Origin of the sequence: Paenibacillus sp. FSL L8-0708 (genome assembly GCF_038009325.1) — a bacterium.
Lineage (GTDB): Bacteria > Bacillota > Bacilli > Paenibacillales > Paenibacillaceae > Paenibacillus_AQ > Paenibacillus_AQ odorifer.
The window spans coordinates 403,700-519,042 of record NZ_JBBPBC010000001.1; the positions used below are offsets into that span (position 1 = coordinate 403,700).

The window sequence follows — 115,343 nt, forward strand, 5'->3', positions numbered from 1 at the left end:
TGTAATACGCTGTTTGACATTGCGGTCAGCTTCGCTAATGACAGCTATGTGTTTCTCTTCCTCTTCAAGCGCTGTGCGGAAGGCAGCTTCGGTCTGCTGCAATTGTTTCACGGCTGTCTTGAGGGCAGCCAAACGATAAAATGCTGGCTGAACGCCTTGAACTTCACTTTGTAGTGCGGAGATTTCAACGAGCTTGGCGGACAGCCGCTTGGAAATACCTTCGACAAGCTCTCCCGTCTTCCCTTGAACGATCCCTTGAAAAGGGTTTAGCGATTCCAGTGCCCGATTTGCCTGGACCATTAAATTAGATAACTGTTTCTGTTGCTCGCTAAGCTGCTTGCGTCGACGCAGACCTGTAACCATTACAAAGAGTAGAAGGAGGATTAGAAGGGCTCCGATAAGAATCGCTGCAATCATAAACATGGAGCTGCTGGAGCGGTTTACATCATTCCCGACCCCGGCTGCGCTCCCGCTTCCTGCGGTTCCTCCAGTATTGCCGGCACGATCTCCGATGGAATGGATGGCATTAATCAAAGCCTTTGTCCCGCCAGCGAAGTCCCCTTTTTGGGCATAAGGAATGAAATAGGTGTCGAGCAGTTTTTGGATGGCTGAACTTCCCGAGGACCCTCCCTGATTCTTAGACCAAGTATTTAACGAGCTTTGAAAGTCTGGATTTAAGAAATTTAGCTCAATGGACTGGTCACCAGCGGAGATCAGCAGTAGAAGATCCCGCGTGGACAGTTTCCACGAGTCATAAACCTTGTCTGCATACTTATCAGCTGGAGTACCGTCTGTGGAATCTACAGTGAGTACATGGATGGTCATGAGTTCTCCAGTGGCGGTAGCAGAAATAGACGCGGATTCTGCGGAACTGAACATTTCAGCGTTATCGGTAACTAATCCCTGCTGTGTAGGAATTCCAGCGGCGTATGCACAAGGTACCCATAACAGGCTGAGCATTAAGAATAAAGCTATATACTTTTTCAAGCTGACACGCTCCGATCTGAAGGACTTTTTATTCAATATATTATGCTGATAATTATACTATATCATTAACCATCAGGTGACCTGGAGATACTCCAATTATTATATAGTTATGTCTGCATACCAACAAAAAAAGCCATGCCCCCAAATAAGGGAACACGGCGTATACTCGGAAGCATTATCTTGTCGGCAGACAGAGAATGTATTGCAATCTGGATTTAATTTCTTTTTGCCATTTCAAATCTCCAACTTTAACGGCAAGATTGAGCAGATCCAGATAATCGTCAACCTGTAATGTTGTTCGGGTAGAGGTAACGTTCATGGGTGATCAGTCTCCTTTTAACTTAAATATAGTAAATTGAAATTATTAACGCTTATAATAATGATAATCATTATCATCGTTTGTCGTTATTGCTATTATCCACATTTTCTATGTAAAAAGCAATATAAAAATCAAGACTTCGTAACTTTTATCATTTACAAATAAAAGAGTCCATCGAAAGATGGGGATTTGCGTATAATGTGTGGTTTTAGGAAAGAATTAGCAGGAATCTTACCATATTTTGTCGAATACTTTTTAGAATAATGCTTTAAATTCTAAATTTTAGCAAAAAGGGGAATTGGGCAATGAAGCGGTGCACAATGTTGCTTCTGATTATTTTTCTGCTTTTGCTCGTACCTCCTACAGCCGCTCACGCCGAAAGAGAGGATATAAGGTACCAAGTAGAACTGGAATATCCACCTTATAAATATGTAGAAAACGGGTATTTGACCGGGTTTGATATTAATTTGAGCACGATGATTTTTGAGAAGCAGGATTACCTTATTCACTACAGTACTGGGCAATGGGATGAAGTATACAGTCGGCTGATTCAAGGAGATATTGAGATAGCAGGTCTTATGGCAATTACGGAGTCGCGTAACCAAGAGGTGTTATTTTCAGATTCAGTTATTAAGAATTATATTTCCATCTATGCAAGGCGAGAGCTTGAGGATGAGATCGATTTAAAGACGTTGGGAAGTTATAAGATTGGGTTAGGGAATGGACAGTATTCTGCAACCGTGCTGAACAGCAAGGTGGGGATTACAAATTACATAGAATATGCAACGACTCCTGAAGCTTTGAAGGCTTTAGAAAAGGGGGAAATCGACCTTCTATTTGAGAATCAGGAAGTGATTGATTATCTGATTGCAGAGCAGAAATTGAAGGGGAGTATTATCAAAAAAATGAGCAATCTCTACCCTAGGGATGTCGCTTTTGCAATAAGTAAATCCTCTCCGGAGCTAGTGACTTATGTTAACGAGAGATTGGATCGCCTGCATCGTTCAGGTGCTTTTGAAGAGCTGTATCAGCACTATTTCTTCGTTCATTCGGATTATTATAAAGTTATGATGCGCAATAGATTTATTGTGGGAGCCATTATTCTGCTCGGCCTTCTGATCATTAGTGCGGTTTTGCTAAAAATGTATATTAATCACTTACGGCGGGCGGTTTATTCGGAACAGCAATTTTTTGAGGATGTAATAGAGCATAGCGGTATGGTGGTTTGGGCTGTGCAGGCGGATAAAAAGGTAGTTCGGTTTAACAATTACGCTGAGCGAATGACGGGCCTATGCGAGAATGAAGTAGTGGGCAAAAACATTGAGGATATAGAGGGGCTGACAGGCAGTACGGCGGCTATTCGGAATCTGCTGGAAAGGGCCGTACAGCTTGACTATGTTGATAATATCGAGCATAAACTTCCGGACAATTCGCCAGCAGCGCGGTATTTTTCATTTCGGACCACCTTGTTGAAAGGATTGGATAAGCAGGCAGCTGATATTTTTGTGCTTGTAGGAGTGGATATCGATGAGCGCAAACAAAATGAGCTAAGGCTTCAGCAAAGTTATGAGGAACTGGAAGCTACTTACGAAGAGCTGTCAGCGACAGAGGTCGAGCTACAGGAGCAATTTGCTAAGCTGCAAGTAGGTGAACGACGGTTCAGTCTCGCGACAGAGGGTTCTGGTGCATACATGTGGGAGCTTGATTGGGAGACAGGACTGTATAATCTATCGGATCGCTGGTACAAGCTCATGGGCTATACGGAGGATGAAATCAATTCTTTCGAAAATGGGGTGCTTAGTATTATTCATCCCGATGACCAGCCATCATCCCAAAAGGCAAGACATGATCATCTGGCAGGTTTAACACCTATCTACGAGACGGAATACCGCATGCGGACAAAAGATAATCAGTTCGTCTGGTTTGAGGTAAGTGGTAAAGCTATCGTTGATCCAAAGAATGAAGTTGTGTTATTTATCGGTTCGCTGATTGATATTAGTAAGCGGAAGCAGGTAGAGCTAAAGCTGAGCAACAGTTATCAGGAGCTTGAGGCAACCTATGAACAGCTTACAGCCACACAGCAGGAGCTTGTAGAGCAATACGATATGCTGGTGGAGAATCAAAAACACATGCATCGTCTAGCTTATGTGGATGAGCTTAGTAATCTACCCAACCGTGTATGTCTACTGGAATCTATGGAGAAATATCTGCAATGTTCAGGAGGCAAGGCGGCGCTGTTGTTCGTAGATACCGATAATTTTAAATACATCAATGATACCTTAGGGCATAAATCCGGTGATGTTCTTATTCAGAAGGCTAGCAAAAGGCTGCAGTCGGTGGTGCGGGAAGGAGATATGCTCTCTCGGCTCGGCGGGGATGAATTCGTGATTTTTATTAAGGATATAGAAAACCACGAGGATGTGCTAGACCTGGCGGAGCGTATCATGAGAGCGTTCAGGCAGTCCTTTTTAATCGGAGAGAGTTATTTGTACGTTTCCGTAAGCATCGGAATTTCCTTTTATCCGGAAGATGGTGAGACCACCGAGCAAATCTTAAAAAATGCGGATGTCGCTATGTACCGGGCAAAAGAGGATGGTAAGGGGACTTATGTGGTATATGACAAATCTATGCATACTGCGTTTAATGAACGGATGAATATAGAGAAACATTTGCGCAGTGCCATGAATAATAATGAGTTTGAGTTATATTATCAACCGCAGGTGGATATCCAGTCTGGATTAATCTCTGGTTTTGAGGCTTTAATTCGCTGGAATAGTCCAACGCTGGGCTTTGTATCTCCACTTTCCTTTATCAAAATCGCCGAGGATTCCAGGCTGATTATTTATATTGGAGAATGGGTGCTTAGGGAATCGTGCATCTTTATGAAGGGCATTCAAGATCGTATGGGCATTCCTTACAAGATATCAGTTAACATTTCCATTATTCAACTATTGCAGGATGATTTCGTCGAGATGGTGCAGGAAAGTCTGGCTGAAAGTGGGCTAAAGCCTAGTTGTCTTGAACTGGAAATCACCGAGTCTATTTTTATGGAATCGTTTGAGAGTATCGTGAATAAGCTTCAATTCCTCAAATCCCAAGGCATTCGTATTGCGCTGGATGATTTCGGAACGGGATACTCATCTCTTAGTTATTTGCAGCAATTGCCGATTTCTACGCTTAAAATGGATAAAACCTTTATCGATTCGCTTTCGGAAAAAGCTTACAGCCAGTCTTTTGTGCAGACCATTATACAGCTGGGCCACAATATGGGGCTGGAGGTCGTTGCGGAGGGAGTGGAAGAGATCAGCCAGCTGGATTTCCTCAGAAAATCGGGCTGCGATAAGGTACAGGGATATCTGGTTAGCAGACCTGTTCCGAAGCAGGAAGTGGTGGAGCTTTTGGAACCGCAGAAGCGTTACGGAATATAGCAGTGGATACACAGCCCTCATCTCAAGGTGGGGGTTTTTGGTATGAAATGCTTCTGAAATTAAGGCTTTGCAAAAGAAAACAAGCTCCGACAGATAAACAGTGTCTGTGGAGCTTGTCACTAGCTGATGACAATTTTGTTCTTCCCGGTGTTTTTAGCTTCGTAAAGTGCATCATCAGCCTGCTGAAAAGTAGAATTTTTGGAGTCTGCACCTGTGTAATCATGCATCCCGATACTGACGGTTATGCTTTTCCCTTCCATTTCGGCAAAAGGGGTATCGGCGACTTTGGCTAGAATCTGTTGCATGATTTCATAGGATTGCTCAAAGGTTTTGGTTGTCAGAATGACAATGAATTCCTCGCCCCCGTACCGCGCGGCGAAATCATCAGGACCGATATACTCGAGCAGGATCGCTGCGACTTTTTGTAATACGATATCTCCAACGGAGTGTCCATAGCAATCATTTACTTTTTTGAAATTATCGATATCCATAACGGCAAGCTGCATGGAGAATGGATTACTCTGCTGATGCTCGATTAGCCAACCCAAATATTCGTGAAAAGTCTTGTGATTATACAGATCAGTCAGGGGATCTATCTTAGATAGACGATCCATGATTATATTCTGAATGCGTAATTCCTGTTCTGACTTGACGGAGTTCTGCAGGGATTGCATCAAATCACGTCCACGAACGATTACTGCAAAACCTGCCAAAGCAGTGCCTGCAAAAATAAGAGCGATAATGATTGTTTGGGTGATCGGGAAGTACTCGTGAATGGATGTCTTGGTGAATAAAATGATCGTGTACAGTAGAGAAATAGCAGAAGTGGCTATCATATAACTGCTCTTCAGATAGATCATCGAGACTAGTAGCGGGAACAGCATAATTAATGATTTAACATGCAACTCATCGCTGAGATTGACGATAATCAAAACCGCAAATAGATGGCTTGCAACCGTAATGGCGAGTTGGGCCCACAGAGGCCTCCATCTATAGATTACTTCTAGAATAATGATCAAACTCACTATGATGGAATCAGAAATCAACGAGTGCTCAATATAATCGTTCCTGGTTGGGGTTTCCGGACGCTGGCTCCATAAGGATAGAGAAACAATGAACTGAATACTTAAATACACAATCAGGATGATCCAGAATGAATTGAGAAGCACACGATTCCAATAGGTCTGACGAGGAGTTTGAGGTGTGGCGCGCATAATGTGATCCTCTTTTCCAGTGGCAATATGCTTATATATTCGACAATAAGCTCAGGTTTCCTCTTGATGGCTTTCTTGGAAGCGGGAGATCAACAAGCATCTTTATAAGGGGAGATTACCTGGCCCGGGGAATGATTGATCGAAAAGGAATACTATAGAAAGTATTTCCTTTAATTAACTCTGTTGATATAATGTTAGAATACATAACATCAATCGAGTGGAGTGGAAGTAAAGATGCAGATCCGTCGAAACCAGATTTTCGTAGTCGTCCTGTTGCTTCTTGTCAGTGTGTACAGCTTATTGATTGATATGCTCTGGACGCATAAGCTGGTGATTATTCTGCTTATGGGTTCTCTAGGATGGTTCTCGCTGAATACATCCCGCTACGGTTATCGCAAAGAAGCGCTGCTGAAGGAGTCACAGAACAAAGTGGAGCTTCTTGGCAATGAGATTGTAGTTACCTCGGATCGGCTGCATGGTGCGCTTGAAGAAATCAGCCGCCATACAGAGCAGCTGCAGCAGACGGCAGATTATTCACACGCGTATGAAACGGATTTAAGGATTCGCAGCAACGAAGCTAAAGCCAATATTGAAGGGGCCTATCAGACGATGGGCGGTGTAGCCTCAGTTACAGCACATATTGAAGAATTGACGGAAAAACTAGGCTCGAATATGCAATATGCTCGGCAAGGAATGACAGCAATGGTAGATTCCCTGAGCATTGCAGATGTGGTGATGAAGGATCTGCAAACACAGAGTGGGGACATGTTAGCTAAGTTTACTACCCTGAGTAATCATATTGCGATGGTAGAGGAGATCAATACATTGATTAACTCCATTGTGAATGAGACCTCGTTGCTCGCGCTGAATGCTTCTATTGAAGCGGCCCGGGCCGGTGAACAGGGCCGCGGATTTGCAGTAGTGGCCAGCCGGATTCGGCAGCTGGCTGATCAAAGCAAGAGCTCGGTAGACCGCTCCTCAGGCATCTTGCTTGACATTAATAATGGAGTACAGCAGGTGCTGGAATCCGTTACGAAAGAGCAAGTCTCAGTGGAGCGTGGGGTGAACGAGGTCGGCACGGTTAAGCTTCGACTCGATGATATCGCGTCGAGAGTAGATGAAGTAGGCAGCGCCGTGACGGAAACAATCGATGCTGCCGCGAAGCAGGGCAAGCTGATTGTAGAAGTGACAACGGAGCTGAGCGGTGCGGTGGCTATCGTGAATGAGACGATTGCCAATGTAGACCTTACGCTGGAGCAGGTGACACGGCAGCGGGATCAAATTGGGCAGCTGAACGAAGTCAGCGCCAATCTGTTAGCGGAGTCGCAATCCTTGCAGCAATCGGTTACTAGCATTGCGGGCAGAGCGGAAATTGAGATGAGCCAATATGCAGCCCGGCTTCAGGAAATGCAGAGTCTCTTGGAGACGATTTCCGCCAAGGAAGAACTTTACGCTCCAGATACTGAAGTTCATCAAGGTGTTTTGAAAGTTTACATTAAGAAAATTCCAGATGTACAAGCCATTTGGTCCAATCGGACGGATGGAACCTTTATCTACTCCGAGCCAGCGGCTGGCCTGTTGAATGCTAAGCGGCGTGATTGGTGGAATGGGGCCATGAATGAGGGTGAATATGTCTCTAAACCTTATGTATCCGCGATTACGAAACGTTCTTGTATTACATTATCTAGAGCAATCCGGAATCGTCAGGGAGATGTAGTAGGCGTGGTTGGTATTGATTTAGCGGTGTAATAAAACAACAGCAGCAAGCCCTTCTGTAGCAGAGGCTTGCTGTCTTTTTTATTCCGATGCTAACACAACTTAGCTTTAGGTAGCGCTGACCTGCAATTGCTTCCACGTTGCCTGCCAGTTTTTTTGTGCAATTCGTTTTTCATAAATAGGGAGTAAGTTCGGATTATTGTTGAAATGAGGGGTAGCCCGTAACACTACATTAATAACATCTGCAATCCCATGCGGAGCGGTTAGGATAACCTTACCGTATTCATCTAAGGAAAGCCCAAGCGCTGTAGCTGTTTCCGGAAACTTGGAGATGGCATCTACAGATGACGTATAGGGCGCAAGGTTGTTAATGGTATGCATTCTTGCTTCATTCTTAACGGACCATGGCACATGGGGATTTAAATTTCTTAGTTTTGCCTCCCATTGCTTTTCCACTTCCTCATGAAGATTGCTGCCGTCATAATAAATAACATCAATATCTGGCAAAGGGGTCCGCTCTTCAAAGCCATGTAAGGTATCCCAGATTTTTGAACGTACAAACCCAGCACAAACCCACCAGTCAGGTAACTGTAGCGATCTGGCATTTTCTAAAATATCCATCATCCAGGGATCATTATGTACAAGCTGAATGATATCTGCCTCGTGTTCTATCTTGTGCAAACTGCCACCTCCGAATATTCATGCTTCCAATCTGTTAATATCATACAACAAGAGTTTCAATAGAGGTATAAAGGGACAGGCTGAATGGACAGAGGCATGAACTATCTTTATAATGAATCGACATCGAGACCTTTGGAGGCGGTGACCGTGCAATATACGTTTACTATATTACTGCAATTGTTGGAAAGAGCTGCGTTATTGCTGATGTGTCTGTTTGTATTGACTCGTCTGCCGCGGTTTAAAGAGGTTTTTCAAAAAGGGAGTTACGCTCCGCAAGAGCTTGCTATTGCAACGATGATCTTCAGCTTATTTGCCATTTTCGGCACTTATAGCGGGATTAATGTGGAAGGTTCGCTTGTGAATGTGCGAATTATCGCCATCGTATCTGGCGGGATTTTGTTCGGACCATGGGTTGGACTTATAACAGGCATCATCTCAGGGGTTCACCGTTTTCTGATTGATATCGGAGGGGTAACCTCTCTTCCTTGTCTGATTACGAGTATCACCGCAGGCATAGTGTCTGGGATAATCTATCGCCGCACCTCTGGTGAACGTCGCTGGATAGCAGGGATTTTGGCGGGAATGGCCTGTGAGGCACTGACGATGCTGCTCATTCTAGCGATGGCTCAGCCGATGTCGCTGGGTGTGGATATCGTGTCCAAGATCGCTTTTCCGATGATTATGAGCCAGATTAGTGTCGGCCTGATTGTTGTGCTAGTGCAGAGCGTGGAAGGTGAGAAGGAACGGATCGCGGCTAAGCAGTCCAAGCTGGCGCTTGATATTGCCAATAAGACCTTGCCGTATTTTCGCAATATTAATCAGGAGTCGCTGCACACCATCTGCCAGATCATCAAAGAGGATATCGGTGCAGACGCTGTAGCCATTACCGATACTCGGTTTATTCGTGCCTATGTTGGCGTGGGTGAGGAGGATTATGAGACAACTAACGATATTATCAGTGAGGAAACTAAAGTAACGTTGTCCAGTGGTGAAATTACCATCCGTAACGATGATAGTGATTACGTGAATCCGCAGATCAAGTCGCTGATCATTATTCCTTTGAAGGAAAAGGGTGAGGTGACGGGAGCGCTCAAAATCTATTACACCAAAGCCCACAAGATTACCTACTCGCTCCAAGCTATGGCCGTGGGTCTGTCGCAAATGATCTCTACCTTGATGGAAGTGTCGCGGGTGGAAGGCATTAAGGAAATGGCGAACAAAGCGGAGCTGAAGGCACTGCAGACCAGCATTAACCCGCATTTTTTGTTCAATGCACTGAATGCGATTGCGTCCTCGATTCGAATTAACCCGGATAAGGCACGCGAGCTGATTGTGAATCTGTCCGGTTATATGAGATACAATCTGGAGCTTACCGATGAATTCATTGATATCAAACGAGAGCTACAGCAGGTCCAGCAATACGTAGAGATCGAAAAGGCGCGTTTTGGAAGCCGGCTTAACGTGCTTTATGATATTGATGAGGTTCAGGTTCGGATTCCGAGTTTGATCATTCAGCCGCTTGTAGAAAATGCGATTATACATGGCATACTGAAGGTAAGAGGGACAGGAACAGTAACGATTTCTGTAAAAGACCAAGGGGATACCGTACGGGTGGGCATTCGCGATACCGGAGCTGGCATCAGCGAGGAAACGATAGAGAAGGTCTATACTGGCGATATGCCGGAGAATAAAATCGGGCTGTTTAATGTACACCAACGGGTAAAGCTGATCTATGGGACTGGACTTACCATTCAGAGATTGGATAAAGGGACGAACATCTTTTTTGATGTTAAAAAGGAGGACCAATGAGAGCGATCATTGTAGAAGATGAAGAGCTGGCAAGACAGGAGCTGGCTTATTTAATAGAGACGCACAGCGGGATCGATATAACGGCACAGTTTGAAGATGGGCTGGACGCGCTTAAATTTTTGCAGAGTGATACGGTAGATGTGATTTTTCTGGATATTAATATTCCCTCCATCGATGGGGTGCTTTTGGCACAAAATATCAGTAGATTCTCGGTAAAACCCTACATAGTGTTCATCACTGCGTATAAGGAGCATGCCGCTGAGGCGTTTGAGATTGAAGCTTTTGACTATATTCTTAAGCCTTATAGCGAGGTACGCATCAAAGCCATGCTGCACAAGCTGGAAAATGCGTTTGCCAGCCGTGGACGACAGGGGGAAGAAGAACGTAATCCGGTCAGTGACAAGGTTAATCTGTGGAAAAATGAAAAGATTATCGTAGTGAATGCCGACGATATTTATTACGCCTCCGCGCAGGAAAAAAGTACAAGTGTGATGACTAAAGGTGAGGAATACAGCATGGCACTTAGTATTAGCGATTTCTTTCAGCGGCTGCCGCAGGATCGTTTTTTTCGCTGCCATCGTTCCTATATTGTTAACCTGTCCAAGATCAAGGAAATCATCCCGTGGTTCAACAATACGTATTTGCTGCGCCTGCATGATTTAGGTTTTGAAGTGCCGGTAAGTCGTAGTAAGGTAAAGGAATTCAGGCAGATTATGCGCTTATAAATGCAATTCATTCTTCATTTCCGTCATCTCATGCCGGATTTCTCTCAACATCGGCTGGTTTAGCTACAATAAAGAGGCGATAGAAGCTCTTGTAGCAGACAACGAGAGAGAAAGAAGGAAAAGACCATGACTACGACAATGGACAGCAAAAGCACCAAACGGTGGCTAATCGTATTAGGTACAGTAATTATGCAAATGGGCCTAGGTACCATCTATACATGGAGTTTATTTAATGCGCATCTGGTAACAAAATTTGGCTGGGAGCTTAACTCCGTTTCGATTACTTTTTCTATAACGAGCTTTGCACTCGCTTTCGCGACTTTGTTCGCAGGGAAGCTGCAGGATCGTTTCGGGCTTCGCCGTTTGACTGCTACTGCTGGGATTGTGCTCGGACTAGGATTGATTCTTAGCTCTCAAGCCAATTCACTCTTCATGTTCTATTTATTGGTTGGGGTGATCGTTGGTTTTGCGGATGGGACAGCTTATATCACTTCATTATCTAATTTAATTAAATGGTTTCCGAATAATAAAGGTTTAATCTCCGGCGTGTCCGTTGGTGCTTATGGAACGGGGAGTTTGATCTTTAAATATATTAACGGCGGGTTGATTGACTCAGTGGGTGTGTCTAATACATTTATGTATTGGGGTTTGATTGTTATGGGCATGATTGTAATCGGTTCCTTGCTCGTAAGAGAAGCTCCGGTTCAAGCGGCCCCAGCACCAGCGGGTTCAACGACAGCTACAGTAATGAGTTCACCGAAAGACTATACGGTCAAAGAAATGCTGCGGACAAAAGAAGCTTATCTGCTATTTATCATCTTTTTCACCGCTTGTATGTGTGGTCTGTATTTGATCGGTATTGTAAAAGATATCGGCGTGCAGCTGGCTGGACTTGATGTACAGACAGCAGCTAGTGCGGTGGCTATGATTGCGATCTTTAATACAGCGGGACGTTTAATTCTAGGTGCTTTATCTGACAAAATGAGTCGCTTGAAGCTGGTAGGCGCATCGCTTGCTGTAACTGCGGCGGCTATGCTGACCCTCAGCTACGCGACCCTGAATTTCGGACTTTTCTTCACTTGTGTAGCAGCCATTGCGTTCTGCTTTGGCGGGAATATCACGGTGTTCCCCGCCATTGTCAGCGACTTCTTCGGACTGAAAAATCACAGTAAGAACTACGGAATTGTTTACCAAGGTTTTGGTATTGGTGCCCTTTCCGGTTCGTTTATCGCCGTCTTCCTAGGCGGATTTAAACCAACCTTTGTTATCTTTGGCCTCTTGTGCCTGCTGGCCTGCATCATCGCGATTTCTCTGAAACCGCCAGTGGCGAAGTCGAAAGAGAAAAAAGCGCTGCGTCTCAAAGCAACGGAACGTACGGCTTAAGATGTAATTGAAGCTAGAACCAGGCAGTGATTCTCCCGTTAGTGGAGAATCGCTGCCTGGTTTTTTTGATTTGTGGTGGCTTGCTGAGCTGAGACTTATTTGGGCGGATTATCTTCAATTGGGAGAAGGAGTTTTGCTGGGATCTGAGAAGTAACTGCATTCTGTGCAACTATTCCGTATGAAATAGTGAATCTTCGGATTTTAGTTGTATTCTGTACAACTAAAAACTCGAGATGTTGCTTAGAGGCGAAAAAACCAAGGAAATAGTTGCACCAAATACAGCTATATCTAATGGTGGCGTGATGCGTGAAAAAATAGTTGTATGAAATACAGTTAAACGTGACTACCCTTGCACCAGCACCAGCACCAGCACCAGCACCAGCACCAGCACCAGCACCAGCACCAGCACCAGCACCAGCACCAGCACCAGCACCAGCACCAGCACCAGCACCAGCACCAGCACCAGCACCAGCACCTATATCAGTACCTATATCAGTACCTATATCAGTACCTACATCAGCACCTACATCACTACGAGCACCTATACCAGTACCTGCATCTATACCAACATGTGGGTGCCTGCACCATCACTTTTGCTATCCCTTCGTCTCTCTTTTGCGTCTAAACATTGCCTCTGTTACTGCTCAATATAGTTACTTAGAGGGTAGATAGATTTGTCGGACGCACAGCGGATTTTTTGTAACTAGGTAAGCAAGTACATCAATAGGAAAATGTGGTTGAAGCAGTGTTGGATATGACCTGGTTCTTGCGGAACTCGGATGGGGACATCCCGCTAAGTTTATTGAATATGCGGTTGAACTGGGAGAAGCTGTTGAATCCGCATTGCCCGGCGATCTCGGAAATCTTCAGGCGGGTGTAGATCAGCAATTGCTGGGCATTACGGACCCGGGTCATCTGAATATATTCTGTCAGCGTGGAGCCGGTAATTAACTTAAATTGGTGTGATAAGTAATAGGAGCTGATAAAGAACTCTTTAGCGAGGAAATCAAGGGACAACTCGCTGCTGTAATGGCTATGGATGTATGCGGTGATCGAGTAGATTTTTTGCATAATGGCATTTCCAATCTCCTCTGGGACATAGCTGTTCTGGTCTCTACGCTGGTATAAAGCACAGAGGAACTGTTGGAAAAGGCTGTGAATCAGTACTGGATTTAACGGTGAAGTGCTGTGTGACAAGGTGAAGATAGCGTTAAGAGGATCAAACACGGCTTTGCGCAACTCTTTTGGCAAACGGTAGATCGGTATTTCTTCCCAAAATGAGAGAAACATACTTTTGTAAGCGTTATCTAAACCGGGTATATCCTTGGGCATGGCGAAGTTTATGATCAGCCGCTTAAACGGCGGCCCTTCCGGATATTGTGTCTTATGCAACCGATAAGGACGCAGGAGCACGATGTCATACTGCTGGAGGGCGCAGACATTCCCATCGATAATATGAGTGGCTCGGGAATCCATCAAGATATGAATCTCGTAAAAATCATGAAAATGCTGAAACTCCATATTGATATCGTGAGAACGCTGGTCATAATCAAAATAATAAAAAAGGGGATCTACGGGCGTGTTGATACGTACGCTATACCCTTGTTCGTACAGTAAGTCGCTTTCAAGCAAATGCTCTCACCGCCTTATTCTGTAATATGCACTTATTATAGGTTCAGAAAAGCAAGATTTGCAATATATGAGGGTTATTACAGCAAATATAAAGTAGTTTTTGTATGGAATGGTTTGATATATTACGGGTGAATGGAACTACCCAACATGAGGGAAGACCCAAAATGGCAGGCGAAGGGGCGCAAAACAGATGAACAACAGCCGGATTAGTAAAGTTGAGATCATTGAAAAGCTGAACCGCGTGACGGATAAGCTGCTGAAGCTGGAGCGGCCGGAAAACGAAGCCGAACTGCAAAATTTAGGGGAGGATGCGGGACGAAGGGGGTATTTTGCCCGTGATTTTGGCATGGAGGAATGGGATTGGCCGCAGGGAGTGGGGCTTTACGGACTTCAAAAGCTTGAGCAGCATTTCAAGGATGAGCGTTATCAAGAATATGCCAAGCTTTGGATGAGCAAGCAATTGGGCAAGGGACTGCCGAGCCGGAATATCAATACAACAGCACCGTTGCTGTCATTAATGGAACTGAAGGAAGCGGAGGAATTAAGCCTGGAATGGGTACAGTGGTTGATGCATGGCCTGCCGCGGACGGAGGAGTCTGGTTATCAGCATGTTACAACAGGAGCGAGCAAGGATGAAGTTACGCTCAATGATAATGAAATCTGGATTGATACGTTATTTATGGCTATTTTGTTCACGGCAAAAATGGGTGTCAAATACGATAATTCCGCATGGCGGCAAGCGTCGCTTTACCAACTGCTGCTGCATATCAAATACCTGTATGATAAAAAGACGGGGCTGTTTTTTCATGGCTGGCATTTTGGCGGCCGGCATAATTTCAGCGAAGCCTTCTGGTGCCGGGGCAATAGCTGGTTTACACTCGGCCTGCCTGAATACCTGGAGTTGATGGGGCCGTATCTGGACAGTGGAGTGTTTGAATATCTTCAACAGATCCTGAACGCACAGGCAACAGCTTTATTAGCCTGCCAGAGCGGAGACGGATTATGGCATACGCTGCTGGACGACTCTAACAGTTATACTGAAACGTCAGGCTCAGCAGCTATCGCAGCGGGTATTTTGCGTAGCGTACGCAGGGGGTTGTTGCCGGAATCGTATGCAGATCATGCCCTGAAAGCGATCCGGGCGGTGCTGGACAGAATTGACGATGAAGGCACGGTGCTTGGTGTATCCGGCGGCACTCCGATTGGTGCTGCAAAAGAAGATTATAAGGAAATCATTATTGCCCCTATGGCCTACGGGCAGGCCATGGTTTTAGTCGCACTAGGTGAAGCGTTACATTACTGTTGAGGAGGAGTAGATAGCTAAGGAGAGAGTTAAAAAAGCTGGAGAAATATTTGCTTGTAACTTCACTTGTGCTTGGAGTATACTATTTTCGGGATGGTTAAGCGCTTACCTTGAAGGAGGATAAGCAAACATGGTAAATCCGATCGTAGTTGGCATTATTGGGGCAGGCAGAATTGGCCGGCTTCATGCAGATAATCTGCGTGTGATGCCGTCGTTTAAGTTGAAATCCATTGCGGAGGCTGTGGTAAGTGAGGAATTGCTGGTCTGGGCAGAGAGCCGGAATCTTGGCTCTGCATTTGTGAATGGGCAAGACATTCTGAATGACCCTGAGATTGAGGCTGTGTTTATCTGCACACCTACGGATACCCACGCCTCTTGGATTGAGCTAGCGGCCCGGGCTGGAAAACATATTTTCTGTGAAAAGCCGATCAGCCTGTCGTCAGAGTTTACCCACCAGGCACTGAAGATAGTGGAGGATGAGGGTGTATTGCTACAGGTCGGCTTCAACCGGCGAATGGACCCTAGCTTCCGCAAACTTAAGCAACTGGTTCAATCAGGAGAGCTAGGCAGTCCACATATTGTGAAGATCACATCACGTGATCCGCAGCCTCCGGGTGAGGCTTATGTGCGGTCTTCCGGCGGGATGTTTATGGATATGACGATTCACGATTTTGATATGGCCCGTTATCTGATGGGTGAGGAAGTAACAGAAGTTTATACCCGAGGTGCCAATCTCGTTGATCCGATGTTTGGGCGCTGCGATGATGTGGATACAGCTGTCATCACGCTGACCTTTGCCAGTGGCGCAATCTGCGTCATTGATAACAGCCGTAAGGCTGTATATGGTTATGATCAACGCGTGGAGGTGTTCGGTTCCTGCGGCTCAGCCACCGCCGATAACTGCCGTCCAACAACTGTAGAGGTTTCAACCGCTGCTTCGGTCACACGCGATCAACCGCTTCATTTCTTTCTCGAGCGGTATAACCAGGCTTTCGTGGAAGAGGTTGCCGCGTTTGCCCGGGCACTCCGCCTGCAGGAGCCTATCATTTGCAGCGGGCTTGACGGGCAACAGGCGGAACGGATTGCCGAAGCCGCTAAGGAATCCTATCTTACCGGGCTTCCGGTCAAGTTGTCTTCTTGTGCCGGAGAGGGAATATCGGCGACACAAGCTTTGTAAGCGGATGCAGATGCTGAAGATGGGGGAGGTCTGTGAAGATGTCCAATCTAATCATAAAAGCCGGAGCACCCGGCAAAGATGGACTTGTAGCGGCAGTTAGCAAGGAGAGCGCTGGATGGGAATATGTCGGTTTTGAAGTGTACCAGCTGCAGGTTGGGGATACGCTGAGCCGCAGCGCGGAAGGGAATGAAATCTGTCTGGTGCTGCTGGCGGGCAAGGCGGATGTGAGAGCAGGCGCCCAGTTGTTCGCCGGGATCGGTGAACGTATGTCTGTATTTGAGGATTTGCCGCCGTATGCGGTGTATATTCCGGCGGGAGGGCATTATGAAGTTACGGCCTTGACGGAGCTGGAACTTGCGGTTTGCCTTGCACCAGGAACGGGTAAATATGCGCCGCGTTTGATCGCTCCGTGCGATACTGTGGCCGAAGCACGCGGTTCTGGCAGTATGTCACGGCGAGTGGTCAACATTTTGCCTGAGCAGAGTGAAGCCGAGAGCCTGCTGGTCGTGGAAGTACGTACGGGTGGCGGCAATTGGTCCAGCTATCCTCCGCACAAGCATGACTGTGACAATCTACCTGCTGAGTCTTACCTGGAAGAGACATACTACCACCGGGTTAACCCGGCTCATGGTTTTGTAGTGCAGCGGGTGTATAATGACGATCGCAGCCTTGATGAGACGATGGCCGTGTCTGACCGCAGTATTGTATTGGTTCCGGAGGGCTATCATCCTGTATCGGCACCGCCGGGTTATGATTCTTATTATCTCAATGTGATGGCAGGTCCGGTCCGCACATGGGTTTTTCATAATGATCCGGAACATGAATGGCTGTTCGAGATGCAGCAACACCAGAAGGATAAGAAGAAATAGTGTAGCAGCACGCACGAAAAGGGGGCTTCCGCAAGGCGGAGGCTCCTTCTTTGTGTCGATGTATTGACCAAATGCTCGCCACAGTAACAGAGTCTCTTGCACCGCTGAATAGACACTGTCAGAAGAGTTCCTTATAATCTAGGTATAGGATTGTACGAACGTAAAGGCGGGCTCACTAACGATGAAACCTACGATATATGATGTGGCACGGGAAGCGGGAGTCTCCATCGCTACGGTGTCCAAGGTGTTGAACAAGAATGGGAGAATTAGCGATAAGACACGGGAGAAGGTTCATCGGATCATGGAGGAGCTGAATTACCAGCCGAGTCTGGTGGCCTCTGCGCTGACGAGTCGCCGAACGGGAACGATCGGGCTGATGATTCCCGATATTTCCAACCCTTTTTTTGCTGAGGCGGCCCGAGGTATTGAGGATTATGCTCAGGAGCAGGGAAGCGACTTGATTGTATGCAGTACTGACCGGGATGATGAGAAGGCGGCCCGGTATATCTCACTGCTCCTGCGTAAACGGGTGGACGGTATAATCATTGCTTCTCATACAGGGAATCCGGATATGGTCCGCCGCCTGCTGGCTGATCACGTACCGCTTGTGTTATTTTCGGCTGATATCCGGAGGATGGAGAGCAACAGCGTCACGGTGGATGACTATAAGGGAGGCTATCAGGCGACAGAATATCTGTTGTCCTTGGGCCATCGCAGGCTCGGCATTATCTCTGACAATTTACCGGGGAGTAAGCTGCGCGTGGAAGGCTTTATGGATGCGCTCAAGGCAGCGGGTGTTGGCTTTGACAATCCGGCTAATCTCACGCATACCTCAGCCACACTGGAGAACGGCCGCAAAGCGGCTGCCGCGATGCTGGCTCAGGCGCAGGAAGACCGGCCGACCGCCATATTCGCCTGCAATGATCTGCTCGCGATTGGGATATTGAAGGAGGCGCGCAGCGCAGGCTTGTCAATTCCCCGTGATCTGTCCGTAGTGGGTTTTGACAATACAATGCTGGCTGAAATTTGCCATCCCACCTTGACCAGCATTGCTCAGCCTCTGCGTGAGATGACGGAACAGGCGATGATTCTGCTGAACCAATCTATCGACAATCCCGATAGTCCTAAGCGCAAGATCATGCTGATGCCGGAACTGATAGTCCGCCATTCCACCGGACCGGCACCGAATTAGGAAGATACAAACTCTACAAACGGAGTAAGAACGCCGACTCCTATCTGAAGACCTGTACCTCGCTTAGCGGCGAGGTACAGGTCTTTTCTTTGTTTTTTTCTGGTACATGGGTTCAGATCCCAACTTCGTTTAAGTTCAGGATTGCCAAACTCCAATTTCTAAACTATACTAATGGAAATTAGGTTAAGCGCTTAACCCATCCCCCGATGTTGTTGTATCTCATTAATCCATTTTACTGAAGTTTTCTCAAGGAGGCGTCATAATGAACGGTTTACAGTTCGATCCTGCACGACCGCTGGATTTAATTGCTGTCGGTCGGCTCTGTATTGACTTAAACGCTAATGAAACCGGAAGACCAATGGAAGAGACACTGACGTTTACCAAATATGTCGGCGGCTCTCCCGCCAATATCGTAATTGGAGCAGCACGGCTAGGGATGCGCACTGGCTTTATCGGTAAGATATCCGATGATCAGATGGGCCGTTTTATCCGAACTTATCTGCAAAGGAATGGCATTGACGATAGCCAGGTGAGTGTTGACCAGACCGGTGCAGTGACTGGGCTTGCTTTTACTGAAATAAAGAGTCCTCAGGAGTGCAGCATTCTGATGTACCGGGATCATGTGGCTGATTTGCTGCTGAGTACGGAGGAGATCTCGGAAGAGTATATTCGGAAGTCCAAGGCACTGCTGATCTCAGGTACTGCACTGGCACAAAGTCCGTCCCGTGAGGCTGTGTTTGTCGCTTTGGAGTTCGCCCGCAAGCACAATGTCACTGTATTTTTTGATCTGGATTATCGCCCCTATACTTGGAAGTCAGCCGCAGAAACAGCGGTCTATTATAATCTAGCAGCTGAGAAATGCGATTGTATCATCGGTACCCGTGAGGAATTTAATATGATGGAGAGCCTGTACAATGTGACAGATGCAGATGACGAAGCAACAGTTAACCGCTGGTTCTCGCACCAAGCAAAGCTGGTCGTTATCAAGCATGGCGGGAGTGGTTCAATCTCCTACACGGCGGATGGGCAGAAGCATCGGAGCGGTATTTTTCCCGCTAAAGTATTGAAGACATTTGGAGCCGGAGATTCTTACGCCTCAGCCTTCATTCACAGTCTAATGCGGGGAGAAAGCGTCGGTGAGGCCATGCGCCGCGGCAGCGCGTCGGCATCCATTGTCATCTCCCGCCACAGCTGTTCGGATGCCATGCCAACCTCGGACGAATTGGAAGCGTTTTTATTGTCTAACGAGGAAATCACTTCAGGTGCAGAGTAAGTAGGCAGAGGTTGGAGAGGACACAACTCAAACAACCCCAGATCGAATAGCTATGCAAGATTAGATTAGATTAGATTCGCGGGATCGCATTAATAGAGATGAAGGAGTGAGTAGAATGGCACAGCAAACCGTGCAAGTGCTGAACAACTATATTGACGGGCAGTGGGTAGAGGCGGCTACGGAGCACTCAGAAACGGTATACAATCCAGCGTCTGGAGAGGAGATGGCAAGGGTTCCGCTGTCCAGCAGAGTCGATGTTGATCGGGCGGTGGCGGCGGCAAAGGCGGCTTTTGCAGGCTGGTCCAAGACACCGGTGCCGCGCAGAGCGCGGATCTTGTTCAAATATCAGCAGCTGCTGGTGGACCATTGGGATGAACTGGCGAAGACGATCACGCTGGAGAATGGAAAAAGCTTCAAAGAGGCCTACGGAGAGGTGCAGCGCGGCATTGAGTGTGTGGAATTTGCGGCAGGTGCGCCGACGCTGATGATGGGCCGGCAGTTGCCCGACATCGCGACAGGCATCGAGTCTGGGATGTATCGCTATCCCATCGGTGTAGTAGGCGGGATCACACCGTTTAATTTTCCAATGATGGTGCCTTGCTGGATGTTCCCGTTGGCCATCGCCTGTGGGAATACCTTTGTGCTGAAGCCCTCCGAACGCACACCGCTGCTGGCAGCACGTTTGGTCGAATTGTTAGAGGAAGCCGGGCTTCCGAAAGGTGTGCTCAATCTGGTTAACGGTGCGCATGAGGTGGTAAACGGCCTGCTGGAGCATCCAGATGTGAAGGCGATTTCCTTCGTTGGCTCACAGCCAGTGGCCGAATATGTCTACAAGAAGGGAACGGCGTGTTTGAAGCGGGTTCAGGCGCTGGCAGGGGCGAAAAATCATTCTATTGTGTTGGCAGACGCGAACCTTGAGGCTTCAGCAACACAGATTGTCAACGCAGCCTTCGGCTCGGCGGGAGAGCGCTGTATGGCTTGCTCCGTGGTAACGGTGCAGGAAGAGGTTGCTGATGAGCTGATCTCCATCCTCCTGCGTGAATGTGAGCAGATGACCATCGGCAATGGTTTGGACGACGACACGTTTCTTGGGCCGGTTATCCGCCAAAGTCATAAAGACAAAACGGTCGCTTATATTGAACAAGGCGTGGCCGAGGGCGCTAAGTTGCTAAGAGACGGCCGGACGGATGCTGCGGTGCAGGGACAGGGTTATTTTATCGGCCCAACGTTGTTTGATGGAGTGACCCGGGAAATGAAAATCTGGCAGGAGGAAATTTTCGCGCCTGTCCTGGCAGTGATCCGTGTCAAGGATGTAGAAGAGGCGATTGAAATTGCCAATACCTCTCGTTTTGCCAACGGGGCTTGTATTTTTACGAATGACGGCGGGAAAGTGCGCTATTTCCGGGAAAATATCGAGTCAGGCATGTTGGGTGTCAATGTCGGAGTGCCAGCCCCGATGGCCTTTTTCCCTTTCTCCGGCTGGAAGGATTCCTTCTATGGCGATCTGCATGCGAATGGAAGCGACGGGGTTGAATTTTATACACGCAAAAAAGTCGTCACTGCCCGCTGGCAGTAACAAAAACGGCGAAAGGGAGGTTTCACGTGGATACGATTAGATTAACGACGGCGCAGGCGCTGGTGAAATTTCTGAACCAGCAATATGTGGACTTTGGCAATGGACCGGAGCGTTTTGTACACGGTATATTCACCGTTTTCGGCCATGGCAATGTACTTGGACTGGGGCAGGCACTTCAGGAAGCGCCGGGTGAGATGACGGTCTATCAGGGGAGGAATGAGCAAGGAATGGTGCATGCGGCGACTGCCTTTGCCAAGCAGAGCCGCAGACGGCGAATCATGGCCTGCACCGCTTCGGTAGGACCGGGTTCAGCTAATATGCTGACAGCCGCTGCCACTGCGACGGCGAATCAGATTCCCGTGCTGCTGCTCCCCGGCGATACCTTTGCCACCCGTCAACCGGATCCGGTACTTCAGCAAATGGAGCACACCTACAATCTGTCGATAACGGTCAACGATGCCTTCAAAGCGGTGAGCAAATATTGGGACCGGATTTATCGGCCAGAGCAGCTGATGACGGCATTGCTGAACGCGATGCGTGTGCTGACTGATCAGGCAGATACCGGGGCAGTTACGATTGCGCTGCCGCAGGATGTGCAAGGGGAGGCCTGGGACTACCCACTTGAGTTCTTCCGCAAGCGCATCCACCGGATCGTTTCCCGTACTCCGCATCCGGATGAGCTTGCTGCGGCAGCTGATCTTATTGCCAGTAAACAGCGACCTCTGCTGGTCTGTGGGGGGGGAGTCCGGTATGCGGATGCAGGAATGGAATTACGTGCGTTTGCGGAGAAATTCGCCATCCCATTCGGTGAGACGCAAGCTGGAAAAAGCGCCGTGGCAAGCGACTGTGCCTACAATCTCGGTGGCATAGGAGTTACCGGGAATGGCTGTGCTAATACGTTGGCCGCAGAAGCGGATCTGGTGATCGGTGTGGGTACCCGGTTTACGGACTTCACGACAGGTTCGAAGAGTTTGTTCGCCCATCCCGAGGTGGAGTTCCTGACAATTAACGCTTCCCTTTACCATGCCTCCAAGCTGGATGCGCTGGCTGTGGTCTGTGATGCTGCCGAAGGTCTTAGGGCGCTGTCTGCTACGTTGGAGAAGCGCGGTTACCGCACCGCTTATACAGATGAAATTGTAGTGGCAAAAAAGGCATGGGAAGTGGAAAGAAAGCGTCTATCTGACGTGGAGTATAAGGTGAATCAGGAGGCAGATCGTCCAGATCGTTCTTCAGTTTCCTTCGTGCCGGAAGTTGCCGGACATCTTGACGAGAAGCTATCTGAATATGCGGCGAAGTTGAACACTTCGCTGGCGCAAACACAGGTACTCGGGATCCTCAATGAATATCTTCCGAAAGACGCCATTGTGATAGGAGCCGCAGGCAGCTTACCGGGCGACATGCAGCGGATGTGGAATTCCACTGTGCCGGATACTTACCATATGGAATATGGCTTTTCGTGTATGGGGTATGAAATCTCCGGTGCACTCGGTGTGAAATTGGCGGAGCCGGACCGGGAGGTATATGCATTGGTGGGCGATGGCAGCTATCAAATGCTGCATTCGGAACTAGTGACGAGCCTTCAGGAGAACAAGAAGATCAACGTCATTCTGTTGGATAACATGGGGTTCGGCTGTATCAACAACCTGCAGATGGAGCAAGGACTGGATAGCATGGCGACTGAATTCCGCTACCGGGGCCCGGAAGGTCAGCTGAGCGGCGAACTGATAAGCATAGATTATGCAGCAAGTGCCGCGGGATATGGAGTGAAGACCTTCCGTGCGTCAACGGCTGAGCAGCTGCGTGACGCTTTGAGGGAGGCTCTGCTGCAGGATCGTTCCACCCTAATTGACATTAAGGTGCTGCCCAAGACAATGACACATGGTTACGGAGCCTGGTGGAATGTTGGTGTTCCAGAAGTGTCCGGCAGTGAAGCCGTTCGGGCTGCCTACGAGCAGAAGCTTGAACAGCTTGGAAAGGCCCGCAGTTATTAGTATTAGTAATACTGTGAAACGGAAGGGGTAGAATCGAGGATGTTCAAAGAACATGCGGTCAAGCTGGCGATTGCTCCTATCGCTTGGACTAATGATGATATGCCTGAACTGGGAAAAGACAATACCTTTGAACAGTGCATTAGCGAAATGGCGCTTGCCGGGTTTCAGGGAAGCGAGGTGGGCAACAAATATCCACGCTCTCCGGAACGGCTGCGCCGGGCACTTGAGCTTCGTGGACTTGAGATTGCCAGCGCTTGGTTCAGCGCGTATCTGACTATGCGGCCATATGAGGAGACAGTGGAGGCTTTTTGCGCGCATCGTGATTTTTTATATGAGATGGGTGCGAAGGTGATTGTCGTCTCAGAGCAAGGACGGAGTATTCAGGGACAAATGGATACGCCGCTGTTTGCTAATAAACCTGTATTCACAGAAGCGGAGTGGGCTGCACTTGCCGATGGACTGGGTGGGCTTGGCCGGCTGGCTGCTGAAAAAGGTATGGAGCTTGTATACCATCATCATATGGGGACAGGGGTGCAGACTGGGGCCGAAATTGCTAAGCTAATGGAGCTCACGGAACCGGAAGAGGTGTCTCTGCTGTTCGATACCGGTCATCTAGCTTTTGCCGGTGAGAATCCCTTAGAGGTGTTGCGCATCCACTTACCTCGGATTAAACATGTCCATTTAAAGGATATACGTCCGGAGGTTGTTCAGCGTGTGCTGCGTGATCAGCTCAGTTTTCTCCAGGCTGTAAAAGCGGGCGCATTCACCGTACCTGGCGATGGATGTATATCCTTTGCGGAGATTTTCAGCGAATTGGCAAGTTACTCTTATACGGGATGGTTTGTAGTGGAAGCGGAGCAGGATCCGGCACTTGCCGATCCGCTGGAATATGCGATCAAGGCGCGCCGTTATATCAGAGATCTGAGTGGTTTATAGGCCGAGGAGGGCTACCACTTGGTGCTTGGCGGCTGCTCGGACAGATTTATATGCGGGGGTTCACGGCTATGGCTGTGCGCACCTCGCCTTTTTAATGAGCAGGTGTAAAATACGAATGTCTTCGTTGGTCGGGCTCATGTTGTATGTGTTATAATGGCAGCAAATTAGGCGGAAGAGTTTCCATTTCCATGATGGTGCAGCCAAATATCTATGAACTACTCGTGCATTAACGGCTGAACCGTGGCCGGGTATCCTAACGGTTGTACAGAGGGGGTTATCTATTGTTCCGTTCCTGGTATCGCCGATTGCTGCTGTCCTATTTTCCTATTTTTTTGCTTACTGTGACGATACTGATTTTTGCCTCTTTTGTATTTATTAATGATATTTCACGAATGGAAACTAAAAAAGCGGACCGTATCACCGCCAGTTATCTTATGGATAATGTGGACCGAACGATCAAGGAAGCTGAACTGTCAGTGCTGGAGGCTGCTGAACGCAGCGATGCTTATAAACGTTATTTTAACAATCAAGGCCAGATTGATATGGCGACTGTCTACGCTGTTGCCCAGAATCTACGCAACTTGACGCGTGAATCGCCCTATATTCAGTCCATCTATCTTTATGACAAGAGAAATGAAAGCGTTTTAACAGAAACTGGATTAAAGGACCTTTCAGGATTTGTAGACGAGGATTGGATTGGCCGCATCACCTCCGGCTCTTTAGCGGAAGGCTGGCAGCCTGTTAGGGAATACAAAGATGAATTTCAGCGCACGTCTATACGTGTGCTTACCATAAATAAAGGTATGCCGCTGCCCTTCGGTTCGGAGGGAGTGCTCGTAATTAATCTCAAAATGAGCGGAATGGAACAGATCGTCGACGGTATGGTCAATGAACAGTTGTCCTTTCTGACCATCTTTGGCGCAGATGGACAGATGGTCTATCAGGCGCATTCGGACAGTGAAGGTGCCAAGAATGGGAAGCAGTTGAATACTTTATATATGGAAAGGCTTGGCTGGACGTTTTCCAGCGGGATCAAAACGGGCAGTCTATTCAGCTGGGTGTCAGTGATTTCTTACCTTTGGGTAGCTATTGCCTTAGGTACGGTTGTGTGCGCGATTTTTTACCTGATCTATGTTACGCGGCGGAACTATAAGCCAATTCAGGTGATTATGAACCGGATTGAAGGTCATCAAATTCGCAAGCTGGACCAATCCAGCGACAGACCGGACGAAATGATGCTCATTGACGGGGTGCTGGAAGATCTAATCAACCATATGACGGATTATGATAAGAAAAGCAGAGAGAATTTGCTGTTACAGCGCAGCAAGCTTTTCAACGATCTCTTGCAAAGCGAGCGGTTGGACAATGTCGTTCAGCGGATGGAAGAGCTGTCGCCGCTCTCCGGAGCTCATTCCACAACCCGCTTTATGGTTGTGCTAAGCGAAATCAACCGCTACGACAAGGTTTTTCAAGATCGGTATACAAGGGGAGATCAGAACACGCTTAAATTTGCCCTGATGAATGTCTTTCAAGAATTGGCGCGGAGTGCGGAATTGCAAGCTTGGGCGGAGTGGATAGGGACTGACCGGGCGGCAATTCTCTTCCTGACCACAGGAAGTGATGAAGAGATGGCAGAGAAAATCCGTGTATTCGCTGAGGACTGCCGCACCTGGGTGGAGCAGAACTTGCGCCTCTCCTTAAGCTTCGCTATCGGGCCAGTGGCGGCTGGGCCAGGGGAGATCCGGGATTCCTATGCGGCAGCGGAGAATGTGATGCAGCACAAGCTTTTAATGCACGAAGACATCGCTTTAACGGAATTTGGAGAAACGCGCCAGCCGCTTCTTGAGACATTCAAGTATCTACAAATGATCGCTGAGTTTGTTAAGCAGTTCCGGATGTCGAGCGGCCAATGGCGGGAACTGCTGGAAGGTGTTTTTGATGGTTTTAAACAGGATTATTTACAAGATGATGATATTCGCTCTCTAATTCAGGCCATGCTGCAGATGCTGAGCCGGGAAGTGGCTGTCATGTCTGAGCAGCTGCAGGATGAGCTGTCAGCAGAAAATGCGGAGAAGCAGCTGAAGCGGCTGGAAGAGGCAGAATCCATAGATGAAATGAAGGGGATTTTGTTTGAGTATTTGACTGATTTATTCCGCACTTATGTTTCTGTCAGTGAAACTAAAAGCTACCGGGCGATGGTAACCGAGATGAAGAATTATATTGAAGAGAATTTTACAAATCCCGATCTTTCCCTAAAGCATTTGAGCGACCGGTTTCAGGTATCCGGCAAATATGCCAGCTATCTATTTAAAACAGAATTTAAAATGAAATTTGTTGATTTTCTTACAGAGCTACGCATGAAGGAAGCCGAAAAGCTTTTAGTGGAAACGGAATGTTCGCTGCAGGATATCGCACTTCAGGTGGGGTATGCGAATGCAATTACATTCGGCAGGGTATTCAAACGAGTATTAGGAATCACGCCGGGTGACTACCGTTCTTTAAAGCGCGGGCGCGGGAGCTCCAGATTATAGCTGCCGACTTTATTAATCCAATAGCACGTGAACAATAGTTTTTATAACCGCATCTGTGCACGCCAACCTCTATGATGAGGGCGCGAACACCGATGCGGTCTTTATTTTCACACTTTTGAAAGCGGTTTATTCTACGAAAATGGTTGTATGGATAAACCGGAAGTCCGATTTTGCTGGGATATGAGCATCCGAAAGAGGTTTATTGTCAGACTGCCGAAATTCATGAAATACTGTGGGCATCCAGAACAACAAGCGACCCAGTAGCACGGCAGTAAAAAGCATCACGTGATATGGATTCCGCTGGGGATGGATAGAGTTAAGGCTAGGGGATCATAAATACACCATTAAAGCCTGCAAGGGCGAAGGGGATGGAAAAATGACAGTGAACGTACATCAAGGAGTTCTGAAGAAAGCAATCGGGATCGGATTAACCGCAATAATGGGCGTTTCTCTGCTAGCAGGCTGTTCCAATGATTCTAAAAACAACACAGCATCCGAGGGTGCCCCAGCCGGCGAAAGTGCCAAGCGCGTTACATTAAAGGTGGAAGTGTTTGACCGCGGCAACAGCCCAGCCCCTCATACCATTACCAATAACTACTTAACTAAACTAGTGCAGGAAAAGTTCGGAGATCCGAATAACATTGATGTAGAATTTGTACCTATCCAGCGTTCTGAGGAAGTTACCAAGCTGAATGTTTTGATGGCGAGCAATACGGATGTGCCCGATATCGTATTTACGTATGATTCCAGTGTGTTTTATCGGTATGCCCAGCAAGGTGGCTTGACTGATGTCGGAGAAATTCTCGATGAATATGGCCCGAATCTGAAAAAGTTTATTGGCGAGGATACGCTGGCGTTCGGCCAGCTTGAAGGTCAGCAGTATGCGATCCCTGGTAAACGGGCGATCACAGGCCGTTATAGCTCCTACATCCGTCAGGATTGGTTAGATAAATTAGGACTGCCTGTGCCAACGACGACCGATGAGCTGTACACTACTTTGAAAGCGTTTAAAGAAAAGGATCCGGGCAATCTCGGCAGCAAAAACATCCCGATGGGCATGGCACTGGCACCAGCCCAATTCGAGACGTTGATTTTCTCTTTCATGAAGCCGATCAGCGGCGATCTGACCTACAGCCAACGTTATGAGCTGCCGCTGCATGAGGGCTTTAAGGATGCCCTGCAATTTCTTAATAAGCTCTACAATGAAGGGATGATCAGTAAGGACTTCAGTCTGGACGAGGATAAAACACAGTTGGCCAAGGATATCCAGAACGGCAATGTAGGCTACTGGTCGGAGGATGTGGATGTCTTGTTCTATGCCGATGGTACCCTGGATAATCTCTACAAAAATGTAGAGGGAAGCAAGGTGCTGCCGGTAGACGTCTTAACCAACGCCAACGTTGATAACAAGCACATTAAATCCCGGTATGCCTCCAACGGCATGTACATCATGATTCCGAAGAGTAGTAAACGCGCCGTGGAAGCCGTTAAGTATCTCGATTGGATGGCTTCGGATAATAATCTGATTGATATCCAAAATGGCGTTGAAGGTGAAAACTACGACCTGGTAGACGGTATTCCAGTGGCCAAAACAGATGTTTCCCAGGAGTTCGCCGATCGTCTATTTAATGCTGGCGACATGGCCATTATCTCCAACGGCAAAAACATCGGTGATCAGGCCACTAATGAAAAAGCATGGGCGCTGGGCTTTCCGGAACGTAACCGGGAGATGCTGACTCAATCTATCGCTATCGCCAACGCTGACACGGTGGGGCCGCTCGTCTTCGGCAAGCCGATAGAAGCGGAATCGCAATATGGCACAACGCTCAAAGATAAGCTCAACGTAATTATTGTAAAGACGGCAATGGCCAAACCAGAGCAGTTTGAAGCGGTTTACGAGCAGGAAATGAAAGATTACATGACTTTGGGCGGAACCAAGCTGAAAGAGGAACTGGAGAAGTCGTTTAAGGAACTTTCGGCTCAATAAACAAATATATAGTGAAAACCGGGGGGAGATGGTGCTGCGCTCCACCCGGTTTTTCTCCTTAGGAGGAAAACGACTTGAGCAAAGCGACATACTTTAGACGGTATTGGCAATTGTACGCGCTGCTTTCGCTGCCTATTATTTATTTCCTGATCTTCCGCTATGGTCCGATGTATGGTGTGCAGATTGCTTTTAAGGATTTCAATTTGTTTCAGGGGATTGGAGGCAGCGAGTGGATTGGCTTTGATGCGTTCCGCGAGGTTTTTGGAATGAGAGAGTTCTACACCACCTTGCGCAATACCTTTATGCTGAATTTTCTGGATTTACTTGTCTCTTTTCCGGCTCCGATTATCCTGGCGATTATGCTGTTCGAAATTCGTTCGGTGTGGTTCAAAAAAATATCGCAGACAATTTTGTATATCCCCCACTTTATTTCCTGGGTGATCATCGGGGGGATCGTATATCAATTGTTCGGCAACCAGTCCGGTATGGTGAACGGTGTGCTGGAGAGCTTAGGCCTTACTCCCATCCCGTTTCTGACTGAAAAAAATCCGTGGCTGATCACTTATTTATTCACAGGCGTCTGGCAAAGTGCCGGTTGGGGGACTATCCTTTATCTGGCGGCGTTAACCGGTGTCAACCGAGAGCTGTTTGAAGCTGCTGAAGTGGATGGAGCGACAAGGCTGAAGAAAATCCGCTACATTACGCTTCCTAGCATAAAACCAACCATCGTGACGCTGCTTATCCTCAATCTGGGAAAGATGGTCAGCATCGGCTTTGACCGCCCTTACATTATCGGTAACACTGCTGTGCGTGAGTATTCTGATGTGCTCAGTACCTTTGTGTACCGGGTGGGTCTAGAATCCGGACAATATACGTTGGCTACTGTAGTCGGATTGTTCCAGGCCGTGGTGGGACTGGTGTTTATTTTTGGCTCCAACTATATTTCGAAAAAAGTGACCGGAGACGGTATTTTATGATAAAGAAAGAAGGAGGCGGAGTGCTATGAGTGAACGTACCTCAAACCGGATATTCGATATCGTCAATATAACGTTTGTTGCCTTGTTCGTTTTGTTCTGCTTGGCTCCGTTTTTGCATGTGATTGCCGTGTCGCTTAGTTCCAACCGGGCAATTACTTCTGGAGAAGTAACGATTTTCCCCATTGAATTGAACTGGAATGCATACATTAATGTTTTTTCCAATAATGCGATGATCCGCTCTCTTGTCTTTACGGTTATTCTGACGTTTGCCACAACGGTGCTGTGTATGCTTTTCACTGTGGCAGCAGCTTATCCGCTGACCAAAAGAAAATTGAAGGGCCGTAAATTTTTTATGTATCTGATCGTTATCACTATGTTTTTCAGCGGCGGTATTATTCCTGAATATTTGTTGATCCGTGATTTGCATTTGATTAATTCGGTCTGGTCGCTTATCCTGCCAGGTCTGGTCAGCCCCTTTAACCTGATTATCCTGATCTCCTTTTTTAATAACATTCCTGCCAGCCTGGAGGAATCGGCCGAAATCGATGGCAGTTCCCATCTTCGTACCCTGATGAGTATTATATTGCCGCTATCCATGCCGGTTATGGCCACATTGGCGCTTTTCTACGCAGTGGGAAGGTGGAACGGCTTTCAGGATTCTTTGATGTATATCAATAATCCGGATTTGTATCCGCTCCAGCTCAAGCTGTTCCAGATGGTGCAGAACAACATGGTATCCGAACTGACACAAATGGAAGGTGCCAACCGGACCCCACTGACACCAGAGAGCCTAAAAGCGGCCACCGTTATCTTTGCAACAGTACCGATCCTTGCCGTATATCCATGGCTGCAGAAATATTTTGTCAGCGGTGTAATGCTTGGTGCCGTAAAAGGTTGAACCGTAAGCTGTAACAAGGGAGGAGAAAATAATTATGGAGGACAAAGGCATGTTTTCGTTCTCAACTTGCTGGAATATTAAGCGTCATTCCATCGGCAGTGAAATGCTGCGGGAAATCCGCGATCTGGGCTTTCAGCGAGTGGAGCTGAACTATAATGTGACTAAGGAAATGCTGGAAACGATCGAGCCGATGCTTGAGCGGGGGGAGGTGGGGATCTCCAGTGTCCACAACACCTTCCCGCATGTGCAGGACTCCGATTATGGCACAGATTCCGTGCTGCTGGGTTTTGAGGATGAGGAGAAGCGGCAGCGGGCGATTGAGCTGCTGATTGGCTCGGCTAAGTATGCTCAGCGTTACGGAGGAGAAGCTGTTGTTGTGCATCCCGGTGAGGTACCCTTTCCAAATGATATCAGTAAAGAGCTGGAGCAGATTTATAACGGAGAGGGTAGAGATTCTAACGCTTATCGCAGCAAATGGGCGGAACTGATGGAGCGGCGGGAAGCCTATAGCGCCGGCTATGTGCAGAAAATTATTGAAAGCCTAGATGAAGTATGTAACCGGGCAGTTTCTGAGGGGATAAACGTACGCTTTGGTATCGAAACACGTTCCAAACCGCAGCAGATTCCGACGCTTGCGGAAGCCAAAATGATTATTAAGGCGCTAAAAGGAGCGCCTGTGGGCATATGGTATGACACCGGGCATGCCATTATGATGGACCGTTTGGGTTTGTACGACAGTGTGGGGGAAATGGAAGGTCTGATGGATGATATTGTAGGTGTTCACATTCATGAGACTATCGGTCTGTCTGATCACTGGTGCCCTTATGTAAACAGCGGGAATATGAAATTCTATGATGCTTATCTGCCGATGATTGAACGGGCGCGGGTCAAGGTGTATGAGTTGAAGGCAGCTTGCCAGCCGGAAGAAATTGATGAAAGTCATCAGCTGCTTATGGCCAAGTTGGCGCGTAGAGGACAGGTCTGATGTTGAACGATGAAGACCGTAGGTTAGCTATGAAGTATGCTCCGCGCTTATTATTCGATCAGAACGAGCCATTTTTTCCGGTACGTCTCGGTATAACGGTGATGCGGCAGGAGGAAGAGTCTCCTTCCTTCCGGCGCCGTCTAGCTGTGAACCGTCCGGATGTGCTGGCCGTTGTGGAATACGCGATTTATTACGATTATGATATTCAACATTTATATGATCTGGAGCATGTGTGGGTTTACATCGGTAGAGACGGGGAAGTGGTGGATGCCGAAGCGAGCTTTCACGGGGAATTCCTTAAAGCGCTGCTGCGCGGGGGCAGCAATCTAAGCGGGACACGGGTGGACCTCTATGTCCAACCCGGCAAGCATGCTCTTGCCCCGTTCCCTGAAGTCTTTGAGCTGTTACCGGGATTCGCATCCAGTACACAGGATGGAGCAGGTGCGGAGGGTCTGATTTATGGCGACTTTTTTCACGGCATTCTGGCGTCCGATGGAGAAACTGACCGTCTTGTCCACCGTTATCTGAAAACCTGCCGGTTCACGCCTTCCCTGTCCTATTCGTGCTGGGAATATGCGGACCGGGAGGAATTGTTCGTTTCTTGGAATCAACTGTTCACGGAAATTCCTGAACGTATCCGACGAGAGCTGGCGCGGCTTCAGCTCATGTTACCACCCAGACATTGAGCAGATTGTTAACATGGAGGGAAGTATAATGTACAAGCAACTGGTAGCCAGTAATGATAGAGCGGCAGTGGAGGGATTATCCCGGCAGGTGCTTGATCCGACGAGCCGCTATTATGGAGGGACAATAGATCCGGGTACTGGCGTTGCCTGGGTTAATCATACGACCGGCACACCAACCGATATGTGTTATTGGGGAGCGGCTCTGGTTAACCCGGATTCCGCATTCTACCGTGATGAGCTGCTGCTGGCCCGCCTGCTGCTGGCGACGGAGTTCGTGCTGCGTTCACAACATGAGGATGGCTCGATCTCTCCGGGCTGGACGAACTATCATTCTCCCCCGGATACAGCCTTTGTCATCGTCGGCTATGCTCAGCTATACCAACTGTTGGCGTCGCAGGATTGGGCGCCACTGCAACAGGTGCTTGATAATATGCTCTTGTTTCTTAAGCGAACTATTCCCGTCATGCTTACAGGGGGCTGTCACACGCCGAATCACCGTTGGGTATTGTGTGCAGCACTGGGGTTTCTGCATGAACTGTTCGGACTGGAGGAGGCTGTCCAACGGGCGGATCAGTGGTTGGCTGAAGGGATGGATATTACACCTGATGGAGAATGGACGGAGCGCAGTAACGGTATTTATAGTGCGGTCAGCGACATCATGCTGATTCATGCCGCTCGTCTGCTGGATCGGCCGCAGTTGCTGGAGCCAGTTCGTCTGAATTTACACATGATGGTCTATTTGGTGCATCCTAAGGGCGAAGTTGTGACCGATTATTCTGGACGCCAGGATCTGGGGAGCTTTCACGACCTGTCTCCATATTATTTACCGTACGCTATTCTGGCCCGTTCCGATAAGGAGCCATTGTTTGCGGGGATGGCCGAATGGGCAGGCAGAGCACTGGAAAATCCGGGGGTCTGCTCTGTTAACGTACTTGTACGTATGCTGCTGGAGCCGGAGCTTCAGCAACCTTTTGAAGATTCGGCAGCTCTGCCTGTAAAATATGAGAAAATACTGAACGGCGATTTTCCGCGACACGGCTATCTGCAGGATATGGAGAAGTCCGGCCATCAAGGGCGAATTTACCACAGCCGGCTGCATACTGATTTCGGAGCACCGGTTGTGCGCTACAGGGACGGGAACACTAGCGTGACCTTAATCACGGAGACGCCGTCTTTTTTTGCACTCCGTCACGGTGCCGTCAGGCTGCTTGCAGTGCAACTGGCTTCTTACTTTAATCCGGGCTATATCCCGATGCAGAAAATGATCAAACTACCTGACGGATACCACCTGTCAGGAGAACAAAAGAAGGGTTATTACGGTCCTGTAGAAGGTGAACTGCTTCCACCAACATCTGGGGAGCCAGTAAGCCCTTGGTATCTGCTACCGCATCAGAGCCGCGCACTTACGCATGAACAGACATTCCGTGTGGAGACGGAGGTTCAACGCACGGACAGAGGGTGGACCCTCCGGTTGCATGCTGAGGAACCTACAGAGGTTATGACACAGCTGTCTTTTATTTTTGGACGGGAAGGATGTTTCACATCGGGTGAATTGCAGGCTGTCGGAGAGGACCATTATCTCTGGAACGGCGGTAACCTCCGCTATAGTTGTGAAGAGGACTGGATTGAACTGACAGGGGGCGAGCTTGGCCATCTGGCGGCTACGGTGCGTGAGGCGAAGCTACAGGATAACTGCAAGGCGGTGTTGGTCAATTTTATGACCCCGTTCGATAAGACGATTACGATCACTCTATCTCCTTCCATGATAAGAGAGTAACCTTTGCAACAATTTACAATTTAGCAGACGTTGACGTTACACCTCAGTCTTAGAATAATAAGCCTTATTAAAAAACCTTCCATTAGAAGCAAACCTGGAGTTATCAGGTCTAATGGGAGGTTTTGTTATGCATCTGCTAAGCATAGACTCACCAGATTTTAACCGTGCATAATGGTATAAGTAAGAAATCCGGGGACACCAGCCGTCAGTGATTCAAACATTCTCCGAAGCCGTGACTGTCAGCTTTTATAAAATTTCCTTTAGTTTGGTTTACATAGGCACTTTTTTCGGTGGTCAAGTGTTATAGAGATATAAGGGTTAAGGAGGTGCTTACATCGCCACAGGATTCGCTAGACTCGACAGAGTTGGAAGAGCTAATCGTTAGGATTCAAAAGGGAGATTCCGAGCAGTATGCTTTAATTGTCAGGTCATTCCAAAAGCCGATCTATCGATATTGCTATCGTTTGTTAGAAAACAAGCAGGATGCGGAGGACGCGGTTCAGGATATTTTGGTAAAGGGTTATCAATCTATCCGGCAATACAAATCGCAAATGCATTTCTCGGCATGGCTCTATCGTATCGCATATCATCATTGCTTAAATCTGCTGCGCAGGCGTCGTCTGCATAAGCAAGTCATGCGTATTTTTCGTCCGGAAGTACTGTCTGCAAGTCCTGAACAGGAGCTGGATGCTCGGTTGTATAGTCCTTCATTGTCTGCGGCTTTAGCGGGATTGTCGCTTGAGGAGAGAAACATGCTTATTCTGCGGGTGTTTGAAGAACAAACTTATGCAGAGATAAGTGAGATTCTAGGGGTCAGTCCCAATGCGCTAACTAAAAGAATGAATCGGATCAAGCTAAAGGTTCAGGAAGCTATGAAGTCAGAGGAGGAGATCACATGGAAAGAAACAAAATCAGCAATGAATACCAAGATATAATTTATGCCTCGGCGGGCAATGAACTTTTGGATGAGGTAGATGTAGAAGATAAGGTCATGGGGCGTATTACTGGCATAACAGGTCGAAAGCGATCGTTCTCGCTGAGGGTGATGAATAAAACAACGGCAGTGGCCAGTATGTTAACGCTGTTTCTGCTGATTTCTGTGACTGCGTATGCTGCGTCTGAATATATCCAAATCCGCAATAGTGAAGGAGTAGTGAAGGTCCAACATGTTTCGCCGACTGAATCTGCAGAAAGGGCTTCTTATGATAAATATGCGCAGCAAGCAGAAGAGTTCGCTAAACCGGGTGAATTGATCGCTTATCTTGTGAAAAATAAAGCAGGTGCAGCAGGCTTGGCGACAGAATTGCAGTTTAAGTATAAAGAGCAGCGGATAGATGCGTATTCTGATTTTTTAAAAGAAATCAAAAGAACAGGGGCGCCAATGCTTCCCGAAACGGCAGCGGGGTACGCTTTTAAATATGGTGTAATCCATCCTAATTCTCCGACTACGGATACAGCTAAGCCAGGTTCTCTGTATAAGGAAACATTAAATGATCTTACCGCTCAGGCAAATAAGGACAAGGGGACCCGCAATTTGTTTATGAAGGCTATACCGTGGTCCGAGCCAGGGGGGCTAAGTGTAACATATTCGAAGAACAATGCTTTTATAGGGATCTCAGCAACGCTCATGCATGGCGGCAAGGTTTTCGTGGAACAAACGCCTGAGAATCAAGCTAATAAGCTCACAGTTGCAGGGACAGAAGTTATCTATAACAAGGTGGTAAGGGAAGAAGTCAGCTATGATTATCTGAACTGGTATAACGAGAAGCAGGATGCGTATTATACACTCACCAGCTATGGAGATAAGATTTTGACCCAGGAGCAATTTTTACAGCTGGCTGAGGAGCTATTGAAGTAGAGTTTTGAAGTTTGAAGTTAGAAGTTTGAAGTTTGAAGTTAGTAGTGTGTAGTTTGATGTTTGATGTTTGATGTTAGTAGGTGCATGTGCATGCGCTAAGTTAGTTGTATTATGTGCAATTAAAGTTCACCAATAGCTGTATATAGGCCCTTTAGTTGTATTTGATGCAGCTATTACTGGTTAAATTAGTGGAAATAGACGTTTTTACGGATTTTAGTTGTAGAGAATGCAATTAGAGAAGAGGCTATGAGCGGATCAGAAATAAATAAGTGTATAAAATACAGTTAAATCGTATGCAGGGAAGGCAGCAATTGGATTCAGATATAAAAGAAGGTATCCCCAAAGCGAGAGCTGTAGGGATACCTTCTTTATATTCTTATGTCTTCGAAAATTCGAAGAGCGTTAGCCTTCTAGCAGTAGTGCTTCCGGATCTTCCAGCAATTCCTTCACTTTGACCAGGAAGCTTACCGCTTCAGAGCCGTCAACGATCCGGTGATCATAGGAAAGGGCGATGTACATCATTGGACGGTTTACGGTTCTTTCTTCGTCCAGCGCGATCGGACGCAATTGGATCTTATGCATCCCTAGAATACCCACCTGTGGTGTATTCAGAATCGGTGTCGATAACAAGGAGCCGAATACGCCACCGTTGGTGATGGTGAATGTTCCGCCTTGCAGCTCGGAGAGGCTGAGCGTATTGGCACGTGCTTTGGAAGCGAGCTCGCCAATCTGGCGCTCGATTTCCGGGAAGCTGAGCCGATCCGCATCACGGACTACGGGAACTACAAGTCCTTCTTTCGCTGCAACAGCAATACCGATGTCGTAGAATTTCTTAACGACCAGATCTTCACCGTCGATTTCGGCGTTCAGCAGTGGATAGGTTTTAAGCGCACCGATCACGGCTTTGGTGAAGAAGGACATGAAGCCTAGTCCAACTTCATGTTTTTCTTTAAATGCATCCTTGCGGCGCTTGCGGATGTCGAGGATCGCTGTCATGTCCACCTCGTTGAAGGTGGTAAGCATGGCCGCGGTCTGCTGCGCTTCGACCAAGCGGCTGGCAATCGTGAGCCGTCTGCGTGACATGCGCTTGCGCTCCACGTTTTTGCCCTCGTCCGGCGTGGCTTTGCCCGCTGCCGGCTTCGCTGGTTCCGGCTTGCCTTGCGGCGCCGGAGCTACCGGTGCAGCGGCCTGCGGCGCTGCTGCACCATGACCGGACACATCGGCCTGACCAATCCGGCCGATAGGATCACGGGCGCTAACCTCGCCGAGGTCGATGCCGCGCTCCCGTGCCAGCTTGCGTGCGCCCGGCGATGCCAATGCAGCATGGCTGTCGCCACCTGCTGCAGGCACTTCGGGCGCAGCTACAGGCGCGGCGGCTGCAACTGCGTTGCCGCCTGCCGGAGCCGCTTTAGGCGCTTCGGCTTCGCTTTCAGCGGCCCGTGGCGTACTGCCGCTTGCGGCTCCAATGATACCGATGGCTTCGCCAACGGCTACGTTCTCGCCCGCTTGACGCAGGATGGTGGAGATGACACCCTCCACCTCTGCACTAATTTCCAGATTGACTTTATCCGTTTCCAGCTCAGCAAGCACATCGCCTTGACCTACCGTGTCGCCTTCTTTAACCAGCCATTTGTAGATGGTTCCTTCGGATATGGATTCTCCCAGATCGGGTACTAAGATTTCTGACACAGGCCGTTTCCTCCCCAAACATAATGGTTTACGCTATTGTGATACCGTCCTCTTAAGAGGACGGTACAGCCGCTTGTACGTTCGAATTTGATTTTAGGGCTTCTGTTACAATTCTACGTTGTTCGAAGCTATGCACATCTGCATAACCACTGGCCGGGCTGGAACGTTCCGGACGGCCGATATATCTTACGCCGGCATTTTTCGGTGCGATGGCGCGTAACCGAGGCTCACTATAGCTCCAGCCGCCCATATTTTTCGGCTCTTCTTGCACCCAGACAATTTCCTGAAGGGAGCTGAAGGAGTTTAAATGTTCGCTTAACTCTTGTTCCGGGAACGGATAAAGCTGCTCTAGGCGAAGAACATGCAGCCATGACCAATCCTTATCCGGTGCTGCTTCCAGTTCTGTTTGGATGTCGATAGCGACTTTACCGCTGCAGACTACGAGCCGTTTAACTTCACTTGGTTTCTGGCCAAGCAAAGATTCAGCTAATACAGGCTTGAATTGTCCTGAAGCCAGCTCGGTTCCGGCAGAAGTGCTGCGCGTATTCCGAATGAGACTTTTCGGCGTCATAATGACTAGCGGTCTAGCATCTTCCTGCCCGCATAACGCTGCTTGGCGCCGCAGCAGATGGAAATATTGCGAAGCGGTAGTCAGGTTAGCGACCGTCCAGTTCTCCTCAGCGGATAGCTGCAAGAACCGTTCCAGCCTACCGCTGGAGTGCTCAGGTCCCTGTCCTTCGTAGCCATGCGGCAGCATGATGACGAGATTGCTGCGCTGTGTCCATTTGGCGCGTCCAGCGGCAATGAACTGGTCAAAAATAACCTGACCCGCATTGGCGAAATCACCATACTGTGCTTCCCAGATTACGAAGGTTTCCGGTGCAAACACATTATAACCATATTCAAAGCCTAATACTGATGCCTCTGACAATGGACTGTTGTATACGCCAAAGGAGGCACGGGAATCGCTTAGCTGATGCAGAGGAGAGAATAAATCTCCTGTTTTACTGTCGTGCAGCACCAGATGGCGATGTGCGAAGGTTCCGCGCTGGGCATCTTGACCGCTCAGTCGGATGGGCGTTCCATTTTTCAGAATGGTAGCGAAGGCTAATGTTTCAGCCAGTGCCCAGTCGACCTTTTCACCCTCATTCAGTGCATCTTTACGACGTTGTAAAATGCGCTCCAGCTTCGGATAAACCTGGAATCCAGCAGGAACCGTCAACAGTTCACGATTGATCTCCTGCAGGCTGGAGATGGATACCGCTGTAGTGTTTGCCGCTGCGCGGTCCGTTTGTAGAGGAATGAAGGCTTTGGGTTCTTTTTTCTTATGATTGCCTTCCTTCATAGTATCGTACGCACGCTGCAATACGCTTTCTGCTTCAGCATTCATCTTTTGTACGTCTTCGGCGGTAAGAACCTTTTCGTTTTTCAGTCTCTCTGCATAAACCTTGTAGACGGTTGGATGATTGCGAACCTTGCCGTAGACAATAGGTTGTGTGGTTTCAGGATCATCCATTTCGTTGTGACCATGACGGCGGTAGCCGATGAGATCAATTACGAAATCTTTTTTGAATTGATGGCGGTATGCGCTAGCTAAACGTACAGCTGCTACGCAGGCCTCTGGGTCATCAGCGTTGACATGGACTATTGGGATTTCATACCCTTTGGCGATGTCACTCGCATAATGCGTAGAACGGGAATCTTCACTTTCAGTCGTAAAACCAATTCGGTTATTAACAATGATATGGATCGTCCCACCATTTTGATAACCTTGAAGTTTGCCGATATTAAGCGTTTCTGCAACAATTCCTTCACCTGGAAAAGCAGCATCGCCATGCATCAGCACCGCCATAGCTTTACTGGTATCAATCTTCGGCAGTCCTGCAGTGCTCCGATCTTCTTGTGCGGCACGAGTGAAACCTTCCACGACAGGATTGACGAATTCCAAGTGACTTGGGTTATTCGCTAGTGTTATTCTTGTGCGTACGGTTTCTCCTTCACGGACAGCACGGTCTGCACCGAGATGGTATTTCACATCACCTGTCCAACCATAGTTAATGCCTGTGGAGCCTTCGGAAGGGAAAAGCTCCTTGTTCGGAGAATGATGAAACTCTGAAAATATGATATCATAAGGTTTGCCCAAAATATGTGCAAGAACGTTGAGGCGGCCGCGATGCGCCATGCCCATCAAAATATGCTCCGCACCGTCATGTGCAGCAGCACGTACGATTTCATCTAACATCGGCACAAGAGCATCATTGCCTTCAAGACTGAAACGCTTCTGACCTACAAAAGTTTTGTGGAGGAAGGTTTCAAATTGCTCTACCTGAATCAGGCGGTTCAGGAGCTCTTTGCGTTCTGTATTATTTAGGGGTGCTGGTGAGCTGGTGGATTCTGCCTGTCTATTTAGCCATTGCAGTTCTTTTTCTTCATGCACATGCCCGAATTCATAGGCGATAGTCTTGGTGTATGCCTGACGCATACGTTGCACGGCATCCCATCCGGTATGCACATCATTCGGCGCATTTTCCCATATAAGCGTGGCAGGCAGTGCGATCAGGTCTTCGCGGGTCAGCCCATAGGTTTCAAGCTCAAGATATTTTGCCATGGGATTCTGATCGCGTACCAGCGGATCAATTTCAGCGGCCATATGGCCATATATACGAATATTGGCGATTAGCTTGGAAGCTCTTACTGCTTTTCTAAGCCATTCGGTGTCTCCCGAGATGTGCGGCTGAGGAGCCGGTTCGCTATCCGGAGTTAGGGGAGGAGGTCCCGAATTTGTAAAAAGCTCGCGATAATTATTTTCTACGGTGGAGGGATCTTTCACAAACTGTTCATATCTTTCTTGAATGTAGCCTAAATTGGGTCCGTAATACTTACTCCAAATGGATTCGTTATAGGGCTCTTTGGCTGCCATGAATACATCCTCCTTAACGGATGAACTCCATACGTTACATTTTGTGTCAACGCTTACTGGAGCTGTGATGATTGCGGTTTCATTTCTCATCTTATTGTGCTACTTTCGGCCACTGTAATCAATTCATTCTTTCGTCCAATACGTTCGCAAAATGGTATGGGTTAGCTTGTTCTAATGAAAAGAAGGGTGTTTCTTCTCATTACCCATTCTAAAGGCCTATTAAAATGATTCTATTATCCTTATTTTTAACTATTAGGTCAGTAAATATTTATTTTGCTAGTACAATTTATTTTATGTAACGGACGAGTATCGTGATAATCGGACAAGATCTTTGAAAAAAAATCTTTTATTTTTCGTTTTTAAAATAGAAAGTAACCAGGAATCGACACACTTTTCCGCTTTCTTTTTGTATAATGTTATTGCAGATAGTAATTTTATAGTTTTTTAAGTAGATCCTTTCGTGAAAAGGGTCCAGTAAAAGGTAAACTTGCCGAAAGGCAGGGGCACAAAGTCGCGGGTCTAAGGTAGAGATACTATGACAGCCGGATTGCCTGGGGACGTAAAATCTTAGGGGGAGATTTTTTGGAAAAGTCCAACCAGGGTAGCAACAGAGAACAGCAGTTTATTGATCTGGATCAAGAGTGGGTACATTTATTATTAGCAGCTAAGAAGGCTGGCATTAAGGCAGATGAAATCCGCCAGTTCTTTCATGAGAAAACTGTGCAGATCGTGCAGTAATACATTAGAGGGGTTACATATCGAAAAAGGGCACAGCGGTTCTTCGCTGTGTCCTTTTTCGATATGATTTAGTAGAAGAGAGGATCGTACCAGATTAGTAGGAAGTATTAATCCTTTTGATCGAGCTTCCATTTCTGATAGTCCAGAAATTCTTTGAATTCGCGTTTGCTAATGCCTGAGTCCATAGCTTCCTGCACCAATCGGAACCATTCCGAATCTAAATGTGATTCCTCTGCATCATTGGGTTCTCCATAGAGCAGGGCATGAATGGATACCTGAAGCGCGTCAGCGATTTTTTCGATAAACTGGATGGATGGATTGGATTGGATGTTTCTCTCCACGTTGCTAAGATACGACTTAGCCACATCTGCTCTGTCCGCAAGCTCAGATAGGGAGAAACCCTTGTCTAGGCGGAGCTGCTGGATACGTTGGCCCATATTCTGTGGCACTATGCTGACGCCCCTCCGTAATTTTTGTTATTAGTATAGCAAATATCAATAAATCGGACAAAGTTTATTGTAAAGAGAAGAGCAGCAATCTGCTTATCCGTGGCCGGATTCAGGATCTGCTGCTCTTCGAGTATTTTATTAAATTACTTTATTGATCTTAGTAGTCTTTTTTCGCACCTTGTTTAGCTACGAAATCCCAAGTCAGTGTTAAGCTATCGCCTTGGAAAATATTTTGATCTTGGTTATTTTCCACAAATTCGAATTGGACGGAGAAGCTGTCGTTGGTACCGGCTTTAATACCGGATGCTTCGGTAAAGAGTTGATCCCAACCTGTATTTTTTACGAGATCCGGATGCTGACTTTTTAAAGCAGCAAGTGTAGTCTCATAAACTACATTTTCAGGAGAGACGATAGGTACTCCTTTATCATTATTTCTAAGGAATTTAACTTTAATGAACTCGGCTAAATCCAGGTAGTTATCTCCTTTAGCATCCGTGATTTGAGTCGATGTATTCAGAATAATAGATCCGATATCGAGCGAACCATCGTTTTTCAATTTGAAGGATTTAGTTACCGTATCACCTGGTTTCAGGTTAGGAATATTAACGATGACAGAAGGGTCGGAGTTCAGATCGAGCGTGCCCGCTGCGAATGTAGCTGTGCTTTGCGCAGTGTCGCTAAAGTATGCGAAGGTTCCTCCGCCGATTAATGATAAACCCAGTGCTGCAGATGCTACGCCAAGACCCAATGTTTTCTTGATACCCATAATAAAATTCCTCCTCAAATTTGTGTTTGAATTTTTTATAAAATTTATATATTGTATCTTCCGGTTCGTAAGCGGAAGTGGACAATCAACTTAGGGCTGTGTTTCTGTTGGGGGCGGTGAGGCTGGCAGTAGGGCAGCATTTTTCTTTTCTAATGCAGCTACAGCCTTCCAAGAGGTATACAGAGCATAGAGCAGAAGCATCAAGCCAGGCACGATCATGAGGACTACACTTCCAGCTTTGGAAACTGCGAAATTCATAGCGTAACCGACATAGGGTACAGTGACCCCGGTATACTGAGCTACAACATTCACAGAACTGGTAGGGTTCATGTCGGGCGCGTCGTTGTTATCGCCTTTAGTGCGATAAACAGCTTCACCAGTAGCGTTATTGACGGTCGCTTCTACAATCCGGTGAGTAATGAGCAGATTATCTTCATTCCTAAAGGTGATGACATCGCCTGGTTTGAAACGATTCATATCCCCTCCGGGTTTTAATGCGACAATTGAGCCTGTCTGAATTCCTGGTTCCATCGATCCTGAGAGTACGGTTTTGATCTCATATCCGAAGAAAGCAGGTTCACCGCCGGAGGCCTTGGATAACACTACGGCTGCCACCAGCAGAATAAAGATCACAAGCATTAAGCTCGATAGGGTATTATTGATAATTTTTTTAATTCGCATCTTATTCTCCACCTTTCTCAGGTTGAGGGTCCGAAGGAGCTTGGGTTGCTACCGGCGGGGTAGTCGTACTGTCTTCCGCCTTTGGCGTCTCTTGTGGAGCCTCTTGCTGAGGGACATCTTTTGGAATTGTAAGCTCTTCGTCAATTTCCGGCTTAACCGGGTCAGTGGCTGGGGCTTCAGGTTGTTCTTTATTTGGGGCTTCCGGAGCAGTTTCGCCTGATGTTGGAGGGGTTGCCTCAGCTTTCGCTTTATCCTCGGCTTCTTGTTGCTTTTTCTCCTCAGCCAAACGTTCTTCTTCTTTTTTCGCTTCTTCTTCTTTCTTTACTTGCTCTTCTTCTAGCCGAGCTTTTTCAAGCTCTTCTAGTTTTTGCTCGCGAGTCTGACTGATCAATTGGAGTTTATCTTGAAGGGTAGTGATACCTGAGGTTGCCGATTCTTTATGGTTAGTCAATTCGGTATTTAGAGCTTCATAAGATGAGGTGAGGTCGCTAGAGATCACGCCGTCTGGTTGAGTGAAGGTAATCAGGAATGGCAGTGGCTGTGGGAACTCTCCTTCGCGTAATTCAAGTTGTCCATAAACATCACTGGTAACTACCGAAGCGAATGGAAGACCGACATCGTGTATGGAGGTTAGGTAACTAATAACTCCATTTAAGGAAGCATTCAAGGATTCCGAGATCACACCGCTTTGATTCAGGCTGCTTTGTAAATCTCTGAAAAATTGCTCGTCCTTGATTTCTAGACAGTTGGAATCTAGAGAAGTCATATATCCTCCTATCTGGAAGAGTAAGGCTGCTGCTGCACTTAGCTCATTGTGGATTTGATTCCAAATTTGGCTGTTAGCCGCCAGTTGCTCGTTAACGCTATCTATTTGGGATTGAAGCGCCGCTATTTGCGAAGAAATCTCTTCTGCAGCGACATCAAGCTCTTCCAGCGACATCCCTTCTATTCCCGAAACGTCCGAGTAGTTAGCTGATGAGGAAAAGGGCTGTAGTGATTCTTTTAAAGTGAGCGCTCGATTAACATGCTCTTTGAACTCTGTAAGCAGTGCCTTGATCGAATTCGGAAATACTTCGCAAAAGCTAATCGTGCTAGTGGTTTGCGTAGCGGCTCCAAAGCCTCCATAGGTACCACCAACTTGCTGCGAGGTATATAGAAATAAGACGGAGACAGCCATTCCTGATTGCAGTATACGTAATCCGATTTTCCTGTTTCTTCTAGCTCTTCTCCTTGCTGATCTGGGTCTCAGAGGAATACCTCCCCTCAATGTCTGTTTCTTTGGTTCGTTATTATCGTTCTTTATTAAGAACAACTTCTGTAATGAATCATACATGGAATAAATCAAAAAGAAAACTGCCAATAACGCGCATTTGTACTCTATAAAGAACGAAAATGATAATTTATCTCTAAATAACTCCATATATCGCTCGATTACTAAATTTATTCGCAATAAAGAACGATAAGTTAGAGTGATTCGTAAAAAAATACCCGGCTCGCAGTAGTAACGCGAGCCGGGCATAAGCGGAGTAATGAAGTTGAGAATATAAATGTATATGTTACGGAAGTTTTGAACCGCGTGAACTAACATACAGGTCATACCATTCTTTACGGCTAAGCTCCAGCTTGTCCGCATCGGCACAGGCAGTAATACGTTTCGGATTCACAGTTCCAATAACAGGCTGAATGGCAGCTGGATGTGTCATTAGCCAAGCCAGTACAATGGCTTCGGGTGTTGTTCCTTTTTCATCTGCGAGCTGTTGGACCATAGCTGCTGTTTGGACGATATTCTCCGGTTGATCCTCTAATGAACGCCCGCTAAATAGACCTTGGGCGAGTGGCCCCCAAGCTTGAAGCTGAATGTTCTCCATTCGACAATGTTCAAGGGTTCCCTCAGGGAAGATAATATCCTTCCAGGGTTCACGATTTACACTGATTCCAGCATCCACCCAGCTGATCTTAGCCAAGCTCATATGTAGCTGGTTTACGATAAAAGGTTCATCGCAATAAGTCTGCAGCAGCTTGATCTGAGCGGCGCTCATATTGGAAACCCCGAAATGACGAACCTTACCAGCGGCCTTCAGTTGATGTAATGCGGAGGCTACTTCCTCGGGATCCATTAAGGGATCAGGTCTATGCAGTAGAAGAATATCAATGTATTCGGTCCCAAGTCGTGACAATATTCCATCTACACTGTTCAGAATATGTTGGCCAGAGAAATCAAACGTATTAGTGCTGTCTCCAGGCTCCATTAGCTTAATTCCACATTTAGATTGAATTATGATTTCTTCACGTAGTCTTGGACGATCCTTAAAAATCTGACCGAATACCTTCTCCGCCTTCCCACGAGTATAGATATCTGCATGATCAAACATGTTGATGCCGATGGAAAGGGCGGCATCAACCGCTTCATGTCCCTGTTTAACATTCTCCACAGTAATCGGCTCATGGTCCCAGTCACCGCCTAGCCCCATGCAGCCTAAAGCAATGCGGCTTGCGGGAATCCCGCGCTTGTTTAAAGGTAACGCTTTCAACAATGTGATTCCTCCTTGGAAATTATGATTGCGTACTTGTAGATATTGTACACTCTCAGAAGCCCGTATGGTATTTTTTGTCGCTGGAAGAGCGGTGTTTGGTCTCTTCTTTATTCTTTTCTTCTTGCTTTTCCAGCGTCAAATCTTCCATCGGAATCGGGTCTACATTCTGCTCACTTTCATGAAGATCGAATAGACTTTCTTTCTCTGTTGGATATTGTTCCGGGTGATCCCGTTTGTCACTATTCCGCTGATGTTTTTCTTGAGTCATTTTTACCGCCTCGCCTTTCTTTGAGATTTAATGGCTATTGTGCTCGTTAATAAACGTATTTTGACTCCCTTAAACAGAAAAAAGAGGCCATTAGGCCTCTAAATTCAACGGTGTCCCTATGTCTTTTAGCTTGCGTGCTACAACATCATCGTATAGGCGCTGCAGCCATTTCAGCTCAGTCAGGGTGTGCTCATATGTACCGTACATTAGATGCAGGGCAGAACGAGGCACGATGGAGATATGCTCCTCGTATACCTGATAAGCCAGATTAACCTGATGTTCTGTTTCCCGGAGGCGTTCCTCGAGCAGCTTCTCAACCTTGCTCTGATCGATATGACGGGACATAGCCAGGGCCATATACATCGGATGATAGAAGGGTTCGTTTTTCTTAATCTGTTGCAGGATAAGCTGTTCGAATAAAGCTTTACCTTGCTCCGTTATGGCATAGATTGTTTTGTCCGGCCGATCACTGCTGCGGATGACCTCTAAAGCTTCTATATAACCATCTTGTGCAAGCTTATCCACAGCATAATAGAGTGATCCCATCTGCAGCTTCGTGATCCGGTCCATGGAACGTTCCTTCATCACTAATGTGATTTCATAGGGATGCATGTTCCGCTCCAGCAGTAAACCTAGAATGGCTAATTTCATGGACATAATGGTTACCTTTTGCCCTCGGACGCCTGAACAGCTTTAGCAGGAATGGTAAGACGGTCTTTTGGCATGAGCAGTACAAAGACTAGACCGAGCACTGCAGGAATCAAGGCCCACATAAAGGTTTGTGCAATAGAGGTGGATAACGCACTTGATATTTTCTCTAATATTTCAGCAGGGATCTTCGCTCTTGCTTCAGGTGTTAACGCAGCGCGTGGATCTCCGAAAGCTGCTGACTGTTCACTACCGCCAAAAGCATCGCTTAGACTGTTAGTAAAGCTATTCCGCTGAATAATCCCGAAGATCGTAATTCCCAGTGTCATTCCAAGGGAGCGCATGAAGGTACTGGTCGATGTTGCCGACCCCCGTTGGCGCATATCGAAATTATGGATAGCTGCCATACTCAGCACGGAGAAGGAAAAGCCTACGCCGAACCCAGTCAGAGCCATAAATACATTAAGCATGAGGCGGGAGGTATCTGGTGATAAAGTGCTTAGGCTGTAGACCCCTGCGACAAAGCAGACTGCGGATAGGATCATAATGTTGCGGAAGCTGGTTTTTGTTGTAAGCAGCCCCCCGGTCTGACTGCCAACGACCGTACCGATCATCATCGGCATAAGGATCAGCCCTGAGTTCGTAGCTGAGCCGCCAAATACACCCTGCACAAAGATAGGAATGTAAATAGTAGCTACGATAAAAGCAGAGCCATAAAATAGGCTGGTCACGCTGCTTGTTGCAAACAACCGTTTGCGGAACATAGCGAACGAGATCACAGGTTCAGCAGCTACTCTCTCAATAAGGATAAACGCCAGCAAGAGAACAGCAAAACCTACGAATAAGCCAAGGATGGCACTGGAATCCCAAGCATATTGATTACCACCAAGTTCCAGAGCGAACATTAGGCAGATAATCGCACCAACCAGAGTGAAGGCTCCACCCCAGTCAATGCGCTGTTTAGCGTGGGAGATCGACTCCTTATAAGAAGTTGCAATCAGGAACAGTGCAATAATTCCTAGCGGCAGGTTAATGTAGAATACCCACTGCCAACCAACATAGTCGGTAATATAGGCACCGAGTAAAGGTCCAAGTACACTGGAGATTCCGAAGACGGCTCCAAAGAGACCGGTCAATTTTCCTCTTTTTTCAGGCGGGTAAATGTCGAAAACGATGGTGAAGGCGATTGGCATTAGTGCACCGCCGCCGATCCCTTGAATGGCACGGTAAATACTGAGCTGTGTGATACTGGTGGCAGTACCGCACAAAGCCGAGCCAATCAGGAATACAATCAATCCGAAAATGAAGAAACGTTTACGTCCATACATATCAGAGAGCTTGCCGAAGATAGGGGTTCCGGCCATTACCATTACCATGTAAGCGGAGGTTACCCATACGATTTTATCCAGACCGCCAAGATCTGAGACTATCGTTCCCATAGCTGAAGCTACAATGGTATTGTCCATTGCGGACATAAGAATACCAAGCAGCAGGCCAACCACTACGAGTTTAAGATTACTTTCTTTAGTATGCATGCTTCGCAGCTCCTTTTTCTTAATAGTGATAGTTCTGTTCGAAAAATGTTCATAATTAGAAGCAAAATTTATTATATTCAAATTTGAATAGGGAGGCAATAGTTTTTTAAAAAAAATAGAGATGTATAGCCAACCGTAGAAGAATACGGCGGTAATATAGGGACAAACTACCCGTGGAGATCATCTGTGGATGAATTAGGAATGCCTCTTGACATACCCTACGGGGGTATATTATATTATAACCAAGGAGGCTGATTCTTATGTCTACTGCCAAGAAAGAGCAAGCTGCAGAATCCTGCGACATAAATTGTCATTCTTCATCATCAGGAGAACGAAAAAGTCATCATTCGGCAGAATTCAAGAATAACTTGAATACGCGCCTCAACCGGATTGAAGGCCAGATCCGCGGGGTAAAGGGTATGATTGAACGGGATACCTATTGTGATGATGTACTCAACCAGCTCGCAGCGGTACAGGCGGCGTTAAATGGTGTCGGTAAGATGCTGTTAGAAGGACATATGAAAAGTTGCATTGTTGAGCGAATCGAAGCTGGCGAACATGAGGTTATCGACGAGCTCCTAATTACGGTTAACAAATTAATGAAATAATAAGCTAATGCTTCTAGAGCATAGCTTCACAACATTTATTGGAGGTTATATTAATGTCAAACGCTACATTAAACGTTGAAGGAATGTCTTGTGGTCACTGTGTTAACTCCGTAGAGAAAGCCGTAGGCAATCTTGGAGCCACAGCTAAAGTTGATCTTGCTGCTAAGAAAGTTTCCGTCGAGTATGATGAGAACAAAGTAAGCCTTGGTGCGATTAAAGAAGCAATTGTAGATCAAGGGTATGACGTAGTTTAATTTGAAGCACAGTAATAAGGCTTGGAGTGATATGGGGAAGCTACCCAAAGCTCCAATGCCTTTTCTTTTAGAAATTATCATACCCTATAGGGGTATGTGGAGGCGTGGAAATCATGGATAAAACCAAAACAACAGCTTCACCAAACGAACAGCAGGCAACTGTACAGATTACAGGCATGACCTGTTCCGCTTGTGCAACCCGAATTGAGAAGGGTTTGTCCCGGATGGACGGCGTATCTCGTGCGAATGTGAATCTAGCCTTGGAACAGGCTACAGTTGGATTTGATCCGACAGTATCAGGGTTGCCACAAATTGAGGATAAAATCCGTTCTCTTGGTTATGACACTATTAAAGAATCTGCGGATTTTGATATATCGGGGATGACCTGTGCTGCGTGTTCCTCACGGATTGAAAAAGTGTTGAGCCGTACACCGGGTATAGCAGCAGTTAATGTGAATTTAGCGCTGGAAACAGCACATGTAGAATATACACCCGGTAATATCAGTCCAAGGGAGATCATGGAGAAGGTAAGCAGTATCGGATATAAAGCTTCTCTTAAAGAAGACCGCAAGGATCATGTGGATCGTCGTGGAAAAGAAATTCAACATAAAAAGTGGAAATGGATCATTTCTGCAATTCTTTCGTTCCCATTGTTATGGGCGATGGCTGGTCATTTCTCCTTCACCGGCTGGATTCCAACACCGGATATATTTATGAATCCTTGGTTCCAGCTTGTACTGGCTACCCCTGTGCAATTTATCATCGGTTGGCAGTTCTACGTCGGTGCTTATAAAGCCCTTCGTAACCGGAGTGCCAATATGGATGTGTTGGTCGTATTAGGGACGTCGGCAGCTTATTTCTACAGTCTTTATCTGACCATTGATTCCTTAAGCATGAAGGGAATGAATCATACTGTAGAAATGTATTATGAGACGAGTGCTGTACTCATTACACTTATCCTTGTCGGTAAATGGTTTGAGGCGCTGGCGAAAGGCCGTTCCTCTGACGCAATCAAAAGCTTAATGGGTCTTCAGGCAAAAACCGCCCTCGTAATTCGGGATGGGCAAGAAATGAATATCCCGACAGATGAAGTTATTCCTGGTGATATTGTATTGGTGAAGCCCGGAACAAAGGTACCTGTGGATGGTGAAGTTGTCGAGGGGTCTTCTTCTGTGGATGAGTCGATGTTGACCGGAGAAAGTATTCCTGTGGAGAAAAAACCAGGGGATACCGTGATCGGTGCCACTATGAATAAGAACGGTATCTTGAGAATCAAAGCCAATAAAGTGGGTCGCGACACTGCGCTGGCTCAAATTATCCGAGTAGTGGAGGAAGCTCAAGGCTCCAAAGCTCCGATTCAGCGGATTGCCGATGTAATCTCAGGGATTTTTGTGCCGATTGTTGTGGGTATTGCCGTAATAACTTTTCTGATCTGGTATTTCTGGGCAGCCCCTGGCCAGTTCGCTGATGCCCTCGAAAAAGCCATTGCAGTGCTCGTAATCGCTTGTCCATGTGCGCTAGGTCTGGCAACGCCAACCTCCATTATGGCAGGATCGGGCCGGGCAGCAGAGCTTGGAATCCTCTTCAAGGGCGGGGAACATTTAGAGGGAGCGCAAGGGATTCAGACCGTTGTGCTAGATAAAACAGGTACAGTGACGAATGGTAAACCCGTGCTTACCGATGTTGTGACTACTACTGGAATTGCAGCTTATGGAAAAGAAAACGCGGAAAACCGTTTGTTAGCTTTAACTGCAGCTGCTGAAAAGCTATCTGAGCATCCACTTGCGGAAGCTATTGTTGCTGGCGCTGCTGATAGAGGCTTGGCTTTGCCTACTGCTGAGCAGTTTGATAATGTGCCCGGACGTGGAATTATGGCCGTTGTCTCCGATCAGCAGGTTATGGTAGGCACGCGGCGGATGATGGAAGATCATCAGCTTGATATCACAGAATGGACTCCAATTATGAAGAAGCTGGAGGAGTCGGGAAAGACAGCTATGCTAGTAGCGGTAGAGAGTGAAATCGCTGGGATTGTGGCCGTTGCTGATACGATTAAACCGACCTCAAAAGCGGCTGTAGCCGCGCTCCATGATATGGGTATTGAAGTCGTAATGATCACTGGTGACAATAAAATTACAGCTGAGGCTATTGCGAAGCAGGCAGGGATCGAGAAAGTGTTAGCAGAGGTTCTGCCAGAGGGCAAAGCCGAAGAGGTTCGCAAGCTCCAACAGAATGGGACTAAGGTTGCCATGGTTGGGGATGGGATCAACGATGCTCCGGCACTGGCTACTGCCGATACGGGTATGGCGATTGGGACAGGAACGGATATAGCTATGGAAGCAGCTGATATTACGCTGATGCGCGGGGATCTGAAGAGTATTCCTGATGCGATCATGATGAGCCGCAAAACGATGAGAAATATTAAACAAAATTTGTTCTGGGCGCTTGCTTACAATACAATAGGAATACCGATTGCTGCACTTGGGTTTCTAGCCCCATGGCTGGCAGGAGCTGCGATGGCATTTAGCTCCGTGTCTGTTGTCTTGAATGCACTTCGGCTACAGCGGGTAAAGCTGTAATATCACTATCACTATTTAGGGAGTGGCCACAGTGCAAGTAAATAACGATACAATTTCTCTGTTAATGAAACATGCATCTGTCCGCAAGTTTCAGGATAAGCCAGTAAGTGAAGATCAGCTTAGCGCTATTATTGGAGCAGCTCAGATGGCTTCAACCTCAAGCAATGTTCAGGCTTATAGTGTTATTGCAGTTACTGACCCGGCACTAAAGACGGAGCTTGCGGGACTAGCGGGCAATCAGGCTTATATAGAACAATGCCCAGTGTTTTTGGTCTGGTGCGCTGATCTGTATCGGCTGCGCGAGGTGACGAAACCTCATTTGCAGGGAGAGACTTCTTATGAAGATTCTGCTGAGAACCTGATTGTAGCTACCGTTGATGTTGCGCTTGCTGCACAGAATGCTGCAGTGGCTGCGGAATCACTAGGACTTGGAATTGTATATATCGGTGGAATCCGTAACCGGATCGCGGAGGTATCGGAATTGCTGGGACTGCCTGAATTGGTCTATCCGCTATTCGGGATGTGTGTAGGTTATCCTGACGGAGCTTCGGGCCTGCGTCCGCGGCTTCCACTAGAGGCTGTTCTGCATCGTAATCGCTACAATGCGGAAACCACTGTGGAGCAGGTCAAAACTTACGATAAAGTCTCCTCAGACTATATGCGTGAGCGGACCCACGGCGCCAAAGACACCCCTTGGTCGGCCATTATGGCGGAGCGATTGGCACAGCCAGCACGGCTGCATATGAAGGAGTTCCTGCTGGAAAAAGGATTCCTCCGGAGATAACTAAACTCTCTTCACCTAAAGAGGCTGCCTTATTAGTAGTTCATTCTACTGATAGGGCAGCCTCTTTTTTTTATTCGAAGCCAGGAAGGTGACAGTTGTCATCTTAAAGAAATGACAGTCCATACTAATGTCATGTCTTCTTTTTCCATATGATTGAAATAGATCAAACGCATTCGGAAGCGGAGGGATTACGTTATGGATAATATTATAGAAATGCACGGGGTCAGCAAAATATATAAGGATAAAAAGGCCGTAGATAATATCAGCTTTAACATTGCTAAAGGTTCGATTACAGCTATTCTGGGACCGAACGGAGCGGGTAAAACAACGGCATTAGGCATGCTGCTGGGGCTAATAGAGCCTACCGAGGGTACAGTGGAGTTGTTCGGTCATCATCCGAAGGATAAAGCAGTACGTGAAAAGACTGGAGCGATGCTGCAGGAGGTAAGTGTAATGGATCGGCTAAAGGTGCGGGAGATCATTGATCTGATCCGCAGCTATTATCCAAAGCCTATGGATATGGAGTTTCTAATTAAGACTACTGGACTTGCGCCAGCCGATTTGAATAGATACGCCGAGAAGCTCTCGGGCGGTCAAAAGCGTAGTTTGGGCTTTGCGCTAGCCCTCGCGGGTAATTCGGAGCTGATCTTTTTCGATGAACCTACAGTCGGACTTGATATTACTTCCCGGCGGCGGTTCTGGGAAACGGTTCGTGGACTTGCGGAGCAAGGAAAAACGATTGTGTTCACGACCCATTATTTGCAGGAAGCAGAAGATATCGCGGATCGTATTCTGTTATTCAGTAAAGGCCACTTAGTTGCGGACGGAAGTCCAGATGAGATTAAATCGCGGATTGTGAAGCGTTCCGTGTCCTTCCTGCCTGTAGGTGATTACTCGCAATTGCGCAGAAACCTGCTAGACCTAGCTGCTATTGAGGATTGTTATGAAAAAGATGGCCGCATTCATGTGACCACAGACGATACAGATGAGGCGCTTAAAGCGATTTTTGTGGCTGGACTTCCCGTGAAGGATGTTCGAATTGATCAGGGACGTTTGGATGAGGCTTTTGAACAATTGACCATGAACCAAGAGGAGGCTGTCTAACCATGAGACTAATAACTGTACAGTGTAAAGCGGAAATGCTGCGGATCATCCGTAATCCCTATTATGTGTTCTGGTCTTTGCTCATGCCCATCATGTTCTATTTCATCTTCACCCGGGTGGTCAATACAGGTAGCGATGACCTAACGTGGCGTGCTCATTATTTAATGTCTATGGCGACCTTCAGTGTAATGGGCTCAGCCATTATGACACTTGGCATCCGGTTGGTGCAAGAACGAACACAAGGCTGGACCACCTTTATTCGGATTACACCGCTGCCGGGATCGATCTATTTTTTCGGAAAAATGTTCGGACAGACGATGATGCATCTGTTTTCGGTCATTTGTATTTTTATCGCAGGCTATTTAATCAATGGCGTCTCTTTATCCGCAGGTCAATGGGTGCTTAGCGGGCTGTGGATCCTGATCGGTTCTCTACCATTTTTAGCGATTGGTACGCTTGTAGGTGCTATGAAACGGGTGGATACAGCCAGTGGAGTCAGCAACGTGATTTATATGGCTCTTGCTGTAGCAGGGGGCATGTGGATGCCGATTGAGATTCTGCCACGATTAATGCAGCGGATTGGTCATTGGTTGCCTTCCTATAACTATGGGAATGGAGCCTGGGAAATCGTTCGTGGCTCAGCTCCGACATGGAGTAATGTCTTGATTTTACTCGGATATTTGGTAGTTTTTATGTTACTATCGGTCTATATTCGAAAAAAACAGGAAGCGGTGTGAATGAATGGCTGAGCGTGCGAAGTTCCGGTTATTTCCACAAAAACAGGGTTTTTTCCCTTTTGTATGGGCTGTTTATCTGGTTTTGCCCATCCTGAATTTGCGCGGGGAGACTGGAATGAAGCTCATCCTGGGCGGGATTATGATAGCGGTGTTTGCCATCAGCTATCGCCAGCTGTATTGGGTGCGGGGTGGAGTGTTTAATGTTTGGTTATTTATTCAAATGTTAATCATCGTGGTGCTTAGTTTGTTCTATACCCCCTATAATCTGTACATGGGCTTTTTCACCGCAAATTTTATCGCATATTATACGGAGAATAAAGGGTTCAAAATTGCATTTGCTTCTTTTGTGATCATGATCCTTTCGGTGCTGGTCTTAGTGGGTCGTGAGATGGAGTGGGGAAGCGTGATGTTTTTAGCTCCGTTTATTATTATTATGTTGATTAGTCCGTTCGGAGTGAGGTCCATGAATCGGAATCAGAAGCTGGAGAAAGAGCTGGATCAAGCCAATGAGGTGATTAAAGAGCTGGTGAAGCGTGAGGAACGAATGCGAATCGCCCGTGACCTGCATGATACTCTTGGCCATACCTTGTCCTTGATTACGTTAAAGAGCCAACTCGTAGAGAAGCTGGTGACGAAAAATACGGAGCGAGCCCAAGAGGAGGCGCGGGAAATTCAGCGCACTTCACGGGCTGCGCTCCGTCAAGTGCGTGAGCTAGTGTCGGAAATGCGTGCGGTCTCAGTGGCAGAGGAACTGGCTGAAGCTGGAGAGATGCTGCGGACGGCAGAGATCGCCTTAGAAGTGGAAGGGGATATCTCTCTGGAGGGGGTATCCGACCTGACGCAAAATATCCTCAGCCTCTGTATCAAAGAAGCAGTGACTAATATCGTAAAGCATAGTAGAGCGGACAAATGCTTCATAGGAGTGGCAAAGCTGGCTGGAGAAGTGCGAATTACCGTTAAGGATAACGGCATTGGTCTACAGCATGGGGAGAGAGGGAATGGTGGGCTTAGCGATGGAAATGGCATGAAGGGAATGGCAGAGCGTCTATCCCTGATTGATGGCTCCCTGTCGCTAAGCTCAGCTGAGGGTCAGGGAGCTACGCTGATCGTTACCATCCCGCTAATCGTAAAAGATGCACAAGGGGGTGAGACTGCATGATAAGCATTGTTATAGCGGAGGACCAACGTCTGCTTCGGGGAGCGATGGCTTCTTTGCTGGATCTTGAAGACGATATCGAAGTAGTCGGAGAAGCTTGTGATGGGGCGGAGGCGTTAGCTTTAATCGACAAGCTTCAGCCGGATGTCTGTCTCATGGACATTGAAATGCCGTTCAAGAGCGGGCTGGAGGTTGCAGAAATATTGCGGAGTAAGGGTTGTCCGACCCGAATTATTATTTTGACCACCTTTGCCCGTCCAGGGTATTTTGAGCGTGGAGTAAAGGCTGGTATTCAAGGGTATTTGTTGAAGGACGAGCCTGTAGATAAGCTAGCTGAATCTATTCGTCGTGTCATGGCTGGACATCGGGAGGTATCTCCTGAGTTAGTCTTCGGCAGTCTGCGGGAGGAGAATCCATTAACAGCACGGGAGCGCGAGATTTTAAAACTGGCTGGAGAAGGGCAAACCGCGAGCGAGATAGCCTTTTCGCTGCATCTGTCTTATGGCACTGTCCGCAATTACATCTCTGAAATTCTCAATAAGCTGGAAGTGAAAAGCCGGATTGAGGCGGTACGGCTGGCGGAAGAAAAAGGCTGGATTTGAGGGGAGGAGGGCATTGTTATGCAAATATTTCTGATTCGTCATGGTGATCCGGACTATTCCATAGATGATCTAACGGAATTCGGGCATCAGGAAGCAGCGGCATTGGGAAAACGCATGGCATCTATCGGACTGGATGAATTATATGCTTCACCATTGGGTAGAGCACAGACAACAGCAAGTTATGTGGCCAAAGAGACGGAACTTGTAATTCAGACAGAACCTTGGACTTGTGAATTGGATTGGACAGGGGTTATGTTGGATGGACAAATGGCGCCTATATGGGATAGTCCCGGAGAACATATTAGTGAACTATCGAGTGGAAAAAGAGAATGGTCTGATCAAACAGATCATTGGTTAAAACAAGAGGAATACAGATTGCGGTTTAGCGAACTACAAGCGGCTTCAGATCAATTCTTGCTTAGCCACCACTATAAAAGAGAAGATGGCCTATATCGTATCCTCGAGCCTTCTACCAAGAAGATTGGAGTTGTGTGTCACGGTGGCTTTGGCCTTGCATGGCTAGCCCATTTATTGCAGATTCCTTTAGCCTTGGCTTGGTCCGTATTTTGGCTTGCTCCAAGCTCGGTAACGACGATCTTGTTTGAAGAGCGCAGCGAGCACTATGCAGTTCCCAGATGTATTGGATTGGGAGATGTCTCCCACCTCTATGCTGGGGGTATGAACTATCGCCCAAGGGGATTAATGGGTAATCATGTTTAAGGTGACTGATTAAGAGCGAGCAAGGACATTGTCTATGAAGTGAAAAGCCATCCTGTAGAGGATGGCCTTTTTTAATAATACAAGAAAGTATAAGTTTGGCACGAGACATTATCCTTCTATTTCTCGCATAAACGCTTACCGTCCTTTAGGGGCACCGAAGGCGCTTTTGCTTGCATATAAGAATCATGCCCCTTGCCCAGTTCCTGATTTCCACTTGCTATTGTGCTAACGGACTTAGATGCAGCTATTTGTACATTTTAAGCCTTTTGGAGGAAGTTGCGGACTCGAGAGATCTTATTTTCCATAAATGGAGGGAATATCGTGCTATTTTAGTGATATAAAGTCTCTGAAGTCCGTTAGCATCCCAGAACAGCGAAATAGTTACGAATAAGGGCTGTGGTGTCCAAACGCAATTCTGAATTCTGCTCGCAATTAAGCTACATTTGCTGATAGCAGCAGCTTTTTCATGAAATGGTCTACTGATTTTGGTTTTGAGCCTAAATTATCTGAAATTCCACTCTTCACCGTGGATTTAATTTCACCTGTGAACCTTTGCCGCCTGTCTGGATGCCGGTATCTTTGACTCCGACTTCCTTGAGGTCAGCTACGAGGCGTTCTAGTACCGTCTTTGCGGCAGCAGCTTCCTTCGCACCGGATGCTTTGACAACTAATTGCACCGGCTTGCCGGAGCGTAGATGCTTCTCGGCCTGACGGAGCTTCGTATCGTAGTCATGCTCTTCAATATGAGCAGTGAAGCGGAGCTCTTTGACCTTCTCCTTGCTGCCGCCCTTTGCAGCTGAGCCACCACTGGCCTTGCGTGCTGAGGCTGCTTCTTTCTGCGCGGCCGCTTTTGCTTTGCCCTTTGCAGTTAGGCTGCAGGGCGGTGGGCTGCTCATTAGCGAGGTGCATACCAGATCAGCTCCCGCTGATCTGGCCATGGCCAGCGCCTCTTCCCGTGAGACGATCCCCAGCTTCTCACCCCTAAGTCCTGTAAGAACTACTTCGGATGCTCTGATTTGTTCATTGATTAATACTGCCACTTCTATGAATCCTCCCCTGATAACGATGATAAAGCTATCATATATGGAACTAGCTTGAGGTTCAAATGTGGAGCGTAGGATTAGCATTACTAATCCTCTCAATTTCTTCTTTTATGATTTGTAGGATTAGTTCTTTAGATGATGTTGCTAGATATTCTCGGTTGCGCCGCTGCAATATACCCACTTGAATGAACGGCTCGCTTAGTTCAACATCTATTTTTACGATATCTGTCATTAAAGCTGTCGAATCAAGCACTACCCCCACCCCAAGGTTCTTTCTTACAAAATGAGGAATAGCAGAAATTTGGCTTATGGTGGATAAAGTGGGCTTTGATTCGAATCTCGAAAATTGCTTAGCTAACCGAAGGTAATATAAGCAAGTGCGTCCTCCAGCTATAATTGGATATTCAAGAATTTCTCGAAATGAAATATCGTCTCGTCCGTTTAAAGGATGATTTTCATCTACTATAAAAGCGATTTTCTCGTGATAAAGCGGTTCGAAATAAAAGAAAGACAGGTCGGACGGCTCACCGCAGATGGCGAAATCCAGTTCTCTTTGTAGAACAAGTTGTGAGAGGGAATCAGTGTTACCCTGAATGAAGTTACATGCCATCTTTGGTTTTTGCTCCTGAAACTTTCGCAAGGCGTTCGGTAGGACGGATTCCATCATGGATTCAATGCCTCCGATATGAAGTGTGCCAATTTCGTCATGCTGTAAAGCTTTGGTGAGTTCTGTTACATAGTTCCAATGTTGAATAAGGTTATCGATTTCCGCTGCAAAAACTTGCCCGGCACTTGTCAGTTCTACTTCCCAGCCTCTGTGAAAGAGTTGTATGCCCAGTTCTTTTTCAAGTCGTTGAATTTGGTTGGTAATGGTAGACTGCGCATAATTCAACTTCTCGGCAGCGCGTGAGAAAGTGCCTTCTTGAAGAATGGTCTTAAAAGCCATCAGTTCTTTTAGATCCATCGATTGTCACCCCTATCGGTATAATTGATTAAGATTATTATCTTATTCAATTATATAAATCAAAATACTGAGAGTACAATAAAAGAATTCAAAGAAGGAGTGAATTAAAATGCCATTCATTAGAGTCAGTTATCTGGAGCAACAATACGACATTCATCAGCTAGAAGGAATATGCAGAGCGATTATGAGCGCGTTAATTCAGCATTTCCATGTACCGGAGGATGATCTGTTTCAGGTTTTTCATGCGCATAAAGCGGGGGAACTTTTTTATAGTAAAGATTATTTAAATATTGAACGAAGCGACGGACTGATATATATCCAAGTTACGCTAAAATCCGGAAGATCAACGGAACAGAAGAAAAGCTTTTACGCGAGGCTAGCCGAGGAATTATCGATGACGCTAAACATCAGAAAAGAAGATATATTCATTGTGCTCGTCGATACGGAATTCGAAGATTGGTCGTTTGGTAACGGTGTTGCTCAAATGCTACAACCTCCGGTTAGGGAGGTGTAATATGGCGCATCAGAAAATCGTCACAAATGTACGGGAATCGTTAGGGGAGTTCGCTCCGGCATTCGTCGACTACTCGGAAAATGTGTTATTTGGGGACTTATGGAGACGTGAGCAATTATCACTTCGGGATCGTAGCATGATTACGATTTCTGCTTTGGTGATGGGGGGCATGACGGAACAACTCCCCTATCATCTGCACTTGGCTTTAGAGAACGGCTTACAACTTGAAGAAATCGTGGAGGCCATCACCCACCTTTCTTTTTATGTAGGTTGGCCGCGAGCCTCTTCAGCTCTAGAGGTTGCAAAGGATGTAATAGGAAAAAATAAATAACGTCTGACTTTTCAATCCCATCCGTAACCTTTAGAAACTTCATTGGCACTTGTATATAATACGGAAGAAGGGAGCGGAGGACAGATGCTTCAGTATATAGAAGAGGCTAAACAAGGAGACCGACAAGCTTTTGAACAGATTGTTAAGCACTTTACACCGATGGCCAATGCAGTTGCGTTCGAAAAGCTGCGTGACTATCAATTAGCGGAAGATGCTGTGCAGGAAGCTTTCACAGAAGCCTTTTTGCATTTGAATAAATTACGAGCAGTAGAGGCATTCCCGGGCTGGTTTAAAGCTATTGTGGTGCGGCAATGTTATCGCATCTTGCGAAGAAAGCAGCATCCTGCATTACCCTACGAGGAAGCTGCGCAAGCGACAGAATCTTCATTTTCTATAGCAGATATTATTGAAAAAAAGGAAACCCAGCGGCTGGTTCACGAGTCTATAGCTGCATTAACTTCCAATATGCGGATTGCCGTTCAATTATATTATTTTCAAGGCTACTCACTACAAGAGATTGCTGACTTTCTGGGGACTTCGGTTTCGGTGTTGAAGAAGCGACTTTTTGATGCCCGCCGCAAGCTGAAAGGTGCATTGCCTGTGGCAGATGTTCTTTCCGTATTCAACCATTTGTACGAAGGGGGAAAAGCTGTGCTTCACATTGTAAATGGAGATGTAGTGGGAGAGAAGCTGCGGCAAGGAATCGTGAAAGGTGATGTACTAGTGTGGAGAGAGGTATATTCGCATGGGCCGGTATTTTTGGATCCTGCCGATGGAGATAACCGCGCTGTTCGAGCGCAATATTTGGAACAAACGATGGGGATTCCGCAGAGGGAATTTATCGCCAATAGTGAGAGGCAAGAGAAGATTTTAGCTGATTTCCATAAATATGAAGAAGTGGTGTTATGGTTCGAGCATGACCTTTTCGATCAGACGATGCTCAGTTATTTACTCCATTGGTTCTCGAAGCAGAAAATGTTAACCACCAAGCTAAGCTTACTATGCATTGGAGAGTATCCGGGAATAAAGTTATTTCGAGGACTTGGACAACTTTCTATAGAGCAGATGGAAACATTATCAGGCACATGGAAGCTAATCGGAGCCAAAGAATTAGAAGCAGGTCAAGCACTCTGGGAAGCCTATGTATCACCGAATCCAGAATTGCTGCAACAACGATTAACTACAGATACATCGGCTTTACCCTTTGCACATGACGCCTTCCGGGCGCATTTATCGCGCTTTCCTTCTACTACAAACGGACTTGGCATCGTAGAACAAATCACGCTGGAGATGATCCGTGAGGGAATAAAATCACCCTATGAGCTGTTCAAAAATGTGGGTGATAAGCTTAACATCTTAGGAATGGGCGACCTGCAATATTGGCATATCCTAAGAAAGATGGTACAAGGCACGTACCCTTTGCTACAAACCCATGGATGCAATGAGTTCCCTGTTTATAACGATTCAGTAATGCAATTTAAAGACTGTGAGCTTGTATTAACAGAGCTAGGTAAGAGTGTAATAGCTGGAAACGAAGACTGGGTGCAGAAGAATGGCAGCGATGAGTGGTTTGGAGGTGTACATCTGCAAGGATTGACTCCGCGCTGGCGGTGGAATCCGTTGGTCGGTGCGCTTCAGGAGAGAAGTGCCGAGGCGTAATTTATTAATCTAAATGTTTGCTACCCAAGGCATATTGAGCATAAAAAGACTTCCGCTAACTTGGAGATACTCAAACGCTCCAGAGGGGGAAGTCTTTTTTGTTGTATCCATATATTATATGAATAGTAAATATAGTATATATCATCTATTTAAAGGGTGATTGATCTTTGTTGGAGAATATTATCTATAGAATAAATAGTGAAAGTATTCACTTGATGATGCAAAGGGAGGAATATTCGTTATACGATAGGAGGATGATGTATCAATGTCCATACAGAATAAAACAGCAATGATAAGAATTGCAAAAGCAAATTTAAAAGCGGAAAAAACCAAAAATTACTTTGTAGGCAGTGTGATAGCTTTAGCTGCGTTTTTATTAACTGTTGTAATGACCTTTGGTTATAATTCTTTTACTAACCTACAACATGAGTCGAATTTCCAGGCTTTATTCTATAATCTCAATAACAATGAAATCTCACGATTGAAAGAAATAGAGGGAATTAATAAAATCGGACTCTATAAGGAAATAGGCAGAGAGAAAAAAGAAGAACGCTTATTGTCCATTCTCTACACGGATCAAGCCATGATGGATTTATCAAATGCCAATATCGTTCTGGGGAAGTTCCCTACAAAAGAAAATGAAATTGCAATAGAAAAAGACTTTCAGTTATCTGATGATCGAAGCCTGGGGCTTGGCGATTCTATTTCTTTGCAATTTAGAAACAATGCCAGCAAAGAATTTCAAACCAGCCAATTTGTGATTTCTGGAATTCTGCAAACAACCGCATCAGGTAACGAGAATCGAATCGGCTACAATGCTCTGGTATCAAGCGCGTTCGTTGAGGCAGATCCGTTTCTTTCCAAAGAGGATTACTCCGCGGCAATTAGCATCAACAACAGCAGCAGTTATTCCAACGAGGAACTGAAGTCAAAAATCAAAGAAATAGGGCAGCGAATGGGTATCTCTGAGAGAAATGTTCAGATCAATAATGTGAATGTGGACAGTAATAATCTGTCAGGAAGCACTGTGATATCCATCTTGTCTATCATGCTGATTATCGCACTGGCTTGTTGGCTTGTCATCTACAATATCTTTTATATTTCAATTACTAAGCGAATTAAACAATACGGACAACTTAGAGCAATCGGTGCAACAAAAAGGCAGATAAAACAGCTAGTTCTATATGAAGGGAAAAATCTTTCAAGAAAATATATCCCTATTGGAGTTATTTTTGGATGTTTAATGAGCTGGATTTTAAGTGGCTTTCACTGGAATGCAGTTCCAAGTTTTTTACTTGCATTTTTAGCAGGTTTGCTCACCAAAGTAACAGTTAGAGCTTCATTAAACGCACCATCTAAATTCGCATCAAGAATCTCTCCTATAACGGCGATTAGACATGTAGATGCCGATGTTAATACAAAAAAGGAGAAAAGAAACTCGAAAAGACTCACACCATTTTCTTTAGCTGCATTGAACTTATCAAGAAGCAGGAAAAAGACGGTGTTAACTTTGCTGTCTCTTTTTTTAAGCGGAACGCTATTTGTTTCCTTGGGGACATTGTTAAACTCGGTCGATCCAATCTCAAAAGCAGAGAAATATTTTCCGAATCATGGTCGGTTTGATATTCAAATTAATAATGAGTTGTATTCTGAAACAACCTCATTAAGTGATCTTCAGACGGAAGGGCAACTATCTACTTCTTTAAAAAATAAAATCTTAGCTATAAATGAAGTTGAGGACGTAATCGAACATCAGTATATTGAAGCTGCTATCGAAGGAATAAAAACGGATGACGGGGCCGCGATAGTCAGTATTGAGAATATCCCTACGTTAAACAACGAAAGATGGAGTAGTCATTTGGCTGAGGGGAAGATCCCGGATGTTGATTCGTCGGATGCATCCTACATTCTCCTTAACAGCGCCAGTAGTGACTTAGATTATTACGGGGCTCATTACGCTGTCGGTGATCATATTTCATTCATAATTGCTAATGATCAGGAGAAGGTTAAACATGATTTTGAGATCATTGGAGATATTACGGATAAGAATTCAGGAACTTCATTTTATCTTCCACCCAAAGTAATGCAAACTGTAGCCCCTTTTAATAGCAATAAGAGCTACGAAGTTATTACTATGGATAAATCGAATGAAGAGTCAATAAAGAGTGAGTTAGAGGGTGTGATTCTCAATGAGGATACACTCAAATTATTGTCTTTTTCCGAAGTTGTGGAATCCAATAGAATTGCTTTTAGAACTATCACTATTTCAGTGTATAGTTTTATGGTTTTTATAGCAGTATTCAGTATGATCAATCTCTTGAACACCATAATCACCACTATTTCTGCAAGAAAAGGGGAGCTAGGCCTTATGCAAGCCATAGGAATGAGCCGAAAACAATTAATGGCTATGTTAACCTATGAAACAGGATTTTTAGTGGTTGGAAGCTTTACGATGGCTCTTTTTACGGGCAATCTAATGGGATACATGATAAGTAAGAGTGCAGGGAATATGGGGGGGCTTTCCTACATTCAATACCAATTCCCTTGGAGTGCTATTTTCCTGTATTTCTTGGTTATTTTACTTGTCCAGACTGGTATGGTTCAGTTTGTTAGACGATCAATATCGAAGCAGAGCATTATAGAGCAATTAAATTAACGATGCGGAAAGTTTAGCTATATTTAATAAATCCCTCGCCTTTATACGGGCCAAACGTGAAAATAAATAGTGAGTAGCAATTAACGTTGAAGGGTGATTTATATGCTGAAACTACCGGTGTATCATTCCGTAATTTCTTCCCATGCCATAGTACCCGTAATTAATGATCTTTATGAAATCGGGGATGTTCTGGAGTGTGGTTTTTATGAGAACGGACTTAATGATACCTATTTACTAAAGACCTCTATTGATAAATACATTCTTAGGATCTATAAAGCTCATTGGCGAAATAAACATGAGATTGATTTTGAACTGGAGTTATTGAATCACTTAAATAAGAAGAATATCCCGGTATCGGCTCCGGTAATCAGCAGGGAGGGTGGTTACCTAATTGAGCTGGAGGCTCCTGAAGGAACACGTTACGCAGTTCTGTTTACTTTTGCAAAAGGCAATTATTCCGATGGAAAAGCTAGCTGTGAATTATACGGTGAACAAGTGGCTAAGATGCATCTGGCTATGGATGATTTCGAATGTGGGCAGCAAAGATTTACGCTTAATCTGGATCATCTGCTTAAAGAACCGCTTCAATCGATTCGCAAGCCTTTATCCCACAGGCAAGAGGATATCGATTATCTAGAATCTTTGTCGGAAGTATTGGCAAATAGCATAGCTGAAATCTCATCAGAGCTGGATTGGGGGGCATGTCATGGTGATCTTCATGGAGCGAACGTACATTTCTACGAGGATACCCTGACTCATTTCGACTTTGATTGCGGAGGTTTTGGCTGGAGGGCCTATGATGTTTCCGTGTTTTTGTGGTCAAGGGTTAGAGGGAAAGAACGAGAGCATTTTGACAATGAACAATGGACTGTTTTCCTGGATTCATACCAAAAGCATAAAGTATTATCTGAGAACGATTTAAAGGCAATCCCTATATTTGTTGCTATCCGGGAGATATGGTTGATGGGTCTGCACACAGGGAACGCACAGGTTTGGAGTTGTGGGTGGCAAAACGATCATTACTTCAATACTAATCTGCAATTCCTACGTAATTGGTGTGAAGTTCATTCTATCCAATAGACAATACCCAAACAAGAAGCCACTCCATATTTAGGGGTGGCTTTACTTCAGTCATTATTCATAAACGTCTTATGATAAGCGTTACGATATTGGGTGGGCGTCATGTTTTCGTATTTTCGGAAGAGGCGCATGAAATATTTATCGTCGGTGAATCCCGTCTCTGTCGCGATGTCCCTCACGCTTAATGCGGTTCTGGTTAGTAGCTCCTTCGCTTTAGTCACACGTACTGAATGGATATATTCCAATGGCCCCATGGAGGTATGCTGTTTAAATAGCCGAGCTAAATAGTCCTTGTTGTAATTGAATTTATCCGCGATGATGGCCACGGTAAGCGGTTCGCTTGCATGTATCCTTGTCCACTCAGCTATTTTGACGAAGGTGACATCTTGCTGTGCGCGGATCAGCTTACTGGCGAACGGCTGAAGTGCATGCTCAGACAGCTCAATTAAAAGCGAGGTCAGCAAATAATTAACGCTGGAATAGGTTAAATACCCCGAGTTGGCCACATGAAGGATTTGATTCGCCAGAATATGAATCCGGTCACTATGTTGGATTTTTATGATTTGGGGCAGATATAGATCATGTACGGACCATAAGCGCTGTGTGCGCGAAAAGATTTCTTCTGCCTCAGGCTTCATTTCCTCCTCACTCAGTAATAACCCCTCGGTTGTCAGTTCGAAATGAAACCAATAAAACTTAACCCCGGGTCGTGACTCTCTATAGCCGACATGTGTGCGATTAGGCATGAGCAGAAGAGCTTCGTCAGGGCCTACTTCAAATTGTTTGTTCTCCTCACTCAAATATACGGTTTCGTTCACGCCAATGATTAGTTCGTAGTTCCCCATAACACGCTCTACATGCTTCCATGGTGTTTCTGAGATAAATTCACCTGCCGCTGTAAAATGAACAGGTGCATCTGCATTTATTTTTAAATAGCTCATGCGGTCCTCCTAGTATTCAATAAGTCGGGTTTGTCCACTATTTGTACGACTGATCTACCGACAAATCAACGTTCCGGTGTTATCTTATGGATACAAATATACACTTGTCATCTAACCCTGACAAGATTGCGAGGGAGCGATTTCATTGAAGACGCAAGCTTTTGATCTACAGAACGTACGAATTGATTCAGGTCCACTTCTCCATGCGATGGAGTTAAATACTGATTATTTACTTAAGCTTGAGGCAGATCGGCTTCTGTCGCGTTTTCGCGAATATGCTGGCTTAGAGCCTAAGGCTGCTCACTACGAGGGCTGGGAATCTCAGGGTATTAGCGGCCATACGTTAGGCCATTATATTTCTGGATGTGCGTTAATGTATGCCTCTACGGGAAATGAAGAGCTGCTACAACGCGTGAATTATGTAGTAGATGAATTAGAGCAATGTCAGGATGCGCATGGCAATGGCTTTATTTCCGGCATTCCTCGTGGCAAGGAGTTATTTGAGGAAGTGAAGGCAGGCGACATTCGCTCACAGGGCTTTGACCTCAACGGAGGTTGGGTGCCGCTTTACACGATGCATAAGCTGTTTGCAGGTCTTCGCGATGCTTATCGATTGGCCGGCAATCAGAAGGCGCTCGTTATTGAAACGAAGCTGGGGCTGTGGCTTGAGGATATTTTTGCAGGGCTGAGTAAAGATCAGATCCAAGAGGTGCTGCGTTGTGAGTTTGGCGGCATGAATGAAGCGCTGACGGATTTGGCAGAGGATTCCGGAGAAGATCGTTTCCTCGCGTTAGCGGAAAGCTTTTATCATGGGGAAGTGCTTAATGATCTGGCCGTAGAAAAAGATACCCTAACTGGAAGACATGCTAATACACAGATTCCAAAAATCATCGGAGCTGCTAGACAATATGAGGTAACTGGGCAGGAGCATTATGCAGGTATTTCCCGCTTCTTCTGGGATCGGGTCGTGAATCATCATTCTTATGTGATCGGTGGCAACAGCTATAATGAGCATTTTGGTGAACCGGATAAGTTAAATGATCGATTGGGTGAAGGTTCCTGTGAGACATGCAACACGTACAACATGCTGAAGCTGACTAAGCATATGTTCCAATGGGATGCGTATGCAGCGTATGCAGATTACTACGAACGTGCGATGTATAATCACATCTTAGCCTCTCAGGAGCCGGTAGATGGCCGGGTATGTTACTTCGTATCTCTCGAGATGGGTGGACATAAATCGTTTAATTCGCAGTTCGAAAGCTTTACGTGTTGTGTAGGTTCGGGAATGGAAAGCCATTCTATGTATGGCTCGGCGATATACTTCCATAGTGCAGATGAGCTTTATGTCAATCAGTACGTACCTTCTACAGTGGCTTGGAAAGAGCAAGGCATTAGCTTGCAGCAAGAGACCAAGTTCCCGGCAGAGGGACAAGGTGTACTGCGGATCAGTGCAGGACAGCCAACGAAATTCACATTAAAGCTAAGATATCCTTACTGGGCTGAGCAAGGGATGAGTGTTAGCGTAAATGGTGAAGATGTTCAAGTAAATGTAGGCAAATCTAACTACTTTACTTTGGATAGAGAGTGGCAGGATGGAGACGTTGTCGAATACGATATTCCGATGTCGGTGAGAATCGAGACGATGCCGGATAATCCGAACCGAGTTGCATTCCTTTACGGGCCACTTGTGCTCGCAGGTGATTTTGGGCCTATAAATGCAGAGGCCAATAGCGATCGCGCCCTTGCTTCCGTATTAATCGGAGATCGGGACACACTGACGAACAACCTCATCCAATCTAATGTGAGCAAAAATGTGTTCCGGATGAAAGGTTTAGGGTATACAGGGGATCATGAGCTTCGTCCGTTCTACCCTATGCATGATCATCGTTATTCCGTGTATTGGGATTTATTTACACCGGAAGAGTGGAAGCTGGCAGAGGCTGAATATCGCGAAGCCGTGGAGAATAACTTGCTGCTTGAGCAGTTAACTGTCGATTCGGTACAACCTGCTGAAATGCAGCCTGAACGCGATCATAATTTCACAGGTGAATTTGTAGGCTTAGGTAAAATCCACAATCGCAAGTATCGGGACAGCTGGATCAATGGCTGGTTCTCCTTCACGATGGAAGTTTTGCCGGATGAGCAAGTGGATCTGGTGGTCACGTATCTGAAGTCGAACGATACTTCGCTGGCATTTGATATTTTGGCGGATGGGGAGCAACTTGGTGTAGGCACTCTTGAGTCTGAGGAGATGAATAAGCTGGAGACGATTCGCTATGAACTCCCGCAGCCGATCACGAGCGGCAAATCAGCAGTTACGATCAAGTTTGCTTCTCATGAAGGACATAAGGTTGGCCAAGTGGCCGGACTACGTATCGTTAAACGGAACTCTTGAATAAAAAGGCTTACAGAATTATAATAGGAACAATTCTTTTAATTGAGGTGAAATGGATGTCTTTCCGTACCGTTACAAGGAACTAGTTATCGGGCTGGGTGAAACGCGTACCAGCTATCAAGGGGGGAATCTACCCTTTTGGTTACAACTAACTAGAGCTTTGAACGGTGCCATAGGCAGCTATTTTTGTAGAGCCAGGCACTTAACCTATTTAACTTAGAGAACCGTTTATTTGTGGATGGTTTTTTACAGTGGGATAGGGGCGCCTGGCTTTTTTGCATTCAATTAAAAGAGGGGATAAATGATATGTTAAAAAAGAGTCTAGCTCATCTAAAGTGGTGGGTATGTGGTTATATTTTATTGGGTTTTGCCATTCAGCTGTTAAGTAGTTTAGGGGTTGTTGTCTTTCAAAAAATATTAGATAAGGCCACGGTAATCAACAGTTTTGGTGAAATATCCACATTAATTATAGTGTATGGAGCTCTGCTAGCTGGAGTGGCGATCCTGAATTATATAGACGAATACCCGAGTGTGTTTTTATCGAACAGCATCACGGAGCGGTTAAAGATTCTTGCACTGTCCAAAATATCAAAAATGGATTATCAAGCGTATCAGGATATGGGAACAGGGCAGATGATTAAGGTGATCGAGAACGGGGCAGCGGCTGGAAACAGCATTATTTTTTCTTTTTTTCTCAAAACACTACATGAGTTGTTACCTACTCTTCTATTCAGTCTAGTCTTTATCAGCTTCTATGATCTAAGGATCATGTTAGTGATTGCAGCTGGCTATGTGGTCGTCTTTCTGATAACAAATCTGTTGTTGAAATTTCTGTATGCCATGAAGGCTGCCATTCTCCAAGAGCAAGAAAAGATGTCCGGATTCTCTATCCGCGGGTTTATGGAATTGGTCGTCTTTAGAACCAACAAGAGATATGAGAAAGAGATCGATAAATTAAGCCAGACCGCACGCACTATCATTCATAAAAATGCTCAGCTAAAAATGATTCATGAAGCTTTTTTTGCTATATTCGAGTTATTTGTCACGATCATTAAAGTTGTTGTCCTGATTTATGGTGTGAAAAGCATTCTCGCAGGCGAGACCTCACTAGGTATTGTGGTCGCATTGTTTATGTTCATCGATAAAATTTATACCCCAATTGCCATCTTTAATGTTTTATTTGTAGATTACAGACTGAATAAAGTGACCTACAGAAGATTCGAGGAATTTATTGCTGCCCCAGAAGATAAGAACTTGGAATCCGGAGAAGCCATCACTGAGCTCCAAGGCAATATTGAGTTTAGGAAGGTGTCCTTTACTTATGGGAATGTGCAGATACTGAATAACCTGTCTTTTTCGCTTACGCGAGGAGCTTCCGTTGCTATTGTCGGATTAAGTGGAGGCGGGAAATCTACGCTGATTAAATTGATTGTGGGGTTATTAAAAAAGGGCGAAGGTGAACTCTTACTGGACGGTAAGGATATCGATGAGATTCGTTTGAATAGCTACTATGATCATATTTCCTATCTATCCCAAGATACGCCGATTTTTGATGCTACGATAAGGGATAATATTGTATTTGATGAGGATACTCTGTCCGATGAAGAGCTATATGAGATTCTGGGAAAAGTTCATTTGCAGGAAAAAGTAAGCCATTTACCGGATCGCTTAGATACTTTGGTAGGCGAAAAAGGTCTCAAATTATCAGGAGGCGAAAGACAGCGATTAGCGTTTGCCAGAGTCATTGCCCAAAAAAGAAATATTCTAATTCTGGATGAGCCCGTGTCAGCGCTTGATAATATCACTGAGCAAAGTCTTATGGAGACGATTTTGAATGAATTTAAGGACAAAACTATCATCATTGTGGCCCACAGGCTTAATTTTATAAAAGACGTTGATAAGATATTGGTAGTGGATCAAGGGTCAATTGTTGGGGAAGGGAAGTTTGATGATTTAATAGAACAGTGCGAAGCTTTTAAAGCGTTATGGAATAGAAAAATATCGTTTACAGATTATCGATAAATTGCTAGACTCTTCTAAAAAAAGAGGTGCTATCTATGGCTTGGCCAACACATATTGTAGCGGTGGGTGGAATTGCAATAAATGAAGAGGGAGATATTCTTTTAGTAAAAACACATCATGGTGGCTGGGTATTTCCTGGAGGACAAGTGGAAGTTGGAGAAAACCTAATGGATGCACTAATTCGCGAGATTAAAGAGGAAAGTGGAATAGATGTTGTTGTTTCTCAATTGATTGGCGTGTATTCGAATACAGGTATGCATAAATGGTATGACGGTGAGACGGATGTTCCTACCAAGGTCATGTTAGACTTTATCTGCAAGCCCGTGGGTGGAGAATTAAGTACTTCGGAGGAAACATCTGAAGTGATGTGGGTAGCCAAGGAGAAGGTGCTGGATCTGATTTCTGCAGCGGCTATTCGTACCCGCTATCAAGCTTATTTGGATTTCGACGGAAATACTAGGTACATGGATTATGTAACTGGAGGTGCGTTTGAAGTTAAATTGGATCGGACGGTGTAAAAAAAGAAGCTTTGAGGCTTTCCCGAAAGGGAAGGCCTCTTTTGTTGGGAATGAGCAATCATTCCGCTATATCGTATAAGGATTGTGTCGAATCATCTCAATTAAATTCACTGCGGCTGCTGATAAGGGCTCATTTTTACGTGTACAGATCGCAATGGTATTTTTCAGATGGACGCCTTCTACATATACTCGGCACAATTCTCCACGCTCTACATATTTGCGTACGACTAATGAAGAAACGAAGTTTGCACCATATCCGGCGATAACGGCTTTGATGGCTTCATGTAGTCCATTAAATTGCAAAGAGATGATAGGAGCGGGTGTGTTGTATGTGCGGCATAAAGATAATAATCGCTCCCGCGTTGAACTCCCTTCTTCACGCATAACGAAGGGTTCCTTCATCATTTCGGATAGAGAAACTTGCTGATTGGCATAACGATGATCGGGTGCGACTACAAACCATAACTCGTCCTGAAATAACTCCTCTGTCTGGATTGTATCTGGATAAGCCTCGGCGATTCCTCCATAAATAGCTATATCCACATCTACATTTAACAGCTGCTTGAGGGCATCACTTGAGTTGGTAGTGGTGATCATCATCTCCACTTGTTCATATTGCTGCTTAAACTTTGCAATCCAGGTAGGAATGAGAAAGTGAGCAGGCAAATACGTTGCGGCTAGACGGATACTTCCGTTACTGCCGTTAACATAATCTTGAGCGAATTGCTCAATTTGTTGTTCTACGGCGAACAGTCGCTTGGCGAGTAGAGTAAGCTCTTCCCCTGCATCCGTTAAAGCAATTCCTCTGCCTTGAGGTTTAAATAGGGCAAAGGACAGTTCCTTTTCGAACTTCTTAATCTGCGCAGTGATGGCAGGCTGACTTATATTTAAAATTTCTGAAGCGCGTGTCACACTGCCTGCCGATGCGATTACATGGAATAAGCGTAAGGCATGTAGGTTCATGGTTAAACTCCCATTCTTCGATTCATATATTAAATATATAAATTAAATATAAAGATATATTATATTTATGATTATAACTGATTTACAATACAGATATAAAGATGAACTTGGAAAGTTGAGATTAGGGAAAGGAATAATGGAGAGGAGGTTTGGAACTTTAGGAGCGTAGCGATCGCCTTTGTCTCCGGATTTCAACCATGAACAGTGTTTAAATTGAAGAAATCTGGAGACAACAGCGACCGGAAGTCCAAACACTCCTCGTAGTTACGAACGATCCCTAAATGTGGAATTTATAAGTTCATCTAAACCAAAATCAATACTATAGGAGAAGTGATAAATATGAATCAAACGACAACTTGGGATAAAGTCGATCAGTATATTACAGAGCGCCTGATTCCACAGGACGCTGTATTGGAAGAAGTGTTGGTCACCAATCAACAGGCGGGGTTGCCGCCCTTTGATGTTTCGCCTAGTCAGGGGAAATTCCTCAATCTACTGGTGCAAATGAAAGGTGCACGCCGGATTTTGGAGATTGGCACCTTGGGCGGGTACAGTACGATTTGGATGGCAAGAGCCCTGCCGTCTGACGGACAGATAGTTACCTTGGAGCTGGATCCTATTCATGCGCAGGTAGCTAAAGCTAATCTTTCGCTTGCCGAGGTGGATCATCTGGTAGAGCTTCGTGTAGGGGATGCATTAGAGCAACTGTCTCAGATGAAACAAGAGGGCGTTGAACCCTTCGACTTTATTTTTATAGATGCCGATAAACCGAATAATCCTAACTATTTAAAGTGGGCGCTGCAATTCTCCCAGCCCGGAACGGTGATCCTTGGAGATAATGTGATTCGTGAAGGGGAGGTCATTAATGAGAATAGCGAAGACGCTCGTGTAGTAGGCGTACGGGAATTCTATGATCTGTTGGCTGAAGAGCCTAGAATTTCGGCTACTGCCATTCAGACGGTGGGAAGCAAAGGTTATGATGGATTTGTATTGGGGATTGTGAATAGCTGAGGGATTCGACAGATCCTCTGAGCGTTACGGACCCCGTTGGTGTTATTTGCGAATTTTTAGCCTATAGAGCAGGGTTTCGGACTCCAGTGGCGCTATTGCTTAGAAAGAGGTTCATCTGTGTCCGATAGATGCCGGTGCCTCCTACCTGTAAATGATATCAAATCAAACAAAGGTGTCCCTAAGCCATGATGGCTTTAGGAACACCTTCGTTATTTTAAAGCGCCTCTTTAATCACCTTTTTGTAATAGAAGACGGACAATATTGCAAAGATCGAATACAAAGCAGTGTATAACAGCATCACCAGAATCATCGGTGTCCAAAGCTCTGTGCCGAATAAGAACCAGCCGGATTTAACGGCGAAGTAGCTGTGAAGCAGACCTATGACTAATGGAATACCGAAGTTGAACAATTGTTTCATCTGTATACCTCTGAGCAGATCGCCTTGCGTGAATCCAAGCTTTCTCAGAATAGTGTAGTTAGGTTTTTCATTTTCACTTTCATCCATTTGTTTAAAGTATAGAATACATCCGGAGGTAATCAAGAAGGTTAACCCCAGAAAAGCAACGATAAACATAATGAGTCCCATATTTTGTTTTTGACCTTTTATCGACTCTAATTGAGAGTCTTGTTTGTTTTTCTCATCAAATTTCAAGGTCTTGAAAAGTTCATTTGCCTGTTCAACGCTGGCCCGGACTTTCATATCAATCCCGATATTAAGGGAGGATCCCCTTTGAAGGGCAGGATCTAAATCCTTCTTTAAGCGCTTAAAGATCGATTCGTCTACAACCGCAACCGGTAAGCCACCACCTGTGTAATACCCTGAAATGGGACTTTCGATATCTAATCTTTTATAATCCTGTGGAAAAACCTCATGTAACCCTTTGAGTTCAATCGCACCTTTATCTTTCATAGTAACAAAATTATCCAGTGCACTGCTTGATTTCGTAAAATAAGCTTTATCTGGAGTTAGATCAACGTCTTCAAGTGCATTTTCACTTATGACCGCCAGGGTCATAATATTTGAAAACATATTGTCTCCGTCCGGTTTTTTAACAAGAATCTCTTCAACATCTACATCGACCTGAAGGACTTGGGTCCTTCTTTCTGTAAATACTAAATCATTTGCCGTTAGGATCTTTGTAAATTGTTCAGCCTCTTGGGTATTCGTGAATACAAAATCCGTTGGGACATATTGCTTGGAAGTTTTCTCAGCAGAGTAAAAGGAAATGTAGCTAAGGGATAATAAACCCAGGGCTAGTGCCGATACCGTTGTGATGATGGTCAATAATACGGCATTGGATTTCATGCGAAACATAATGGAGGAAAGAGATAGAACCTCTCTAATGTTCAGATAGCCGTTTTTCCGCTTACGAATGATATGAAAAATAAAACTTACCGAGCCTTTATAAAATAGATAGGTCCCAATAATGACGGATCCCAAAATAGTAATCATGGATATAGCCAATTGATTCATTGAGGTTACGTCTTCGGTAAGTAATTTAGAGGAGAGCACATAGCCCAGTAGGATTAGGCCAATTCCGACAATCCCTATGATCATTTCAAAGAAGGATAACTTTTTCACTGTACCTTCTGTTGTTGAGGTTACCCGGAACAAGGATAAGATACTTTGTCTTTTAATAAATCCATAATTCATCAGCATGATCAAAAGATAAATCACACAAAATACGATCAACGTCTGAATCAAAGCTTCGATAGAGAAATGAAGGGAGGCTATAGCATCGACCCCCATTATTTTAAATAAGATCATGAGGATCAATTTTGAGATAGAAAAGCCTACTAATATCCCTAGGATCAGGGAACCGAAATATAGGATAAAGTTCTCTGCCGAAAGAATGCGGAAAATTTTATTTTTGGTCATTCCAATTAACTGAAATAAGCCAATTTCTTTGCCGCGTCGTTTGATAAAGATCGTATTAGCATACAACAGGAAAATAGAGACAATTACGACTAGTAAAACCGAGGCAGCCGTGATGGCTGCGCCCCCTTTGATAGAGCTTTCCAGCTCATCCATCGAGGGATCGTATTGCAAGGTGACAAAGGCGAAATATAAGGCCACACTAAAAACTAGCGCAAACACGTATAGGTAGTAATTTCGGATGTTTTTTCGCAGATTTCGAATCATTAATACATTAATGCTCATTCTGCACACCGCCTAATACACCCTGTGTTTTTATAATGTCGTTGAAGAAAACTTGTCTTGATTGTTCTCCTTTATTTAGTTGCGTATAGATTTTTCCATCTTTTATAAAAATAACTCTACTGCAATAACTGGCAGCCACTGGATCATGTGTAACCATAACGATGGTTGCTCTTCGTTTTTGATTGAGTTCACTTAGCTTATTTAATAAATCAGAAGCGGATTTAGAATCCAGCGCCCCGGTAGGCTCATCAGCAAAAATAATACTTGGATCATGAATGAAGGCACGAGCTGCTGAGGTACGTTGTTTTTGACCGCCAGAGATTTCATTGGGGTACTTATTTTTTAATTCCAAAATCCCCAATTCCTTTGCGAGACTTTCGAATTTCTGATTGGCGGCTTTCTTGGGTGTATTGGTAATGGATAGTGGCAGCAGGATGTTCTCCTTTACCGTCAGCGTGTCCAAGAGATTATATTCTTGAAATATAAAACCTAAATGATTCTTGCGAAATTCAGCAAGCTGCTTCTCTTTCATATTGGAGATTTCATTGCCCTCGATGGTAATAGATCCGTTACTGATTTTGTCGATCGACGAGAGTACGTTGAGTAGGGTGGTTTTACCTGAACCGGAAGGCCCCATGATGCCAACGAATTCGCCTTCTTCTATACGAATATCGAGTCCGCTTAACACGGATTGTTTGTTTAATTTATTGCCATAGCTTTTATGAATTTTAGTAGCTTCTAGAATTGCCATAATGATTCACTCCTTCGTTTCTTCTTGTATAGCTTTATTATAAAAAAGTTTATTGTTCTTATCCTGCGATTGCCCGAACAAAATATAAAAGCATGTGACATTGTTGTCACATGCTTGAGATTTTAACGAATTCATTTTTGAGTGGGAAGGTTAGCGTAAATGTTGATCCCGCTCCGAGCTTGGATTGAACCCCGATGATGATGAGTAAGGATTGAGCTGCTTTCTGAGCTAAATATAAGCCCATGCCTGTGGCGGCATTGTCGCGATGTACAGTAGTGGAAGTAAACCCTCTGTCGAAGATGCGCGGCAGGTCCTTCGGATCTATCCCGCGCCCGCAATCCTTCACCTCAAGAACGATATGTTCAGCTTGCTGGTAGCTATTTACTGTAATATCAGAAGCTTCACTATATTTTACGGCGTTGGTTAGGAGTTGTCTGAGGATAAAAGCCAGCCATTTAGCATCACTAAGTACTTCGGCAGCTTCTAAGTTCAACTCAAAGCCGATTCCCTTCTGAATACACCAAGACTGTAACGTCTTAATCTCACTAAAAATAAGCGTTTCTATATCAATTTGCTCCATATACAGATCGTTTTCAATAAATGGTATCCGTCTTTGATGGAGCTGCTGATCCAGGAGCAGATGAATACGCAGCCACTCATAGGTCAAGTGCCCCTTCATAACATCATCTTCTATACGCTCAATCATTAGATGCATTGCGGTCAGTGGAGTCTTTACTTCATGAATCCAGGATAACAGCTCATCCTTCTCTTGCTCCAAGTTCATTAGATTGTCTGAAGCAGTCTGCTTTAACAGTCTCACTTGGTTGGTGATGCTCTCTTCGATGATTTTCTCAAAAGGACTTTCGGCAAGAGCGATGCTTGTCAGATCGAGATCATCGTCGCGCTCATTTAAGCTTTTATAAAATCTGGTTTCCTTAGGATAGCGAATGACTAGGAAAATTACGAAAAAAATCATCGATAAAGAGACCAGATAGAGCACTGAAGACAGGGGGATGGTCGGGTCCATAAAGGTGATAAAGAGCATAAATAGATGTACAAAGAGAAAAAGAAAAATCCAACCGAGTCTTTCGAGCAGGTACTTTTTAATCATAGAGAATCCTCTTCAATGGCTACGTAGCCTTGTCCAACCTTCGTCTCAATAAATGCCCCTAATTCAAGCTCGTCGAGCTTTTTGCGCAGCCGATTTACGTTGACGGTAAGGGTGTTATCGCTAATAAAGCGCTTATCGTCCCATAAGCTATTAATTAATTCCTCGCGGGTGACAATTTTATTCTTTTTCTCAATGAGCAATTTCAATATGAAAATCTCATTTTTGGTAAGCTCAATCGTTCCCGTGTCGTTGGTCACTGAATTCCGCTCATAATCGACGGTAGCTCCGCACCACGTTTTGAGTTCAATGTTATCCGTATTGTAATTGTACACCCGCCGGAGAATGGCTTGCACCTTGGCAATGAGTACATCGAAATGGAAGGGCTTTTGGATATAATCATCGGCTCCCAGCTGCATGGACATCACCATATCTGTCGGATGATCCCGAGAGGATAAGAAGATAATCGGCAGATTAGAGTGAGAGCGAATCATTCTGCACCAATGAAATCCATCGAATTTGGGTAATTGGATATCAATTATCACTAAATCAGGTTTGATTTCCGTGAATTCCTGCGTAACATTGTTGAAATCTTGAATGCCATATACATCATAAGACCACTGCGTAAGCCGTTCTTTGATCTCATTAAACAGCGTTGTATCATCTTCGATTAATAAAAGCTTGAACAAATCGGTCACCACACTTTTAGTTTCGTGCCTTGTGTTTAGAATACGCTTAAATGATTGAAGCCATACTTTGATTGTGCTTAGAGCATTGCAGATAACACTGTCTGATAATGTGCAAATTCCTTCGTTTCATTAAACTGAGGGCACATTTTCAAGGAGAGCAGGGCGCTTTCGATTAAGAACTCTCTTGGTTCCTTATTGTTCATGATCTCTTCTTGGATAAAATATAACAGCTTCAGTGCATTGGACAGGCTGGGATCATCGGCGGCGAATGATTTATCAATGATTTTTTTTAAGCTTACAGTCGCAAACGATAAATCATTATTAAAAAAATCAGTGTATTCAGCAACAGGCAATAGTTTCCCTACATGATCGGGGGAGATAAGCTGCATTCCTTTTTCGCTTACATCCTCAACAATCGTCTGGATAAGAGTAGTGCAATAATTAATGATTTGTTGAGAGGTAATGACTTCATTCATGGCACTGTTAATTTGCAGCATATGTTGCAAGATGCCTGTGAAAATGATGGCTCCATCCAGTAGATAGGGTTTTTTATCTTCAGAAAATATATGCAGGAAACGTTCATGCACCCAGGTTAATAAGGTGAATTTAGTTTTTTTGATGAACGTAATTAAATCCGGATCATTGGAGACTAGGGCATCTTCAACCAGCTGCAACAATTTATTTTTTTTATTGATTTTCATAACCAGTTGAACTTGTTTAGCGAATATATCAATGTCAGAGGGGTCCTGGCCAATGAGCAGGCCATTTCTGCCTTCTTCCAGCTGGTCATGAATAGAGGTGAATACAGCTTTAAAGAGATCCCCCTTGGAAGGGAAATAATTATAAAAAGATCCTTTGGAGATCCGGCTGTGATTCAGAATGTCCTGTATGGATGTGGCGTGGTAGCCTTTTTCAATAAATAATTCATGTGCTTTTTGAATCACTTGCTCTTTCCGTTTATTTATCATCTTAGGTGCCCCTTTAAGCTGGACTCTTTTGTGCAAAAAAAACACTTCACGTAGAATAGACTAGCTTATATTTCCACTTAATACAATTTAGTTTTTAAATGAATTCTGACTTGCCAAGCAGTAAATATAAGAGTAATATATTCTACATTGTAACATAAGTTCAAAATTGAACCGACGGTATGATTATAGAATGGAGGATTCCAAAATGAAAACGAAAGAAAGTAAAGCGTCCTATGGGATTTTGGCAATCCTTATGATTGGTGCATTTGTTGCTTTACTGAGTAATACCTTGCTCAATATAGCTTTACCATCGATTATGAAGGATTTTGATGTCAGTGCCTCAACGGTACAGTGGTTATCGACGGGTTATATGTTAGTGAACGGGATCATGATTCCTTCAACGGCCTTTTTAATTCAAAAGTATACAGCCAGACGATTATTCCTAATCGCCATTGGATTATTTGCAATAGGGACCTTCATTGGAGGCTTTGCTCCAAGTTTCCCTGTATTATTGATTGCGAGAATGGTCCAAGCCTCAGGGGCCGCGATTATGATGCCATTATTAATGAATGTATTGTTCACCACATTTCCACCTGAAAAACGTGGCTCGGCCATGGGGATGTTTGGTTTGGTTATGATTTTTGCACCAGCCATTGGTCCTACACTCTCAGGATGGATTATTCAGCATTATGAATGGCCTGTGCTGTTCTTTATGATTGCACCGATCGCCGTATTGGTGTTCCTTCTTGCCTTCTTCAAACTGCATGATCCTAAAAAAGATGTGGCTATTAAAATTGATATTCTATCCGTAGTTCTATCAGCGATTGGGTTCGGGGGTCTTCTATACGGCTTCAGTTCCGCTGGGAATAAAGGATGGGATGATCCAATGGTCTACTCCACCCTTATTATCGGGGTTATTGGTTTAGTGATATTCATTATGCGCCAGATGAAGATGAAGGAGCCTATGCTTAACTTCAGAGTGTACAAATATCCGATGTTCGCTTTATCCTCAGCGATTTCGATTACACTGAATATGGCGATGTTCTCAGCCATGATGTTAATGCCGATTTATCTGCAAAATATTAGAGGCATTTCACCTTTGGATTCGGGACTCCTAATGTTGCCTGGTGCTTTGATTATGGGGGTTATGTCTCCAATCACAGGTAAATTGTTCGATAAATTCGGCGGCAAAGTCTTAGCGTTAATCGGTCTGGCTATCGTAGTGATCAGTACGTATTTCTTTAGTGATCTAACTGAGACAACGAAATATTCGACACTAATGATTTTGTATTCTGTGAGAATGTTCGGGATTTCAATGGTTATGATGCCTGTGATGACCAATGGTCTGAACTCCATCCCGGCTAAATATACACCACATGGTACAGCCATGAACAGTACGATTCAGCAAGTCTCCGGGGCGATTGGCGGGGCGCTGCTTGTAACGATTATGTCTAACAGTACCACATCACATGTCAAAGATATGGTAGCTGAGGCTGTGAGTAAATTAACGGCTAAGCCTTCTGCAGAGCAATTGCTTGGCATTCAAAACCAAGTCATCGCAAAAGCAACGATCGAAGGAATTAATGATGCGTTCTTAGTGTCAGTAGGCGTTGCCATTATTGCTTTTATCCTAGCTTTCTTCATAAAAAGAGGGATACAGCCTAAGGATACAGAAACAGTCGAGGAAAAAGTGGCTGTTAAACAAGTTTCATCCGCTAGATCGATGTAATTTGATATGTAGAAAGACGCCCACCTATGGTGGGCGTCTTTTTGTCTTAATTAAAAATAGAACTCTGAGTGAGTCTTGGTCCATCCTGAATGACCGTTATGGAGTCATTTCCACCTACATAAATTCTATTTGTGAGCGGGTTTAGCACAGTGCTGCCTGATACGGAGGAGAATCTTGCGAGCCGTTTAAACGTGGTGGCGTTATAAACGGACATATGATTTTTATCGAAATTACCAACAAATAAATGATTTGTATTCGGGTTGATAATCGTGTTGGAGGAGGTAGGCAACACCTTTGTGGTTATAATTTTGTTGTTGCGCCCATCTATGACAAACAGCCTGCCCTTACCCTCCACTTGTGCACTTGAGACATAAATACGATTCGTCAGCGGATTTATAACGACCTCACTTTGCAAACGTCCCAGCTGTACATTACGCAACAATTTATTGGTTCGGCCATTGATCACAGAAAGAAACCGGCTCAAGTTATTAGCGACATAAATACGATTGGTAATTTTATTAAGTGCTGGCGCTATCACGGGGTTACTTCCGACTTTTATTGTCGCAATGATCGCCTGTGTAGTTCCGTTAATGACGGTGACGCTATCATTTACTGTATTGGTCACATAGACACGGTTGGTAAGCTCATTGATAACAATTCTGGAGGGGCGTCCACCGATTTCAATCTTTTTACGGACCTGATTTGTTTTCCCGTCTATGACGAATAGGGTTCCGAATGCGCTAGTTACATAAATCAGATTGGTTCGAACATTTACTCCGATATTGTCTGGGAATCGGCCTACTTTGACAGTTTTGATTACCTGGTTTGTCCGCCCGTTTATGACAGATACGTTTTCGTCACGGAAGTTAGGTACATAAATCCGGTTGGTTTGGGGGTTGATTCCGAGCTGAGACGGCAGTCTTCCTACAGGGATCCGAGCGATAATGCGATTAGTTCTGCCCTCCAATACCCCGATAGTTCCAGCCTCGGTGTCTGGGTTTACAAAGTATACTCGATTCGTGACGACATTTACTTTTATATCTCCGATCGGTCCGGCAGAGCGGACTGTAGCAATCACTTTTGGCTGCGCCATGCTTTTACCCCTTTCCAAGTAAATAGATACTTCATTATATTTAGGCTTAGGCAAAAGGGTACTTCATTTATCCTTGCAAGATATATATTAGGAGTGTAGAATGGTACTCCATTATCCAAATATTAGGTTAGGTGTAAGCGTTTTATTTTTTGAGAAATTGAGATTGATTGGAGGTTGGGGTTGAGATGGTGAAATCAGTGTTGTCGGATATTTTATTAACACCTGATAAGACGCAGGTTCATAGCGAATTATTAGAGGAAATTGGGCAGTATATCACACAAGAAATTCTAAATCATCCGTTAATGAAAGAGGAGAGTCAGCGGGTAAGTATTCTCCTTGATGGATCGACCGCACTTGGTGTGATGGATGAGCAGTCGGATGTGGATGTAATCATTATTTGTCAGGATGAGTATTATAGCAGCATTAATCATCGGTTCGAGCAAGCGGGGCTGATCCCGGAGCAAAGTAGTTTTTTTATGGATTTACGACTTCCCAGCGGCAAGACCGGACATTACACACTGCATAAAATATCAGAAATCAAAGCGGCGTTAATGAGCGGAAATATGGAATGGCTGTGGAATGCTTCTATTACTTATATCTACTATGACCGATTGGCTGTAAAGTCACTTTTTGATGCCTATGTGCCCCTCCAACCTGGAGTCCTAATGAGATTTCGTAAGAATTCATACATACAGTTACGAAGTTATGCCAAAAGCTTAGATAATCCTGTAGTGCGTGGCGACGCCTTTCCTATTTTATTTTTAGCGGTTTCTCTTTATAAAGAAGCATTACGCTGTGCCATTACTATTGAAGGTTACCCCTACCCCTATGACAAATGGCTGGTACCTGTAGCCAAACAAACGGCTGTCGGCCGAAAGATTTTGGAGTGTGCGGGCGATTTTTGGATTTTTATTAGAGATGATGAATCCTTTGCCCCTATGTACCAAGAGGATAATAACTTTGTCAAAATGGAAAAACGATTCCGGAAGATACTTGTAGAGGAATTCCGCATGCGGGGGATCGATGAACCTTGGTTAGTAGAGTGGTGGAAGTTTATGGAGGAGTGAGTGGAGCTATAGGGTGTTTGGGTGAGTAGAGTAGCTGTGGTGGCGGGGTTGCTGGGGATGGCTATAGTGGGCTGAAATGGTTGAAGCGGTGGAATGGCTGAAGTGTTTGGGTAGCGTAGTAGCTGTGGTGATTAAGTAATTTAAATGACTCCCCTTCCTCCTCTTGATTATGGTAAGGTATATTGAAGTGGAATTTTAGTGAGAGGTGATTATATGGACGGGACAGTTTCAATATTAGGAGTTCCCTTTTCAAAACTAACACTACATGAGACAACACTTCATCTAACAAAACATATTCAATCTGGGGAATCGAAACTTTTCCATTTGATCACGGCTAACCCGGAAATTACGATAACAAGTCAATCGGACGAGCTGCTACGAACCATACTTCAAGAAGCGGATTTAATCACTCCTGACGGGATTGGCATTGTGTTGGCATCAAAAAGAAAAGGCGATCCTATTGCTGAGAGGGTAACTGGATATGAGCTGCTTCTTGAGCTTTTGGAGCAAGGAAATAGCTTGGGATGGAGTTTTTATTTCTTGGGAACAGATGAGCTTACCAGCTGTAAAGCGGTCGAAAAGATCACGGAGTTATATCCGAATGTGAAGATTGCAGGAAGACATAATGGTTTTCTTACCAAGGAAGAGGAGCCTGCCATTGTAGCAGAAATACAGCGCGCACAGCCAGATTTCCTGATCGTTGCGATGGGTGCGCCATACTCTGACAAATGGGTATATAAGCACAAACAGGAGCTTACGCAGGTAAAAGTTGTTTTTGGCGTGGGGGGCAGCTTAGATGTAATAGCGGGAAAAGTTACTCCTGCACCAGCGCTATGGAAAAAACTCAATCTGGAGTGGTTGCATCGACTTTTGTTCGCTCCCGTTGCGAAGGGACAAAAGTCGCGATGGCGCAGACAGGCAGTGCTGCCCAAATTCGTGTTCCGAGCTATGATTAGGAAATGAAGAAAAGGCCTCGTTTATGGGGCCTTTTTTAGGTTCGGTTGGTGGGAGAGGAGGAGGGGGCAGGTGTGAGAGTTGGAAGTAAGGAGTAGGGGGAAGAGTAAGAGAGATTAGTGGGAGTAAGGTGAGGAGTATGAGCAAGAGTGAGTAGTGAGATTGAGGTAAGGACTAGGAGTAGGAGTAGGAGTAGGAGTAGGAGTAGGAGTAGGAGTAGGAGTAGGAGTAGAGTAAGAGTAAGAGTAAGAGTAAGTAGTGGGATTGAGGTAAGGAATGGGAGAAAAAGTGAGTAGTGGGAGTATGTGTAAGAGTGGTGAGTAGGATGTAAGTGCGACTATAGCTGTGACCTTTAAACAAATTAATAATAATAAACAACACCGATTCTGGTTGATGCCATAGTCTCGTATTTAATTCAAACTAAAAGCTAAAGAGGAACAATAAGGGCAAAAATGCCCCTGAGTCACTGGAATTCCGCCCGAAGAGGCAAAAGAAAGGCAAAAATGCCCTAGATCGGGCGCAATACAGCCCTAAGGGGCAAAAGAAAGGCAAAAATGCCCTAGATCGGGTGCAATTCAACCCGAAGTGGCAAAAGAAAGGCAAAAATGCCCTAGAATCGGTGCAATACAGCCCGACGAAGCAAATCAACGGTATAAATCCCGCAGAATGAGCCAAATCCGGCCCGACGAAGCAAATCAACGGTATAAATCCCGTAGACTGAGCCGAATCCGGCCCGACGAAGCAAATTAACGGTATAAATCCCGCAGAATGAGCCGAGTCCGGCCTGAAGCAGCAAATCAGCGGTATAAATCCCGCAGAATGTCCCAAACCCGCCCGGTTACTATCCATTACCAACAGGGAGTCGGTTTTCGCCACACATTTAATGTGATCCCTACTATGATGAGTGAAATTTGTTTAATTGAGCAGATACATCCGCGTTAATTGAAAATAGGGTAGGAGTTTATCGCTGCAAAATAAAAAACTGACACCGCTATACCAGCGATATCAGTTTACAGTGCTTAGCGATTAAGCTAGCGGCTGCCTATTTTTAGCTTGTTCCTCTCGCATCCACTGTGACAACTGGCGTTTGAGCTTAAGGAACTCGGGAGAGTCCGTAATCTCATCACGGCGTGGCCGCGGAAACGGCACATCGACTGTATGCAGAATGGAGCCGGGGCGGCCGGAAAATACATAGATACGATTAGAGAGCAGCAACGCTTCTTCGATGTTGTGAGTAATGAACAGCACAGAGCGGCGATTCTCTTCCCACAGCTCAAGCAGCCAGCGCTGCATTTCACTGCGAGTTAGTGCATCCAGTGCGCTGAAAGGTTCATCCAGCAACATTAGCTCCTGCGGAGCGAGCAATGCTCTGAGAAAAGCTGCACGCTGCTGCATCCCGCCAGACAACATATGCGGATAAGCATGTTCGAACCCGCTTAACCCAACCTTGGCAAGCCACTGGCGCGCTTCCTCGCGGGCTCCATCCCGCAGTGCGCCCTTGATCTCCCCAGCAAGCAGCACATTATCCTCAATTGTACGCCAAGGAAAAAGCGCAGGCTGCTGCGGCATATAACTAATTTCACCGCGTTGACCTGTAACGGCCTTACCGTTCATGAGGATCGTGCCTGCATCGGGTTTCACAAGGCCGCCAATCATATGGAATAAGGTGCTTTTTCCGCAGCCGGAAGGACCAACGATCGAAACGAACTCTTGTTGCTCTACCTTGAGAGAGACATTATTCAGAACTTTCGTCTCACGGCGACGATGGGAAAAAGATTTGGAGATGCCGCTCACTTCAAGGGCGGGTGCCACGGTATGAGCTTCAGGAGAGCTTATGACTTGTGTTGTTCTGTGTTGCATTTGCGTCGCTTGAGACATACAGGCATCTTCCTTTCTATGAGTTACGGCGCGGCTTCCAGCGAACCAGCCATTTTTCCAGCAATGCAATAATAGCAAAGAGTACAAGACTTAAAAGTACAATAATAACAATAGCGACAAACATCCGATCCGTACGATATGCGGATTTCTGCAGGAGCATATAATAACCAATACCTTTATCCGCGCCAATCCATTCAGCGACCACGGCGCCCATAACCGCATAAGTAGCAGATATTTTTACGCCGGAAAATAGTGCCGGGATAGAAGAGGGCAGCTCCAGCTTGGTGAAGATTTGCCACTTGCTTGCGCCAGCCATTTTCATATAATTCATCATGACCTGATCACTTTGGGCCAGACCGCCCATCGCAGCGACAGCTACCGGGAAGAAACATACTAGTGTAATCAGCACGATTTTGGGCAAAAGACCAAAGCCGAACCAGATAATGAGCAGGGGTCCGAGCGCGATGGAGGGAACATTTTGACTCAGAATAATAAGTGGATAAAAAGCCCGTCTAGCCCAAGGCAAAAGATGCAAAAGCAAAGCAACGATCAGGCCTACCCCCGTACCAATGGGAAAACCAATTAAAGTGAGCCGCAGCGTAGCCATCGTATGAGCCCAAAGACCAGAAGCGTTACTGGTGGATTCACGGGCAATATCAGCAGGACTCGGCAGAATCCAGGATTCAATATGAAATACAGATACAGATAGCTGCCATACGGTTAAAAAGAAGACGACCGCCACAAGGGGCGGCCATATTAGCTTCCAGGTCGATCTCACGGCCGATATTTCTCCGTCAATTTATCCATGCTGATTCCGTTAGGATTATGAGCGATTTTGATCTGCGAAATTACGCTTGGACTGCCTGCTTCGATCAACGCCTCCTGCATCTGACGCACAACCTCCAGCAGCTCGCTAAGCTCACCTTCCATTGTGGTTTCCAGTGGATTCACTTGATGTTTAACACCGGATTTCTGAATGACCTCAATCGCTTTATCTACGTATGGGATGGAATCCTCATTGTTCGGAGTTTTTGGAATTACTTGAATGCTTAGTAGGGTGTTAGCCACAATAATCAATCCTCTCATTTTATAAGGTAAGTTCAAAAAGCCAACTTTGATAACGAAGTAATTCAGGAAGCAAACTCGACATCGAATCTTGAACGAACTTGGGAAGTCCGGTACTCACGTAGTAAACTACTACGCTCCGTTCCTCCTTCCTCAAGTAACGTCCAACCTTCTTGGTTCTGAAAGCCGACTTTTTGAACTCTTAAATTATAAGGTAAGTTCAAAAAGCCAACTTTGATAACGAAGTAATTCAGGAAGCAAACTCGACATCGAATCTTGAACGAACTTGGGAAGTCCGGTACTCACGTAGTAAACTACTACGCTCCGTTCCTCCTTCCTCAAGTAACGTCCAACCTTCTTGGTTCTGAAGTCCGCTCTCTACTCCGCCGGTAAAAAATCATTACTGAATGCACTAGCAGCATCCAGCGGTTTATCCAGCAACTTCAGATCGTACATCCAGTCGCCGTAATTCTGCCAGACCTCGGTTTTTTGCTCGCCCCAGCGGGCAGCATCGTCCTTGTATTTTGGGCTAAGCCATTTTTGGCTAGCTAGGACAAGGTCGGCGTCCAGGTCAGGAACGGCCTTCGATAACATACCGGCAGCCTCTTCCGGATGATCAATGGCATATTGATAACCTTTTGATGTGGCTTTCATGAAGGCCTTCACCAGATCAGGATGATCTGCAATTTGCTTCTCACTCGTCGTCAGCACAGGCGTGTAATAATCGAGCTGCGGCGCATAATCCTTTAAGTACAGCATATCCAATGGCTCGCCACGCAACTCAGCCTCAACACCAGTCCAAGCGTAGAAAATCCAGGCGAAATCAATGTCACGTTTGACGGCGGTAAAATAATCAGCTTCACCGATACTGATCAGCTTCACCTTTTTTACATCGCCACCTTCAGGATCCATGATGGCTTTCATGGCTGCTTCTTCGGCCGGTGAGCCCCAGCCTCCGTAGGTTTTACCTTCGAAATCCTTTGGTGATTTAATATTGCGATCTACTGGAGCGGCGAATCCCGACGTATTATGCTGAATAATAGCTGCTATCGAGACAAGGGGCACGCCTTGTAGACGGGCTAGCGTTAATCCTTCTTGGGCGCTGATGCCAAAAGCGGCTTCGCCAGAGGTAACCATAGTATCAGAACCCGCTGCGCCTGGCTGAACGATTTCGACATCCAGACCTTCTTCAGCGTAGTAACCAAGATCCTTAGCTACGTATAGACCGGTATGATTCGTGTTCGGTGTCCAGTCGAGTGCGACTTTAACTTTGGTGAGCTCTTTTGGAGCATCCGTCCCAGCCGCAGCAGTTGGATCAGTAGCATTTGCTTTGTTTCCGGCTGTATTCCCATTGTTGCTGCCGCATCCGGCAATGGCAAGAATGAGTACACAGGTGAGGCACAACGTAAGTGCTTTTTTGAGGTGCATGTCTTCTTCTCTCCTTTAAGGTTACAAGAATCCCGTCTTCACAACATGAACCCGTAAAGTGTAGTATGTACGTTTTTCTACATCTTTTAGTGATCTTACAAAAAAAGCGCCCCGAGTGATCGGGACGCTGGCTTGGCGCAAGGTTAGTTAAGGTCACAGGGACCAGAACCAATTGGCGATTCCTACGCTGGCATTATCCAGATCAGGTATAAGGGTCAGTATCTTGTGGGATACAATCTCAGCCGGCCAATTCCAGCACCCCTGGTTCTATGAAGTTAACGGGTATTTCTATGTGCAATATAAGTAAGCATAAGTTTTGTACCCATACTTTATATCTTATATTTCTCGCATACGGTGTATTATAGACGGCTGTACTCGGAATGTCTAGTAGTGCACTCCTGAATTTTTCCAATCCAGTAGTTTCTTTTTTGCTAGTCTAGATCTTTATATTTCTTGCGGTGACGCCGTTTAAGCTCACTAACCAGCGCCCCTAGCGTGAGGACAACGCTGATCAGAATCCCGCTCATGATCACGAAGAGGGCAAGAAATTCAAAGGGAGAATAACCAATCATTTTACTCCATTGAATCTTTCCATCCAAATCGTCAATGACCTGATTCATGCCGTAAATCCCGCTTACTACCGTAAATACAGTGAGAATCATCAGCAGATTATCCCGTCGCTTGGACTGAAACTTATCCTGATACTGAAACAGGTCATTTAAGGTTTCTTTCACTTCCTCGAACAAAGCATCGTTTCCGTATACTTTACGCAGCTGAAGAAATATCTCCCGGCCCTGCGACTGGGAAATCAACTCCAAGAAGTAGAACTTAGCCGAGAACTTATTGATGGAGTAGATTAGATTGTCTATTTCCTCATAATCATGATTAATCCGAAGTCGGGAGTGCATATTGGCGAGCTTTAGCAGAACGATTTTGTGGAAAATATTGAGTAAAAATCCGTAATAATATTGCCCGTACATCTGGTTGGCTAGACTAACAGCAATCTCCTGTTCAGCGCGGGTCATGCAGCAAAAAGTCTGCTCATTCATCATATAATACGTGTCTGGACCCCAGCGATTATAGGAATGCTCATGACAATAGTTCGCAATATACGCTGGATCGCTGGCACTGGCATAGGGCTTTCCGTTGAGATCAATTCCATCAAGCTGTGAGGCACGATAGCGCAGATTTACACTAATCTCATCAGAGCTTTCTTCATTCTGAAAGCCATAAAAAGCTTGCACCTGCATTCTTTCATCTACGAAAAAAGGAAGGGTCTCGAAATAAGCCCCATTGATATCCGATTGATCCAGATATGGCTCCAGTCCATCCACCAAATTTCGGAAGACAAAATCCTCTACCATCTCATAGGTCTGTTCCCCGCAATGAATATAAGTGTAATCATCCTGTATGAAGGTATTCTCTAGCGCACGGAAACGATCCGCGAATTCTAGGGCAATACTAAAGGGAATTGAATCCCCCTCCAGCTGGACACGTATCGTCACGAATCCAAGCTGAAAAGGACATATGAATATATCCGTCGAGAGAATTTTGAAAAATATAGATTGCTGCGGAATCTCCAGAATGCAGTCGAGATTATTTACTCTGGAAAAACGGCGAAACGAGTCGGCATCCTTCCTGCGTGGAAAAAGGACATGTGCAGCAAACGGTAAATAGGTGCGCTCCATTCGTTCATGGGAAACACAGTAGCCATCTCCGTAATAGGCAGCTTCAAGCTCTTTATTATCCAGAAAAAAACGTGTGAAGCCGTCGTCCTGTAATTGCTGGATAAGCTGCTTAGAATCGCCCTTTTTTATAGAAAAGGGAAATATAAACTGCATGAGCGCAGTATGTAACAAAGGCTCAGTTGAAGACTCATTCATTCATCGTCCATCCTTGTGCTCAGAATATGCTTATAGATCACATTACCCTAAAAGGATAACGTTGATACTGTTCTAAATACGGGAACTCTTTCCTTTCACCGCTTGCATGGACTGGAACCTCCATGCGGCAATGCTTAGCAGAAACAAGAAGGCGGCAAAAGCGGCGAGTAATCCGGCTGTTTGTGCCACTTCTAAATGGTCCATAGACCAGCCCATAAACAGAGGTAGCAAAGCACCGCCAACACCTCCGGAAGCAATCATAATGCTGGGTGTTGACTCTTCGGTGCCAGGCAGCATTTTGCTGGAGAAGACTAAAGCAATGGAGAAAATACCGGACATAAACAGCCCCAGCAGCAGAATTACAATGAAAGCAGCCATTCGATTGTCAGTGAACGGAAAGAGTGTCAGCAGTAACAAGGTTAGTAAACAGCTGCTGAGAATGTACACGCGATAAGATATTTTTTCGGCAATTACACCCGCAAACAATCTTCCTGTAGACATCGCCAGCCAAAAGAAAGTGACTGTCAGTGCTGCGGCAGACTCCGTCATCCCTAGCTTGGCAATAAAGATAGCCGGCATAAAGTTGACTAAACTCATCTCTGTGCCTACATAAAGAAAAAAGAAAACGATGAAGATCCCTAACAGAATCCATTGCTTACCTTTATACGGAAATTTTTTGTTAGAACGTGAGCTTGAGGATTGCGAATTGTCTGCTCCTTGGACAGAGGCACGTTCATCCAGCATTCGTTGTAGATTACCGAAGTGCCCTCTTGTCCAGAGGATAAGAGAAATTAAGGAGAAGGCAGCGACGATTAGAAAGGCCAATCTCCACGCTCCGGCAGCAATGAGTGGACTGGCGATAAGCGGCATTACGAGTGCGCCTATCCCGAATAGCACTTCAAGCCGGCTCATTGCAATAGCAGTTCCTTCGGTTACAGCACCAATAATAATGGTGCCGATAACCGCTTCGATCATCCCGAAACCAAAACCTGCGGCAACAGCGATAACATACATCCAGCCCCAAGGCGGTAGAAAGGCGTAGGCAATTTCTGCAACTAGTAGAAGACTGGTGGCAATGAGGATGCCTCCACGTTTACCGAAGCGGCGATTAAGCAGGGGAGAGACCAACACACCTGCTAAAAAACCAGCGAATTGACTAAAGATTAATTCACCGCCAGCACTATAATTTTGGTCATAATGTTGCAGTAGAACGGGCAGAATAGATCCCAGCACAACATGTGCCAGACCGATAACGAAGTAGGAAAGACAGCCGATCCAAATCAGTTTTTTCACGAAGTAAGCTCCTTATCTTGAAGTAGTTTATGAGGTAAGGTCGGATTCAATGTGAACCTGAAGGGTACATTATAATAAGCACCATTGTTATGATAAATCCAAACGGTGAGCTTGGATATATAAACTTTTATTTACATGCTTGAAGGGAGAGATTTACGTAATGGATAACAAACAACTGGAGCAACTCATTATTAAAGCATTGGATGACAACAAGTTCGGTTCCTTTGGTACGATCGAAGAAGGAAATAAGCCGAAAGTACGTTATATGGCCATTTTCCATGAGGGTTTGAAGATTTATTTGGCTACAAATCGCAAAACTCATAAAGTGGAGGAGTTATCCGATAATCCGAATGCTTTTGTACTGCTTGGCTATGAGGCAGGCGGAAGCAAAGATGTGTTGGAGATTGAAGCAACTGCTACCGTCTCTAAGGATGAAGGCTTGCGCTCCAAGGTATGGAATAAAGAGCTGGAGCCATGGTTTACAGGACCTGATGATCCTAATTATGTAATTCTGGAGCTTACTCCAACACGTATTGAGTATGTAGGCAGCAATAAAGAGCATGGAGTATGGCAGCCGTAAGCTATAGCGTTGAATTGATCAAACAGCCCTCCTATCCCATATGGGGTAGGAGGGCTGTTTGATGTGTTATAATGACTTCAACTTTTTAGGTATTCATATCGGGGAGGAGCTAAAGCTACATGAACGTTACTCTGTTATATATTGAAGATGATCGTGAAATTGGCAGTGTAGTGTCTGCTGATTTAAGCGAAAGAGGATATAGTGTCCGCTGGTTACGGAGCGGCGAAGGAGCGATGGAAGAAGCCGGCGCCTGCCAACTGGCTATTCTCGATGTTATGCTACCAGGTCTGGACGGGTTTACGATCGGGCAACGTTTGAAACGTTCTTACCCTAAGCTGCCCATTTTGATGCTCTCCGCCCGGACCTCGATTGATGATAAGCTGCAAGGTTTGGAGTTCGCAGATGATTATTTGACCAAGCCCTTTCATCCGGATGAATTGGCCGCTCGAATCGAGGTGCTGCTCCGAAGGAATGGGGCATCGGTTCAGGATTCACTCACACTTAAACATCTAGTCGTATATGAAGGGGATAACCGCGTGATGAATGCTCAGACTCAGGAAGAAATCATGCTTACAGGTAAGCAATTTCAGATTTTTTCCTATTTGCTGCGTCATCTTAACCAAATTATGACGAAGGAGCAGATCTACGAGGCCGTGTGGGGTGAGGCTTATATCGAAGGAGATAAAACTCTGATGGTACATATTCGTTATTTGCGTGAAAAGCTGGAGCTTGATCCGGGTAATCCGGAAATTATCGAAACTGTCCGTGGGATCGGCTACCGGGTAAGAGCATGAGAGGATTAGAGCGCATTCGCAAGAAACGTAATTCCTCTTTGTTATCAGGGTATTTGCTAATTATCGTATCTGCACTGCTATTTATCCCTGTGGTCCTTCCGTTGTCTTTTGTTGGCTACAATATTCTTAACGAAGTGACCAAAGGTGCCCCGCCTGTAGATACATCCCTGTATTCGAATATTGCACCGCTGGAGACTATGTGGCATAAAGAGGCACTTCACTTAGAAAGTGCCTCTTCGGAAGCCATAAATCAGCGGCTGCATGAATTGAGTCGAAAATACACTGAGGCTACTATGTTTTGGGTAGACGGGCAGGGAAAAACCCAGTTGATTCTCACGCCTGATGAAGGGGATAAGGATAAGATTTACCCTGAAGTTCCTGATCAGTGGACTGCGGCTGAGGCTATCTCATTTATGAAAGAAAGTACGAATCGTGATCCTTTAGCCATCGTTGCTTTCGTGGGGGACAAAGTGGAGGCAGACAAGGGATTTATGGTGATGCAAATTCCAAGCAAGCTGCTGAACAAAGGGGCTTATGGGGGATTAGGGGCTTGGGCTTGGTATAACTTTGTGTTATTTACCCTTTTTGGAGGGTTCGCTCTGGTTTCGTGGATGTTCTTTAGAAAAATTCGCAAACGGCTGCTGCAACTGCAAACCGCGATGACGATCACAGGCCCGGATAGAATGCCTAAGTCTATAGTGACAGGAAAACTGGACGAGATCGGTCGCTTGGAGGAAGCTTTTAATACGATGGTAACTAAACTGGATGAAAGCCGACGCAGGGAAATAGAAGAGGAAGAGTTGCGTAAGCGTCTAGTCTCGAATTTATCTCACGATTTACGCACACCCCTAACCGTCATTCGCAGCCATATCCATGTTATGACCAAAGAGGATCTGACCTCAAAAGGTAAGCAGTCCTTACAGCTTATGGATGAGCGTATTGCGGATCTTAGCGTCCTGATTGAGAATCTTTTATCTTACAATCTGCTCAATAGTGGACGGGTAACCTTAAAGCTGGAACGTAAAGATGTTCTACGCTTGTTACGGGAGAGTGCGGCTGCTTGGTACCCCGTATGGGAAAAAGAGGGCTTCGATATTGATATTAACCTGGAAGCCGAACCGCTATTCTGGAGGGTGGATGAGGTCTGGTTCCGCCGTATTCTCGATAATTTGTATCAAAACATTGTACGACATGCCAGCAGCGGGCATTATGTCGGGATCTCAACGGAGCAACGTAATGAACAACGTGCCATAATTATTGCGGATCATGGTCGAGGCATTCAGAGTCCATCCGATTACAGGGGGGCAGGTTTGGGATTGTCTATCGTCGATCTTTTGATGAAGCATATGGAGCTGGAATGGGTTGTGGAGAGCACAGGCAAAGGCACTTCTATTGTAATCTTTGATCCGCGTCGTGAAATTTAAACAAAACTTAAACTTGGCACTTCCTTGTTCTTAACCTTGGGACGTTATGCTGTATACCGAGGTGAAGAACATGGAAGAAACAGTGATTAAAACTAAGGATTTATTGAAAAAATATCGTGGCCGGGCTGCGGTAGAAAATTTGAATTTAAATATCCGTAAGGGAGAGATTTATGGTTTTCTGGGTCCTAACGGAGCTGGGAAAACTACAACAATCCGTATGCTGCTTGGCCTAATTACACCGACATCTGGAAAAATTGAAGTGTTCGGCCAGGATCTTCGGAAGAATAAGCTGCAAATTTTACGGAAGGTAGGGTCGCTTGTCGAATCCCCCTCGTATTATGGGCATCTGAGTGCTGTGGACAATCTCGAAGCAATCCGCCGCATTCTGGATGTTCCGAAGTCACGAATCGCTGAGGTGCTAGATATTGTTTCTCTAACCGGGGAAGAGAGACGTCCGGTCAAAGGGTTCTCCCTCGGGATGAAGCAGAGACTCGGTATCGCAGCTGCCTTGCTAGGGAATCCAGAGCTGCTTATTCTGGACGAGCCAACGAACGGACTCGACCCGTCAGGGATTCAGGAAATTCGTGGGCTTATCAAACGTTTGCCACGGGAGCAAGGAATTACGGTTGTAGTATCCAGTCACCTGCTTAGTGAAATTGAACAAATGGCAGATACCGTGGGTATTATTCGCCAAGGGCAAATGGTATACCAAGATACAATAGCTAATCTGCAACAACAGGCTGCTGGCGAGATACGCCTTGCGGTTTCGGAACCAGAGTCTGCGTTACGTCTCGCTGGAGGCCGGGGGTATGAAGGGACACTACAAGAGCAAAAACTGATTTTTTCAAGAATGAACGATGCAAGAGTAGCGCTGCTAGTCAAGGCTTTGGTAGAGAATGGGCACGCTGTCTATCGTGTAGAGGAGCGGAGACAATCGCTTGAGGACTTCTTCCTACAGGTTGTGGGAGGCGGGGAATCATGATGTGGCGGGCGTTGTCAGCGGATTGGCTTAAAATCCGCGGCAAAGGAATTTGGTTTCTAGTGTTTCTAGGACCGATTGGTCTGGTAGCCATGCAGGGCCTTAACTTTGGCCTTCGTTATGATTATCTGCGTCAGCAGTATAGCGCGGATTTATGGGGAGGACTTCTGGATAATGTGTCCGGGTTTGTGCCCACAGCTCTTTTTCTGGGGGGCACTTTAGTATGCTCGTTGATTGCAAATGTCGAACATCAGATGAGTTCATGGAAGCAGCTCTTGGCACTGCCTATCTCTCGTACCTCAGTGTTTATGGCTAAGTTAATGCTCTGTCTGCTGCTAGTGGCAGTTTCCTGCTTGTTGCTCTCAGTGGGGATAGTTGTTTTAGGGCTTATTTTGGGCTTCAAAGCGGATCTTATTCCTTATGTGGATGTAGTGCGGATTGGCTTTATGTCCTATATTGCGGCTCTGCCGGTCATCGCGCTACAGCTGTGGCTTTCCCTGGCTAATCGTAATCAGACACTGCCAGTTGCCCTGGGGATTACATTATCTTTGACGTCATTTTTCTCCATGTTCCTTTCGGAGTGGGTGCCTTTAACATGGCCATATTTGGCGTGGGACTCCTCTAATCGCCTTTTGTTCAGCGGTGCGGGTCTGCTGCTGGGAATGCTGGTGTTTTTGCCGGGTGCAGTGCATTTCGCTCGAAAGGATGTGGATTAAGATGATGTCATTTTGGAGAGTATTGTCCTCAGAGCGATTAAAAATGTCTAAATCATATGTTTGGCTTTTAGTCATAGGAAGTCCGGTTTTATCACTGGTTCCCGGATTGTTATCGGATAATCAAGGTGAGAAGATGTCTTGGGAGCTGCTGTTAAGTGTGATGTCAATGATGCATGCTTTGCTGTTTCTGCCTGTGCTTTCAGGCATTTTTGCGGCCCTGATCTGTCGTTATGAGCATCATGACGGTGGTTGGAAGCTATTGTTGTCTCTGCCTGTAACCCGGTTGTCGGTGTATCTCTCAAAATATGTGATGATCATCGGATTGCTGGCAGCTGTGCAAATAACGTTCCTCGTTATGGTGCTGGGAATGGGCTTGTTCCAAGGGGCTCCAGATCCAATCCCTTGGGCGCAACTGCTAAAATCAGTATTTGGCGGCTTTGTAGCCTGTCTACCTCTCGCCGCATTGCAGCTGGCGATCTCGCAAAGCTGGAGCAGTTTTGGCGCACCGCTGGCGCTGAATGTGAGTCTGACCATTCCCAATATACTGATCGCTAATTCTTCAACCTACGGCCCCTATTATCCTTGGGTACAGCCGTTGTTGGCCATGAGTCATTATGGTGATGACGGATTTGGTGCCTTTAATCTGCCTTTAGAGACACTGATGATGATAGTGGGAGGAAGCTTGATTGTCTTTTTTGCCGCAGGACTAATCTCCTTTTATCGTAAAGCAGTCTAATTCACAATCAGAGGCTATAAACTCCTCCTCAATGGACATCCCGTGCTGTTTTTCTTATAATTAAAGAATATAATTAGCTAAGATGGAGGAGGGCGAGAGCATGGAGCCAACGGCATTAGAGGACTGCGACAATACATGCAAGGGTTCAGAGCTTGAACCGGAATCCATTGCATTGATCCTGCCAGACCGTGGGATTACTGATAAAATGGCAGAAATGTTCAAAGCGTTGGGTGATCCAACACGAGTGCGGCTCATTTACGCTTTGTCACAGCAAGAATTATGTGTACATGATTTGTCCGTGATCCTTGATATGGGCCAATCTGCGATATCCCATCAGCTCCGTTATTTACGGAATCTACGGATCGTGAAGCGGCGTAAAGAGGGGAAAACGGTATTCTATTCGCTGAACGATGCGCATGTGGAGCAGATCTTTTTGCAGACCCACGAGCATGTCCGACACGAATAGCTAGTTGCAAAAAAAGAGGGACTCCAGCAGCCATTGAATGGCTTTTGGGAGTCCCTCTTTTTATTATGCCGACGAGTCCCAACCATCCACTACGGCTTACGGACCCAGCTGACGTTATTTGCACAATAATCGCTTTTTGAGCAGAGTTGCGGACCTCAGTGCAGTTATTCTTTAGAAAGAGGTCTTATTTTGCTCTTTTTCATGCCAATAGCGCCTATGGGGTCCGATAATATGCTAAACCGGGGATAATACTGCTTTTAGTGTCAATTGGGTCCGTTAGCTGTGCGGTTTGCGACAAATATTGCTCTAATGAAGCTAAGTGGCATCTCAGCTTAACTAAGTAACATCTCAACTAAACTAAGTAGCATCCCAATTAAACCAGGCTGCGTCGGGGTTAACCAATGCGTTTAAATCCACTGAAGCCTTGTATTTTGAAGTAAGGATTTAGCTTATTAGCTGGCTTGATTTAGGTTCTTCGTTAGGTTTGGTTTTCTAAAGGACAACACTAGCCAGACACATTGCACAGCAAGCACTAGCAGGATAAATAGATCGATTCCCATGTATTCACTCGTATTATCGTTGCCCACAAACTGAATTAAATTATGTATAAAGTGAAAGGATATCAGCGGAAGAATATTATTATTTTTTAGCATCAACAAGGCTAGCGCAAAACCGATCAGAAGCGCATATACGAGTTGTAGAAGAATTTGTGTGATATCTGTGCTGGATAATGCATTAAGTAAGTGGGTAATAGAGAAAAGAATACTTGAAGTGATCACTGCTGTTTTAGCCCCTTTAGGAAGCAAGGTCTTTAAAATCAAACCGCGATAGATACTTTCCTCCACAAAAGCGACCAGCAGGGTGAAGAAGATAAAGAACAGTACCTCAGATGCACTGATCTCACGAAATCCCTTAAAGGATATGGTAATCAGGACCACTACTAGCGGGGCATAATAGATCCAGTTGCCCGAGGATATGGTGTTTAGAGGTCGGAAGCCAAGCGTGCTCCATTTGCGCTTAACTGTAAAGTAGATGATGAGTACAAGCGCGATTGGGATGAAGGAGATAAGTACAGGGGCGGTGTACGCAAGTTCCTTAATTGTTGCGTAAGCCCCGGCGGCAGTTACGGCTACAAGTAATAACACTTCGATAATAACTACGCTCCAAATAGGGTGTTTCTGTGAAAAAGAAGACGTTTTGGCTAGCTTTGACATGTTCTAAATTCATCCCTTCTGTGTAAATCATTTGCCCATCGAGCTTCATTGATAATGGGGTCATTCGTATGTAAGAAACTTACTTTGGGTCATACATGATTTTACATATTTTCACGTAAAGGTCAATTGATTTAATTTTTAAGATAATGTAGAAAAATGGTGTATATCGCGTATTGACCTTGAAATATAAAGGGAATATAATAGGGCTAAGATAACATATGAACAAGTGCTCATATATGGTTTTTATTTGAGGAGATGTGCCGTATGGATACAATGCAAGGAAAATTAAAACGTCAGTGGGAATTAGAAGGCTTGGATTGCGCCAATTGCGCGATGAAAATTGAAGATAAGGTGAAGAAGATTGAAGGTGTATCGTCTTGTTCCGTTAATTTTGTAACAAAAACAATGACGTTGGAAACTGCCGCAGGGTATGAGGAGTCAGCGATTGTAGAAGCGAAGAAAACGGTGAAGGCACTTGAGCCCCACGTAAATGTGAAAGAGAAGGTTGGGGGCAATCACAAGGCGCGCAATAGTGGCGCTCATGAACATACGCATGATCACGAGCATGGTCATGAGTACGGCCATCAAGCTGCTGGACATCATCATGGTCATGAGGATGCTGAAGGTCATGGTCATACGCACGAGCATGGGGAAGGTGATACACGCAAAATATTGCTGCGGTTAGGCGCTGGTGGAATTCTTGCTCTAGCTGGGATGTTCCTGCCCGTGAATGGAGTAGTTGAATTGCTGATCTTTTTGGCAGCCTATCTTATCGTGGGTGGTGAAGTTGTCTGGCAGGCGGTTAAGAACATCATCCGTGGCCAGGTGTTTGATGAGAATTTCCTGATGGCTCTGGCAACTATCGGTGCATTTGCGATTGGTGAGTATCCAGAGGGCGTGGCTGTAATGCTGTTTTACCAGATTGGAGAACTGTTCCAAGGTCTGGCTGTGAATCGTTCACGCCGATCTATTACGGCACTTATGGATATTCGCCCCGAGTTTGCCTATCTCAAGCTTGGAAATGATCTGAAGAAGGTCTCACCAGAGGAAGTAGCCATCGGAGATTTGATTGTTGTTAAACCCGGTGAGAAGGTACCCCTTGACGGAACAATACTTGAAGGTAACGCCATGATGGACACATCTGCACTTACTGGAGAGTCGGTACCACGATCAGCTGGTCCAGGAAGTGCGGTGTTAAGTGGTTTTATTAACCGGAACGGCGTAATTACTGTGCAAGTTACTCAGACCTTTGGAGAATCGGCCGTATCCAAAATATTGGAGCTAGTGCAGAATGCATCAAGCAACAAAGCTAAAACGGAGAACTTTATTACTAAATTTGCACGTGCCTACACGCCTGTAGTAGTGATCACAGCAGTCCTGCTGGCCGTCGTTCCTCCACTGCTGATCAGTGGTGCAACTTTTTCGGATTGGATTTACCGTGCACTTGTATTCCTCGTAATCTCTTGTCCTTGTGCGCTTGTGGTCTCGATTCCACTGGGATTCTTCGGAGGGATTGGTGCAGCTTCACGCAGCGGTATTCTGATTAAGGGAAGTAACTACCTGGAAGCCCTAAATGATGTGAAGGTAGTTGTCTTTGATAAAACGGGAACGTTGACCAAGGGACAGTTTAAGGTGACAGGAATTTATCCGTCGGGTGGCAAATCTAAGGATGAATTACTGCGGACAGCCGCTTATGCGGAGAGCCATTCCAATCACCCGATCGCTGAGTCGATTCGGACGGCTTATGGTGAACAGATTTCTAAGGAAGCTATCTCGAATTACAATGAAATCTCTGGTCATGGTATCGAAGTAACTATCGAAGGCAAGACCGTATTTGCAGGTAACGCACGTCTGATGGAGCGTGAGGGAATTGCTTATGAGGTCCCAGAGCAGAGCGGTACAGTTGTTCACATAGCGGTAGATCATCAATATGAAGGTTATCTGGTGATCGCTGATGAAGTGAAGGAGGACTCACTGCAGGCCATTCAGCGCCTCAAAAAGCTGGGAATACGCAAGACGGTGATGCTGACAGGTGATGCTTCCGCCGTAGCTGAAGATGTAGGGAAGCAGTTAGGGGTAGATGAGGTACACGCAGAGCTTTTACCACAGCATAAGGTAGAGGCCATCGAGAAGCTGGATCGTGATAAGTCTCCACGCGAGAAGATTATTTTTGTCGGAGACGGAATTAATGATACTCCTGTACTGGCTAGAGCCGATGTCGGCATCGCTATGGGAGGACTTGGTTCCGACGCTGCCATTGAAGCAGCAGATATTGTAATTATGACCGATGAGCCTTCGAAGATTGCTGTAGCTATCGGAATTGCCAAGCGTACTCGAGCCATCGTATGGCAAAATATTATTTTTGCTTTAGGTGTAAAAGCTATATTCCTTCTGCTCGGTGCATTTGGGATTGCCACGATGTGGGAGGCTGTATTCTCAGATGTAGGGGTAACCGTACTTGCCGTACTGAACAGTATTCGAGCTTTAAAAGTGCAAGACGAGGGTTAAGAATCTTTGGTGTATTAAATAAATGAACTCAACAAAAGTAAGCTTTAGGATTCCGGTTTTAGGGGTCTTAGGGCTTATTTTTTTTATTCTCCAGCAAAGAATTTGTCTATTTTTGCCGATATAGAAGATATATCCACATCAGGAGATATTATAACAAATGGAGTGAGGAGGCTATTTCATCGTGAATGAAAATGAAATGAAAGGAAACAAGATGAAAAAAATGAGAAAAAATGTAACGAAGAGAAAAGCGACGTCAATTCAACTTAAGTGGTCATCTGTTATATTAGCTATTGCAATCGTGCCGCTCATGGTAGCGACCATATTTTTACTTGATTATTTCGGCAATGTCACACGCACAGACAGTGAGCAAATGGCGCAGGACACCATTAATACGAACACATTCCGGATGGATGAGTGGCTATCCAACAAAACCTCGTCCGTAAAGGATCTGGTGTCCCAGCATCCTGAGTTCGATTTTACAAATCCGGCAAGTATCTTCCCTGTGATAGAAGTGCTGGAGGAAAGTGACAGTGAGACAGAAGGTTACAGTGTCATTAGTAAAGACGGCCAGTTAACCAATATGATGAACATGACCGCGAATGTAGCAGATGCGAGCTATTTCTTGAAAGCGAAAGAAACACATGCGCCTGTGTTGGGGGAAATGTCCTATCTGGAGCAGCTTGATAAATATATCATTCCAATCGTAGTTCCTGTCATGGATAAGGATAAGCAATTTATGGGAGGTATTGTCTTCTCGATTACTCCTGAAGTTCTTGCCCAAATGAGTAATGAAATTACTATGGCGGATACCGGATTTGGATACGTAATCTCAAATGATGGCATGTATTATACTTATCCAGACGTCAGTCGTATGGGCAAAAAAATTACCGATTACGCTAAAGAGCCGGCTCTTCAGAAGGTCGTTGACAAGATTTTGAGCAACAAAGAGGGGTCCGAAACTTATAAGGGCGAAGATGGTAAGAAAGTCATTACATACTTTAAGACAATTCCAGATACTGATCTGAAGCTTCTTGTAACAGTGCCGGAGAAAGAGGTTTTTGCCAAAGTGACCTCTGCACAAAGAACAGCAATGTTCATCTTACTGGCAGTTATACTTGTCATAATTTTTGTTTCACTGTACCTTACTCGTCTTATCGTTAGACCCATTAAAGCTATTTCCTCGACTATGAAAAAGGTGGCAGAGGGCCATCTGAATGAGAGGGTTAAAGTGCAGTCCGGAGATGAGATCGGCGAGATGAGTCAAAATATCAATGATATGATTGAGACACTCTCCGGTATTGTCAACAAGATTGATACAACAGTAGTGGAGGTTGCTTATTCCTCAGAAGGAATGCTGAAATCGGCTCAACGTTCGTCCTATACTTCAGCAGAGGTTGCTACAGTTATCCAAGAAGTAGCTCAAGGAATGGAAGAGCAATTTAGAGGCTCCGAGCAATCCGCAAGAGCAACGGAAGAGATGGCTGTAGGTTTACAACGTATTGCTGAGTCCTCTGCAGCGGTATCAGATCAGGCTGAGACAGTCAACTCAGAAGTAGAGAGTGGCTATTTGGAAATTCAATCTACACTGCAACAGATGGCTGTTATCAGTTCCACAGCTAATCAGACTGCCGAGATGATTGGGAAATTAAGTGAGCAATCGGAACAAATCGGACAAATTGTGGATGTAATTTCTGAGATATCCAATCAGACAAGCTTATTATCTTTGAATGCTTCTATTGAGGCTGCCAGAGCTGGAGAACATGGTCGTGGCTTCGGTGTAGTTGCGAATGAGGTGAAAAAGTTAGCAGAGCGGACGAACAGTTCCATCATTAGTATAGTGGAGCTAATCGGCGGCATTCAGTCTTCAACAACAAGTGCAGCGGATTCCATGAAGAAGAGTATTGAGGAAATTGGCGATGGAATGGGGAAAATGCAAAACGTCGGTGTTTCCTTTGATCATATCCGTTCTTCGATCCGTGAAGTATCGTCGCAAATACAGGATGTGTCAGCAATTAATGAAGAGATGTCAGCCGGCACGGAAGAAATAACGGCTTCTATATCCGATATGCTCGGAATAGCTAAAGAATCTGCTGAGAATGCTCAGGCGGTCTCCTTAGCTTCAGGGGAGCAGACAGAGATTATGAAGGATGTCGTGTCCTCCGCGGAATCACTTAATGAAGTGATGTCTGTGCTGAAAGAAGAAATCGAAAAGTTTAAAAAGTAGGAGATAAACTGAGATTCATCTCCTAATAATACAAAAAATCGCTCTCTGGGAGCTGGCGGGTGATCTCACCCATTCCCAAAGTAGCGATTTTTTTATGAATTAAACGCTGTCTTCCAGCTGTAGGCTCTCGATGCCTGCACGTACAATGTTGCAGGAGTGGTTCAATTTCTGGGTTTCCTCTGTATTTAAATTAAGCTCCAGCAGCTCTTGAATCCCAGTGTTGCCTATGATGGCGGGCACGCCCGTGCATACACCGCTATGTCCGTACTCTCCATCCAGAATGGCGGATACGGCGATAATTTTGTGCTCATCATTCAGGATCGAACGGGTAATGTAGGCAAGTGCGCTGCCAATCCCGAAATGTGTGGAGCCTTTACGGGTGAAAATTTCCCAGCCGGCATCTTTTGTCTTGCGGGAGATATCCTCCAGATCCAAATGCGGGAACCGCTCGCGATGCTGATCTAAAATTTGCAGAATAGGCTTGCCGCCAATTGTTACATGGGACCAAGCTACAAATTGGGATTCACCATGTTCACCTAAGGCGTAGCCATTAACACTACGCGGGTCAATGGAGAACACATCGGAGAGCAGGGTTTTTAGGCGCGACGAGTCAATGGAGGTCCCGGTACCAATAATTCTGTGGCGAGGCAGACCTGATATTTTCCAGACCATATAAGTGACAATATCGACCGGATTAGCGGCGACTACGAAAATTCCATCAAATCCCCCAGCCATGATGTTGGTAATGATTTCTCGAGTAATAACCGCAGAGGCTTCCAATACGTCAAGTCGGGTCTGCCCGGCTGTTGGATTAGCGCCAGCGGTTAAGATAACGACATCCATTTTTGCACAATCGCTATAGGTTCCGGCATACACCTTTGTGCGTGTGCTTGTGAAATCCATACAGTGCGAGAGATCAAGTGCTTGTGCCATAGCCCGATCATAGGTGCGGTCGATCATCATAATTTCGTCGCAAATGGCCTGATTAACCATGGAGTAAGCACAGCTTGAACCCACCATTCCGGCCCCGACGATGGCTACTTTTCTCGATTTACTTTTCAATTGCCTTGTCCTCACTCTCTAAAAGTTATACGCAGTATAGGCTTCCAAATGATATTTATTTCAGCATTAAGGTCTTTTGGAAGCTTATCGTTAGGTATGCTTATAGTTTAACGTATCCCTTCGCAAGTTACCTGACATCGGACTTGCAAAGATTATATTTTTTCTGTTTAATGCTGAATAGGTGACATGATGAGTTAGTTATTTCAGGAGATCTATCCCTATAGTGTATGTAAAGTGCTTAAAGAGGATGTAATAAGAGGATGGCTAATTGATGTCAGAAAAGGGTGAAAAGTAGAAAAAAGCAGAGGAGAACATAAGCTTGAGTTACAAGAGGTAAGAAGTCATCTCAAGGATATCGGGTAAGAACCCTGAGATGGCTTCTTAGGATTATTATTGATAATCATGGCTGCGGCAGCAGACTCACCGAGGAGGTCATAGCCTTATAACGCTTGAACATAAAAAATCTCCAATGAACAATCATGCCGAAGGCTAAAATAAAGAACAAACCACCGGACTGTGGAATAGACACATAACGGTTAATAAATTCATGGAGTAAAGTGCGGACTAGAAGAAGTCCGAGCAGGATAAACGCAAAGCTCTTGGAGCGTTGAGCGTAAATTTGTCCATCACGTTGTTCAAAGTGGGTGCTGCGTATAAGAGGATACGCGAAGATGAACCAGCCAATCAAAAAGGCGACTGCCGCCCACCATAATGGGAATCTGACCGCAGGTGCCACAAACATGGCAAAACCCGTCGACATACCGAGAGGTGGAATCCATATTTTTCGAATGGTAACCGGACGTGCGCTTGCTTTTAGACGAATGAAAATAACCATCAGCGCCATGAACAAAGCCCCTAATGTGGAGCCAATATGTAGAAGCGAGGGGTTTATGTTACCCATGATACACGACCTCTCTATGATTTCAGTCACTTGTATCTTCATTATAACAGAAAAACGATGGCAAAACATTGAAGTGTATTGGCTCCATCCCCGCAACAATTCCAGCAGAGGAATTTTTTCTTAAAGGAACGATACATACAAAAATCCCCGCCAGAGCATACTCTGACGAGGATTTATTGATGTGAATATTATTATCTCAGCCCAGACTTACGAACGGCTGCGTCCACTTGTCGAGCGAAGAATAAGGCTCACGATAAAGATCAGCACAACGGCACCGATCAAAGAAGGGAAGAAGTAGAAATCACTTACTTTAGGTCCCCAGCTTCCCAGAAGCACGCCACCCAGCCATGAACCGATAATACCAGCGATGATATTACCGATAACACCACCAGGAATATCTCTGCCCATAATCAGACCAGCCAACCAACCAATAACCCCACCAACGATTAACATCCATAGAAAACTCATGTTACTTCAACTCCTTCGTTTTGTTGTTTGCGATGTCTACTATTAACCTTTGTGACCATCTTTAAACCACATGGAAAAACTTACTTCTTCCGGAATGGTTAGGAAGTAGGCTCTAAATGCAGTTTCGATAATGTATTACAACTATAAACATGCTATAGTGAAAAAATATTATAAAATTATGAGTAAACCCCTATTAGTAAAGGGTAAGTAAGAAGTAATACAATACATAAAAGATAAAGGAGCCACTATTATGGAACGGGCTAATGAGGCATTGTTTTATGCAGGAACGTATAACTCTGAGAACGAGAAGGCGATTCAGTTATGTGCGCTTAGTCTTTTGTCGGGGGAAATGAGAATTCTTGAGGGTACCGAGGGAATTGAGAATCCATCGTTTTTAGCTGTGAATAAAGCAGGCAGCGTGTTGTATGCAGTTAGTGAGAAGGATCAAGGTGAGGTTTACGCATATGCAATTGATCCCGCAACTAAAGCGTTGAAATCACTTGGAAGTCGTCCTACGGAAGGTGGCGCTCCTTGTTATGTCTCCATTAGTCCTAAGGAAGATTACATATTCGTCTCCAATTACTCAGGAGGCAATGTTAATGCTTTTCCTGTAAATGAAGATGGTTCGCTTCAAGAGATGTCCGACCAAGTAAAACATGTGGGTTCAGGCATTCGTGAAGACCGTCAGGAGGCTCCGCATCCGCACTCTGTCATTCCGGACGCAAGTGGTAGACATGTGCTGGTGTGCGATTTGGGACTGGATCAAATTGTGATCTATCGCCCTGAAGAGGGCAAACTGGTAAAACATCGTGAGCTTAATCTGCCACCTGGTTCAGGTCCACGTCATCTGGCGGTGCATCCCTCTGGACAATGGATCTACCTGGCGAATGAACTGAATTGTACAGTAACGGCATTTGCTAATGATGAACAGGATGCAAATCTAAATGTTTTACAGCATCTTAGCACGCTTCCTGAAAATTATACTGCCGGTAGTGACGATACAGCTTCCGATATTCATGTCTCCCCTTGTGGCAGATTCCTGTATGTCTCCAATCGGGGACAAGACAGTATCGCCCTGTTCCATATCGATGAATTAACGGGTCTGCTTGAAGCAGTGGATTGGCAGGGTACCGGCGGGCGTACTCCGCGTAACTTTGCAATTATTGGGGATAAGCTGCTTGCTGCTAATCAGAATAGTGATAATATTACCTCGTTCTCTATCGATAGTGAGAGTGGCAGATTAATCCCTACAGGAAATGAATTGGAAATGAAGTCACCTGTTTGTGTGCAAGCGTTGTAGGCTGAGACTAGGTTATTGTATGTCGTAAAAATAAGGGCTATTCCCGTATCCATTCATTTTTTCGTGAGTGGAGGTTGGGAATAGCCCTATTTTGCAAATGAAGTCCTAAGGATAATAGCAAGTGATTTTTAAAATGTATTTCGGATACCTAAATCGTAAAAACCGATGTCATCCAGCATGATCCGGTCGCCTTCTTCATCAAGATAGAAGGTGATTTCTGTCAGGTTATCAGGATCCAGCTCTGGTTCTTCCTCTTGAAATTGTTCGAACGGCATCTCGTAGGTTTGAAATACAGCTTCGGAAAGGTCACCGTATTTGCCATCGTTTATCCGCTCTTCAAGCCATGGGAATAACGTGAACTGAGTTTGTGGAAGCGGCAGTATGTCCATTACTTCATCCAACGTCAAGCGGGCTGAGGTATCATTATGGTCAGTTAACTCCACCTCAACCTTTGGAGGTAGTGGAACATCCATTTCTTCACTAATGTCACCATTCAGATTTGCCATAGAGAACGTAAGGCCATCTGCCCCTAAAAGAGCAGTTTCAGTACGGACACTGTCGTTAAGCTTAATGTTGTAATAAGCTTCTTCGTTTTTGCTGGCTGTGCGTTCAAGGACAACACCATAGGTGGCTTTGCTTTTCGACTCCCGGTCTTTAGCTAGCTCTTCTGACCAAGAAACACCCGATGCTTCTGCTGTTCCTAGTTCTACTGTGTTTTTGTTACGGTCATCGTCGAATGTGGCTACAGGACGATATCCCCCGCTTTGGAATCGATTGTAGTAGGCGGTATCTGGTAACCACTTCAGCCCGCTGCGATAATCCCGGAACAAGCTTTGGTATTCCTCTTTTTCATGCAAGGTGGTCTCCAAGAAAGCTGATACATAGACCTTAGCGATTTGCCGTTGTTTGTCTGCATCCATGATTTGTGCCCGATTTAAAAAGAGTCCAGCTGGCAAGGTCTGATCATACCCGCCCCAATCGCTGTTGAATTGACTGTGATTGGCGTCCGCAATATACAGCGAGCTTTTGAAAGCAGACGATCCTTGGGAATAGGAGGTACGTATATACTGCCGATCACCATAGAAATCATGTACATCTCCATCGCGGGCTCCCTGGAGGGTCAAATAATTGATGTCTTTGAGACGGGCTTGCTGGTCATCTATCGTTTTGTCCGTTGGTGCAAGCGCGATTACAGAGGTTATATTAAAGCGATTAACTGCCGCCATCACCGGATCATCCTTGAACCAACGAGTGGCATCCGCGGCCATAGCTACGGCTTGTCCTCCGCGGCTATGGCCGAGCAGGGCGGTTTTTGTGAAATCTATTTTCTGATAAAAAGGACTGCCCGGATCATCTGAAAAGTCTGCTAGCTGCTCTAAATGTTTCAGTAGGGTCCAAGTCCGTACTTTAAAATCATTGTCCGGAATACCGGACCAAGCAGAATAATTCAGGAAATTCTCATCGAGCGAGATCGCGATAAATCCCCGGCTTGCCAATAGTTCGCCGAGATAAGCGTACCCGCCATCAGAGTAATCCTCCATCATATGATTGCCGTGCACCATCAGTACTACTGGATATGGACCTTCGCCTTCTGGCATCCATACGCGACCATTCAAGGGAAGTGCCTTATAATCGAAACCCCAGAATAAAGTGCGCAGCTTTGACCAATCCTTAATATAAGCAGAAGCATCGGCCGTAGAGGATATCAAGCTTGTATCCTTACCGTATTCGGCACGATGTAGATCGGTACCACTGGCATAGGTGAAGGTCTGATAAGCTAGATTACCTGGTTTTCCAGGATCGGAGGCTGTAAGTGGAACAACTTCCGTATCGTTGATGTCGACCGACTCTGAAATAGGCAGTTCTTGCACTCCGCTTGCCAGCGCAAGTGGGGAAAAAGTCACTGCCACTGTTAGCAGAAGTCCTAATGTTATTCTTTTGCTGCGGAGCAGGCCAATGGCTAATCCGCCTAGTGCTCCTAGCAGTGCAAGCACGACCGCAATGACAACCGCAGCCTCAATTTCAAAATCTGCATAATATAAGATTAGTAGAATAGCTCCAAAATCACTCAATACACAGCCTGCGAATAATCTTGGGATACGCAGTCCGGTCAACGCTAGCAGAACAGCCAAGATATTGCCGGAAATCGCCAGCAGGACAGTGCCTGCACCTGCAGCAAGAGCGATATCGGTAGGTTTACCTAATCCAGTAGGAATGCCTAACACGGCAGTACTAAAGGCTAAAAAGCATACTATCCACAGACCGGCTATAGCTGTTCTCCAAACTGCTGTATCGTAACGGTAGGTTCCCCTAATTCTTCGTCCAATTTCTTGAGCCATACGTCTGTGGAGCCGCGGTTTCAACGGCGCAGGGACGTACTCTAAATCCATACCCATGACTCTCTCCCCTGACATAAAGCGGTAATTTCTCTTAACCCATAAGCTGTAGCAATAATATTACTTTATAGCATCAATAACAAGTGGATCTTACAGGAACCGACCCCATAGCTTGTATGGTGTGGTGTGTGTGAGTTTTCTTTGACATAGGCTGGAAAAAAAGGTTTGACACAGTTAAAGGGTTTCAGTATTATATCCATATAAACCAACTAAGTAGATAGGAATAATTGAAGAAAGTTCTTACCGTACGAACGGAGGAACGCCTGCATTAGGCTCGCAGACACGGTCTTAGGACCGGTTTGACCTGCCATACGTAGGCTTTCCTCCGTTCTTTTTGTGTTACCCAAGGGTTTGTCTGGTACGAAAAAACATGGGGGAGTGGAAAAGATGAAGAAAAAGATGAATAAAGGGCTTCTTGTAGGGTTTAGCTTGTTGCTGACGGCAGGGCTTACTGCTGCTTGCGGCAGCAATAACAATAACGGCAATAGTGCTAGTCCGGCAACAGACGCACCAGCAACAACCAATTCAGCGGAGGCCACAAATGCGGCTGAAGCCACCAAAACTCCATCTAAAGATCCAGTAGAACTACTGAACGTATCTTATGACCCTACTCGCGAATTGTACGAGAATTATAATAAAGCTTTTGCTGCCTATTGGGAGAAAGAAACAGGACAGAAGGTCACCATTAAACAATCCCACGGTGGATCGGGGAAACAAAGCCGTGCTGTGCTTGATGGCCTGGAAGCGGATGTTGTGACATTAGCACTTGGTTATGATATTGATGCCTTGCAGGAAAAGGGACTGATCAACGAGGGCTGGCAAAGTAAATTCGATCATAACAGCTCGCCTTACACCTCGACTATCGTGTTCCTTGTACGCAAAGGGAATCCGAAAGGAATCAAGGATTGGCCAGATCTGCTCAAAGAGGGCGTAGAGGTTATTACACCAAACCCGAAAACATCAGGTGGTGCACGCTGGAACTACTTGGCGGCTTGGGGTTACGCACTAGACCAGAACAATAACGATGAGGCTAAGGCTGAGGAATTTGTAAAAGAACTGTTCAAGCATGTGCCAGTGCTGGATACCGGTGCGCGTGGATCTACGACAACGTTTGTGGAGCGTGGAATTGGTGATGTGCTGATCGCATGGGAGAATGAAGCCTATTTATCCGTGGAAGAGCTGGGACCGGACAAATTTGATATCGTGAATCCTTCGGAGAGTATTCTGGCTGAACCGCCAGTAGCTATAGTAGATAAGGTTGTGGACAAAAGAGACACGCGTGAGGTATCTGAGGCGTACTTGAAGTATCTCTATAGTGAAGAGGGACAAAAAATTGCGGCTGAGAATTACTACCGTCCTACATTAGATAGCGTGAAAGAAGAATACAAAGATAAGTTCCCGGAAATCAAGCTGTTCACATTGGCTGACAAATTCGGAACCTGGAAAGAAACGCAAGAGAAACATTTTAATGATGGCGGGATCTTTGACAAGATTTATGTGCCGGGTGCCAAATAACAGATGAATGAAATGCAGGATATGATTATTGAGATTTGTCCCGGTAGGGGCTGATCGGCTAAAAGGCCGAAGGCGAGAAAGGATGAATAGGGGATGAATGTCACCACTACGGCTGCACCAGCAGCAACGCGGCGAAAAATACTACCCGGCTTCGGGCTGACGATGGGCTACAGTGTATTATATCTGAGTCTAGTGGTTCTACTGCCACTTTCGGCGCTGCTGTTCAATTCTACAGGTCTGAGCTGGGCGAAATTCTGGGATGTAGCTACGGACCCGCGGGTATTAGCTTCGTATCGTGTGAGCCTGTCGACAGCTGCTGCGGCTGCTTTTGTAGATGCAATTCTAGGTCTTTTGCTGGCGTGGGTACTGGTACGTTATGAATTTCCGGGCAAAAGAATATTTGATGCGCTGATCGATCTCCCGTTTGCCTTGCCGACAGCTGTAGCTGGTGTCTCCTTGACGGCGCTCTATGCAGGCAATGGCTGGATTGGGTCTTGGCTTGAGCCGCTGGGATTAAAGGTGGCATTCACTCCGCTCGGGATTACCTTGGCTTTGATGTTCATCGGCATACCGTTCGTTGTCCGGACGGTGCAGCCGGTGCTGGAGGATTTGGACAGAGATATGGAGGAGGCTTCGGCAACCCTTGGCGCAGGCCGCTGGAGAACCTTTCGTTCAGTAGTTCTGCCTGAGCTGTTTCCGCCACTGCTAACAGGTTTTGCTCTAGCTTTTGCTCGGGGCATCGGTGAATTCGGCTCCGTCGTGTTCATCTCCGGTAACATGCCGATGAGGACGGAGATTGCTCCGCTGCTTATTATGTCTAAACTGGAGCAATATGATTATGCCGGAGCTACCGCCGTTGCCCTGCTATTGCTCCTCATCTCTTTCTTAATGTTACTTGTTATTAATACACTTCAGCGCTGGGTTCGTAAGACTTCTCGTTGAGGGTAATCGCCGTGACAGCAGACGTCCGAACATGTTCAAACTTACTCGGAGACACTCGATATCTGCCGTTGATATTGAATATTCCAAGCTATCTTGTCTTCGTAAAACCCTTTAAAGGAGGAATAATTTTGGCCGGTACCGTCCCTCTCCATACCCCCCGGCTACAAAAGAATGCGTCCTCGTCCGCGACAACGGAAACCCCAATTGTAAAATGGGTGTTGATCGGAGCGGCTGGGCTAGTCCTTTTTTGGCTGATTGCTCTGCCATTAGTTGTTGTGTTAACCGAGGCACTTAAGAAGGGCTGGGACGTATATATTGCTGCCCTGACTGATCCGGATGCCCGCTCAGCGCTGCGATTGACGCTGCTTGTTGCGGCGATAACTGTGCCTCTGAATACCTTTTTTGGTGTAACAGCGGCGTGGGCTGTAACCAAGTTCCGTTTCCGCGGCAAAGGGTTTCTGATCACCCTGATTGATCTCCCTTTTGCAGTCTCGCCAGTCATCGGCGGCCTAATCTTTGTACTCGTCTTCGGAGCAAACGGATGGTTTGGCCCTTGGCTGAGCGCCCATGATATTAAGATCGTATTTGCGCTTCCGGGTATCGTGCTAGCCACGTTGTTTGTGACGTTTCCTTTTGTAGCGCGTGAGTTAATCCCGCTGATGGAGGATCAGGGTACACAGGAGGAAGAAGCGGCAATTACACTCGGCGCACATGGGTGGCAAATCTTTTTCAGAGTCACGCTGCCTAATATTAAATGGGGGTTACTATACGGCATTATTTTGTGTAATGCGCGGGCCATGGGTGAGTTTGGTGCGGTTTCTGTGGTGTCCGGGCACATCCGTGGGGAGACGAATACGCTGCCGCTGCATGTTGAGATTTTGTACAACGAATATCAATTTTCAGCATCTTTTGCAGTAGCTTCTTTGCTCCTGTTATTGGCTTTGGTAACGATGATTATTAAAAGCTGGTTGTCGCGAAAAAATGCCCATTGACATGACTTTTAGTTCCATGCTAAGTTAATTCATAGTATACTGGTTGGTAATAACGGAATTGAAGAAAAAAGGAATTTAGGCGGATATAATCCTTTGGTGAGAAAGGGAGGCTAGAGAATGGCTAAACCGCTGAAAGTGGACGATTTATGGCTTACGCGGATTGCAGGACTTCTGGATGATATGGAATTTGGCTCATTGCATATTGTGGTTCATGAAGGTCAGATTGTTCAGATGGAGCGTACGGAACGCAAACGGTTTGAGAATAGCAGTGGCAACGCAAATGGACGTTATATTGGTGAAAGCGGCAGCCGGCGGGCCGATTCTCAATCGGCGGGACGTTGATTCAATCTCTGGGCAATCATAAAGGTATATATCATCTTTTTGGATAAAAGATTATGGAGTTGTCACATAAGCCACGAAATGGCTGTTGGGGCAACTCCTTTTTCTTCGTATGCTTGATATTTGGCACGTATGACGCACCATATGACGCACCCTATCGGACTCAGTTGACGCTAAACACAGTATTATGCCACATTTGCCCCGCTAACGGACCGCATAGCCGCTATTGGCATAAAAAACACCACATATGGACCTGATTCTAAGCAATAACGTCCCTGGAGTCCGAAACCACGCTTAAAAAGCTGAAAAGGTGCAAATAACGTCATCTGGGTCCCTAGGTCGCAGGAATGATGAGTGTTGAAGCAGACCGCCTAACAGTAAGAACACAGCAAGATGTCATCCGGGTTCGTAGGTCGCCGGAAATGATGAGTGTTGAAGCAGACCGCTCATGAGTAAGAACACAGCAATATGTCATCTGGGTCCGTAAGTCGCTGGGAATGATGAGTGTTGAAGCAGACCGCTCATTAGTAAGAACATACAATACGTCATCTGGGTCCGTAAGTCGCAGGAATGATGAGTGTTGAAGCAGACCGCCCACCAGTAAGAACACAGCAATACGTCATCCGGGTCCATAGGTCGCAGAGGATGATCTGTCTCTTTACGACATATACAAATGATCAGCCCGTAGGGCAGCTACATATTTTGATGACGCAGTACGTTTGTTAATAACGAGGGGCTTGGCGTGAGGCGGATACGCCCTCCATCAACAGGATGAACGCAGTAATGGCGTGCATAATCCAACCAACGATCGGAACAAAAGCTAAAATCGAGGTGATAATGCCCAGAACGTTCCCCATGAATGGTTTATGTTCTCTTTGCAGCACAACAACGGCTACAGCATGAAGCAAAAAGGCAATGGCCAAAGGGACCCAACCATTAGCAATGATAAAGAGTCCGCCAATCAACGGCAGAGCCAGAAAAGCTTCATAAAGGCATGTTCCCCATTTAAACAGCTTGGCTACAGGAGACATAATGCTTCACCCACCCTTTTAAAAATATTGTTACAGATACTATTCCACACAGTCAGTAAAGGAATTCAAGAATATAATGCTTATCCCTCAGTTTCAAAAACATCCCTAGCAGTGAGCCTTGCCTGTGAACCATGCAGTCGTATATAGTGGGAACAGCAATGCTGAACGGAGGAGTGCGGATGGAAACAACAAGTAAGCTTGATATACGCCATGAACAGCCTTCAGTGGAACAGTATTTGGCACTGAGAAAAGAAGCTGGGCTGAGTGAAATGAGTGTGGAAGGTGCAACGATCGGTTTGCCTCGTTCTATTTTTGCGGTAACTTTGTATGAGGAGAATAACCTAATCGGGATGGGACGGGTGATTGGCGATGGGGGATGCTTTTTTCAGGTCACGGATATCGCGGTCAAGCCTTCACATCAAGGACGAGGTTTGGGAAAGCTGATCATGCAGGAAATCAGGAAGTTCCTTACTACTGTACCGGACAAGGCGTATGTAAGTCTGATTGCAGATGGAGAAGCCTCGAAGCTCTATGCACAATATGGATTTGAATCGGTTATGCCACATTCTCAGGGAATGTTTTTGCGTCGCTAAGCTAAGGCGAATTCATGCTGCTTTTTTAGTAGAGAGTGCCCCTTGTATTGGTTAAGGGGTTTTTGGTCTGGAAGTGGAGTAGTAGGCGCGATCTGGTTTCGATCGGATTTGAGCGGATAAATAATGTTTAAAGGCTGTAAGGGAAAAGCTATTCAGATGAGCATCAAAAAAATAATAGAGCAGGAAGGCTGCACGATAATGGCCTTGCTCGTAGAATGTGAGGAACAACAAGATGGATGTTGTAATATTGGGCGCTTCAGGAACGATTGGAAAGGCAATTGTACAGGAGGCATTAAAAAGAAAACACGAAGTAACAGCTGCGGTACGCAATCCAGAGTCAGTAACTCTCGAACACGAGCGTTTACATGTCACAACGGTGGATATTCTTGATCCGGCTTCAGTAGCGGCTGCGGTCCGTGGCCATGAAGAGGTAATCAGTGCTTATGGACCAGGAGCGGGCCACGAGCAGGATCTGATTACGGCGGCAAAAGCGTTGGTGGAGGGTATGCAGACGGCAGGGTTAAATCGGCTGTTGGTTGTTGGAGGTGCAGGTAGCTTAAAGACTGAAACTGGAGAGCTGCTGATGAATACACCGGATTTTCCGGAAGAGTTTAAACCAGTTGCAGAGGCGCATGCGCAGGCTTATGAGATTTACAAAAATACAGAATTGGATTATACGTATCTCAGTCCTGCTGCGGTAGTTCATCCAGGTCGTCGTACAGGTCATTTCCGCATCGGATTGGACCGTCTTATTCTAGATGAGAATGGTGAAAGCAAGATTAGTGTGGAGGATTTCGCTGTAGCTATGGTGGACGAGCTGGAGGAAGGGAATTTTAGTCGGGCCAGATTTACTGTCGCTTACTGATATCAGACTTGCGCCGGACTTGCGCTCGGACTTGTACTTGGAATTGCGTGTGAAGCTTTGGAACGGTAGATAGCGGAAAGGGGCTAAATCATGTATCTGGTAACTGCTGAGCAAATGAGGCAGCTGGACAGCGAAACGATCCAGCAGCTGGGGATTCCAGCGATTGCGCTGATGGAGAATGCGGGAAGAGTTATCGCAGAGGAGATCATCGCGCTTTGCCGGGAGAGAGGCGGGGCAGGCTGCAGGAATGCAGCCAAAGGGAACGATGCCGGGCTAAAGGAGGCCGCGCTGGGTGACCCAGGCAAGGCATTTAAGGTCAGCGCAGATCATGCGCTGACGCTTGCCTCTGCCGCCGCCGAGCGATGGTTCATCCTCGTCGGCAAAGGCAACAACGGCGGCGATGGCCTCGCCGCCGCACGGTACCTTCGCGAGACCGGCATCGCCGTCACGCT

The 115,343-nt window shown here is 45.7% G+C and carries 101 protein-coding genes and 2 riboswitches (2 of these 103 running past the window's edge); of the genes, 62 read left to right on the top strand and 39 right to left on the bottom strand.

The window, feature by feature from the left end:
- A protein-coding gene (locus NYE58_RS01820) for a TPM domain-containing protein (protein WP_341000964.1) crosses the window boundary here: on the bottom strand, positions 1-987 show its beginning. 1,296 nt of this gene lie to the left of the window's left edge; only the first 987 of its 2,283 coding nucleotides appear in the window; its start codon is at positions 985-987; its stop codon lies off the left edge, out of view.
- A gap of 175 nt (positions 988-1,162) precedes the next feature.
- Positions 1,163-1,306, bottom strand: a complete 144-nt coding sequence (locus NYE58_RS01825) for a hypothetical protein (protein WP_167348483.1) — start codon at positions 1,304-1,306, stop codon at positions 1,163-1,165.
- 305 nt (positions 1,307-1,611) lie between these two features.
- On the opposite strand from NYE58_RS01825, the gene NYE58_RS01830 reads away from it, so the two are divergent.
- Entirely contained in the window at positions 1,612-4,734 is a 3,123-nt protein-coding gene (locus NYE58_RS01830; RefSeq protein WP_076278937.1) for an EAL domain-containing protein, read from the top strand.
- A 119-nt stretch (positions 4,735-4,853) separates the two neighbouring features.
- On the opposite strand, the gene NYE58_RS01835 is transcribed toward NYE58_RS01830, so the two are convergent.
- Positions 4,854-5,948, bottom strand: coding sequence for a GGDEF domain-containing protein (locus NYE58_RS01835; protein WP_076124680.1), 1,095 nt, complete (start codon positions 5,946-5,948; stop codon positions 4,854-4,856).
- Positions 5,949-6,182: 234 nt separating this feature from the next.
- On the opposite strand from NYE58_RS01835, the gene NYE58_RS01840 reads away from it, so the two are divergent.
- On the top strand, positions 6,183-7,697 hold the full coding sequence (locus NYE58_RS01840; protein ID WP_341000965.1) for a methyl-accepting chemotaxis protein: 1,515 nt from the start codon (positions 6,183-6,185) through the stop codon (positions 7,695-7,697).
- A gap of 75 nt (positions 7,698-7,772) precedes the next feature.
- Here the strand turns inward: NYE58_RS01840 and NYE58_RS01845 are convergent, their stop codons facing one another.
- The gene (locus NYE58_RS01845; RefSeq protein ID WP_076124758.1) at positions 7,773-8,288 is read right to left on the bottom strand and encodes a nucleotidyltransferase family protein; all 516 of its coding nucleotides are present in this window, start codon (positions 8,286-8,288) and stop codon (positions 7,773-7,775) included.
- A gap of 261 nt (positions 8,289-8,549) precedes the next feature.
- On the opposite strand from NYE58_RS01845, the gene NYE58_RS01850 reads away from it, so the two are divergent.
- The 4 genes from NYE58_RS01850 to NYE58_RS01865 all read left to right on the top strand — a co-directional run bounded on the left by NYE58_RS01850 (position 8,550) and on the right by NYE58_RS01865 (position 12,416).
- A complete protein-coding gene (locus NYE58_RS01850) occupies positions 8,550-10,154 on the top strand; it encodes a sensor histidine kinase (protein ID WP_303047248.1) in 1,605 nt (534 codons plus the stop codon).
- A complete protein-coding gene (locus NYE58_RS01855; RefSeq protein WP_076275969.1) occupies positions 10,151-10,879 on the top strand; it encodes a LytR/AlgR family response regulator transcription factor in 729 nt (242 codons plus the stop codon). The genes NYE58_RS01850 and NYE58_RS01855 overlap by 4 nt, the downstream gene beginning before the upstream one ends.
- A 138-nt stretch (positions 10,880-11,017) precedes the next feature.
- Positions 11,018-12,262, top strand: coding sequence for an L-lactate MFS transporter (locus tag NYE58_RS01860; protein WP_076124755.1), 1,245 nt, complete (start codon positions 11,018-11,020; stop codon positions 12,260-12,262).
- Between the two features lie 7 nt (positions 12,263-12,269).
- Positions 12,270-12,416, top strand: a complete 147-nt coding sequence (locus NYE58_RS01865) for a hypothetical protein (RefSeq protein WP_341000966.1) — start codon at positions 12,270-12,272, stop codon at positions 12,414-12,416.
- 189 nt (positions 12,417-12,605) lie between these two features.
- On the opposite strand, the gene NYE58_RS01870 is transcribed toward NYE58_RS01865, so the two are convergent.
- Together NYE58_RS01870 and NYE58_RS01875 are read right to left on the bottom strand one after the other, a co-directional pair.
- A complete protein-coding gene (locus NYE58_RS01870) occupies positions 12,606-12,737 on the bottom strand; it encodes a hypothetical protein (protein WP_341000967.1) in 132 nt (43 codons plus the stop codon).
- Between the two features lie 245 nt (positions 12,738-12,982).
- Complete coding sequence (locus NYE58_RS01875) at positions 12,983-13,894, bottom strand: helix-turn-helix transcriptional regulator (protein ID WP_076275970.1); 912 nt, start codon at positions 13,892-13,894, stop codon at positions 12,983-12,985.
- A gap of 190 nt (positions 13,895-14,084) precedes the next feature.
- Between NYE58_RS01875 and NYE58_RS01880 the strand changes: the two genes are divergently transcribed.
- From NYE58_RS01880 to NYE58_RS01960, 17 genes are all read left to right on the top strand, one after another.
- Positions 14,085-15,200, top strand: coding sequence for a glycoside hydrolase family 88/105 protein (locus NYE58_RS01880; RefSeq protein WP_076275971.1), 1,116 nt, complete (start codon positions 14,085-14,087; stop codon positions 15,198-15,200).
- Between the two features lie 127 nt (positions 15,201-15,327).
- Complete coding sequence (iolG, locus tag NYE58_RS01885) at positions 15,328-16,374, top strand: inositol 2-dehydrogenase (protein WP_076275972.1); 1,047 nt, start codon at positions 15,328-15,330, stop codon at positions 16,372-16,374.
- 38 nt (positions 16,375-16,412) lie between these two features.
- Complete coding sequence (gene iolB / locus NYE58_RS01890; protein WP_076219003.1) at positions 16,413-17,243, top strand: 5-deoxy-glucuronate isomerase; 831 nt, start codon at positions 16,413-16,415, stop codon at positions 17,241-17,243.
- Between the two features lie 181 nt (positions 17,244-17,424).
- Positions 17,425-18,435, top strand: coding sequence for a LacI family DNA-binding transcriptional regulator (locus tag NYE58_RS01895; protein WP_076219002.1), 1,011 nt, complete (start codon positions 17,425-17,427; stop codon positions 18,433-18,435).
- A gap of 262 nt (positions 18,436-18,697) precedes the next feature.
- Positions 18,698-19,708, top strand: coding sequence for a 5-dehydro-2-deoxygluconokinase (gene iolC, locus NYE58_RS01900; protein WP_076219001.1), 1,011 nt, complete (start codon positions 18,698-18,700; stop codon positions 19,706-19,708).
- Between the two features lie 115 nt (positions 19,709-19,823).
- On the top strand, positions 19,824-21,284 hold the full coding sequence (locus NYE58_RS01905) for a CoA-acylating methylmalonate-semialdehyde dehydrogenase (RefSeq protein ID WP_341000968.1): 1,461 nt from the start codon (positions 19,824-19,826) through the stop codon (positions 21,282-21,284).
- Positions 21,285-21,310: 26 nt separating this feature from the next.
- Entirely contained in the window at positions 21,311-23,275 is a 1,965-nt protein-coding gene (gene iolD / locus NYE58_RS01910) for a 3D-(3,5/4)-trihydroxycyclohexane-1,2-dione acylhydrolase (decyclizing) (protein ID WP_341000969.1), read from the top strand.
- A 39-nt stretch (positions 23,276-23,314) separates the two neighbouring features.
- A complete protein-coding gene (gene iolE, locus NYE58_RS01915; protein WP_339189243.1) occupies positions 23,315-24,211 on the top strand; it encodes a myo-inosose-2 dehydratase in 897 nt (298 codons plus the stop codon).
- Positions 24,212-24,492: 281 nt separating this feature from the next.
- Entirely contained in the window at positions 24,493-26,742 is a 2,250-nt protein-coding gene (locus NYE58_RS01920; protein WP_076275976.1) for a helix-turn-helix domain-containing protein, read from the top strand.
- A 376-nt stretch (positions 26,743-27,118) separates the two neighbouring features.
- Positions 27,119-28,729, top strand: a complete 1,611-nt coding sequence (locus NYE58_RS01925) for an extracellular solute-binding protein (protein ID WP_076124659.1) — start codon at positions 27,119-27,121, stop codon at positions 28,727-28,729.
- 74 nt (positions 28,730-28,803) lie between these two features.
- On the top strand, positions 28,804-29,706 hold the full coding sequence (locus NYE58_RS01930) for an ABC transporter permease (RefSeq protein WP_038568353.1): 903 nt from the start codon (positions 28,804-28,806) through the stop codon (positions 29,704-29,706).
- 25 nt (positions 29,707-29,731) lie between these two features.
- A complete protein-coding gene (locus tag NYE58_RS01935) occupies positions 29,732-30,604 on the top strand; it encodes a carbohydrate ABC transporter permease (protein WP_038568356.1) in 873 nt (290 codons plus the stop codon).
- Positions 30,605-30,638: 34 nt separating this feature from the next.
- Positions 30,639-31,589 (top strand): sugar phosphate isomerase/epimerase family protein, encoded by a 951-nt coding sequence (locus NYE58_RS01940; RefSeq protein WP_076275977.1) that lies wholly within the window; start codon positions 30,639-30,641, stop codon positions 31,587-31,589.
- Positions 31,589-32,275 (top strand): hypothetical protein, encoded by a 687-nt coding sequence (locus NYE58_RS01945; protein WP_341000971.1) that lies wholly within the window; start codon positions 31,589-31,591, stop codon positions 32,273-32,275. The genes NYE58_RS01940 and NYE58_RS01945 overlap by 1 nt, the downstream gene beginning before the upstream one ends.
- Before the next feature lie 28 nt (positions 32,276-32,303).
- On the top strand, positions 32,304-34,052 hold the full coding sequence (locus NYE58_RS01950) for a hypothetical protein (protein ID WP_341000972.1): 1,749 nt from the start codon (positions 32,304-32,306) through the stop codon (positions 34,050-34,052).
- Between the two features lie 326 nt (positions 34,053-34,378).
- The gene (locus NYE58_RS01955) at positions 34,379-34,987 is read left to right on the top strand and encodes an RNA polymerase sigma factor (RefSeq protein ID WP_076192703.1); all 609 of its coding nucleotides are present in this window, start codon (positions 34,379-34,381) and stop codon (positions 34,985-34,987) included.
- The gene (locus NYE58_RS01960; RefSeq protein WP_341000973.1) at positions 34,948-35,910 is read left to right on the top strand and encodes a hypothetical protein; all 963 of its coding nucleotides are present in this window, start codon (positions 34,948-34,950) and stop codon (positions 35,908-35,910) included. The genes NYE58_RS01955 and NYE58_RS01960 overlap by 40 nt, the downstream gene beginning before the upstream one ends.
- A gap of 402 nt (positions 35,911-36,312) precedes the next feature.
- Here the strand turns inward: NYE58_RS01960 and odhB are convergent, their stop codons facing one another.
- Entirely contained in the window at positions 36,313-37,599 is a 1,287-nt protein-coding gene (gene odhB, locus NYE58_RS01965; protein WP_076219722.1) for a 2-oxoglutarate dehydrogenase complex dihydrolipoyllysine-residue succinyltransferase, read from the bottom strand.
- A gap of 52 nt (positions 37,600-37,651) precedes the next feature.
- A complete protein-coding gene (locus NYE58_RS01970; RefSeq protein WP_341000974.1) occupies positions 37,652-40,519 on the bottom strand; it encodes a 2-oxoglutarate dehydrogenase E1 component in 2,868 nt (955 codons plus the stop codon).
- 470 nt (positions 40,520-40,989) lie between these two features.
- Positions 40,990-41,074, top strand: a riboswitch (cyclic di-GMP riboswitch).
- A 27-nt stretch (positions 41,075-41,101) separates the two neighbouring features.
- Here NYE58_RS01970 and NYE58_RS01975 point away from each other — a divergent pair.
- Complete coding sequence (locus NYE58_RS01975) at positions 41,102-41,257, top strand: anti-repressor SinI family protein (RefSeq protein WP_232061118.1); 156 nt, start codon at positions 41,102-41,104, stop codon at positions 41,255-41,257.
- A gap of 107 nt (positions 41,258-41,364) precedes the next feature.
- Here the strand turns inward: NYE58_RS01975 and NYE58_RS01980 are convergent, their stop codons facing one another.
- The 8 genes from NYE58_RS01980 to NYE58_RS02015 form a co-directional block, all read right to left on the bottom strand.
- On the bottom strand, positions 41,365-41,694 hold the full coding sequence (locus NYE58_RS01980) for a helix-turn-helix domain-containing protein (RefSeq protein WP_036682795.1): 330 nt from the start codon (positions 41,692-41,694) through the stop codon (positions 41,365-41,367).
- A gap of 169 nt (positions 41,695-41,863) precedes the next feature.
- A complete protein-coding gene (locus NYE58_RS01985) occupies positions 41,864-42,472 on the bottom strand; it encodes a TasA family protein (RefSeq protein ID WP_036682781.1) in 609 nt (202 codons plus the stop codon).
- A gap of 90 nt (positions 42,473-42,562) precedes the next feature.
- Positions 42,563-43,153 (bottom strand): signal peptidase I SipW, encoded by a 591-nt coding sequence (sipW, locus tag NYE58_RS01990; RefSeq protein WP_076124645.1) that lies wholly within the window; start codon positions 43,151-43,153, stop codon positions 42,563-42,565.
- 1 nt (position 43,154) lies between these two features.
- Positions 43,155-44,486: a hypothetical protein gene (locus NYE58_RS01995; protein ID WP_341000975.1), complete on the bottom strand. Its 1,332-nt coding sequence runs from the start codon at positions 44,484-44,486 to the stop codon at positions 43,155-43,157.
- Between the two features lie 223 nt (positions 44,487-44,709).
- Positions 44,710-45,687 carry an aldo/keto reductase gene (locus NYE58_RS02000; protein ID WP_076275983.1) on the bottom strand — a complete coding sequence of 326 codons (978 nt, stop codon included), beginning with the start codon at positions 45,685-45,687 and terminating at the stop codon, positions 44,710-44,712.
- 52 nt (positions 45,688-45,739) lie between these two features.
- Positions 45,740-45,955, bottom strand: a complete 216-nt coding sequence (locus NYE58_RS02005; RefSeq protein ID WP_076275984.1) for a hypothetical protein — start codon at positions 45,953-45,955, stop codon at positions 45,740-45,742.
- Between the two features lie 90 nt (positions 45,956-46,045).
- The gene (locus NYE58_RS02010) at positions 46,046-46,612 is read right to left on the bottom strand and encodes a PadR family transcriptional regulator (protein WP_036682773.1); all 567 of its coding nucleotides are present in this window, start codon (positions 46,610-46,612) and stop codon (positions 46,046-46,048) included.
- Positions 46,613-46,617: 5 nt separating this feature from the next.
- Complete coding sequence (locus NYE58_RS02015) at positions 46,618-48,138, bottom strand: MDR family MFS transporter (protein ID WP_036682771.1); 1,521 nt, start codon at positions 48,136-48,138, stop codon at positions 46,618-46,620.
- Positions 48,139-48,398: 260 nt separating this feature from the next.
- Here NYE58_RS02015 and NYE58_RS02020 point away from each other — a divergent pair, with 260 nt between their 5' ends.
- The 9 genes from NYE58_RS02020 to NYE58_RS02060 all read left to right on the top strand — a co-directional run bounded on the left by NYE58_RS02020 (position 48,399) and on the right by NYE58_RS02060 (position 56,679).
- Positions 48,399-48,746, top strand: a complete 348-nt coding sequence (locus NYE58_RS02020) for a metal-sensitive transcriptional regulator (protein ID WP_076124636.1) — start codon at positions 48,399-48,401, stop codon at positions 48,744-48,746.
- A 53-nt stretch (positions 48,747-48,799) separates the two neighbouring features.
- Positions 48,800-49,000: a copper ion binding protein gene (locus NYE58_RS02025; protein WP_076124634.1), complete on the top strand. Its 201-nt coding sequence runs from the start codon at positions 48,800-48,802 to the stop codon at positions 48,998-49,000.
- A gap of 113 nt (positions 49,001-49,113) precedes the next feature.
- Positions 49,114-51,576, top strand: coding sequence for a heavy metal translocating P-type ATPase (locus NYE58_RS02030; RefSeq protein WP_076192712.1), 2,463 nt, complete (start codon positions 49,114-49,116; stop codon positions 51,574-51,576).
- Between the two features lie 31 nt (positions 51,577-51,607).
- Complete coding sequence (gene nfsA / locus NYE58_RS02035) at positions 51,608-52,360, top strand: oxygen-insensitive NADPH nitroreductase (protein WP_076220221.1); 753 nt, start codon at positions 51,608-51,610, stop codon at positions 52,358-52,360.
- A gap of 195 nt (positions 52,361-52,555) precedes the next feature.
- A complete protein-coding gene (locus NYE58_RS02040) occupies positions 52,556-53,464 on the top strand; it encodes an ABC transporter ATP-binding protein (RefSeq protein WP_341000976.1) in 909 nt (302 codons plus the stop codon).
- A gap of 2 nt (positions 53,465-53,466) precedes the next feature.
- Positions 53,467-54,201 carry an ABC transporter permease gene (locus NYE58_RS02045; RefSeq protein WP_036682760.1) on the top strand — a complete coding sequence of 245 codons (735 nt, stop codon included), beginning with the start codon at positions 53,467-53,469 and terminating at the stop codon, positions 54,199-54,201.
- Between the two features lie 4 nt (positions 54,202-54,205).
- Positions 54,206-55,360: a sensor histidine kinase gene (locus NYE58_RS02050; protein ID WP_076124630.1), complete on the top strand. Its 1,155-nt coding sequence runs from the start codon at positions 54,206-54,208 to the stop codon at positions 55,358-55,360.
- On the top strand, positions 55,357-55,959 hold the full coding sequence (locus NYE58_RS02055) for a response regulator transcription factor (protein ID WP_036682756.1): 603 nt from the start codon (positions 55,357-55,359) through the stop codon (positions 55,957-55,959). The genes NYE58_RS02050 and NYE58_RS02055 overlap by 4 nt, the downstream gene beginning before the upstream one ends.
- 18 nt (positions 55,960-55,977) lie before the next feature.
- The gene (locus NYE58_RS02060) at positions 55,978-56,679 is read left to right on the top strand and encodes a histidine phosphatase family protein (protein ID WP_076220222.1); all 702 of its coding nucleotides are present in this window, start codon (positions 55,978-55,980) and stop codon (positions 56,677-56,679) included.
- Positions 56,680-57,200: 521 nt separating this feature from the next.
- Here NYE58_RS02060 and infC read toward each other — a convergent pair.
- Both infC and NYE58_RS02070 read right to left on the bottom strand, forming a co-directional pair.
- Complete coding sequence (gene infC / locus NYE58_RS02065; protein WP_076185653.1) at positions 57,201-57,719, bottom strand: translation initiation factor IF-3; 519 nt, start codon at positions 57,717-57,719, stop codon at positions 57,201-57,203.
- A 61-nt stretch (positions 57,720-57,780) separates the two neighbouring features.
- On the bottom strand, positions 57,781-58,686 hold the full coding sequence (locus tag NYE58_RS02070; RefSeq protein ID WP_341000978.1) for a LysR family transcriptional regulator: 906 nt from the start codon (positions 58,684-58,686) through the stop codon (positions 57,781-57,783).
- Positions 58,687-58,795: 109 nt separating this feature from the next.
- Here NYE58_RS02070 and NYE58_RS02075 point away from each other — a divergent pair, with 109 nt between their 5' ends.
- The 5 genes from NYE58_RS02075 to NYE58_RS02095 all read left to right on the top strand — a co-directional run bounded on the left by NYE58_RS02075 (position 58,796) and on the right by NYE58_RS02095 (position 64,926).
- Positions 58,796-59,200: a tautomerase family protein gene (locus tag NYE58_RS02075; protein WP_076218989.1), complete on the top strand. Its 405-nt coding sequence runs from the start codon at positions 58,796-58,798 to the stop codon at positions 59,198-59,200.
- 1 nt (position 59,201) lies between these two features.
- Complete coding sequence (locus NYE58_RS02080; RefSeq protein WP_076124622.1) at positions 59,202-59,531, top strand: carboxymuconolactone decarboxylase family protein; 330 nt, start codon at positions 59,202-59,204, stop codon at positions 59,529-59,531.
- Positions 59,532-59,615: 84 nt separating this feature from the next.
- Entirely contained in the window at positions 59,616-61,190 is a 1,575-nt protein-coding gene (locus NYE58_RS02085) for a sigma-70 family RNA polymerase sigma factor (RefSeq protein WP_312149643.1), read from the top strand.
- 265 nt (positions 61,191-61,455) lie between these two features.
- Complete coding sequence (locus tag NYE58_RS02090; RefSeq protein WP_341000980.1) at positions 61,456-63,846, top strand: ABC transporter permease; 2,391 nt, start codon at positions 61,456-61,458, stop codon at positions 63,844-63,846.
- A gap of 102 nt (positions 63,847-63,948) precedes the next feature.
- Entirely contained in the window at positions 63,949-64,926 is a 978-nt protein-coding gene (locus NYE58_RS02095; protein WP_339246063.1) for a phosphotransferase, read from the top strand.
- A gap of 47 nt (positions 64,927-64,973) precedes the next feature.
- On the opposite strand, the gene NYE58_RS02100 is transcribed toward NYE58_RS02095, so the two are convergent.
- Complete coding sequence (locus NYE58_RS02100; protein WP_076218986.1) at positions 64,974-65,867, bottom strand: helix-turn-helix transcriptional regulator; 894 nt, start codon at positions 65,865-65,867, stop codon at positions 64,974-64,976.
- A gap of 145 nt (positions 65,868-66,012) precedes the next feature.
- On the opposite strand from NYE58_RS02100, the gene NYE58_RS02105 reads away from it, so the two are divergent.
- From NYE58_RS02105 to NYE58_RS02115, 3 genes are all read left to right on the top strand, one after another.
- Positions 66,013-68,265 carry a glycoside hydrolase family 127 protein gene (locus tag NYE58_RS02105; RefSeq protein ID WP_076218985.1) on the top strand — a complete coding sequence of 751 codons (2,253 nt, stop codon included), beginning with the start codon at positions 66,013-66,015 and terminating at the stop codon, positions 68,263-68,265.
- A gap of 306 nt (positions 68,266-68,571) precedes the next feature.
- Positions 68,572-70,287 (top strand): ABC transporter ATP-binding protein, encoded by a 1,716-nt coding sequence (locus NYE58_RS02110; RefSeq protein WP_341000982.1) that lies wholly within the window; start codon positions 68,572-68,574, stop codon positions 70,285-70,287.
- 35 nt (positions 70,288-70,322) lie between these two features.
- Complete coding sequence (locus NYE58_RS02115; protein ID WP_076101239.1) at positions 70,323-70,805, top strand: NUDIX hydrolase; 483 nt, start codon at positions 70,323-70,325, stop codon at positions 70,803-70,805.
- 66 nt (positions 70,806-70,871) lie between these two features.
- On the opposite strand, the gene NYE58_RS02120 is transcribed toward NYE58_RS02115, so the two are convergent.
- Positions 70,872-71,768 (bottom strand): LysR family transcriptional regulator, encoded by an 897-nt coding sequence (locus tag NYE58_RS02120; protein WP_076185668.1) that lies wholly within the window; start codon positions 71,766-71,768, stop codon positions 70,872-70,874.
- A 339-nt stretch (positions 71,769-72,107) separates the two neighbouring features.
- Between NYE58_RS02120 and NYE58_RS02125 the strand changes: the two genes are divergently transcribed.
- A complete protein-coding gene (locus NYE58_RS02125; protein ID WP_076192727.1) occupies positions 72,108-72,779 on the top strand; it encodes an O-methyltransferase in 672 nt (223 codons plus the stop codon).
- Positions 72,780-72,993: 214 nt separating this feature from the next.
- Here the strand turns inward: NYE58_RS02125 and NYE58_RS02130 are convergent, their stop codons facing one another.
- From NYE58_RS02130 to NYE58_RS02150, 5 genes are all read right to left on the bottom strand, one after another.
- A complete protein-coding gene (locus NYE58_RS02130; protein ID WP_341000984.1) occupies positions 72,994-74,940 on the bottom strand; it encodes an ABC transporter permease in 1,947 nt (648 codons plus the stop codon).
- A complete protein-coding gene (locus tag NYE58_RS02135; RefSeq protein ID WP_076192732.1) occupies positions 74,930-75,691 on the bottom strand; it encodes an ABC transporter ATP-binding protein in 762 nt (253 codons plus the stop codon). Before NYE58_RS02135 ends, NYE58_RS02130 begins: the two co-directional genes overlap by 11 nt.
- A 106-nt stretch (positions 75,692-75,797) precedes the next feature.
- A complete protein-coding gene (locus NYE58_RS02140; protein ID WP_076218981.1) occupies positions 75,798-76,802 on the bottom strand; it encodes a sensor histidine kinase in 1,005 nt (334 codons plus the stop codon).
- The gene (locus tag NYE58_RS02145) at positions 76,799-77,488 is read right to left on the bottom strand and encodes a response regulator transcription factor (protein ID WP_076124606.1); all 690 of its coding nucleotides are present in this window, start codon (positions 77,486-77,488) and stop codon (positions 76,799-76,801) included. The genes NYE58_RS02140 and NYE58_RS02145 overlap by 4 nt, the downstream gene beginning before the upstream one ends.
- 77 nt (positions 77,489-77,565) lie before the next feature.
- On the bottom strand, positions 77,566-78,456 hold the full coding sequence (locus tag NYE58_RS02150; RefSeq protein WP_341000985.1) for a TetR/AcrR family transcriptional regulator: 891 nt from the start codon (positions 78,454-78,456) through the stop codon (positions 77,566-77,568).
- 205 nt (positions 78,457-78,661) lie between these two features.
- Between NYE58_RS02150 and NYE58_RS02155 the strand changes: the two genes are divergently transcribed.
- A complete protein-coding gene (locus tag NYE58_RS02155; RefSeq protein WP_076275998.1) occupies positions 78,662-80,185 on the top strand; it encodes a DHA2 family efflux MFS transporter permease subunit in 1,524 nt (507 codons plus the stop codon).
- A gap of 46 nt (positions 80,186-80,231) precedes the next feature.
- On the opposite strand, the gene NYE58_RS02160 is transcribed toward NYE58_RS02155, so the two are convergent.
- Entirely contained in the window at positions 80,232-81,278 is a 1,047-nt protein-coding gene (locus NYE58_RS02160; RefSeq protein WP_076278911.1) for a YncE family protein, read from the bottom strand.
- Between the two features lie 185 nt (positions 81,279-81,463).
- Between NYE58_RS02160 and NYE58_RS02165 the strand changes: the two genes are divergently transcribed.
- Entirely contained in the window at positions 81,464-82,345 is an 882-nt protein-coding gene (locus NYE58_RS02165) for a nucleotidyltransferase domain-containing protein (RefSeq protein ID WP_341000987.1), read from the top strand.
- Positions 82,346-82,558: 213 nt separating this feature from the next.
- Complete coding sequence (locus NYE58_RS02170; RefSeq protein WP_341000988.1) at positions 82,559-83,308, top strand: WecB/TagA/CpsF family glycosyltransferase; 750 nt, start codon at positions 82,559-82,561, stop codon at positions 83,306-83,308.
- 601 nt (positions 83,309-83,909) lie between these two features.
- Here NYE58_RS02170 and NYE58_RS02175 read toward each other — a convergent pair.
- The 7 genes from NYE58_RS02175 to NYE58_RS02205 form a co-directional block, all read right to left on the bottom strand.
- Positions 83,910-84,095: a hypothetical protein gene (locus tag NYE58_RS02175; protein WP_341000989.1), complete on the bottom strand. Its 186-nt coding sequence runs from the start codon at positions 84,093-84,095 to the stop codon at positions 83,910-83,912.
- Between the two features lie 230 nt (positions 84,096-84,325).
- A complete protein-coding gene (locus NYE58_RS02180) occupies positions 84,326-85,159 on the bottom strand; it encodes an ABC transporter ATP-binding protein (RefSeq protein ID WP_076276056.1) in 834 nt (277 codons plus the stop codon).
- 34 nt (positions 85,160-85,193) lie between these two features.
- Complete coding sequence (locus tag NYE58_RS02185) at positions 85,194-85,955, bottom strand: ABC transporter permease (RefSeq protein ID WP_036682669.1); 762 nt, start codon at positions 85,953-85,955, stop codon at positions 85,194-85,196.
- A complete protein-coding gene (locus tag NYE58_RS02190; RefSeq protein WP_036682688.1) occupies positions 85,952-86,245 on the bottom strand; it encodes a thiamine-binding protein in 294 nt (97 codons plus the stop codon). Before NYE58_RS02190 ends, NYE58_RS02185 begins: the two co-directional genes overlap by 4 nt.
- A 375-nt stretch (positions 86,246-86,620) precedes the next feature.
- Positions 86,621-87,670 (bottom strand): ABC transporter substrate-binding protein, encoded by a 1,050-nt coding sequence (locus NYE58_RS02195; protein WP_076124596.1) that lies wholly within the window; start codon positions 87,668-87,670, stop codon positions 86,621-86,623.
- Between the two features lie 162 nt (positions 87,671-87,832).
- Positions 87,833-87,943, bottom strand: a riboswitch (TPP riboswitch).
- A gap of 158 nt (positions 87,944-88,101) precedes the next feature.
- Complete coding sequence (locus NYE58_RS02200) at positions 88,102-89,553, bottom strand: hypothetical protein (protein WP_052096734.1); 1,452 nt, start codon at positions 89,551-89,553, stop codon at positions 88,102-88,104.
- 72 nt (positions 89,554-89,625) lie between these two features.
- Complete coding sequence (locus NYE58_RS02205; RefSeq protein WP_076192749.1) at positions 89,626-90,846, bottom strand: MFS transporter; 1,221 nt, start codon at positions 90,844-90,846, stop codon at positions 89,626-89,628.
- Between the two features lie 160 nt (positions 90,847-91,006).
- Here NYE58_RS02205 and NYE58_RS02210 point away from each other — a divergent pair, with 160 nt between their 5' ends.
- The 7 genes from NYE58_RS02210 to NYE58_RS02240 all read left to right on the top strand — a co-directional run bounded on the left by NYE58_RS02210 (position 91,007) and on the right by NYE58_RS02240 (position 96,541).
- A complete protein-coding gene (locus tag NYE58_RS02210) occupies positions 91,007-91,426 on the top strand; it encodes a pyridoxamine 5'-phosphate oxidase family protein (protein ID WP_036682665.1) in 420 nt (139 codons plus the stop codon).
- A gap of 119 nt (positions 91,427-91,545) precedes the next feature.
- Positions 91,546-92,220 (top strand): response regulator transcription factor, encoded by a 675-nt coding sequence (locus tag NYE58_RS02215; protein ID WP_076219565.1) that lies wholly within the window; start codon positions 91,546-91,548, stop codon positions 92,218-92,220.
- Positions 92,217-93,644 (top strand): HAMP domain-containing sensor histidine kinase, encoded by a 1,428-nt coding sequence (locus tag NYE58_RS02220; RefSeq protein ID WP_341000990.1) that lies wholly within the window; start codon positions 92,217-92,219, stop codon positions 93,642-93,644. The genes NYE58_RS02215 and NYE58_RS02220 overlap by 4 nt, the downstream gene beginning before the upstream one ends.
- A gap of 70 nt (positions 93,645-93,714) precedes the next feature.
- Entirely contained in the window at positions 93,715-94,626 is a 912-nt protein-coding gene (locus NYE58_RS02225) for an ABC transporter ATP-binding protein (RefSeq protein ID WP_076276001.1), read from the top strand.
- A complete protein-coding gene (locus tag NYE58_RS02230) occupies positions 94,623-95,339 on the top strand; it encodes an ABC transporter permease (RefSeq protein ID WP_076124588.1) in 717 nt (238 codons plus the stop codon). The genes NYE58_RS02225 and NYE58_RS02230 overlap by 4 nt, the downstream gene beginning before the upstream one ends.
- 4 nt (positions 95,340-95,343) lie before the next feature.
- Entirely contained in the window at positions 95,344-96,075 is a 732-nt protein-coding gene (locus NYE58_RS02235) for an ABC transporter permease (RefSeq protein WP_306018987.1), read from the top strand.
- 100 nt (positions 96,076-96,175) lie between these two features.
- On the top strand, positions 96,176-96,541 hold the full coding sequence (locus NYE58_RS02240; protein ID WP_036682656.1) for an ArsR/SmtB family transcription factor: 366 nt from the start codon (positions 96,176-96,178) through the stop codon (positions 96,539-96,541).
- A 452-nt stretch (positions 96,542-96,993) separates the two neighbouring features.
- On the opposite strand, the gene NYE58_RS02245 is transcribed toward NYE58_RS02240, so the two are convergent.
- Positions 96,994-97,755 (bottom strand): CPBP family intramembrane glutamic endopeptidase, encoded by a 762-nt coding sequence (locus NYE58_RS02245; protein ID WP_076276003.1) that lies wholly within the window; start codon positions 97,753-97,755, stop codon positions 96,994-96,996.
- 264 nt (positions 97,756-98,019) lie between these two features.
- Between NYE58_RS02245 and NYE58_RS02250 the strand changes: the two genes are divergently transcribed.
- Complete coding sequence (locus tag NYE58_RS02250) at positions 98,020-100,263, top strand: heavy metal translocating P-type ATPase (RefSeq protein WP_341000991.1); 2,244 nt, start codon at positions 98,020-98,022, stop codon at positions 100,261-100,263.
- Positions 100,264-100,444: 181 nt separating this feature from the next.
- On the top strand, positions 100,445-102,487 hold the full coding sequence (locus NYE58_RS02255) for a methyl-accepting chemotaxis protein (RefSeq protein ID WP_341000992.1): 2,043 nt from the start codon (positions 100,445-100,447) through the stop codon (positions 102,485-102,487).
- 99 nt (positions 102,488-102,586) lie between these two features.
- Here the strand turns inward: NYE58_RS02255 and NYE58_RS02260 are convergent, their stop codons facing one another.
- The 3 genes from NYE58_RS02260 to NYE58_RS02270 all read right to left on the bottom strand — a co-directional run bounded on the left by NYE58_RS02260 (position 102,587) and on the right by NYE58_RS02270 (position 104,918).
- Positions 102,587-103,549 carry an L-lactate dehydrogenase gene (locus NYE58_RS02260; protein ID WP_076124580.1) on the bottom strand — a complete coding sequence of 321 codons (963 nt, stop codon included), beginning with the start codon at positions 103,547-103,549 and terminating at the stop codon, positions 102,587-102,589.
- Between the two features lie 400 nt (positions 103,550-103,949).
- Positions 103,950-104,450, bottom strand: coding sequence for a CcdC family protein (locus NYE58_RS02265; RefSeq protein WP_076185218.1), 501 nt, complete (start codon positions 104,448-104,450; stop codon positions 103,950-103,952).
- Positions 104,451-104,657: 207 nt separating this feature from the next.
- Positions 104,658-104,918, bottom strand: a complete 261-nt coding sequence (locus tag NYE58_RS02270; RefSeq protein ID WP_036682650.1) for a GlsB/YeaQ/YmgE family stress response membrane protein — start codon at positions 104,916-104,918, stop codon at positions 104,658-104,660.
- 250 nt (positions 104,919-105,168) lie between these two features.
- On the opposite strand from NYE58_RS02270, the gene NYE58_RS02275 reads away from it, so the two are divergent.
- On the top strand, positions 105,169-106,218 hold the full coding sequence (locus NYE58_RS02275; RefSeq protein ID WP_076276005.1) for a lactonase family protein: 1,050 nt from the start codon (positions 105,169-105,171) through the stop codon (positions 106,216-106,218).
- 128 nt (positions 106,219-106,346) lie between these two features.
- Here the strand turns inward: NYE58_RS02275 and NYE58_RS02280 are convergent, their stop codons facing one another.
- A complete protein-coding gene (locus NYE58_RS02280) occupies positions 106,347-108,614 on the bottom strand; it encodes an alpha/beta hydrolase family protein (protein ID WP_341000993.1) in 2,268 nt (755 codons plus the stop codon).
- 387 nt (positions 108,615-109,001) lie between these two features.
- Between NYE58_RS02280 and NYE58_RS02285 the strand changes: the two genes are divergently transcribed.
- The 4 genes from NYE58_RS02285 (at position 109,002) to NYE58_RS02300 (ending at position 112,405) form a co-directional block, all read left to right on the top strand.
- Positions 109,002-110,129: a sulfate ABC transporter substrate-binding protein gene (locus NYE58_RS02285; RefSeq protein WP_036682645.1), complete on the top strand. Its 1,128-nt coding sequence runs from the start codon at positions 109,002-109,004 to the stop codon at positions 110,127-110,129.
- Positions 110,130-110,222: 93 nt separating this feature from the next.
- Positions 110,223-111,071, top strand: a complete 849-nt coding sequence (gene cysT / locus NYE58_RS02290) for a sulfate ABC transporter permease subunit CysT (protein ID WP_076124574.1) — start codon at positions 110,223-110,225, stop codon at positions 111,069-111,071.
- Positions 111,072-111,199: 128 nt separating this feature from the next.
- Complete coding sequence (cysW, locus tag NYE58_RS02295; protein ID WP_076101318.1) at positions 111,200-112,063, top strand: sulfate ABC transporter permease subunit CysW; 864 nt, start codon at positions 111,200-111,202, stop codon at positions 112,061-112,063.
- Between the two features lie 117 nt (positions 112,064-112,180).
- Entirely contained in the window at positions 112,181-112,405 is a 225-nt protein-coding gene (locus tag NYE58_RS02300; protein ID WP_076101319.1) for a YezD family protein, read from the top strand.
- A 719-nt stretch (positions 112,406-113,124) separates the two neighbouring features.
- Here NYE58_RS02300 and NYE58_RS02305 read toward each other — a convergent pair.
- Entirely contained in the window at positions 113,125-113,433 is a 309-nt protein-coding gene (locus NYE58_RS02305; RefSeq protein ID WP_076134873.1) for a hypothetical protein, read from the bottom strand.
- Positions 113,434-113,612: 179 nt separating this feature from the next.
- On the opposite strand from NYE58_RS02305, the gene NYE58_RS02310 reads away from it, so the two are divergent.
- The 3 genes from NYE58_RS02310 to NYE58_RS02320 all read left to right on the top strand — a co-directional run.
- The gene (locus tag NYE58_RS02310; RefSeq protein WP_081398215.1) at positions 113,613-114,026 is read left to right on the top strand and encodes a GNAT family N-acetyltransferase; all 414 of its coding nucleotides are present in this window, start codon (positions 113,613-113,615) and stop codon (positions 114,024-114,026) included.
- A gap of 232 nt (positions 114,027-114,258) precedes the next feature.
- Positions 114,259-114,891 (top strand): NAD(P)-dependent oxidoreductase, encoded by a 633-nt coding sequence (locus tag NYE58_RS02315; protein WP_076218933.1) that lies wholly within the window; start codon positions 114,259-114,261, stop codon positions 114,889-114,891.
- A 90-nt stretch (positions 114,892-114,981) separates the two neighbouring features.
- Positions 114,982-115,343, top strand: partial view of an NAD(P)H-hydrate dehydratase gene (locus NYE58_RS02320; protein ID WP_341000995.1) — the beginning only. The gene runs 1,288 nt beyond the window's last position; 362 of the gene's 1,650 nt are visible here — the first part of the coding sequence; it begins with the start codon at positions 114,982-114,984; its stop codon lies beyond the right edge, outside the window.

Bases quoted from the DNA above. Each gene is read 5' to 3' on its own strand.
- NYE58_RS01825 (WP_167348483.1), bottom strand. From the start codon at position 1,306: ATGAACGTTACCTCTACCCGAACAACATTACAGGTTGACGATTATCTG.
- NYE58_RS01830 (WP_076278937.1), top strand. From the start codon at position 1,612: ATGAAGCGGTGCACAATGTTGCTTCTGATTATTTTTCTGCTTTTGCTC.
- NYE58_RS01835 (WP_076124680.1), bottom strand. From the start codon at position 5,948: ATGCGCGCCACACCTCAAACTCCTCGTCAGACCTATTGGAATCGTGTG.
- NYE58_RS01840 (WP_341000965.1), top strand. From the start codon at position 6,183: ATGCAGATCCGTCGAAACCAGATTTTCGTAGTCGTCCTGTTGCTTCTT.
- NYE58_RS01845 (WP_076124758.1), bottom strand. From the start codon at position 8,288: ATGATGGATATTTTAGAAAATGCCAGATCGCTACAGTTACCTGACTGG.
- NYE58_RS01850 (WP_303047248.1), top strand. From the start codon at position 8,550: ATGTGTCTGTTTGTATTGACTCGTCTGCCGCGGTTTAAAGAGGTTTTT.
- NYE58_RS01855 (WP_076275969.1), top strand. From the start codon at position 10,151: ATGAGAGCGATCATTGTAGAAGATGAAGAGCTGGCAAGACAGGAGCTG.
- NYE58_RS01860 (WP_076124755.1), top strand. From the start codon at position 11,018: ATGGACAGCAAAAGCACCAAACGGTGGCTAATCGTATTAGGTACAGTA.
- NYE58_RS01880 (WP_076275971.1), top strand. From the start codon at position 14,085: ATGAACAACAGCCGGATTAGTAAAGTTGAGATCATTGAAAAGCTGAAC.
- iolG (WP_076275972.1), top strand. From the start codon at position 15,328: ATGGTAAATCCGATCGTAGTTGGCATTATTGGGGCAGGCAGAATTGGC.
- iolB (WP_076219003.1), top strand. From the start codon at position 16,413: ATGTCCAATCTAATCATAAAAGCCGGAGCACCCGGCAAAGATGGACTT.
- NYE58_RS01895 (WP_076219002.1), top strand. From the start codon at position 17,425: ATGAAACCTACGATATATGATGTGGCACGGGAAGCGGGAGTCTCCATC.
- iolC (WP_076219001.1), top strand. From the start codon at position 18,698: ATGAACGGTTTACAGTTCGATCCTGCACGACCGCTGGATTTAATTGCT.
- NYE58_RS01905 (WP_341000968.1), top strand. From the start codon at position 19,824: ATGGCACAGCAAACCGTGCAAGTGCTGAACAACTATATTGACGGGCAG.
- iolE (WP_339189243.1), top strand. From the start codon at position 23,315: ATGTTCAAAGAACATGCGGTCAAGCTGGCGATTGCTCCTATCGCTTGG.
- NYE58_RS01925 (WP_076124659.1), top strand. From the start codon at position 27,119: ATGACAGTGAACGTACATCAAGGAGTTCTGAAGAAAGCAATCGGGATC.
- NYE58_RS01935 (WP_038568356.1), top strand. From the start codon at position 29,732: ATGAGTGAACGTACCTCAAACCGGATATTCGATATCGTCAATATAACG.
- NYE58_RS01940 (WP_076275977.1), top strand. From the start codon at position 30,639: ATGGAGGACAAAGGCATGTTTTCGTTCTCAACTTGCTGGAATATTAAG.
- NYE58_RS01945 (WP_341000971.1), top strand. From the start codon at position 31,589: ATGTTGAACGATGAAGACCGTAGGTTAGCTATGAAGTATGCTCCGCGC.
- NYE58_RS01950 (WP_341000972.1), top strand. From the start codon at position 32,304: ATGTACAAGCAACTGGTAGCCAGTAATGATAGAGCGGCAGTGGAGGGA.
- NYE58_RS01960 (WP_341000973.1), top strand. From the start codon at position 34,948: ATGGAAAGAAACAAAATCAGCAATGAATACCAAGATATAATTTATGCC.
- NYE58_RS01970 (WP_341000974.1), bottom strand. From the start codon at position 40,519: ATGGCAGCCAAAGAGCCCTATAACGAATCCATTTGGAGTAAGTATTAC.
- NYE58_RS01980 (WP_036682795.1), bottom strand. From the start codon at position 41,694: ATGGGCCAACGTATCCAGCAGCTCCGCCTAGACAAGGGTTTCTCCCTA.
- NYE58_RS01985 (WP_036682781.1), bottom strand. From the start codon at position 42,472: ATGGGTATCAAGAAAACATTGGGTCTTGGCGTAGCATCTGCAGCACTG.
- sipW (WP_076124645.1), bottom strand. From the start codon at position 43,153: ATGCGAATTAAAAAAATTATCAATAATACCCTATCGAGCTTAATGCTT.
- NYE58_RS01995 (WP_341000975.1), bottom strand. From the start codon at position 44,486: ATGTATGATTCATTACAGAAGTTGTTCTTAATAAAGAACGATAATAAC.
- NYE58_RS02005 (WP_076275984.1), bottom strand. From the start codon at position 45,955: ATGACTCAAGAAAAACATCAGCGGAATAGTGACAAACGGGATCACCCG.
- NYE58_RS02010 (WP_036682773.1), bottom strand. From the start codon at position 46,612: ATGTCCATGAAATTAGCCATTCTAGGTTTACTGCTGGAGCGGAACATG.
- NYE58_RS02015 (WP_036682771.1), bottom strand. From the start codon at position 48,138: ATGCATACTAAAGAAAGTAATCTTAAACTCGTAGTGGTTGGCCTGCTG.
- NYE58_RS02020 (WP_076124636.1), top strand. From the start codon at position 48,399: ATGTCTACTGCCAAGAAAGAGCAAGCTGCAGAATCCTGCGACATAAAT.
- NYE58_RS02025 (WP_076124634.1), top strand. From the start codon at position 48,800: ATGTCAAACGCTACATTAAACGTTGAAGGAATGTCTTGTGGTCACTGT.
- NYE58_RS02030 (WP_076192712.1), top strand. From the start codon at position 49,114: ATGGATAAAACCAAAACAACAGCTTCACCAAACGAACAGCAGGCAACT.
- NYE58_RS02040 (WP_341000976.1), top strand. From the start codon at position 52,556: ATGGATAATATTATAGAAATGCACGGGGTCAGCAAAATATATAAGGAT.
- NYE58_RS02045 (WP_036682760.1), top strand. From the start codon at position 53,467: ATGAGACTAATAACTGTACAGTGTAAAGCGGAAATGCTGCGGATCATC.
- NYE58_RS02050 (WP_076124630.1), top strand. From the start codon at position 54,206: ATGGCTGAGCGTGCGAAGTTCCGGTTATTTCCACAAAAACAGGGTTTT.
- NYE58_RS02055 (WP_036682756.1), top strand. From the start codon at position 55,357: ATGATAAGCATTGTTATAGCGGAGGACCAACGTCTGCTTCGGGGAGCG.
- NYE58_RS02060 (WP_076220222.1), top strand. From the start codon at position 55,978: ATGCAAATATTTCTGATTCGTCATGGTGATCCGGACTATTCCATAGAT.
- NYE58_RS02070 (WP_341000978.1), bottom strand. From the start codon at position 58,686: ATGGATCTAAAAGAACTGATGGCTTTTAAGACCATTCTTCAAGAAGGC.
- NYE58_RS02075 (WP_076218989.1), top strand. From the start codon at position 58,796: ATGCCATTCATTAGAGTCAGTTATCTGGAGCAACAATACGACATTCAT.
- NYE58_RS02080 (WP_076124622.1), top strand. From the start codon at position 59,202: ATGGCGCATCAGAAAATCGTCACAAATGTACGGGAATCGTTAGGGGAG.
- NYE58_RS02085 (WP_312149643.1), top strand. From the start codon at position 59,616: ATGCTTCAGTATATAGAAGAGGCTAAACAAGGAGACCGACAAGCTTTT.
- NYE58_RS02090 (WP_341000980.1), top strand. From the start codon at position 61,456: ATGTCCATACAGAATAAAACAGCAATGATAAGAATTGCAAAAGCAAAT.
- NYE58_RS02095 (WP_339246063.1), top strand. From the start codon at position 63,949: ATGCTGAAACTACCGGTGTATCATTCCGTAATTTCTTCCCATGCCATA.
- NYE58_RS02100 (WP_076218986.1), bottom strand. From the start codon at position 65,867: ATGAGCTATTTAAAAATAAATGCAGATGCACCTGTTCATTTTACAGCG.
- NYE58_RS02110 (WP_341000982.1), top strand. From the start codon at position 68,572: ATGTTAAAAAAGAGTCTAGCTCATCTAAAGTGGTGGGTATGTGGTTAT.
- NYE58_RS02115 (WP_076101239.1), top strand. From the start codon at position 70,323: ATGGCTTGGCCAACACATATTGTAGCGGTGGGTGGAATTGCAATAAAT.
- NYE58_RS02120 (WP_076185668.1), bottom strand. From the start codon at position 71,768: ATGAACCTACATGCCTTACGCTTATTCCATGTAATCGCATCGGCAGGC.
- NYE58_RS02125 (WP_076192727.1), top strand. From the start codon at position 72,108: ATGAATCAAACGACAACTTGGGATAAAGTCGATCAGTATATTACAGAG.
- NYE58_RS02130 (WP_341000984.1), bottom strand. From the start codon at position 74,940: ATGAGCATTAATGTATTAATGATTCGAAATCTGCGAAAAAACATCCGA.
- NYE58_RS02135 (WP_076192732.1), bottom strand. From the start codon at position 75,691: ATGGCAATTCTAGAAGCTACTAAAATTCATAAAAGCTATGGCAATAAA.
- NYE58_RS02140 (WP_076218981.1), bottom strand. From the start codon at position 76,802: ATGATTAAAAAGTACCTGCTCGAAAGACTCGGTTGGATTTTTCTTTTT.
- NYE58_RS02150 (WP_341000985.1), bottom strand. From the start codon at position 78,456: ATGATAAATAAACGGAAAGAGCAAGTGATTCAAAAAGCACATGAATTA.
- NYE58_RS02155 (WP_076275998.1), top strand. From the start codon at position 78,662: ATGAAAACGAAAGAAAGTAAAGCGTCCTATGGGATTTTGGCAATCCTT.
- NYE58_RS02160 (WP_076278911.1), bottom strand. From the start codon at position 81,278: ATGGCGCAGCCAAAAGTGATTGCTACAGTCCGCTCTGCCGGACCGATC.
- NYE58_RS02165 (WP_341000987.1), top strand. From the start codon at position 81,464: ATGGTGAAATCAGTGTTGTCGGATATTTTATTAACACCTGATAAGACG.
- NYE58_RS02170 (WP_341000988.1), top strand. From the start codon at position 82,559: ATGGACGGGACAGTTTCAATATTAGGAGTTCCCTTTTCAAAACTAACA.
- NYE58_RS02180 (WP_076276056.1), bottom strand. From the start codon at position 85,159: ATGCAACACAGAACAACACAAGTCATAAGCTCTCCTGAAGCTCATACC.
- NYE58_RS02195 (WP_076124596.1), bottom strand. From the start codon at position 87,670: ATGCACCTCAAAAAAGCACTTACGTTGTGCCTCACCTGTGTACTCATT.
- NYE58_RS02200 (WP_052096734.1), bottom strand. From the start codon at position 89,553: ATGAATGAGTCTTCAACTGAGCCTTTGTTACATACTGCGCTCATGCAG.
- NYE58_RS02210 (WP_036682665.1), top strand. From the start codon at position 91,007: ATGGATAACAAACAACTGGAGCAACTCATTATTAAAGCATTGGATGAC.
- NYE58_RS02215 (WP_076219565.1), top strand. From the start codon at position 91,546: ATGAACGTTACTCTGTTATATATTGAAGATGATCGTGAAATTGGCAGT.
- NYE58_RS02220 (WP_341000990.1), top strand. From the start codon at position 92,217: ATGAGAGGATTAGAGCGCATTCGCAAGAAACGTAATTCCTCTTTGTTA.
- NYE58_RS02225 (WP_076276001.1), top strand. From the start codon at position 93,715: ATGGAAGAAACAGTGATTAAAACTAAGGATTTATTGAAAAAATATCGT.
- NYE58_RS02230 (WP_076124588.1), top strand. From the start codon at position 94,623: ATGATGTGGCGGGCGTTGTCAGCGGATTGGCTTAAAATCCGCGGCAAA.
- NYE58_RS02235 (WP_306018987.1), top strand. From the start codon at position 95,344: ATGTCATTTTGGAGAGTATTGTCCTCAGAGCGATTAAAAATGTCTAAA.
- NYE58_RS02240 (WP_036682656.1), top strand. From the start codon at position 96,176: ATGGAGCCAACGGCATTAGAGGACTGCGACAATACATGCAAGGGTTCA.
- NYE58_RS02245 (WP_076276003.1), bottom strand. From the start codon at position 97,755: ATGTCAAAGCTAGCCAAAACGTCTTCTTTTTCACAGAAACACCCTATT.
- NYE58_RS02250 (WP_341000991.1), top strand. From the start codon at position 98,020: ATGGATACAATGCAAGGAAAATTAAAACGTCAGTGGGAATTAGAAGGC.
- NYE58_RS02265 (WP_076185218.1), bottom strand. From the start codon at position 104,450: ATGGGTAACATAAACCCCTCGCTTCTACATATTGGCTCCACATTAGGG.
- NYE58_RS02270 (WP_036682650.1), bottom strand. From the start codon at position 104,918: ATGAGTTTTCTATGGATGTTAATCGTTGGTGGGGTTATTGGTTGGTTG.
- NYE58_RS02275 (WP_076276005.1), top strand. From the start codon at position 105,169: ATGGAACGGGCTAATGAGGCATTGTTTTATGCAGGAACGTATAACTCT.
- NYE58_RS02280 (WP_341000993.1), bottom strand. From the start codon at position 108,614: ATGGGTATGGATTTAGAGTACGTCCCTGCGCCGTTGAAACCGCGGCTC.
- NYE58_RS02285 (WP_036682645.1), top strand. From the start codon at position 109,002: ATGAAGAAAAAGATGAATAAAGGGCTTCTTGTAGGGTTTAGCTTGTTG.
- cysT (WP_076124574.1), top strand. From the start codon at position 110,223: ATGAATGTCACCACTACGGCTGCACCAGCAGCAACGCGGCGAAAAATA.
- NYE58_RS02300 (WP_076101319.1), top strand. From the start codon at position 112,181: ATGGCTAAACCGCTGAAAGTGGACGATTTATGGCTTACGCGGATTGCA.
- NYE58_RS02305 (WP_076134873.1), bottom strand. From the start codon at position 113,433: ATGTCTCCTGTAGCCAAGCTGTTTAAATGGGGAACATGCCTTTATGAA.
- NYE58_RS02310 (WP_081398215.1), top strand. From the start codon at position 113,613: ATGGAAACAACAAGTAAGCTTGATATACGCCATGAACAGCCTTCAGTG.
- NYE58_RS02315 (WP_076218933.1), top strand. From the start codon at position 114,259: ATGGATGTTGTAATATTGGGCGCTTCAGGAACGATTGGAAAGGCAATT.